General features: G+C 66.9%; 106 protein-coding genes, 1 tRNA gene, 2 pseudogenes and 1 riboswitch (1 of these 110 running past the window's edge). Of the genes and pseudogenes, 48 read left to right on the top strand and 61 right to left on the bottom strand.

Annotated elements, in window-relative coordinates; genetic code table 11:
- The 4 genes from MRBLWH12_RS17965 to MRBLWH12_RS17950 form a co-directional block, all read right to left on the bottom strand.
- Positions 1–196 carry the 5' portion of a hypothetical protein gene (locus MRBLWH12_RS17965; protein ID WP_363551144.1) on the bottom strand. It extends 290 nt beyond the left edge of the window, so 196 of the gene's 486 nt are visible here — the first part of the coding sequence; the start codon lies at positions 194–196; its stop codon lies off the left edge, out of view.
- A gap of 15 nt (positions 197–211) precedes the next feature.
- Entirely contained in the window at positions 212–403 is a 192-nt protein-coding gene (locus MRBLWH12_RS17960; protein ID WP_341975887.1) for a helix-turn-helix domain-containing protein, read from the bottom strand.
- 75 nt (positions 404–478) lie between these two features.
- Positions 479–1,414, bottom strand: a complete 936-nt coding sequence (locus tag MRBLWH12_RS17955; RefSeq protein WP_363551142.1) for a cyclase family protein — start codon at positions 1,412–1,414, stop codon at positions 479–481.
- Between the two features lie 40 nt (positions 1,415–1,454).
- Positions 1,455–2,387, bottom strand: coding sequence for a TetR/AcrR family transcriptional regulator (locus MRBLWH12_RS17950; protein WP_363551140.1), 933 nt, complete (start codon positions 2,385–2,387; stop codon positions 1,455–1,457).
- Positions 2,388–2,489: 102 nt separating this feature from the next.
- Between MRBLWH12_RS17950 and MRBLWH12_RS17945 the strand changes: the two genes are divergently transcribed.
- Positions 2,490–3,383 (top strand): ATP-binding cassette domain-containing protein, encoded by an 894-nt coding sequence (locus MRBLWH12_RS17945; protein WP_363551138.1) that lies wholly within the window; start codon positions 2,490–2,492, stop codon positions 3,381–3,383.
- Entirely contained in the window at positions 3,380–4,195 is an 816-nt protein-coding gene (locus tag MRBLWH12_RS17940; RefSeq protein WP_363551136.1) for an ABC transporter permease, read from the top strand. Before MRBLWH12_RS17945 ends, MRBLWH12_RS17940 begins: the two co-directional genes overlap by 4 nt.
- 49 nt (positions 4,196–4,244) lie before the next feature.
- Here MRBLWH12_RS17940 and MRBLWH12_RS17935 read toward each other — a convergent pair whose 3' ends face one another.
- On the bottom strand, positions 4,245–4,661 hold the full coding sequence (locus MRBLWH12_RS17935; RefSeq protein ID WP_341975892.1) for an ArsR/SmtB family transcription factor: 417 nt from the start codon (positions 4,659–4,661) through the stop codon (positions 4,245–4,247).
- 107 nt (positions 4,662–4,768) lie between these two features.
- On the opposite strand from MRBLWH12_RS17935, the gene MRBLWH12_RS17930 reads away from it, so the two are divergent.
- Together MRBLWH12_RS17930 and MRBLWH12_RS17925 are read left to right on the top strand one after the other, a co-directional pair.
- A complete protein-coding gene (locus MRBLWH12_RS17930; protein WP_363551134.1) occupies positions 4,769–6,199 on the top strand; it encodes a TrkH family potassium uptake protein in 1,431 nt (476 codons plus the stop codon).
- Entirely contained in the window at positions 6,192–6,863 is a 672-nt protein-coding gene (locus tag MRBLWH12_RS17925) for a potassium channel family protein (RefSeq protein WP_102194154.1), read from the top strand. The genes MRBLWH12_RS17930 and MRBLWH12_RS17925 overlap by 8 nt, the downstream gene beginning before the upstream one ends.
- A 7-nt stretch (positions 6,864–6,870) precedes the next feature.
- On the opposite strand, the gene MRBLWH12_RS17920 is transcribed toward MRBLWH12_RS17925, so the two are convergent.
- Both MRBLWH12_RS17920 and proC read right to left on the bottom strand, forming a co-directional pair.
- Positions 6,871–7,158: a DUF1905 domain-containing protein gene (locus MRBLWH12_RS17920; RefSeq protein WP_363551132.1), complete on the bottom strand. Its 288-nt coding sequence runs from the start codon at positions 7,156–7,158 to the stop codon at positions 6,871–6,873.
- Between the two features lie 3 nt (positions 7,159–7,161).
- Positions 7,162–8,001: a pyrroline-5-carboxylate reductase gene (gene proC / locus MRBLWH12_RS17915; RefSeq protein ID WP_363551130.1), complete on the bottom strand. Its 840-nt coding sequence runs from the start codon at positions 7,999–8,001 to the stop codon at positions 7,162–7,164.
- Positions 8,002–8,060: 59 nt separating this feature from the next.
- Here proC and MRBLWH12_RS17910 point away from each other — a divergent pair, with 59 nt between their 5' ends.
- Positions 8,061–9,032 (top strand): cation diffusion facilitator family transporter, encoded by a 972-nt coding sequence (locus MRBLWH12_RS17910; protein WP_341975897.1) that lies wholly within the window; start codon positions 8,061–8,063, stop codon positions 9,030–9,032.
- A 2-nt stretch (positions 9,033–9,034) separates the two neighbouring features.
- Here the strand turns inward: MRBLWH12_RS17910 and tadA are convergent, their stop codons facing one another.
- Entirely contained in the window at positions 9,035–9,490 is a 456-nt protein-coding gene (gene tadA / locus MRBLWH12_RS17905) for a tRNA adenosine(34) deaminase TadA (RefSeq protein WP_363551129.1), read from the bottom strand.
- Between the two features lie 91 nt (positions 9,491–9,581).
- Here tadA and upp point away from each other — a divergent pair, with 91 nt between their 5' ends.
- Positions 9,582–10,214: a uracil phosphoribosyltransferase gene (gene upp / locus MRBLWH12_RS17900; RefSeq protein WP_341975899.1), complete on the top strand. Its 633-nt coding sequence runs from the start codon at positions 9,582–9,584 to the stop codon at positions 10,212–10,214.
- Positions 10,215–10,278: 64 nt separating this feature from the next.
- Here upp and MRBLWH12_RS17895 read toward each other — a convergent pair whose 3' ends face one another.
- From MRBLWH12_RS17895 to nadE, 3 genes are all read right to left on the bottom strand, one after another.
- Positions 10,279–11,058 (bottom strand): hypothetical protein, encoded by a 780-nt coding sequence (locus MRBLWH12_RS17895; RefSeq protein WP_363551127.1) that lies wholly within the window; start codon positions 11,056–11,058, stop codon positions 10,279–10,281.
- Positions 11,058–14,528, bottom strand: coding sequence for a TM0106 family RecB-like putative nuclease (locus MRBLWH12_RS17890; RefSeq protein ID WP_363551126.1), 3,471 nt, complete (start codon positions 14,526–14,528; stop codon positions 11,058–11,060). The genes MRBLWH12_RS17895 and MRBLWH12_RS17890 overlap by 1 nt, the downstream gene beginning before the upstream one ends.
- A 256-nt stretch (positions 14,529–14,784) precedes the next feature.
- On the bottom strand, positions 14,785–15,603 hold the full coding sequence (gene nadE, locus MRBLWH12_RS17885; RefSeq protein ID WP_363551125.1) for an ammonia-dependent NAD(+) synthetase: 819 nt from the start codon (positions 15,601–15,603) through the stop codon (positions 14,785–14,787).
- 112 nt (positions 15,604–15,715) lie between these two features.
- On the opposite strand from nadE, the gene MRBLWH12_RS17880 reads away from it, so the two are divergent.
- On the top strand, positions 15,716–16,273 hold the full coding sequence (locus MRBLWH12_RS17880) for a nucleoside phosphorylase (RefSeq protein ID WP_363551123.1): 558 nt from the start codon (positions 15,716–15,718) through the stop codon (positions 16,271–16,273).
- A 27-nt stretch (positions 16,274–16,300) separates the two neighbouring features.
- On the opposite strand, the gene MRBLWH12_RS17875 is transcribed toward MRBLWH12_RS17880, so the two are convergent.
- The 3 genes from MRBLWH12_RS17875 to MRBLWH12_RS17865 form a co-directional block, all read right to left on the bottom strand.
- A complete protein-coding gene (locus MRBLWH12_RS17875; protein ID WP_363551122.1) occupies positions 16,301–19,366 on the bottom strand; it encodes an AAA family ATPase in 3,066 nt (1,021 codons plus the stop codon).
- A 34-nt stretch (positions 19,367–19,400) separates the two neighbouring features.
- Positions 19,401–20,570 (bottom strand): exonuclease SbcCD subunit D, encoded by a 1,170-nt coding sequence (locus MRBLWH12_RS17870; protein WP_363551121.1) that lies wholly within the window; start codon positions 20,568–20,570, stop codon positions 19,401–19,403.
- A gap of 104 nt (positions 20,571–20,674) precedes the next feature.
- The gene (locus MRBLWH12_RS17865) at positions 20,675–20,983 is read right to left on the bottom strand and encodes a GNAT family N-acetyltransferase (protein WP_341975907.1); all 309 of its coding nucleotides are present in this window, start codon (positions 20,981–20,983) and stop codon (positions 20,675–20,677) included.
- Positions 20,984–21,314: 331 nt separating this feature from the next.
- On the opposite strand from MRBLWH12_RS17865, the gene MRBLWH12_RS17860 reads away from it, so the two are divergent.
- The 5 genes from MRBLWH12_RS17860 (at position 21,315) to MRBLWH12_RS17840 (ending at position 24,283) form a co-directional block, all read left to right on the top strand.
- A complete protein-coding gene (locus MRBLWH12_RS17860; protein ID WP_341975908.1) occupies positions 21,315–22,016 on the top strand; it encodes a winged helix-turn-helix domain-containing protein in 702 nt (233 codons plus the stop codon).
- 155 nt (positions 22,017–22,171) lie between these two features.
- Positions 22,172–23,119 (top strand): DNA-3-methyladenine glycosylase family protein, encoded by a 948-nt coding sequence (locus MRBLWH12_RS17855; protein WP_363551119.1) that lies wholly within the window; start codon positions 22,172–22,174, stop codon positions 23,117–23,119.
- 44 nt (positions 23,120–23,163) lie between these two features.
- A complete protein-coding gene (locus MRBLWH12_RS17850) occupies positions 23,164–23,367 on the top strand; it encodes a hypothetical protein (RefSeq protein WP_341975910.1) in 204 nt (67 codons plus the stop codon).
- A 60-nt stretch (positions 23,368–23,427) separates the two neighbouring features.
- On the top strand, positions 23,428–23,841 hold the full coding sequence (locus MRBLWH12_RS17845; protein ID WP_363551118.1) for a VOC family protein: 414 nt from the start codon (positions 23,428–23,430) through the stop codon (positions 23,839–23,841).
- 37 nt (positions 23,842–23,878) lie between these two features.
- Entirely contained in the window at positions 23,879–24,283 is a 405-nt protein-coding gene (locus MRBLWH12_RS17840) for a VOC family protein (RefSeq protein WP_341975912.1), read from the top strand.
- 10 nt (positions 24,284–24,293) lie between these two features.
- On the opposite strand, the gene MRBLWH12_RS17835 is transcribed toward MRBLWH12_RS17840, so the two are convergent.
- Together MRBLWH12_RS17835 and MRBLWH12_RS17830 are read right to left on the bottom strand one after the other, a co-directional pair.
- Positions 24,294–25,754 (bottom strand): MFS transporter, encoded by a 1,461-nt coding sequence (locus MRBLWH12_RS17835; protein WP_363551116.1) that lies wholly within the window; start codon positions 25,752–25,754, stop codon positions 24,294–24,296.
- 65 nt (positions 25,755–25,819) lie between these two features.
- Positions 25,820–27,175 carry a M20/M25/M40 family metallo-hydrolase gene (locus MRBLWH12_RS17830; RefSeq protein ID WP_363551115.1) on the bottom strand — a complete coding sequence of 452 codons (1,356 nt, stop codon included), beginning with the start codon at positions 27,173–27,175 and terminating at the stop codon, positions 25,820–25,822.
- A gap of 69 nt (positions 27,176–27,244) precedes the next feature.
- Between MRBLWH12_RS17830 and MRBLWH12_RS17825 the strand changes: the two genes are divergently transcribed.
- From MRBLWH12_RS17825 to MRBLWH12_RS17815, 3 genes are all read left to right on the top strand, one after another.
- Entirely contained in the window at positions 27,245–28,057 is an 813-nt protein-coding gene (locus MRBLWH12_RS17825) for an acyl-CoA thioester hydrolase/BAAT C-terminal domain-containing protein (protein ID WP_363551114.1), read from the top strand.
- Positions 28,058–28,154: 97 nt separating this feature from the next.
- Positions 28,155–28,568: a VOC family protein gene (locus MRBLWH12_RS17820; RefSeq protein WP_363551112.1), complete on the top strand. Its 414-nt coding sequence runs from the start codon at positions 28,155–28,157 to the stop codon at positions 28,566–28,568.
- Between the two features lie 57 nt (positions 28,569–28,625).
- Positions 28,626–29,024: a DUF1801 domain-containing protein gene (locus MRBLWH12_RS17815; RefSeq protein ID WP_363551110.1), complete on the top strand. Its 399-nt coding sequence runs from the start codon at positions 28,626–28,628 to the stop codon at positions 29,022–29,024.
- Positions 29,025–29,036: 12 nt separating this feature from the next.
- On the opposite strand, the gene thrC is transcribed toward MRBLWH12_RS17815, so the two are convergent.
- The 4 genes from thrC to MRBLWH12_RS17795 form a co-directional block, all read right to left on the bottom strand.
- The gene (gene thrC, locus MRBLWH12_RS17810; protein WP_363551109.1) at positions 29,037–30,440 is read right to left on the bottom strand and encodes a threonine synthase; all 1,404 of its coding nucleotides are present in this window, start codon (positions 30,438–30,440) and stop codon (positions 29,037–29,039) included.
- A gap of 118 nt (positions 30,441–30,558) precedes the next feature.
- Complete coding sequence (gene erm / locus MRBLWH12_RS17805) at positions 30,559–31,329, bottom strand: 23S ribosomal RNA methyltransferase Erm (RefSeq protein ID WP_363551107.1); 771 nt, start codon at positions 31,327–31,329, stop codon at positions 30,559–30,561.
- Positions 31,330–31,550: 221 nt separating this feature from the next.
- Positions 31,551–32,153, bottom strand: a complete 603-nt coding sequence (locus MRBLWH12_RS17800; protein ID WP_341975921.1) for a response regulator transcription factor — start codon at positions 32,151–32,153, stop codon at positions 31,551–31,553.
- On the bottom strand, positions 32,150–33,349 hold the full coding sequence (locus MRBLWH12_RS17795) for a sensor histidine kinase (RefSeq protein WP_363551105.1): 1,200 nt from the start codon (positions 33,347–33,349) through the stop codon (positions 32,150–32,152). Before MRBLWH12_RS17795 ends, MRBLWH12_RS17800 begins: the two co-directional genes overlap by 4 nt.
- Positions 33,350–33,503: 154 nt before the next feature.
- Here MRBLWH12_RS17795 and MRBLWH12_RS17790 point away from each other — a divergent pair, with 154 nt between their 5' ends.
- The gene (locus MRBLWH12_RS17790) at positions 33,504–34,046 is read left to right on the top strand and encodes a small multidrug efflux protein (protein WP_363551103.1); all 543 of its coding nucleotides are present in this window, start codon (positions 33,504–33,506) and stop codon (positions 34,044–34,046) included.
- A gap of 80 nt (positions 34,047–34,126) precedes the next feature.
- On the opposite strand, the gene MRBLWH12_RS17785 is transcribed toward MRBLWH12_RS17790, so the two are convergent.
- Positions 34,127–35,482, bottom strand: a complete 1,356-nt coding sequence (locus MRBLWH12_RS17785; protein WP_363551101.1) for an FAD-binding oxidoreductase — start codon at positions 35,480–35,482, stop codon at positions 34,127–34,129.
- Between the two features lie 154 nt (positions 35,483–35,636).
- Here MRBLWH12_RS17785 and sigJ point away from each other — a divergent pair, with 154 nt between their 5' ends.
- The 5 genes from sigJ (at position 35,637) to MRBLWH12_RS17760 (ending at position 40,995) form a co-directional block, all read left to right on the top strand.
- Positions 35,637–36,539, top strand: coding sequence for an RNA polymerase sigma factor SigJ (sigJ, locus tag MRBLWH12_RS17780; protein ID WP_363551099.1), 903 nt, complete (start codon positions 35,637–35,639; stop codon positions 36,537–36,539).
- Between the two features lie 76 nt (positions 36,540–36,615).
- Positions 36,616–36,972, top strand: a complete 357-nt coding sequence (locus MRBLWH12_RS17775) for a DoxX family protein (RefSeq protein WP_363551097.1) — start codon at positions 36,616–36,618, stop codon at positions 36,970–36,972.
- 91 nt (positions 36,973–37,063) lie between these two features.
- Positions 37,064–38,161, top strand: a complete 1,098-nt coding sequence (locus MRBLWH12_RS17770) for a serine hydrolase domain-containing protein (protein WP_363551095.1) — start codon at positions 37,064–37,066, stop codon at positions 38,159–38,161.
- Between the two features lie 90 nt (positions 38,162–38,251).
- Positions 38,252–39,742, top strand: a complete 1,491-nt coding sequence (locus tag MRBLWH12_RS17765; RefSeq protein ID WP_363551093.1) for a class I adenylate-forming enzyme family protein — start codon at positions 38,252–38,254, stop codon at positions 39,740–39,742.
- Positions 39,739–40,995, top strand: a complete 1,257-nt coding sequence (locus MRBLWH12_RS17760) for a beta-ketoacyl-[acyl-carrier-protein] synthase family protein (protein ID WP_363551091.1) — start codon at positions 39,739–39,741, stop codon at positions 40,993–40,995. Before MRBLWH12_RS17765 ends, MRBLWH12_RS17760 begins: the two co-directional genes overlap by 4 nt.
- Positions 40,996–41,005: 10 nt before the next feature.
- Here the strand turns inward: MRBLWH12_RS17760 and MRBLWH12_RS17755 are convergent, their stop codons facing one another.
- The 4 genes from MRBLWH12_RS17755 to thiO are packed head-to-tail and all read right to left on the bottom strand — an operon-like array spanning position 41,006 to position 44,319.
- Positions 41,006–42,193 (bottom strand): ThiF family adenylyltransferase, encoded by a 1,188-nt coding sequence (locus MRBLWH12_RS17755; RefSeq protein ID WP_363551089.1) that lies wholly within the window; start codon positions 42,191–42,193, stop codon positions 41,006–41,008.
- Entirely contained in the window at positions 42,190–42,906 is a 717-nt protein-coding gene (locus MRBLWH12_RS17750) for a thiazole synthase (RefSeq protein WP_414685048.1), read from the bottom strand. The genes MRBLWH12_RS17755 and MRBLWH12_RS17750 overlap by 4 nt, the downstream gene beginning before the upstream one ends.
- A gap of 52 nt (positions 42,907–42,958) precedes the next feature.
- Positions 42,959–43,198: a sulfur carrier protein ThiS gene (thiS, locus tag MRBLWH12_RS17745; protein ID WP_363551085.1), complete on the bottom strand. Its 240-nt coding sequence runs from the start codon at positions 43,196–43,198 to the stop codon at positions 42,959–42,961.
- Positions 43,195–44,319, bottom strand: a complete 1,125-nt coding sequence (gene thiO / locus MRBLWH12_RS17740) for a glycine oxidase ThiO (RefSeq protein ID WP_363551083.1) — start codon at positions 44,317–44,319, stop codon at positions 43,195–43,197. The genes thiS and thiO overlap by 4 nt, the downstream gene beginning before the upstream one ends.
- 15 nt (positions 44,320–44,334) lie before the next feature.
- Here thiO and thiE point away from each other — a divergent pair, with 15 nt between their 5' ends.
- Positions 44,335–44,973 carry a thiamine phosphate synthase gene (thiE, locus tag MRBLWH12_RS17735; protein ID WP_363551081.1) on the top strand — a complete coding sequence of 213 codons (639 nt, stop codon included), beginning with the start codon at positions 44,335–44,337 and terminating at the stop codon, positions 44,971–44,973.
- A gap of 7 nt (positions 44,974–44,980) precedes the next feature.
- On the opposite strand, the gene thiC is transcribed toward thiE, so the two are convergent.
- On the bottom strand, positions 44,981–46,750 hold the full coding sequence (gene thiC / locus MRBLWH12_RS17730; protein WP_363551079.1) for a phosphomethylpyrimidine synthase ThiC: 1,770 nt from the start codon (positions 46,748–46,750) through the stop codon (positions 44,981–44,983).
- Positions 46,744–46,851: riboswitch (TPP riboswitch) on the bottom strand. (Overlaps the previous gene by 7 nt.)
- 59 nt (positions 46,852–46,910) lie before the next feature.
- Here thiC and MRBLWH12_RS17725 point away from each other — a divergent pair.
- Positions 46,911–47,453 (top strand): putative immunity protein, encoded by a 543-nt coding sequence (locus MRBLWH12_RS17725; protein ID WP_363551077.1) that lies wholly within the window; start codon positions 46,911–46,913, stop codon positions 47,451–47,453.
- 58 nt (positions 47,454–47,511) lie between these two features.
- On the opposite strand, the gene MRBLWH12_RS17720 is transcribed toward MRBLWH12_RS17725, so the two are convergent.
- Complete coding sequence (locus tag MRBLWH12_RS17720; protein ID WP_341975938.1) at positions 47,512–47,913, bottom strand: winged helix-turn-helix transcriptional regulator; 402 nt, start codon at positions 47,911–47,913, stop codon at positions 47,512–47,514.
- An 82-nt stretch (positions 47,914–47,995) separates the two neighbouring features.
- Here MRBLWH12_RS17720 and MRBLWH12_RS17715 point away from each other — a divergent pair, with 82 nt between their 5' ends.
- Entirely contained in the window at positions 47,996–48,397 is a 402-nt protein-coding gene (locus tag MRBLWH12_RS17715; protein WP_363551075.1) for a nuclear transport factor 2 family protein, read from the top strand.
- Between the two features lie 80 nt (positions 48,398–48,477).
- Here the strand turns inward: MRBLWH12_RS17715 and MRBLWH12_RS17710 are convergent, their stop codons facing one another.
- Genes MRBLWH12_RS17710 through MRBLWH12_RS17700 form a run of 3 tightly spaced genes read right to left on the bottom strand, consistent with a single transcriptional unit; the run spans position 48,478 to position 50,964 of the window.
- Positions 48,478–49,155: a response regulator transcription factor gene (locus MRBLWH12_RS17710; protein ID WP_363551073.1), complete on the bottom strand. Its 678-nt coding sequence runs from the start codon at positions 49,153–49,155 to the stop codon at positions 48,478–48,480.
- Positions 49,152–50,267: a sensor histidine kinase gene (locus MRBLWH12_RS17705; RefSeq protein WP_363551071.1), complete on the bottom strand. Its 1,116-nt coding sequence runs from the start codon at positions 50,265–50,267 to the stop codon at positions 49,152–49,154. The genes MRBLWH12_RS17710 and MRBLWH12_RS17705 overlap by 4 nt, the downstream gene beginning before the upstream one ends.
- Before the next feature lie 4 nt (positions 50,268–50,271).
- Positions 50,272–50,964, bottom strand: coding sequence for a DUF2306 domain-containing protein (locus MRBLWH12_RS17700; RefSeq protein ID WP_363551069.1), 693 nt, complete (start codon positions 50,962–50,964; stop codon positions 50,272–50,274).
- Between the two features lie 131 nt (positions 50,965–51,095).
- Between MRBLWH12_RS17700 and MRBLWH12_RS17695 the strand changes: the two genes are divergently transcribed.
- Both MRBLWH12_RS17695 and MRBLWH12_RS17690 read left to right on the top strand, forming a co-directional pair.
- A complete protein-coding gene (locus MRBLWH12_RS17695) occupies positions 51,096–52,121 on the top strand; it encodes an NAD(P)-dependent alcohol dehydrogenase (protein WP_363551067.1) in 1,026 nt (341 codons plus the stop codon).
- Positions 52,118–52,591, top strand: a complete 474-nt coding sequence (locus MRBLWH12_RS17690; protein ID WP_363551065.1) for a DUF6326 family protein — start codon at positions 52,118–52,120, stop codon at positions 52,589–52,591. Before MRBLWH12_RS17695 ends, MRBLWH12_RS17690 begins: the two co-directional genes overlap by 4 nt.
- A gap of 214 nt (positions 52,592–52,805) precedes the next feature.
- Here the strand turns inward: MRBLWH12_RS17690 and MRBLWH12_RS17685 are convergent, their stop codons facing one another.
- Positions 52,806–53,756 (bottom strand): alpha/beta fold hydrolase, encoded by a 951-nt coding sequence (locus MRBLWH12_RS17685; protein ID WP_363551063.1) that lies wholly within the window; start codon positions 53,754–53,756, stop codon positions 52,806–52,808.
- Between the two features lie 108 nt (positions 53,757–53,864).
- Here MRBLWH12_RS17685 and MRBLWH12_RS17680 point away from each other — a divergent pair, with 108 nt between their 5' ends.
- Positions 53,865–54,827 (top strand): helix-turn-helix transcriptional regulator, encoded by a 963-nt coding sequence (locus tag MRBLWH12_RS17680; RefSeq protein WP_363551061.1) that lies wholly within the window; start codon positions 53,865–53,867, stop codon positions 54,825–54,827.
- A gap of 132 nt (positions 54,828–54,959) precedes the next feature.
- On the opposite strand, the gene MRBLWH12_RS17675 is transcribed toward MRBLWH12_RS17680, so the two are convergent.
- From MRBLWH12_RS17675 to MRBLWH12_RS17665, 3 genes are read right to left on the bottom strand one after another with little or no spacing between them, the layout of a single operon-like run.
- The gene (locus tag MRBLWH12_RS17675; protein ID WP_363551059.1) at positions 54,960–56,201 is read right to left on the bottom strand and encodes an allantoate amidohydrolase; all 1,242 of its coding nucleotides are present in this window, start codon (positions 56,199–56,201) and stop codon (positions 54,960–54,962) included.
- Position 56,202: 1 nt separating this feature from the next.
- A complete protein-coding gene (locus MRBLWH12_RS17670; protein WP_363551057.1) occupies positions 56,203–57,396 on the bottom strand; it encodes an FAD-dependent oxidoreductase in 1,194 nt (397 codons plus the stop codon).
- 2 nt (positions 57,397–57,398) lie between these two features.
- The gene (locus MRBLWH12_RS17665) at positions 57,399–58,553 is read right to left on the bottom strand and encodes a tyramine oxidase subunit B (RefSeq protein WP_363551055.1); all 1,155 of its coding nucleotides are present in this window, start codon (positions 58,551–58,553) and stop codon (positions 57,399–57,401) included.
- A gap of 148 nt (positions 58,554–58,701) precedes the next feature.
- On the opposite strand from MRBLWH12_RS17665, the gene MRBLWH12_RS17660 reads away from it, so the two are divergent.
- Positions 58,702–59,697, top strand: a complete 996-nt coding sequence (locus tag MRBLWH12_RS17660) for a LysR family transcriptional regulator (protein WP_363551053.1) — start codon at positions 58,702–58,704, stop codon at positions 59,695–59,697.
- Here MRBLWH12_RS17660 and MRBLWH12_RS17655 read toward each other — a convergent pair.
- Positions 59,612–60,202, bottom strand: a complete 591-nt coding sequence (locus tag MRBLWH12_RS17655) for a TetR/AcrR family transcriptional regulator (protein WP_363551052.1) — start codon at positions 60,200–60,202, stop codon at positions 59,612–59,614. The two genes, MRBLWH12_RS17660 and MRBLWH12_RS17655, sit on opposite strands and share 86 nt — an antisense overlap.
- A 117-nt stretch (positions 60,203–60,319) precedes the next feature.
- Between MRBLWH12_RS17655 and MRBLWH12_RS17650 the strand changes: the two genes are divergently transcribed.
- From MRBLWH12_RS17650 to MRBLWH12_RS17615, 8 genes are all read left to right on the top strand, one after another.
- Positions 60,320–61,747, top strand: coding sequence for an APC family permease (locus MRBLWH12_RS17650; protein ID WP_363551050.1), 1,428 nt, complete (start codon positions 60,320–60,322; stop codon positions 61,745–61,747).
- Positions 61,748–61,791: 44 nt separating this feature from the next.
- Entirely contained in the window at positions 61,792–62,604 is an 813-nt protein-coding gene (locus tag MRBLWH12_RS17645; protein WP_363551048.1) for a MoaF C-terminal domain-containing protein, read from the top strand.
- A gap of 28 nt (positions 62,605–62,632) precedes the next feature.
- Positions 62,633–62,968: a cupin domain-containing protein gene (locus tag MRBLWH12_RS17640; protein ID WP_363551046.1), complete on the top strand. Its 336-nt coding sequence runs from the start codon at positions 62,633–62,635 to the stop codon at positions 62,966–62,968.
- Positions 62,969–62,978: 10 nt separating this feature from the next.
- The gene (locus MRBLWH12_RS17635) at positions 62,979–64,331 is read left to right on the top strand and encodes a flavin monoamine oxidase family protein (RefSeq protein ID WP_363551045.1); all 1,353 of its coding nucleotides are present in this window, start codon (positions 62,979–62,981) and stop codon (positions 64,329–64,331) included.
- The gene (locus tag MRBLWH12_RS17630; protein WP_363551044.1) at positions 64,328–65,737 is read left to right on the top strand and encodes an aldehyde dehydrogenase family protein; all 1,410 of its coding nucleotides are present in this window, start codon (positions 64,328–64,330) and stop codon (positions 65,735–65,737) included. Before MRBLWH12_RS17635 ends, MRBLWH12_RS17630 begins: the two co-directional genes overlap by 4 nt.
- Positions 65,734–66,546, top strand: a complete 813-nt coding sequence (locus tag MRBLWH12_RS17625) for an SDR family NAD(P)-dependent oxidoreductase (protein WP_363551042.1) — start codon at positions 65,734–65,736, stop codon at positions 66,544–66,546. The genes MRBLWH12_RS17630 and MRBLWH12_RS17625 overlap by 4 nt, the downstream gene beginning before the upstream one ends.
- Complete coding sequence (locus MRBLWH12_RS17620) at positions 66,546–67,316, top strand: SDR family NAD(P)-dependent oxidoreductase (protein ID WP_363551040.1); 771 nt, start codon at positions 66,546–66,548, stop codon at positions 67,314–67,316. Before MRBLWH12_RS17625 ends, MRBLWH12_RS17620 begins: the two co-directional genes overlap by 1 nt.
- A gap of 313 nt (positions 67,317–67,629) precedes the next feature.
- Entirely contained in the window at positions 67,630–69,159 is a 1,530-nt protein-coding gene (locus MRBLWH12_RS17615) for an SIR2 family protein (protein ID WP_363551038.1), read from the top strand.
- Positions 69,160–69,197: 38 nt separating this feature from the next.
- On the opposite strand, the gene MRBLWH12_RS17610 is transcribed toward MRBLWH12_RS17615, so the two are convergent.
- From MRBLWH12_RS17610 to MRBLWH12_RS17595, 4 genes are all read right to left on the bottom strand, one after another.
- A complete protein-coding gene (locus tag MRBLWH12_RS17610; protein WP_363551036.1) occupies positions 69,198–70,265 on the bottom strand; it encodes a hypothetical protein in 1,068 nt (355 codons plus the stop codon).
- Positions 70,266–70,353: 88 nt separating this feature from the next.
- On the bottom strand, positions 70,354–70,557 hold the full coding sequence (locus tag MRBLWH12_RS17605) for a hypothetical protein (protein WP_363551034.1): 204 nt from the start codon (positions 70,555–70,557) through the stop codon (positions 70,354–70,356).
- Positions 70,558–71,073: 516 nt separating this feature from the next.
- The gene (locus tag MRBLWH12_RS17600) at positions 71,074–73,530 is read right to left on the bottom strand and encodes a S8 family peptidase (protein WP_363551033.1); all 2,457 of its coding nucleotides are present in this window, start codon (positions 73,528–73,530) and stop codon (positions 71,074–71,076) included.
- Between the two features lie 19 nt (positions 73,531–73,549).
- Positions 73,550–74,446, bottom strand: coding sequence for an AAA family ATPase (locus MRBLWH12_RS17595; protein ID WP_363551032.1), 897 nt, complete (start codon positions 74,444–74,446; stop codon positions 73,550–73,552).
- Between the two features lie 554 nt (positions 74,447–75,000).
- Here MRBLWH12_RS17595 and MRBLWH12_RS17590 point away from each other — a divergent pair.
- On the top strand, positions 75,001–75,393 hold the full coding sequence (locus MRBLWH12_RS17590) for a hypothetical protein (RefSeq protein ID WP_363551031.1): 393 nt from the start codon (positions 75,001–75,003) through the stop codon (positions 75,391–75,393).
- A 56-nt stretch (positions 75,394–75,449) separates the two neighbouring features.
- On the opposite strand, the pseudogene MRBLWH12_RS17585 reads toward MRBLWH12_RS17590, so the two are convergent.
- From MRBLWH12_RS17585 to MRBLWH12_RS17560, 6 genes and pseudogenes are all read right to left on the bottom strand, one after another.
- Positions 75,450–75,551 (bottom strand): annotated as a pseudogene (locus tag MRBLWH12_RS17585) (heat-shock protein HtpX); the annotation flags it as partial.
- A 21-nt stretch (positions 75,552–75,572) separates the two neighbouring features.
- Entirely contained in the window at positions 75,573–76,346 is a 774-nt protein-coding gene (locus tag MRBLWH12_RS17580) for an SDR family NAD(P)-dependent oxidoreductase (protein ID WP_363551030.1), read from the bottom strand.
- An 11-nt stretch (positions 76,347–76,357) separates the two neighbouring features.
- Complete coding sequence (locus MRBLWH12_RS17575; RefSeq protein ID WP_363551029.1) at positions 76,358–78,883, bottom strand: glycoside hydrolase family 2 TIM barrel-domain containing protein; 2,526 nt, start codon at positions 78,881–78,883, stop codon at positions 76,358–76,360.
- A gap of 37 nt (positions 78,884–78,920) precedes the next feature.
- Entirely contained in the window at positions 78,921–79,922 is a 1,002-nt protein-coding gene (locus MRBLWH12_RS17570; protein ID WP_363551028.1) for a Gfo/Idh/MocA family protein, read from the bottom strand.
- A complete protein-coding gene (locus MRBLWH12_RS17565; RefSeq protein WP_363551026.1) occupies positions 79,919–82,192 on the bottom strand; it encodes a glycoside hydrolase family 3 N-terminal domain-containing protein in 2,274 nt (757 codons plus the stop codon). The genes MRBLWH12_RS17570 and MRBLWH12_RS17565 overlap by 4 nt, the downstream gene beginning before the upstream one ends.
- Positions 82,193–82,255: 63 nt before the next feature.
- Positions 82,256–84,742, bottom strand: a complete 2,487-nt coding sequence (locus MRBLWH12_RS17560) for an alpha-L-rhamnosidase (protein WP_363551024.1) — start codon at positions 84,740–84,742, stop codon at positions 82,256–82,258.
- A 147-nt stretch (positions 84,743–84,889) separates the two neighbouring features.
- Between MRBLWH12_RS17560 and MRBLWH12_RS17555 the strand changes: the two genes are divergently transcribed.
- Complete coding sequence (locus MRBLWH12_RS17555) at positions 84,890–85,945, top strand: LacI family DNA-binding transcriptional regulator (RefSeq protein WP_363551023.1); 1,056 nt, start codon at positions 84,890–84,892, stop codon at positions 85,943–85,945.
- A 71-nt stretch (positions 85,946–86,016) separates the two neighbouring features.
- Here the strand turns inward: MRBLWH12_RS17555 and MRBLWH12_RS17550 are convergent, their stop codons facing one another.
- Both MRBLWH12_RS17550 and MRBLWH12_RS17545 read right to left on the bottom strand, forming a co-directional pair.
- Positions 86,017–87,378 (bottom strand): MFS transporter, encoded by a 1,362-nt coding sequence (locus tag MRBLWH12_RS17550; protein ID WP_363551022.1) that lies wholly within the window; start codon positions 87,376–87,378, stop codon positions 86,017–86,019.
- Between the two features lie 283 nt (positions 87,379–87,661).
- A complete protein-coding gene (locus MRBLWH12_RS17545) occupies positions 87,662–88,072 on the bottom strand; it encodes a hypothetical protein (RefSeq protein ID WP_363551021.1) in 411 nt (136 codons plus the stop codon).
- Positions 88,073–88,127: 55 nt separating this feature from the next.
- On the opposite strand from MRBLWH12_RS17545, the gene MRBLWH12_RS17540 reads away from it, so the two are divergent.
- Both MRBLWH12_RS17540 and MRBLWH12_RS17535 read left to right on the top strand, forming a co-directional pair.
- Entirely contained in the window at positions 88,128–88,322 is a 195-nt protein-coding gene (locus tag MRBLWH12_RS17540; protein ID WP_363551020.1) for a hypothetical protein, read from the top strand.
- Between the two features lie 424 nt (positions 88,323–88,746).
- Complete coding sequence (locus MRBLWH12_RS17535) at positions 88,747–89,031, top strand: helix-turn-helix transcriptional regulator (protein WP_302791025.1); 285 nt, start codon at positions 88,747–88,749, stop codon at positions 89,029–89,031.
- A 1-nt stretch (position 89,032) separates the two neighbouring features.
- Here MRBLWH12_RS17535 and MRBLWH12_RS17530 read toward each other — a convergent pair whose 3' ends face one another.
- The 6 genes and pseudogenes from MRBLWH12_RS17530 to MRBLWH12_RS17505 all read right to left on the bottom strand — a co-directional run bounded on the left by MRBLWH12_RS17530 (position 89,033) and on the right by MRBLWH12_RS17505 (position 94,881).
- Positions 89,033–89,632, bottom strand: a complete 600-nt coding sequence (locus tag MRBLWH12_RS17530; RefSeq protein WP_363551406.1) for a hypothetical protein — start codon at positions 89,630–89,632, stop codon at positions 89,033–89,035.
- Between the two features lie 126 nt (positions 89,633–89,758).
- Positions 89,759–90,079: pseudogene (locus MRBLWH12_RS17525) on the bottom strand (TniQ family protein); the annotation flags it as partial.
- Positions 90,080–90,084: 5 nt separating this feature from the next.
- Entirely contained in the window at positions 90,085–91,041 is a 957-nt protein-coding gene (locus MRBLWH12_RS17520; protein WP_363551018.1) for a hypothetical protein, read from the bottom strand.
- Positions 91,038–92,129, bottom strand: a complete 1,092-nt coding sequence (locus MRBLWH12_RS17515; RefSeq protein ID WP_363551016.1) for a TniB family NTP-binding protein — start codon at positions 92,127–92,129, stop codon at positions 91,038–91,040. Before MRBLWH12_RS17515 ends, MRBLWH12_RS17520 begins: the two co-directional genes overlap by 4 nt.
- The gene (locus tag MRBLWH12_RS17510; RefSeq protein WP_363551014.1) at positions 92,129–94,141 is read right to left on the bottom strand and encodes a hypothetical protein; all 2,013 of its coding nucleotides are present in this window, start codon (positions 94,139–94,141) and stop codon (positions 92,129–92,131) included. The genes MRBLWH12_RS17515 and MRBLWH12_RS17510 overlap by 1 nt, the downstream gene beginning before the upstream one ends.
- Complete coding sequence (locus tag MRBLWH12_RS17505; RefSeq protein ID WP_363551012.1) at positions 94,138–94,881, bottom strand: TnsA-like heteromeric transposase endonuclease subunit; 744 nt, start codon at positions 94,879–94,881, stop codon at positions 94,138–94,140. The genes MRBLWH12_RS17510 and MRBLWH12_RS17505 overlap by 4 nt, the downstream gene beginning before the upstream one ends.
- 388 nt (positions 94,882–95,269) lie before the next feature.
- On the opposite strand from MRBLWH12_RS17505, the gene MRBLWH12_RS17500 reads away from it, so the two are divergent.
- The 3 genes from MRBLWH12_RS17500 to hrpB all read left to right on the top strand — a co-directional run bounded on the left by MRBLWH12_RS17500 (position 95,270) and on the right by hrpB (position 100,242).
- A complete protein-coding gene (locus MRBLWH12_RS17500; RefSeq protein WP_341975949.1) occupies positions 95,270–95,698 on the top strand; it encodes a MarR family winged helix-turn-helix transcriptional regulator in 429 nt (142 codons plus the stop codon).
- A gap of 98 nt (positions 95,699–95,796) precedes the next feature.
- Positions 95,797–97,407, top strand: a complete 1,611-nt coding sequence (locus MRBLWH12_RS17495) for an SPFH domain-containing protein (RefSeq protein ID WP_363551011.1) — start codon at positions 95,797–95,799, stop codon at positions 97,405–97,407.
- 276 nt (positions 97,408–97,683) lie between these two features.
- The gene (gene hrpB, locus MRBLWH12_RS17490; protein ID WP_363551010.1) at positions 97,684–100,242 is read left to right on the top strand and encodes an ATP-dependent helicase HrpB; all 2,559 of its coding nucleotides are present in this window, start codon (positions 97,684–97,686) and stop codon (positions 100,240–100,242) included.
- 29 nt (positions 100,243–100,271) lie between these two features.
- Here the strand turns inward: hrpB and MRBLWH12_RS17485 are convergent, their stop codons facing one another.
- The 4 genes from MRBLWH12_RS17485 to MRBLWH12_RS17470 all read right to left on the bottom strand — a co-directional run bounded on the left by MRBLWH12_RS17485 (position 100,272) and on the right by MRBLWH12_RS17470 (position 104,253).
- The gene (locus MRBLWH12_RS17485) at positions 100,272–101,006 is read right to left on the bottom strand and encodes an ABC transporter permease (protein WP_363551009.1); all 735 of its coding nucleotides are present in this window, start codon (positions 101,004–101,006) and stop codon (positions 100,272–100,274) included.
- Positions 101,003–101,767 (bottom strand): ABC transporter ATP-binding protein, encoded by a 765-nt coding sequence (locus MRBLWH12_RS17480; protein ID WP_363551008.1) that lies wholly within the window; start codon positions 101,765–101,767, stop codon positions 101,003–101,005. The genes MRBLWH12_RS17485 and MRBLWH12_RS17480 overlap by 4 nt, the downstream gene beginning before the upstream one ends.
- Positions 101,768–101,879: 112 nt before the next feature.
- Positions 101,880–102,635 carry an AAA family ATPase gene (locus MRBLWH12_RS17475; protein WP_363551007.1) on the bottom strand — a complete coding sequence of 252 codons (756 nt, stop codon included), beginning with the start codon at positions 102,633–102,635 and terminating at the stop codon, positions 101,880–101,882.
- Between the two features lie 121 nt (positions 102,636–102,756).
- Positions 102,757–104,253, bottom strand: a complete 1,497-nt coding sequence (locus MRBLWH12_RS17470; protein ID WP_363551006.1) for an L-serine ammonia-lyase, iron-sulfur-dependent, subunit alpha — start codon at positions 104,251–104,253, stop codon at positions 102,757–102,759.
- Between the two features lie 68 nt (positions 104,254–104,321).
- On the opposite strand from MRBLWH12_RS17470, the gene MRBLWH12_RS17465 reads away from it, so the two are divergent.
- Together MRBLWH12_RS17465 and MRBLWH12_RS17460 are read left to right on the top strand one after the other, a co-directional pair.
- Entirely contained in the window at positions 104,322–104,957 is a 636-nt protein-coding gene (locus MRBLWH12_RS17465) for a hypothetical protein (RefSeq protein ID WP_363551005.1), read from the top strand.
- Between the two features lie 93 nt (positions 104,958–105,050).
- Positions 105,051–105,635, top strand: coding sequence for a hypothetical protein (locus MRBLWH12_RS17460; protein WP_363551004.1), 585 nt, complete (start codon positions 105,051–105,053; stop codon positions 105,633–105,635).
- 44 nt (positions 105,636–105,679) lie between these two features.
- On the opposite strand, the gene MRBLWH12_RS17455 is transcribed toward MRBLWH12_RS17460, so the two are convergent.
- Complete coding sequence (locus tag MRBLWH12_RS17455; protein ID WP_363551002.1) at positions 105,680–107,215, bottom strand: HNH endonuclease signature motif containing protein; 1,536 nt, start codon at positions 107,213–107,215, stop codon at positions 105,680–105,682.
- Between the two features lie 224 nt (positions 107,216–107,439).
- Here MRBLWH12_RS17455 and MRBLWH12_RS17450 point away from each other — a divergent pair, with 224 nt between their 5' ends.
- Positions 107,440–107,937 (top strand): carboxymuconolactone decarboxylase family protein, encoded by a 498-nt coding sequence (locus MRBLWH12_RS17450; protein ID WP_363551000.1) that lies wholly within the window; start codon positions 107,440–107,442, stop codon positions 107,935–107,937.
- 28 nt (positions 107,938–107,965) lie between these two features.
- Complete coding sequence (locus MRBLWH12_RS17445; RefSeq protein WP_363550999.1) at positions 107,966–108,805, top strand: sigma-70 family RNA polymerase sigma factor; 840 nt, start codon at positions 107,966–107,968, stop codon at positions 108,803–108,805.
- 27 nt (positions 108,806–108,832) lie between these two features.
- Here the strand turns inward: MRBLWH12_RS17445 and MRBLWH12_RS17440 are convergent, their stop codons facing one another.
- A complete protein-coding gene (locus MRBLWH12_RS17440) occupies positions 108,833–110,563 on the bottom strand; it encodes an L-aspartate oxidase (RefSeq protein ID WP_363550998.1) in 1,731 nt (576 codons plus the stop codon).
- 77 nt (positions 110,564–110,640) lie between these two features.
- On the opposite strand from MRBLWH12_RS17440, the gene MRBLWH12_RS17435 reads away from it, so the two are divergent.
- The gene (locus tag MRBLWH12_RS17435; RefSeq protein WP_363550997.1) at positions 110,641–111,573 is read left to right on the top strand and encodes a LysR family transcriptional regulator; all 933 of its coding nucleotides are present in this window, start codon (positions 110,641–110,643) and stop codon (positions 111,571–111,573) included.
- 53 nt (positions 111,574–111,626) lie between these two features.
- Here MRBLWH12_RS17435 and MRBLWH12_RS17430 read toward each other — a convergent pair.
- Both MRBLWH12_RS17430 and MRBLWH12_RS17425 read right to left on the bottom strand, forming a co-directional pair.
- Positions 111,627–111,699: transfer RNA gene (locus tag MRBLWH12_RS17430), tRNA-Arg, on the bottom strand.
- A gap of 65 nt (positions 111,700–111,764) precedes the next feature.
- Positions 111,765–112,346, bottom strand: a complete 582-nt coding sequence (locus MRBLWH12_RS17425; protein ID WP_363550996.1) for an asparagine synthase — start codon at positions 112,344–112,346, stop codon at positions 111,765–111,767.
- Positions 112,347–112,450 lie beyond the last annotated feature (104 nt).

Genomic DNA, 112,450 nt, shown 5'->3' with positions numbered 1-112,450 from the left:
GGCTTTCGGTGCCGCCGACCTGGGCGAAAAGTCCCATCAGCGCCGGCAGCAGGAACGACAGGTAGATGCCGCCGATCGTCCGGCGCATCGCCGGATCCGACGTCCAGTCGCGGCGTGCGCGGACGACGTTCCACCACAGGCCGGTGAGCGTGAAGCAGGTCGCGGAGAAGAGGGCGTAGAACGTACTGGTGTCCACGTCTTCTCCTTGCGGCTAGCCGACGTCTGAGATGGGCCGCTGCAGGGCGTCGGCGACCGCCGACTCGGGCACGCGGTAGCTGCGACCGAAACGGATCGCTGGCAGTTCGCCGGCGTGCACGAGACGGTACACGGTCATCTTCGACACGCGCATGATCTCGGCGACCTCGGCCACCGTCAGGAACCGGACGTCAGGAACTTCGGGCATCCCCGGTACCCCTTTCTCAATGAGCACACTCTATGGGGAAGGTGCGACGTGTGTAAACCCATGTGGCTGATGGGATCAGTGGGATGCCGGGACCGTGGCGAAGGCCCGCACCGGGAATGTGCCGAATCCGCGGATCGCCGGCGGCGCGGCGGTGAACCGGGCACCACGCGCCGGGACATCGTCGAGGCTCGTCAGATGCTCCACCACGTGCACCCCGGCCGCGAGGAGGATCGAGTGCGCGGGCCGCGTGCCACCACTCTCGGTGTCGTCGATGTTCAGCGAATCGATGCCCACCAGGCGGACTCCGGCGTCGACGAGGAAGCGTGCCCCCTCCTCGGTGAGGAACGGGGCGCCGTGCGCGTACTCCGGGGTGCCGAAGTGACGGCTCCAGCCGGTGTCGAGCAGTACCGCTGCGCCCCGCAGCTCGCGATCGGCCAGCGTCGCCGCACGGATACCGCGCTGTTCCGCGCTCCAGGAGTCACGCAGATGGAACACCTCTGCGGGCAAGCCGACGAGGGAGCTCAGGTCGAGCGAGGCCAGATCGCCACCCTCGGCATACCGGTGGTACGGCGAATCCAGGTAGGTGCCGGTGTTGCCTATCATCGTGATGATGTCCATCGCGAACTCGGTGCCGGGGGCGTACTTGGAACGGGAATCCTCGCGGGTCAGATGCGCGTGGATCGTCGGCGCCGGCAGCCCCGGGTACGTCACCAGGCCCGCCTCGATCGGATGACTGCAATCGATGATGCGTTCGGCGACGTCGGTTCCGGCATCCGTCTCCACGCCGCGGCTTCCTCGGTGGGGCTCTTCCACGATGCGCAGATCGCGCAGGACCACCTCGCTGACCAGGGCGAGCCCGAGGTGCCGGACCAGGAGCCTGCTGACCTCGGCATCCGTCATGTCGGCGTGGGGCAGATCGAGCCGGAAGCCTTCGCCGCTGATCCCTCCCCCGTTCGCGAACGAGATCGAGAAGTCGAAATGCGCCCGATATTCGGCTGCCGCAGTAGTCATCCCCACATCATGGCAAACCCGCACCAGCGAGGGGGTCGGATCAGACCGGTTTCTTCGCCTTCGCCAGACGCTCGCCCGCCTCGCGCAGCGACTGCCTCTCGAGTTTGCGAGCGGCGCGCAGCGCCTTCTCCGCCTCGCGCACCGCCTTTCGCGCCTCACGCAGCCGCCGGTCACCGGCGAGTTCGGCGGGCTCGACATCGACCCACTCCGACTCGCCCCTGTGCGGCTCCCCGCGGTCGAGCCCCGCGATGTACGCCTCGACGCCGTCGAGGATCCGTTCCAGGCCGAAGCGGAAGGGATCAGCGGTGGAGACGAAGACACCGTCGTCGATCGCGTGCCGAAGCGCGGGGTAGGCGTCGGCGGTGATCACCCGATCGAAGAGGGCCGCCTCGCGAGCCGAGACCTCGTCGGGCGAGAGACCGCTGCTTCGCGCCGAATCCGAGTACCCGGCGAGCACTGTTCCGTACCAGCGCGCGTGCCCGGTGACCGAAAGCGCGACGGCCACGCGTTCCTCCGCGGTGAGCGGCGTCGGCTCGAGAGCTGCGAGGCCCGCATCGAGCCAGGACGAGCTGTTCGGTGTGATCGGGGATCCTGAGATCGGCAGCGACAGCATCCACGGATGCCGCAGGTAGACAAGAACCTGCGCCTCGAAGAGCGCGCGCAGCTGGGCCTGCCAGCCATCCAGATCCTGGTGGCTCTCCGGCGGGAGGCCGGTCGCTTCCTCCTGCATCAGGAGCAGGAGATCATCCTTCGCGCTGACGTACCGGTACAACGACATCGGCGTGAAGCCGAGTTTCGACGCGACCGCGGCCATCGAGACCGCGCCGATGCCCTCGGCGTCGGCCAGCTCGACCGCGGCGTCGACGATGCGCTCGACGCTCATCTCGCGTTTGGGTCCGCGCTGCGGATTGGCAGCCACGCCCCAGGCCAATGCGATGCCCCGCGGCAGCTCGGGCGGTTCCTGCTCAGTCATGCCTTCATCGTACTTCTGTTTATTAAGTAAACAGTGTGTTATGGTCATACACAGTTGCTATACGTACTACACAGTTTTCCTCATACACAGAAAGGACTCACGATGACGACAGCAATCGACGCACGGGGGCTGCGCCAGAGCTTCGGCAGCCGGACCGTGATCGACGGCCTGGATCTCACCGTCTCCCGCGGCGAGGTGTTCGCACTGCTCGGGCCCAATGGCGCGGGCAAGACGACGATCATCAACATCCTCACCACGCTCACGCAGGCGGATGCCGGAACGGCGAGCGTCGCCGGCTTCGACGTGCGCACGCACTCCGTGCAGGTGCAGCAGCGGATCAGCCTGACCGGGCAGTCCGCCGCCGTCGACGATGCACTCACCGCCACCGAGAACGTCGTGATGTTCGCGCGGCTGGCCGGACTCGGCAGAGCCGCCTCCGTGCGGCGAGCATCCGATCTGATCGAGCAGTTCGATCTGACGGATGCCGCATCGCGAATCGTCCGCACGTTCTCGGGAGGCATGCGTCGACGTCTCGACCTGGCGTTGAGCTTCGTCGTGACGCCGGAGGTGCTGTTCCTCGACGAGCCGACCACCGGACTGGACACCCGAAGTCGACGTGACCTCTGGGACATCATCCGCTCGCTCGCCGCGTCCGGGACGACCGTCTTCCTCACGACGCAGTATCTCGAGGAGGCCGACCAGCTGGCCGACCGGATCGCGGTGCTGCACGACGGTCGCATCGCGGCGCTCGGCACAGCCGCCGAGCTGAAGTCCCGCATCGGCGGCGAGACCGTCGAACTCCACGACAGCCACGGGGACCTGCTCCGAGAGCTCCCGACCGACGGAACCGTCGCAGGCCTCCGGCGAGCATTGGATCAGCTCGACGAGGAGGGCGCAGACGGCGCCGTCACGCTGCGTCGCCCCACTCTCGATGACGTCTTCCTCGCCGTCACCGCCCGCACAACAGAGCACTCGACCGTGAAGGAGTCCGCATGAACATCGCCATCGCCCCATCGATGCCTCACGCCACCGCATCCGTCCGACCCCGCCTCCGCGGCGCCACCGCTGAGATGGTCTTCGTCGGCCGGAGCCTTCGCCACTCGCTTCGCGACGGTGAGTCGCTGCTGATGGCGATCATGCTTCCGGTGATGCTCATGCTCATGTTCACCTGGGTGTTCGGCGGCGCGATCGATCCCTCCGGCGCCTACGTCGACTACGTCGTCCCAGGGATCATCCTCACCTGCGCCGGCTTCGGCGCGTCCTCGACGGCTGTCTACGTCGCCAACGACATGCGCAGCGGCATCATCGATCGCTTCCGGACGATGCCACTGCGCGCCGGCGCTGTGCTCACCGGGCACGTCGTCGCGAGCGTGCTGCGCAACCTCGTCGCAACGGCGATCGTGATCGGAGTCGGGATCCTCGTCGGCTTCCGCCCCACCGCCACCCTCATCGAATGGATCGGGATGACGGCGATGATCGCGCTCTACATCCTCGCGATCACCTACCTGTTCGCCGCGATCGGACTCGCCGCAGGCAGCCCGGAGGGAGCGAACGGCTACGGGTTCGTGCTGCTCTTCCTCCCGTATCTCTCCAGCGCTTTCGTGCCGGTGGCGAGCATGCCGGAGTGGTTGCAGCCCGTCGCTGCGAACCAGCCGATCACACCGATCGTCGAGACGATCCGCGGGCTGCTGATGGATGCTCCGCTCAGCACGGAGCCGCTGTGGGCCATCGGCTGGTGCCTGGCGATCCTGGCCGTGGCGGTCGTCTGGGGCGCGTGGCTGTTCCGACGCAAGGCTGCCCGGCGCTGAGCCTCAAGGCGCCTGGGCGTCGCAGGACGCGACGCTCAACGGCGGCTGATCAGGCGCCGAGCCTCTTCAACGCCGACGTGACCACGTGCTTGGCGGAGGCGGCGGCGCGGCCGACGACCTCCGCCGCATGTGCGGCGCCATCGGGCAGCGGCAGCGCCGAGTAGTCGAAGTCGGGTGCGCTGTCGCCGAACGCGTCGACGAGGAACGGGACCAGCCAGTCGTCCACGACCTCGAGCGGATTGACCTCGAGGCTGTAGAAACGCCGCTGGCCGTCTTCTCGCACGGTCACGAGCTCCGCGTCGCGGAGCACCTTCAGGTGTTTGGAGACCGTCGGCTGGCTGATGCCGAGTTCGGCGACGATCTGACTCACGCTGGTTCCGGCATCCCCATCAGTGGTGCGTTGCAGCAGGAGCTGGAGGATGTCGCGCCTCGTGCCGTCTGCAATCACGTCGAAGATGTCCGTCATGTGATCAGGGTAGTCGTCCCAGCCACGGAGTACCATGACGAAGGCTCGACGAGAGGCGTCGTGCGGCCGTCTGGACGACGGGCACCGGTGATGAAAAGGGGGACGCGATGTCGAGCATCGTGTCTGCATCGTCTCCCGGAGAGCGCCTCAAGAGCGCGGGGGCCTGGTTCAAACGCCTCATCACCTCCTCGCCGTCACGCTTTGCGATCATCATCTTCGCCCTGCTGATCCTCGTCTTCACCGTGCTGCTGTCGCTTCCGATCGCGTCGGCGAACCGCACGGTCACGCCCCTCGCCGACGCGCTCTTCACCGCCGTCTCCACGATCTGCGTGACCGGCCTCTCGACGGTCGACATGGCGACGCACTGGTCGCCCTTCGGCCATGTGGTGGTCTTCGTCGGCGTGAACATCGGCGGCATGGGCGTGCTCACCCTCGCCTCCCTGATGGGCATGGCGATCTCCAAGCGGCTGGGTCTGCGCGCGAAGCTGATGGCGGCGGGTGACACCAACCCGCTGCGCGCGCACGGTGGCGTCGTCAACGAGAGTCAGACCGTTCGGCTCGGCGAGGTCGGCCAGCTGCTGACCACCGTCGCCCTGTCCACTCTCGTGATCGAGGGTGTCGTGGCGGTGCTGCTCTACCCCGGACTCGTCATGGCGGGCATCGACCCGATCACCGCGCTCTGGGAAGCGCCGTACTACGCGGCGATGTCGTTCACCAACACCGGTTTCGCGCCAAATGTGGGCGGTGTCGCCGTCTTCGCCGACGACTACCTGGTGCTGACCGTTCTGATGATCAGCGTGTTCCTCGGCAGCATCGGCTTCCCGGTGATCTACACCCTCGCCAAGCATGTGTGGCACGTCAAGCGGTGGTCACTGCACACGAAACTCACCCTCGTCACGACGGTGCTGCTGTTCGTCCTTGGCGCCGCGGCCTTCCTCGTCCTGGAGTACAACAACCCGAAGACATTCGGGTCGATGGATGCGGTGGACACGACCTTCCAGGCGTTCTTCCTCTCCGCGATGACCCGTTCCGGCGGGTTCTCCGTCATCGACATCGACGATCTCAACGGTTCCTCGATGCTGGCCGCGTGCATGCTCATGTTCGTCGGCGGCGGTTCCGCCTCGACAGCCGGCGGCATCAAGGTCACTACCCTCGCCGTGCTCGCGATCGCGGTCTGGTCGGAAGCCAAAGGACGCCATTCCGTCGAGGTGTTCGGCCGCCGCATCCCGAGCGACGTCCAGCGCGTCGCGCTCAGCGTCGTCGCCTGGGGCGCGACCATCGTCGCCCTGTCGACGATCATCATCTCCCAGATCACGAAGGCCGACATCAGTCATGTGCTGTTCGACGTGATCTCCGCCTTCGCCACCGTCGGCCTCAGCTCAGGCCTCACCGCCGAGCTTCCCGACTCTGCGAAGTACGTGCTTGCGGCCACCATCTTCATGGGCCGCATTGGTACAGTGACTCTCGCCGCGGCAGTCGCCGCGACGTCGCGATCGCAGCTCTACTCGCTGCCCGTGGAAAGGCCGATCGTTGGTTGAAGTCCTCCGGGGCGATGCGCCCGTTCTCGTGATCGGACTCGGCCGGTTCGGCGCCGCATGCGCGGGCGAACTCGACCGCCTCGGCCGCGAGGTGCTCGCGATCGACGGCAATCTCGAGCTCGTCCAGAAGTGGTCGGATCGGGTCACGCACACGGTGCAGACCGATGCCCGCAACTTCGATGCCCTGCGCCAGATCGGCGCAGCGGACTTCCAGGTCGCGGTCGTCGCCGTCGGCTCCTCGATCGAGGCATCCGTGCTCATCACCGCGAATCTCGTCGACCTGAAGGTGCCGCAGATCTGGGCGAAGGCCGTCTCGCAGTCGCACGGCAAGATCCTCGCCCGCGTCGGCGCGAACCATGTCATCTACCCCGAGCGCGAGGCCGGCGAACGCGTGGCGCACCTGGTCAGCGGGCGGATGCTGGATTTCATCCGGTTCGACGACGACTTCGTGCTCGCGAAGATGTACCCGCCGAAGTTCATCCGCGGCGTGGGCCTCAACGAATCCGGAGTCCGGACGAAGTACAAGGTCACCGTGGTCGGAGTGAAGAGCCCGGGCAAGCCGTTCCGCTACGCCGAGGCGAACACCATCGTCACGAACCACGACCTCATCATCGTCTCCGGCACCAACAGCGACATCGAGCGCTTCGCCGCCCTCGACCGCTGACCTCGCTTCAGGCGTCGATGTCGAGCAGGATATCCACGACGTCGTCGACTCCGATGTCCTCGCGGTCCTGCAGCGCCTTCTTGATCGGCACGATGTAGCCGCCGTCCTTCGGCCAGAGCGCGGTGGTGACGGTGCTGGCGCCGATGGTGACAGATGCCGGGATCATGCCCCACCCGTAGGTGACCACCGTGGACACGTCGTGGATCATCTCCGCTTCGGCGGGCGGGACCGTGACGAAATGGAACGGCGCAGGTCCGCGCCAGAACCAGATCTCGCCGGAGAAACGCAACTGCATGGTTCAGGCCCCGGCCGCGAGCTCCTTGGCGCGGGCAAGCGCCGCGGCAGCCGCATCAGCGAACGTAGCGTCGAGGTGCGCATCCTGCAGCACGGCGATCGCACGTTCGGTCGTCCCCTTGGGACTGGTGACACGGCGGCGGAGCTCGGCCGGGTCTTCACCGGAGGCGTCGAGCAGTGCCGTCGCGCCGATGAAGGTCTGCTCCGCCATGAGGCGGGCATCTGCCTCGGAGAAGCCCATCCCGATCGCGGCCTTGGCGAACTCCTCGACGAGCAGATAGACGTATGCGGGCCCCGAGCCCGAGATCGTCGAAAGCGCGTCGATCTGCGATTCCGGCACCTCGATCACGACGCCGACCGTCTCGAACAGACGCCGGACGAGTGCCAGGTCGTCGGCGGTCGCTGATGCCCCTGCGGCGAGCCCGGTCACGCCCTTGCGCACCGTCGCCGGAGTGTTCGGCATAGAGCGGATGGCGCGCGCGTCGTCGCCGAGCGCGTCGGCAAAGGTGCGCAGGGTGACGCCGGCCGCCAGGCTCACCACGATCGCGTCGGGGGCGAGATCCGGAGCGATCTCGCGAAGCAGGTCCGGGACCATCGCCGGCTTCACACCGACGAGGATGATGCGGGCGCCGGCGACGGCATCCGCGTTGCCTTTCGGATTCTCCTCGAGCGCGATGCTGCGCACTCCTGGCAGATCGGCGAGCTCGTTCGCCTTCGACCTGGTGCGGTTGGTGGCGGTGATTCCGCCATCGATCTCGATTCCGGACGCGACGACGCCGCGAAGGATCGCGCCGCCCATCGAACCGGCGCCGAGGAAGGCGAGAGCGGGGAGAGAGGCAACCATGTCGCCATCCTATGGCGAGCGCTCGGCGGATCGACGGGGTGCGGAATTAGACTCGACACATGAGTGCATCCGGAGGCAATAAGGCCATCGTCGCGGCGTTCCTGGCGAATATGGGCATCGCACTGGCGAAGTTCGTGGCGTGGGCGCTTTCCGGTTCCGCGTCGATGCTCGCTGAGGCGGTGCACTCCCTCGCCGACTCCGGCAACCAGTTGCTCCTGTTGCTCGGTGGGCGCAAGGCGAAGCGCGAGGCCGACAAAGCCCACCCGTTCGGCTACGGCCGCGAGCGCTACGTCTACGCATTCGTCGTCTCGATCATCCTCTTCTCTGTCGGCGGACTCTTCGCCATCTACGAAGGCGTGGACAAGCTGACCAACCCGCACGAGCTGGATCCGGCGTGGTGGTGGCTCCCGATCGTCGTTCTCGTCGTGGCGATCGGCCTGGAGTCGTTCTCCTTGCGCACCGCGGTCCGCGAGAGCAACCTGGTGCGGGAGAAGGGCCAGTCCTGGGTGTCATTCGTACGGCGCGCGAAGGCACCCGAGCTTCCCGTCGTGCTGCTCGAGGACATCGGGGCGCTGATTGGCCTGACCTTCGCACTGCTCGGCGTCGGGCTCACGGTGATCACCCACAACCCGGTCTTCGATGCGATCGGAACGCTGATGATCGGCACCCTGCTGGTGATGATCGCGATCGTGCTCGGCATCGAGACCAAGAGCCTGCTCGTCGGCGAGGGGGCCAACGCGGGTGACCATGACCGCATCGTCGACGCGATCAACGACGGCCCTGAGGTGGAGAAGCTCATCCACATCAAGACCCTCTACCTCGGCCCGGACGAGCTCCTGGTCGCCGCGAAGGTCGCGCTCGCCTCGGACAAGAGCGTGCGTGAGGCGGCTGACGACATCAACGAGATCGAGGCACGGATCCGGGCGGCTGTGCCCGTCGCACGCGCGGTGTACATCGAGCCAGACGTCTACCGACCGGCGATCGATCCCGAGCCGTCCACCGACGTGTTCGTGCTGAAGTCCTCGGACTGAGCTCAGCGCCGCTGCTCGAAGAAGTCGCGGAGCAGTGCGGTGGCGGCATCCGCTTCCACCCCGCCGATGACCTCGGCCCGGTACGGGAGGCGGCGGTCGCGCAGGAGGTCGTACATCGATCCGGCCGCGCCGGCCTTGTCGTCCCAGGCGCCGAAGACGACGCGCCCGATCCGCGCCTGCAGGATCGCACCCGCGCACATCACGCACGGTTCGAGAGTCACGACGAGGGTGTGACCCTCGAGATTCCATGTTCCGGCGGATACCGCCGCCCGGCGCAGCGCCTCGACCTCGGCGTGACCGGTGGGGTCGTGCGTCGCCTCACGTGTGTTGCGGCCCTCGGCGACGATGCGCCCGTCCGCATCAAGGATGACAGCGCCCACGGGGATCTCATCGGCCGACGCCGCTTCCGTCGCCAGCGCGAGGGCACGCTGCATCGCACCGAGGTCGGCTGTGGTCATGCGTTGAGCCTACGACAGCGGGCGACGGTGGCCGGCTGGGTGCGAAGCATCCGATGTCGTGCGGGAGCGCACCGCGCATTAGCCTGTATTCATGCGCGTTCATGTGGCCGACCACCCCCTCATCACCCACAAGCTGTCGGTATTGCGCGATGAGCGCACTCCGTCGCCGGTGTTCCGTCAGCTGACCGAGGAGCTCGTGACGCTGCTCGCCTACGAGGCGACGCGCAACGTCAAGGTGTCGCCGATCGAGATCACGACTCCCGTGACCAAGACGATGGGCGTGAAGATCTCCGAGCCGCGGCCGATCGTCGTGCCGATTCTGCGCGCCGGACTCGGCATGCTTGAGGGCATGGTCAAGCTGCTGCCGACCGCCGAGGTCGGATTCCTCGGCATGGTGCGCGATGAGGAGACCTTCGAGCCGACGACCTACGCCGAACGCCTGCCCGATGATCTGAGCGACCGCCAGTGCTTCGCGATCGACCCGATGCTGGCCACCGGTGGCTCATTGGGCGCGGCGATCGACTTCCTTTTCAAGCGCGGTGCGCAGGATGTCACGGCGATCTGCCTTCTCGGCACCCCCGAGGGCGTGGCCTTCATCGAGAACATGGTCGGCGACCGCGACGTCACCCTCGTGCTGGGTGCGCTCGACGAGCGTCTCAACGAGAAGGGCTACATCGTGCCTGGCCTCGGCGACGCCGGCGACCGCCTGTACGGCACCGTCTGACACCGCGCCTGCGGGCGACGTCTGACACCCTTTGCGGCCAACTCCGACGCCGGGGTGGAGCTGACTACGCGACGATGAGCCTATACGCGCGCTCGTCACCGTGGTGCGTGAAACCTGCCCGGCCCAGGATCGGCGCAGAGGTCGCGATGCGTCCCTTCACGAGGGCCGTCGTCGCGCCGAGTTCCGCACCGAATCGCAGCCGTTCGGCCAGTACCGCGCGGTAGGCGCCTCTGCCTCGAGCGCTCTCCAGCGTCGCTGCTCCCCACAGGCGCACGAAACCGTCGACGACCGTACAGCCGCCGGTGCTGGCCGGGGCGCCATCGAGGCGTCCGAGCACGCGGGCTCCCCGCCCTGCGACCAGCTCCTCGGTGATCTCGGCGAGTTCGGTGCGCAGCCCTCCGTCGTCCAACGGCTCCTGCTCCCATACGGGCACGTTGATCGAGTCGACGTCTCGCACCTGCTCGAGGGTCTGCACGATCTCGGCGGTCGCCTCAGATGGGACCTCGATCGGAGCGGCGTCGATCGAACGGGCGAGCACGGCGACGGTGTCGATGTGCTCGGCGCCGCGTCGGCACAACTCGTCCTCGAGGTCGGGGCGATCGGAGGCACTCGTCCAGAAGGTCAGACGCGACTCTCCCCACGCCCGCGTGCGCTCGACCGCATGGTCAAGGGCGGCTACGGCATCCAGCGATGATTCGACGTGCGAGCCGCGTACGCCCCCGCCCAATCGCGCCGGATAGCGCACCAGTTGAAGCTCGGCCTTCTCCTGCTCCCCATCGCGCGGGAACCAGACCCACGCGGCCGAGGCGCGGTGGATTTCGTCGATCGTATGCACAGTGCCCATCATTCCGCCGCGCCGACGAGACGCGCGAAAGCACTGAGCCGCGCCACGCCTTCTGGCGTATACGGCAGATCATCGAGCAGCGCCGGGGAGTGGATCAGGTACGCGACGCATTGCGCCCGGGAGATCGCGACGTTCAGCCGGTTCTGCAGGAGCAGGAACTCCGGTCCGCGCGGCGCATCCCTGCCGCTGGATGCCGCCAGCGACGTGATCGAGACGACGGCCTCCTTCCCCTGGAAGTTGTCGACCGTTCCGACCGGTACGCGCGGGAACCCGGCCGCGGCCAGCGCTTCGAGCACGAGCTGTTTCTGCGCGTTGTACGGGGTGACGACGATGATGTCTCCCTCGTCGAGCGGACGGCTCGTGGCGCCGGGATCGTTGTCGGTGAAGGTGCGCCCGATGAGATCGCGCACCAGGCGGACGACCTCGCCCGCTTCCTCCGGCGACTGCGTGGCGTTGCCGCGGTGCCGCAACGGAACGACATGGAGACCCGAATCGACGCCCTCGACGGAGCGTCGCTCGGTGCCGGGCGCGGATGCCAGCTTTCCGGCGTAGGCGAGCTTCGAGACGGGTGCGGCGATCAGCGGATGCATTCGCCACGACCGCGCCAGGAAGTAGCCGTATTCCGGTCGCACGACGGCGTCGCCGTCCATCACCCAGCCGAGGGCCGAGGTGTCGACGGGCTCGGGGTGCGCGCCCTGGCTCACCTGAGGCAGTTGCTGCGGGTCGCCGAGGAGCAGCAGTCGTTGCGCTCCCGCAGCGACCGCGATCGTGGACGCGAGGGAGAACTGCCCCGCCTCGTCGATGACGAGGAGATCGAGCCCCGCGCGTTCGACGCGGTTGCTGTTGCTGAAGTCCCACGCGGTGCCGCCGACGACGACGCCCTCGCCCTGGTGCTCGGCCAGAAACGCCGCCATCCCACTCTTCGGGATCACCGTGTATCCGGGTTCGATCCCGGTATCCTTCGGCGATTTGGCGACCTGCGCCGGCGAGACGCCGTCGGCGACGATCCGCTCCAGCAGCGTCTCGATGATGGCGTGCGACTGCGCGACCACACCGACCTTGAAACCGTGCTCGTTCACGAGCCGTGCGATCACCTGCGAGCCGGTGTAGGTCTTACCCGTTCCCGGGGGACCCTGCACGGCGAGGTAGCTGCGGTCGAGGTCGAGCACGGCACGGACGATCGCGTCGATCAGGTCGTCCTCGGCCGCGGGAAGCGGCCCTCCGGAGCGCGTCCGTGGCGGGATCCGGCGGAGGATGTCGGTCGCAGCATCTTCGGGGAAGCCCGGCGCCGCGAGATGCACGGCATCCGCCCATTCGTCGATCGCGCCCTGCAGCGATACGACCCGCGGCGGCGCCGCCGGCGTCAGCGCGAGCGGGAGTTCGTCCCAGGTCTGTCCTTGGATCGCGGATTCGGCCACGACATAGCCGTCGTCGAGCACCTCGACCACGGTCACCGTGTGCGGCACGTGCACGGCCCGGGACGCGACTTCGGTGTCGAATGGCGCGGGCACCTCGTACAGGGCGAAGGGCTGCGCACCCGCTCCGAGAGTCGTCCCCGGCGAGACCTCTCCGCGGATCTCGACCTCGCGTGACATCACTCGTCGTCCCTCGCCGACGCTCCACTCCCGCCGCACCACGCACGAGCCCGGATCGACCCGCACGACATCTCGCGTGCCCTCCCACATCGTCACCGGCTCGCGCAGGCGCTGGAAGTGCCCGACCCAGAAGCTCTTCGCCTCGCGCGGGAAGTAGTCGATCGCCGCGGCGGCGAGGCGATGCACCTGACCGTCGCCGCCGGTCTCGACAGCGCGCTCGGCGTCCGCGAGCAGCGCGACGGATCGCGGAGAGGGCTCGTAGATCACCTCTTCGGCCTCGTCGGGCGGCGCCGGGTGCACGCCCTCCCGTTTCGCGATCTCGATCAGCCAGTTGCGCAGGCGCCGCGTGGAGACACAGTCGTAGCGGTTGTAGTCGGCGAGATCGGCGAGAACCGCATCGGCCTCGGCCTGCTCCCCCGCAGCCGCGAGTTCCTTGGCCGCGACGTACTGCACGATCGAGTCGTCGCCCTTCTGCACATCGCTGGTGCGCACGTCATCACCCATGTACAGCGGCTCGAGCTTCTTGATCGAGTACGACCTCGACCCCACGCGGACCGTTCGCAGCACGAGCGGATACAGATCGACGAACACGCCTTCGCGGAGCAGCCGATCGACCTCGCCCTCGCGCACGCCGTGGCGCGCGGCCATCGCGACGAGGTGCGAGGTCTCGTACGGGGCGTAGTGGTAGATGTGCATGCCGGGGTGGGCGGCCCGACGGGCATTCACGAAGTCGAGGAAGGTCTCCAGAGCGCGCCGCTCATCGGCGAAGGTGTGCGCCCACAGGGGCGTGTACTGATCGGCGTTGTCGACCCAGCCGAACAGATAATCGATCCCCCACTGCGCGTCGCCGTCCGGAGCCGGCTCCGTGTATAACGGGTCGCCCTCGAAGTCGAAGAAGATGTCGCCGTGGCTGGGTACCGGGAGCGTGTGGATGGCGGCCGCGTAGTGGACGTCGTAGGTCGCGGCGCCTTCCACGTCGGCGCGGATCTGCAGCCGCGCCTGCGCACGAAGGGTCTCGAAGGTGTCGACGTTCATTCCGTCGGGGGCGGCCGACGCTGCGGCGAGATCGTCGATCGTCTCGATGCCGGCGGTCCGGAGCCGAGCGCGCTGCACCGGGCGCATCCGCGCGACCATGAGCAGATCGCGGTGGGCGATCACCTGCTCCTCGCACGTGGCACAGCGCCCACAGGCCACGATCTCGAGGTCGCCGCGGTCGTCGCCCCAGCCGAGCGGGGCACCGGCGGCTCCGTCTTCGATGCGACGGTCGGCGATGAGCGCCCGCAGTCGGGCGCGACGCACCTGGAACAGCGGCAGGAGGTCGTCGACCGCATGCGTGCTCAGGCTGCCGTCGCCGAGGATCAGGTCGACTTCATCGGATCGGGGCACCCCGAGGCGGTCGAGCTGATCGACATATGCCGCAAGCTGCATGAGCGCGGTCACGCGTGCCTTGCGGGCGAGTTTCGAGTCCTGGACACGCCAGCGCCCATCATCGTCGCGGCGCAGGAAGTCGGCGAAGCCGACGAACTCGGGAGTGGCGAAGGCGGCCTGGAACACCACCAGCGCTTCGGAGCGCAGAGCCTGCCCCGTTTCGGCGACGGCAGCGGCCAAGGCGGCGGCATCTACCGATGAGACCTTGTCGACGCGATGCACTCGCGCGTCACCGAGGTCGTCGATGTAGCGCTCGAGGACGTTCTGCTCGTGCACATCGCCGAGCCTCGCGGCTCGGGCGAGCGTGGCATCCACAGGCTCCTCGACGGCCGGAACCCTCCCCAGCTTCGCGTCGAGGGCGCGGCACCACGCGAACTCGCATTCGGCGGCCGCCTTGAGGTCGCTCGCGCTCCAGATGACGCGCTGCGCCTGAGTGTCGATCCGCACGATGCTCCCGTTCCCTCGGATGCTTCGACACTAGCCGCGGCATCCGACACCGCTGCCCTTCGCGCACGCTCGAGTCGCGACGGCGTCGATGCCCCCTTGCATCATGTGACACCTCGGGCCGCTATCACTCGCCGTTACCGACCCGAGGTGCCACATGAGGTCGATGCGCCCACGTTCACCTGGCACCTCCGGCCGCTATCCGACGCAGATACCGACCCGAGGTGTCAGATGAGGGCGAGACGGGTATGGCGCCGGCTCAGCGCCACCAGGTGTCGTCGGGGACCACAGGGAGATGACGCTTGTGCTGCGTGGCGAGGTACTTCGCCTCGATGCGGCCGGCGACCTCGACATCCACCGGCAGACCCTCGAGGAAATCGTCGATCTGCTCGTAGGTGAGTCCGAGTTCGTCTTCATCGGCGCGTCCCGGCTGGCCGTCGAGGAGATCGGCCGTCGGCACCTTGAACGCGAGGCGATCGGGGGCGCCGAGCGAGAGCAGCAGGGAACGTCCCTGGCGCTTGGTGAGACCGGAGAGCGGCAGAATGTCCGCCGCGCCGTCGCCGAACTTCGTGTAGAAGCCCGTTACGGCCTCGGCAGCGTGGTCGGTCCCGATCACCAGCAGACCGTCGTGACCGGCGAGCGCGTACTGCGTCACCATGCGGACACGCGCCTTGATGTTGCCGCGGTTGAAATCGCTGATGTCGCTGGTGACGGCGAACTCGATGTCCTCCTCCACCCCGTCGACGCCGTTCTGAATGTTCACCTCGACCGAAGCGTCCGGCACGATGTACGCGAGTGCGGCCTCGGCATCCGCGGCGTCCTTCTGCACCCGGTACGGCAAGCGCACCGCGAGGAACCGCGCCTCGCCACCCTCGGCCCGCACCCGCTCGACGGCGAGCTGCGCGAGGCGTCCGGCCAGCGTCGAGTCCTGACCGCCGGAGATGCCGAGCACGAAGCCCTTGGCACCGGTCGTGCGCAGGTAGTCCACCAGGAACTGCACTCGTCGCTCCACCTCGGCGGCGGGATCGATCTCGGCCTTGACGCCGAGCGCTTCAGAGATCTGCTGCTGCAGGGACACGGGCTCCTCCACTCTGTCTCGAACCAGTATCGCCCTTCCGTGTTACGCACGGATGACGCCGGGGCGCTGAGCACACAGAGGATATCCGGCTCCGACCTGGCAGGATAGTGCGGTGAAACTTCTCGTCGCCGCCCTGAGCTCCGAACTCGCCGCCTTCCCGGACGCCCTTCCTGGTTTCGATCGGCTGGTGACCGGACCCGGCAAACTCCAGGCCACGTACGCACTCACCCGTGCGCTCGATGCGAAGACCTATGACGAGGTCGTCGTCGTCGGCACTGCCGGCGCGATCGACCCGGAGCTTCCGGCAGCGGTGCACGAGGTCGGCACCGCATTCCAGCATGACGTCACCGACCTCGATGGCATCGCGGGTCAGCACGTTTCGCTGCCCGCGCGGGTCTCAACCGGACGCGACGGCGTGCTCATCGCCACCGGCGACCACTTCGTCGACGATGCCGAGGTCACCGCGATCATCCGTCCTACCGGTGCCGCGCTGGTCGACATGGAGACCTACGCCTACATCTGGGTGGCCGAGCAGTTCGGCGTGCCGATCCGGGTGTTCCGCGCCGTGTCGGACAACGCCGAGGACGGTGCGCTCACCGACTGGCGTGAGGCGGTCGCGCGCTGCAGCGAGCAGCTGCGCGCATTCATCCAGGACGAGTACGGCGTCTGATTCAGACACCGTCGCGGCGGGATCGCGTCAGCGCGCCTCGATGATGCTCGGCCCGTTCGCCGTGGCGCGCACCGTGAGCTGGGCTGGGATCTGCTCCTGCATGGCGTCGACGTGACTGATCACGCCGACCGTGCGCCCGCCCTGACGCAGTTCGTCCAGCGTGCGCATGGCGATGTCGAGAGTGTCGCCGTCGAGGGATCCGAAGCCCTCGTCGATGAACAGGGTGTCAAGACGGATGCCTCCGGCCCGCGCCGTCACCACCTCGGCGAGGCCGAGAGCGAGCGCGAGGGAACTGAGGAACGTCTCGCCTCCGGACAATGACTGGGCAGGTCTCGTCTGGCCGGTGAAGGCGTCGAAGACGACGATGCCGAGACCGGATGCCGCGCCCCGCGCCGCGAGCGCGTCGGAGTGCTGCAGCTGGTAGCGCCCTGTCGACATGTCGTCCAGACGCCGGTTCGCGGCGCGGACGATCTCTTCGAGTTCGGCGGCGAGCACGAACGTCTCCAGGGTCATCTTGCGTGTGTTCGCTCCACGCCCTGCGAGGGTGTCGGCGAGGTTCTGCAGGATCTCGTGGTCGGCGGCCTGACCAGCACTGGCGGCATGCTCTGCGTCCGCCGAGTCGATGAGACCGTTCAGCCGCCCCACCGTGGCGCCAGCGCGTTCGACGGCTTCCATCGCTGAGATCCACCGTGACCGGACGGCCGCTGCCGCTTCCTCTGCGGGTGCGGCGTCGATCGGATCCTCGGGAAGGGCCCGCAGCTCGAGCGGGAGCAGCACGCCCTTCTCCTTCTCCCGCTGCACGGAATGCGACGTGATCCGCTGATCCAGCGCGGACTGCTCGGCCGGGGACCGCAGCGCGGACTCGACTTCGGCGTCAGCGTCGAACGGAGACTTCTCGAGTGCCGCGCGCAGCGCCGTGTCCGCTTCGGCGAGGGCGACGACACGCTGCGCGTGCTCGGTGAGCGCGGATGCCAGAGCCGACGCGGCGGCGATCCGAATGCGGGCCTCGTCCAGACGGGCCGCGACGGACTCGGCGTCACCGCGGGCCGCCTCGATCGATGAGACGGCTTCCCGCGCGCTCTCCTCTCGCACCGCAAGCGACTCGCGCGCGGCGGCGAGCGCGGATGCCGCTTCGCCGCGTTCCCGTTCGAGTACGTCACCCCGCGCCGTCGCCTCCGCCAGCTCGGCGTCGAACGCCGTGACCCGAGCGGCGACCGTTTCTGCGTCGGCGAGATCTGCGGACGCGGATTCGAGTTCTTGCTCGGCCTGAGCATCCGAGCGACCGTCGGCTCTGGCAACGGCTCCGGCGAGTTCCGCTCCCAGCGCCGCGAGGCGTTCGACGACGTCGCGCTCAGCCCTCGCCGCGGCGTCGCGCGCCGTCTCCGCGTTCTCGATGTCTTCAGCGGAGATCGGATCGGTGTGCGCGGCAGGAGCCGGATGTTCGGCCGAGCCGCAGACCGGGCACGGTTCGTCGGCCGTCAGCGTCGTGGCGAGTTCACCCGCGTATCCGTCGAGCCGACGCTGCAGGAGCGCCGCCAGCGCGGACTGGGCGATGGCCAGCGTGCTGTTCGCCGCTGCCCTGTCGCGGTCGGCCGCCGCCTTCTCCGCCTCGAGCCGTACGACCTCGCGAGCGGCCTTGCGGCGGACAGCCGCCTGATCGCGCGCATGGGTGAGACCGTCCAGACGATCCGCGCTGCGGCGGGCCGAGTCGCGTGCTTCGGTGACGCGGAGGATCAGCGCAGGAAGCTCACCGCGCTCCTCGTCGATGCGTTCCGCCTGGCGAGATGCCGCATCCACCGCCGCGCGCGCCGATTCCAGCTCCGCCAGGCGTTCGGAGGTCGCGGACTCGAGCTGCGCGGCACGCTGCCAATGCCCGCTTTCGCGGGTGAGGTGGGATGCCCAGCTCTCCAACGCGACAGCGGACTCGTCGTCGAGTTCAACGCCGGTGGCGCGCCACGTATCGCGGGCACGGTCGACAGCGGCCCGAGATGTGGACTCGGCGGACGCCGCGCGCGTCACCGCCTCCAGCACGCCACGGAGCGTCTCAGCGGACCGGGCACGGTCGAGCGTGCGTCGCGCCTCGTCGATCTGCGGCTGCTCCGCCTCGAGTATGGTCAGCGCGGATCGGGCTCGATCGCGCTCGGTCTGCGCGACGACCTGCTCTCGGAGATCGACCAGAGCCGCATCGGCCGACGCCAGAGCGCGCTCGGCGTCGTCACGCTCCGCGGAGCGGCGCTCCGCACGGTATGCGGCGCGGGACGCGGCTCGTCGCAGGGCCTCGAGCCGATCCGCCGTGCTCATCGGCGCTGCGGAGGAGGGCACCGTCTGCGCCAACTCCTCCTCGTCTCCGCTTTCGGCATCCGCGGGCTCTGCGCCGCCTTCTATCTCGGCAGCACCCGCGCCCGTAGTTCCCCAGAGTCCTTCGACGGTGACGAGTCGCTCGGCCTCCTCGATACGCGCCGCCACCGCGGCCGTTCGCGTGCCCAGCGCCTGCTCCGATGCGCGGCGTCGCTCATCGAAGCGCGCCTGCACGTCTTCGAAACGCTCGGTGCCGAAGAGCTTTCGCAGCAGTGCCTGTCGGTCCTTGCTGTTCGCCAGGAGGAACTCCGAGAACCGGTTCTGTGCGAGCAGGATCACCTGCAAGAACTGTTCGCGGCTCAGCTGCAGGATCGCGTCGAGCTCGTGCCCGACGTCGACGGCCCGCGCGGCACGGCCGATCCATCCGGCATCCGTGCGCTCTTCCAGCGCGACTGCCGGCGCCTGCTTCGTCATGCCGCCACCGCGCTTCGCCGGCCGGAGGTATTCGGGTGACCGGGTGACCCGGAAGCGACCAGCGGTGGTGCTGAACTCGACCACCACTTCGGTGATGTCGTCGGGCTCGCAGTGGTCGCTGCGCAGCCGCTTGTCACCGCTCTCGTAGCGAGGCACTCCGCCGTACAGCCCGAAGCACACCGCGTCGAGGATGCTCGACTTGCCGGCGCCGGTGCGCCCGGCGATCAGGAAGATGCCGTCGTCGGCGAATGCGTCGAAGTCGACGACCTGACGCGATCGGAACGGGCCGAACCCCTCGATCTCCAGGTGATGCAGCCGCATCAGCTCTTGCTCCCGATCACGACGAGACTCCGGATCAAACGAGCGCCTCCGCACGCACCCGGTCGTCGAGCACTTCGCGGATGAGTTCACCCTCGCGCTCGGTCGGCCCCTGCCCTGCGCGCACGTGCTCGAGGAAGGCCTCGATGCGGTCGGTATCACTCGCTGCGGCGCGAAGCCGCTGCGAATAGGAACGTTCGTCGGCCACGGCGTCGGAGCTCGGCTGGTGCTGCACCATGGCGCAGTACGGGTATCGCTCGCGAAGTCGTCGCATCGGCTCGCGCTGCGGCAGCGCATCGGTGTAGATCGCGCAGACCCATTCCCCGGCGTGGGCCGCGACGTTGCCGGACGAGAGGATCTCATCGAGAGTGCCGGTCAGAGTGACGAGACCTCGCGGCACGGGGAGCGGCACCCACTCGACGGCGGCGAGACCCGCCGCGTCGAGCTCGACGAGCCAGGACCCGCGTTCCTTGTGCTGCTCACCGAAGCTGTAGTGCAGCGGCGCGCCCGCGTAGCGCACCCGCTCACTCACCTGCTGCCGCCCGTGGATGTGCCCGAGGGCGACGTAGTCGGGGCCGTCGAACACGCTCAGCGGCACGACGTCGAGCCCGCCCTGCCGTACTTCGCGTTCGAGACCGACGGTGGCATCGACGCCGGCGGCGAAGCAGTGCGCGATCGCGACCGAGCGGCCCGGGTAGGTGGACATCGCCGTGCGCACCAGATCCATCGCGTGCGCCATCGTCTGAGCCTGGGTGCGCAGGGGGCGCCCTTCCGAATCGCCGGCCGGCCAGTGCTGGCGCACGATCGCGGGCTCCAGATACGGAATGCCGAAGAACTGCACCGGACCATCGGCATCCGTCACCGTGATCGGTGTGCCGATGCCGAGCGGATCGGTGAGGACGTGGATGCCGTCGCGGAGCAGCCGGGCCTGGAAGCCGAGGCGCGCCGCCGAATCATGGTTGCCGCTGGTGACGATGACCCTGGCACCGGTCTCGTGGAGAGACACGAGCGTGTCGCCGAGAAGGGTGTACGCCTCGCCGGCTGGCGTGGCGGAGTCGAAGACGTCTCCGGCGACGACGACCACGTCGACGGCGTACTCGCGAACCTGCGCCGTCAACGCGGCCAGAACCTCGGCCAGCGCGCCCATGGTCGAGTTGCCATGGAAGGTGCGGCCGATGTGCCAGTCGGAGGTGTGCAGGATTCGCATACTCACACGCTACGAAGGGGGACGGACATTGCCCCTCAGGCGTGCCGCAACGAGGCAGGACGAAGATGACGGACGTCGTAACACGGCGTCACACAGCAGAGAGCTCAGGTACGGCGGAGAAGCCTGGCGTGCTCCGGGTGCGCAGCGAACCAGTCGGCGACGTACCAGCAGACGGGTTCGACCCTCCGGTCGCCGCGCTGCTCGATATCGGCGACAGCCCCGGCTACGACCCGTGCCGCATGGCCGTGGCCGCGGAAACTCGGGATCGTGAACGCTCGGGTGAGGGCGATCGTACGTCCGTCATCGCGGTAGTCGAGCACGCTCACCAGCACTCCGTCGCGCATGAGCGTGTAGCGCGAAGCATCCTTCTCATCGGTGAGGATGAAGCCGTCGACGATCGTGGAACCGGTCACCGTCACCAGATTACGCCGGGGTCTGCACGAATGGCGTGTTTTGACACGGAGCGACATCATCCGACATACTTCCTCCCATGACCACCAACGCAAGCCCTTTGTCCGCCCAGGAGGCGAACAGGACTGCCGGGATGATGATGCCCGGTCGCGTTGGCATGTGTTGCCGAATGTGTCGCTGAACGAACAGCCACCCCGCACGACCCGGTTTTTCGCGATCTGCGACGACTGAGTCCACGAGCATCCACCCTTTTGCTCGCTTCCCGGCTCGCCCGGTCATTCATGCAACGCATCAGAGCCGCATCGGCTCACTGTCCCTAAGGACTTCATCATCATGTCGAACATCGCACTCCTCGAGCGTCCCGCCGTCACCGCCCCGATCCGCACCGTCCGGGCTCAGCAGGAGCAGCCGGCAGCGGCCGATCTTCCGGCCGCCCGCTCCCCTCGCGGCTTCGCCCTCTACGTCGGCCTCGACGAGATCAAGGCAGCCGAGGCCGGCGTCAGCCTTCCCGTCCTCGTCGATGCGCTCCGTCGCACGCTCGCAGAGCTCGCGCCCGGCGCCGAGACCCACGCCACCGTCGCTCTTGCCCCGCACGGCTCGGGTGGCCGCGACCTCGATCTCGTACGCCTCGCCCTGCAGGAGCCCGGAGCGATCGCCCGCACGAAGGCAGCGGCAGAAGAAGAGGCCGCCAGCACCGAGGGCGGCGTGACCGTCGACATCTCGCGCAAGCGCGTGCTCATCGACGGCGAGTCGGCTGCCTTCACGTACAAGGAGTTCGAACTCCTTCAGTACCTGGTACTCCGCGAGGGGCGCACGATCGAGCGCACCGAACTCGTCTCGGCTCTGTGGCAGGCGCAGGACGACGAGACCCCCGGCGAGCGCACCATCGACGTGCACGTCCGTCGCCTGCGGGCCAAGCTCGGTCGCTACGAGGACATCGTTCGCACCGTCCGCGGCATCGGCTACCGCTTCGACCGGCACGCCGACGTCGTGATCCGCTACGGCCACGGCACCCCTTCGCCCGACCGGTTCTGAGTCCCCTTCGCCCTCGTTCCGCCGCTCCCCCGGTTCATAACTCAGGGGAATCGGGCGTCGTCGACGGGATTCCGGTCGATTTCGGCCCGAATCGGCAGACTTCTCCTGAATTATGAGCACACATCGGTGTCAGGCCCGGCACGTAGGGTGGGCGCATGACGTTGACACTGGGCACCGAGCAGGCCGACGCCGGCGCCCCGCTGGAGACGACCTACCGTCCGGCACACGCCGTCGATCTGGGCGCCACTGTCGCGGTGCTTCGCCGCGGCGGCACCGATCCGACCCTGGTGGTCGACGGCTCGGTGATCTGGCGCGCGATGCGCACGCCGGATGGCGCAGCGACGATCGCACTGCGTTCGGTGTCCGGCGAGATCCGAGCGACAGCATGGGGTGCCGGCGCGGACTCCGCCCTCGAAACCGTGCCGCGGCTGTGCGGCAGCGCCGATGATCCTGCGCCCCTCGACGCGTCCCGGCATCCGGTGATCGCCGAAGCCGCGCGGCGCAACCCCGGCCTCCGCCTCACCCGCACCGACCAGGTGTTCGACGCGCTGGCCTGCTCGATCCTCGAGCAGAAAGTCACCGCGATGCAGGCGTTCGGCGCCTGGCGCTCCCTCGTCTCACGCTTCGGCATTCGCGCTCCTGGCCCGACGCCGCGGCCGATGTTCGCGCCGCCCGCCCCGGCCGACTGGCAGCGCATCCCGTCGTGGTCGTGGCATCGCGCCGGCGTGGAGCCGCCGCAGTCGAAGACGATCGTCCGCGCCGCGGCACGAGGAGAGAGCATCGCCAGGGCGCTGCACGCCGCCGCATCCGAAGACCGAGATCGCGTGCTCACGAGCCTGCCGGGCGTGGGCATATGGACCGCGGCGGAGACCCGCATCCGCGCGCTCGGCGATCCGGATGCGGTGAGCGTCGGCGACTTCCATCTGGCTCACGAGGTCGGCTTCGCGCTTACCGGACGGCGCGTCGATGACGACGGAATGCTCGAGCTCCTGGCACCCTGGACCGGACAGCGCCAGCGCGTCATCCGCCTGATCCTCCGCAGCGGCATCCGGGAACCCCGACGGGGACCGCGTCTGGCGCCCGAGGACCACCGCGACCGCTGAGTCCGCGCCGCAGCGACGGATGCCGCGCTGACTATGCTGGGGCGATGAACACCCCTCGCACCGGCATCCGCCTGATCGGAACGATCGGACTGCTCGTCGTCGGCGTCGTGGTGGGACTGATCCTGCAGAACGTCTGGCTCGGGGTACTGCTCGCCGCGATCGTCTGGCTGGTGTGGTTCCTCGGCTTCGAGTCCCGCCGGGGGCGCAACACGGGGGTCAACGACGAAGATCACGGCATCGAGCTCTGATCCACCTGCGGGCGCACGAGCTCATTTGCCCCGCGTCGGGCCAGCCGTAAGACTGGCCGCATGGCTCTTCTCGATCACCTCGGCATCACCGTCGATGACATCGACCGCGGACGCGAACAGTTCCACCCGGTCCTCGAGGCGCTCGGCTACGTCCGCGGCGTCGAGGCAGAGCATGGGATCTCCTGGAACCGCGGCGACGACACCGAGATCATCATCTTCGCGCCCCGCGAAGAGGGCACCGGCCCGCACGTCCACGGCAGGGTCGGATGGCAACACCTCGCGTTCGCCGTCGACTCCCGCGACGAGGTCGATCGCCTGCACCGGATCGCCACGGATGCCGGCTGGGCCGTGGTGCGCGAGCCCAAGCTCTACCCGCGGTTCAACGACCGGTACTACGCCTCCTTCGTCGAGGATGACAACGGCATCCGTCTCGAGTTCATGCACAACCCGCCGCGAGATGCCTCCGCGGGCTGAAGTCGCGGTGTCGGCGGCATCGGCCAGACTGGATGTCATGGCGACCTTCGATCATCTCGGCATCACCGTCGACTCCGTCCCGCAGGCATCCGCGCAGTTCAACCCGGTGCTGGAGGCTCTCGGCTACGACCGAGCGCACGATGCGGAGGACCTGGCGTACTGGCGCAAGAACGGCGAGCCGGAGATCCTGCTGTACCCGGCGCGCGATGAGGATACCGGGCCGCATGAGCACGGCCGCGTCGGCTGGCAGCATCTCGCGTACGCCGTCGATTCCCGCGAGGAGGTCGATCGGTTGCACGACATCGCGATCGCCGCCGGGTGGACCGAGGTGCGCGGCCCGAAGGAGTATCCGCGCTTCAGCGAGCGCTACTACGCGGCGTTCGTCGAGGATGCGAACGGCATCCGTCTGGAGTTCATGCACAACCCGAAGGGGTGGGACTGACGCCTGACGATCAGCGCGCCTCCGCGACCTCGGCCTCGGCGCGGCGATCGGTGAAGGCCTGCTTCGGGACGAAGACCAGCAGCACTGCAGCAGCCAGCGCCGTCACACCGCAGACGATCCACACGGTGAAGTAGCCGCTCAGCGACCCGGCTGTTCCCTCGGCTGCACCAGCGGCTCCCGTGACACCGTGCAGCAGTGCGATTCCGAAGATGCACGACGCCACGGCGCCGCCGACCGTCTTCACCGAGTTCGTCAAGCCCGTCGCGACACCCGTCTGCGTCGCCGGCGCTGCGGATGCTGCCGCCGCGGGCAGCGCCGCCACCAGCGCACCGGAGCCGAGGCCGACGACCACCATGTTGATGATCACCTGGGCGTAGCTGTGATGGAACGGGAGGAATGCGAGGAAGCCGATGCCGACCAGCACGGATGCCCCCATCAGTGTCACCCGTGGCGATGTCCACCTCGCAACGGTGGGGAACAGCAGCGCACCGGTGATCATCCCGATGAGGTAGATGCCGATGATGAGCGACGTCGCGAATCCGGTGGTGCCGAGGCCGTAGCCGTAGATCGCCGGATCGGTGCGGGCGAAGGTCGACAGCGGGGCCTGCGCACCGAGCACGCTCACCCCGAACAGCCCGGCCGTGAGGAACACCGGTCCGAGGGCGGGCGAGCGGAACATGCGCACATCGATCAGAGGATCGTCGTGCCGCAGCTCCCACAGGGCGAACGGGACGATCAGCAGGAGGCCGAGAGCGACGACGGCCCAGGACCACGGGTTCACGAGACCACCGTCGAGGCGAAGAAGGCTGAGCCCTCCGGTGAAACAGATCAGCGCGAGCGAGATCAGCACCAGACCGACGGTGTCGAACACGCCCCCGGTGGGTTCCGGTGACTCCTTCACACCGAAGAGGATCACGAAGAAGCAGAGGACGATGAGGATCGCAGGAACCAGCAGCACGACGGTCAGCGGCAGCACGTCGATGAGCGCGCCGCCCGCGAGAGCTCCGATGATCGCCCCGCCCTCGAGCGCGGCGACCAGCAGTCCGGCCGCCTTCGCGGTGATCCCGGAACGCCCTTCCATCCGCCGCGAACGCGACCAGATCAGTGCGATCTCCAGCGGCAGCCAGACGACGTAGAAGCCCATCAGCGCCCACGCCGCGAGGAACACCTCGAAGGAATCGGTGAACGGCAGAACGAGCGCCGCGGCGGCGGTGAGGGCTGTCGAGATCAACAGCATCCGCTTGTGGCCGACCATGTCGCCGAGCTTCGCGAAGGCAGGGACGACGAGGGCGGAGAGCATCAGCTGCGCCCCTTCGAGCCAGTTGACGTCGGCGTCGTGGATGCCGAGGTGCCGGGCGATGTCCGAGAGCATGGGCGTGTAGTAGCCCTGCAGCACGCCGCTGGTGAATTCCACGAATGCCAGGAACCCGACAACGACCGCGAGAGTGCCCAGTGTTCCCGTGCGCGTCATCGCGGCTCCTGCTTCTTCTCGGCCCGCCACGTCTCGACGGGCTCAGCAGCCACCGCGCGGTGAGATCACCCTAGCCGCTCGATCAACGACCGGTGGAACAGCTCACCCCGCTCCAGGCTCGTGATCTCGACGCTCTCGTCGACGCCATGGATCGACGCCCGCTGCGCATTCGACATCTCCAGAGGCGCGAAGCGGTAGACGGCGGGAGAGAACCGATGGAAGTGACGTGAATCGGTTGCGGCCATCATCACGTAGGGCACGGGCGTGACGCGCGGATATGCCTCAGCCAACGCCTCGACGAGCAGGCCGAACTGCGGGTTGTCGGTCGGCGATTCCGGCGAGGGCTCGCTCGCCTCGAGCACCTCGACGGAGACGAGGGGGTCGCGGATGCGCCGGCGAACGCGCAGCACCGTCTGCTGCGTCGTCTCGCCAAGGGCGATGCGCAGATTGACAGTCGCCGATGCCTGCGACGGAAGCACGTTCGCCGCAGTGCCACCCGACTGCATCGTGGCCGCAACGGTCGTGCGAACGAGTGCGGCTGCCTCACCACTCAGACCGGTGAAGACCCGGGCGGTCACCAGCGGAGCGGCGGCGAGCGCTCGCAGGGCATAGCGCGCCGGGCCGGGGGTCTGGGCGGCGAGCTGCGACAGCATCCGTGAGATCGCTCGGGGGACACGGGGTCGGAACGTGGACGGACCCAGCCGGTCGACGGCGCGCGCGATCCGCCGCACGGCGGTGACCTGCGGAGGGGCGGAGGCATGGCCGCCTTCTCCGCGCGCGGAGAGCTGCAACGTCATCACGCCCTTCTCGCCGACGCCGATCATCGCAGCCCGTCCCGGCACGAACGGGAGAGGCGCGTCGACGACAGCACCGCCTTCGTCGATCACCAGCCACGGGATGAGATCGCGCCGCCGCAGGACGTCGGCGATCGCGATCGCAGCACCGCCGAAGGTCTCCTCGTTGCCGCCGAATGACAGGTAGACATCCCTGGCGGGAACGAAGCCCGAGGAGAGCAGGTTCTCGACCGCCTCGAGGATCACGATCAGCGGTCCCTTGTCGTCGAGCGTTCCGCGCCCGAACACCGACCCGTCGGCGATCACCCCGTCGAACGGCGGGTAGGTCCAATCGTCGCTCTCATCGACCGGGACCACGTCGTAGTGCGCCATCAGGACGAGCGGACCGTCGGATGCCGCACGCCGCCCTTCCCAGCGGAAGAGCAGCCCGAAGTCGGCGTGGCGTTCGAGTGTCAGCCTCTCGTGGGTGAGCGGGTAGAGCTCGGCGATCAGGGCGACGAACTCCTCGAAAGGTCCGGATCCGCGTTCCGCGAGTTCGGCCGACACCGTCGGCAGCTGGATCATCTGCGAGAGGCGCTCGGCGATGCCGGGCCGTGGGAGATGGGCGGAGGCGCTCTCTGTCGACATCGCGCCAGGATATCGCCGTCGGCATCCGCGCACTCCCCTGCCGTCCGGCCTGCCGCCTAGCATCGAAGCATGCCCGTCCCGTTCTCCCAGGTGTCCGATGTCGACCGGCATGACGCATTTCCCACGACCCCGTCCGGCGGCGGGGTGCTGCTGTTCGCCGGGTCGAGCGGTCGCATCGAGCAGGAGCGCGCCGACCTCCTCGCCGCGCACGGCATTCGCGTCCGCGCGATCCGCTGGTTCGGTGGCGCCGGCCAGCGCGCCGTGCCGCACGAGGTTCCGCTCGAACTCTTCATCGACGAGCTCGACTCCTTGCGCGCGGAGTGCGATCACGTGAGCATCTTCGGCACGTCGTTCGGCGCCGAGGCGGCACTGCTCACGGCGACTCTGAGACCGGTGCATGCGGTCGTCGCCGCATCGCCGTCGAGCGTGGCATGGGGCGGCGTCCAGGACGGACGCTGGTCATCGCATTGGACGCTCGACGGGCGAGCACTGCCCTGGGTCCCTTTCGACGAGGAGTGGATGCCGCGCCACGATCCGCCCGAGTACCTCAGCCTGTACGAGACGAGTCTGCACCGCGACACCGCCGCCACTGAAGCGGCCACGATTCCAGTCGAACGCATCGCCGCGCCGGTGATCCTCACGGCCGGAGGCGATGATCGGGTGTGGCCGAGCGCGGAGTTCGCTGCGGCGATCGTGAAGCGTCGCGCGGGCCATGGCCTGCAGACCGAGCTGTTCTCCGCTCCTGGCGCAGGACATCGACTCCTTCTCCCCGGCGAATCGGTCGCCACCGGCGGGATGTCGATGCGGCGCGGCGGCGACGAGGAATCCGATCGGGCGCTCGGCAACCGGGTGTGGCCGCCGGTGCTCGACGCCCTCAGGTAGCCCCCGCACACGGCTCTTGCGGATGTCGGATGCTCGGCGCAGACTGTTCCCGCAAGCGGGGCCGGCCGAGACATCCCTCTTCTCCCAAGGAGCAACCATGGCAAATCTCAACCCGTATCTGTCGTTCCGAACCGAAGCGCGCGAGGCGATGGAGTTCTATCAGAGCGTCCTCGGCGGCGAGCTCGAGGTCAATGTGTTCGGGGAGTTCCCCGACATGGTGCAGGACCCGAGCGAGAAGGACCTCATCATGCACGCCCAGCTCACGACACCGGACGGCCTCGTGCTGATGGCGTCCGACTCCCCCAGCGGCATGCCGTACGAGAAACCGCAGGGATTCTCGGTGTCGTTGAGCGGCAACTCCGAAGAGCAGGCTCAGGCCGTGTGGGACAGGCTCGCCGACGGCGCGACCATCACGATGCCGCTCGATGCGCCGCCGTGGGGTGGAACCTTCGGGATGCTCGTCGACCGCTTCGGCGTCCCGTGGATGATCCACGGCGACCCCGAGGAATGACCCCGCCACCGAACATCGAGTATGGCCCGCCGCGGGGGTCAGGGCCATACTCGAGGCATGACGCGCGCGATCGAGATCGACGACTACCACCAGGCTCTCCGCCCGGGTGATCGCGAAATCTGCGAGCTTCTCGCCACAGAGATCGAACGCGAGCTGCCGGATGCCACCGGCAAGGTCTGGCACGCGCATCCGGTCTGGTTCCTCGACGGGAACCCGATCGTCGGATACAGCCGCCTCAAGGACGCCGTGCGTCTGCTGTTCTGGAGCGGTCAGTCCTTCGACGAGCCCGGGCTTACGCCGGAAGGCACGTTCAAGGCGGCCGACGCGCGCTACGTCGACGTGTCAGACGTCGACCGAGACGCGGTGGCCCGCTGGCTGAACGCGGCCCGCAGTATCCAGTGGGACTACGAGCACATCCGCACGAATCGCGGCCTGGTCAAGCGCACCGAGTTCTGACTCGGGACGCCGTCAGTGCAGCGCGTTCTTCGTGATGTACGAGCGCAGTGCCGGCTCGTCGTCCGGCATCTCGGCGACGCGCTGCGGAGCATCCAGCATCTGACGCAATTCGGGTGAGAACTCGAGCTCGATGCCGATCGCCTCGTGGATCGTCTCGGCGAACTTCTGCGGCTTCGCGGTCTCGAGGACGAGCATCGGGACGCCATCCTCCAGGTACGAGCGGGCGACTTTCACGCCGTCAGCGGTGTGCGGGTCGATGATCTCGCCCGACGCCTCGTAGACGGAGCGGATCGTCGCCAGACGGTCGGCGTGCGTCGACGTACCGCTGACGATGCCGAACTCGCCTTCGAAGCGCGGCTGCTCGGCCGAGAGGTCGAAATGCCCCTGCTCATCGAGCTCGCGCCATGCCGTCACCACGCGCCGCGGGTCGCGGCCGACGAGGTCGAAGATGAAGCGCTCGAGGTTCGAGGCCTTGGAGATGTCCATCGACGGGCTGGAGGTCGCGAGCGTCTGCGCTGCGGCACGAGGCCGGTAGATACCGGTGCGGAAGAACTCGTCCAGCACGTTGTTCTCGTTCGCCGCGAGCACGAGACGGCGGATCGGCAGCCCCATCTGCTTGGCGAAGAAGCCGGAGAGGATGTTGCCGAAATTGCCGGACGGCACCGTGAACGAGACCTCGACGGGTCCGTCGGCATCCGTCGCCCGCAACCAGGCCCAGAAGTAGTAGACGACCTGCGCGGTGATCCGAGCGAGGTTGATCGAGTTGACGGCGCCGAGGTGCTGCGCTCGCTTGAACTCCAGGTCACCGGCGAGGCTCTTGACGAGGTTCTGGCAATCGTCGAACACGCCCTCGACGGCGATGTTGTGCACATTCTCGTCATCGATCGAGAACATCTGTGCACGCTGGAAACTGCTCATCCGCCCCTGCGGCGACAGCATGAAGACCGAGACCCTTGCCTTGCCACGCAGCGCGTGCTCGGCGGCCGAGCCGGTGTCTCCGGAGGTGGCACCGACGATGTTCAGGACACTGTCCCGCTGCTCCAGCGCGTACTCCAGCACCTGGCCGAGGAACTGCATCGCCATGTCCTTGAACGCCAGCGTCGGCCCCTCGGACAGCCCCACCAGCGTGATTCCCTCGCCGATCGACCGCAGCGGGACGACGGCCTCCGGGAAATCCGCGTACGCGTCGGCGCACATCATGGCGAGGTCGTCGCGCGGGATGTCGGTCGCGAACAGGCCGAGCACCTCAGTCGCCAGCTCGGGGTAGCTCAGACCGCGCCAGCTCTCCAGTGTTGCGGCATCGACCTGCGGCATCTCCTCCGGGACCGCCAGGCCGCCGTCGGGCGCCAGGCCCTCGAGCAGCGTGTCGCTGTACGGCAGCGGCTCCATGCCACCTCGGGTGGAAATGAACTGCACGGTGGCTCCTCGGGTCGGAATCGGCGAGTGACGCGGGTTCCATTCTCGCAGGTGCGGCGACGGGGTGACGAAGCGGGCCGGTGTGCGCAACGGGCATCCGATGCGCACACCGTGGCGCCTAACCTCGTGACCGTTTGAGGTGCCGCCACAGACTCGACCACTGCTCCCCTTGGAGATCCCGCGGGAGAACACGGGGGGAGATACCTGCGTGCGCGAGTGCCTGCCGTGCGGACACGACATCGACGCGCGCAGCGCGTGCGACGACCACCGCCAGACTGGCCCCGCGGCCCGTGAACACCGCACCGATGAATGCCTCATACGCCCGACGCTCCGATCGCGGGATGAGGGCGGTCGCGCGTCGGCGGACCGTGAGCACGCCGCCGTCGACGCTGGGCTGCGGCGAGAAGCCCCACGCCGGTACCCGTCCCTGCAACTCGAAGTCGAACCAGGGCGCCGACTGCGCGGTCATCATCGTGCCGCCGCCCACGCCTGCGCGCTTTCGAGCGACCTCCCACTGCGTCAGCAGAACTGCGTGCCTCCATCCATCCGAGGAGAGGAGGCGACGAAGAATCGGCGTCGTGAGGTGGAACGGGATGTTGCCGACGACGACCTCGGCGTCGAACGGGTAGCGGGTGGCATCCGCCGCTTCCACCCGCACCGCGGGTAGCGCCGTCCGAAGGCGCCGGACTCGATGCTCATCGATGTCGATCGCGGTGAGGGGCCTGCCCAGCTCGGCGAGCGAGCGGGTGAGGGCGCCGTCGCCCGCGCCGAGTTCGAGGATCGAACCCGAGGTGTGCGCGACAAGAGACGTGAGACGGCCGAGCGTCGGCCGGTGGGTGAGGAAGTTCTGGCCGAGTTCGTGTCGGCCGCCATGAAGAGAACGAGGCATGAGTGCGCTCCAGAAGAAGAATCGGAGCACCTCGAGGGAGGGAACGCGCGCGAGCGCGGAGAAGCTGCCCGTCCCGAGGTGCAGATGGCATCTCGGAAGACGGCGCGTACGACGAGCGAGCGCGCCGTCAGGCGCGGCGGTCGCGGAACGTGAAGGAGGGCGCCGTCACCAGCGCGCTGTTTATTGTTCCCATCGGACCAGCCTACGATATCCGCGCAGCGTCAGATCCAGCCGCGTTCCTCCGCGAGGAGGACCGCCTGCTGACGGGTGCCGACGGCGAGTTTGGCGAGCACCGCGGAGATGTGGTTGCGCACGGTGCCGGGTGCCAGGGACAGGCTTCGGGCGATCTGACTCGTGGTCTCTCCCCGGCGTCCGGCGCGCAGCACATCGAGCTCTCGGTCGGTGAGCGGGGAGCGCTCGTCGCTCAGCGCATCCGCTGCGATCTCCGGGTCGACATAGCGTCCGCCCGCTGCGACACGGCGGATGATCGCCGCGACCTCGTCGGCGCCGCGCGACTTGGGGAGGAAGCCGGCGACGCCCGAGGCCAGCGCCCTGCGCAGGATTCCCGGTCGCGCGTGGCGGGTGACCACCACGCACCGTGTCGCGATGGCGCGGTTCAGGCGCTCGGCGACCTCGACGCCGTCGAGCCCAGGCATCTCCAGGTCGAGCAGGCACACATCCGGCAGCAGTCGCAGCGCCTCGGCAACCGCCTGCTCGCCGTTCTCACATTCGGCAACGACCTCGATGTCGTCTTCGAGACGGAGGAGAGCGGCGAGCGCAGAGCGGATCATCCCCTCGTCGTCGGCGAGCAGAACCCGGATCATCGTGCTTCTCCCTGTCGTGCCGGCACCGTCACGACAACCGTGAACTCGTCTTCGCCGCGGTGCACCTCCAGGGTGCCCTCGGCCTCGGCGATCCGGCGCCCGACGCCCTCGAGTCCTGAGCCCTCACGCCCGGGCTCGATGCCCGGAACGACGTCGTTGGAGATCTCATAGCGCCAGGCATCCGCTTCCCGCGCGAGCACGAGCCGTGCGCGCTTTCCGCCGCCGTGCCGGATCACGTTCGTCGTCGTCTCGCGGATGACGGGGCCGAGATCGGATGCCGGTGCCTGATCGGCATCCGCCGCGATCGCCGTCTCGACATCGAGCCCGGCCGCCCGCAGCAGATCGCGGGCGTTGGCGAGCTCGTCGCTCAGCGGCACCGAACGGAACCGCATCGCGAGGTCGCGCGTGCCCTGCCGCGCTTCGTCGACGCTCGCCCGCGCCGCACGGAGCTGTTCCATCCCCGTTTCCGGGTCGCGCGGCATGAGTCGTTCGGCGAGCTCCAGCTGCAGCGCGATCACCTGGAGGTGGTGCCCCTGAAGGTCGTGGACATCGGTCGCCACGCGCAGACGCTCCTGCGTCGCGGCGAGGCGGGCCTCGGAGGCGCGAGCCCGATCGAGTGTGATCAACACATCCCACCACCACAGCGAGCTCACCGTCATCGCCGGCAGGATGAGCGTGTAGACGACCGGGAGCGTCCAGGCCGCGTCGTACGCCGGGCCACCTGAGGACGCATCGACGAAGGCCGCGCCGACGAGCACGAGAGTCACCGCGATGACGAGGCGGAGCCGAACACCCCTCGGCCAGTTCAGCAGAACGAGGAACTGCGCGACGGGCATGATTCCGAGCAGCCAGCTGTCTGTGATGGTGCCTGCTGTGATGCCGAACGCCAAAGAAACGCCCGCCGGCACCGCCAGCGGGACCCATCGAACCCCTGGCTCAGCGTCGATGCGGTGTCGGTAGGCGGCGATCACCGGCACCGTAGACGCGCACCAGAGCAGGCCGCCGATCCCGACGATGAGCGCGATGGCGCTTCCCGGCGTCACCGCGAACGCGATCGCGGTCCACACCAGCACCAGAAACACCTCGAAGAACATCACGGCGCTCGCGGTGTACCACCACGTCGCGGTGATCCCGCGGGCCAGCTGCTGGGCGCCGGGCCCGGGCTCTGCGCCTGCGGCGAGGGACTTCGTGCTCATTCGAACCACGATAGAGGCATGACACTTGTCAGGGATCCGGCAGGCGTTGCGCACGCGAAGAGGTGACAGCCCGGCACTGCCGCGCCGAGACGGATGCCGATGAACTGGACTCATCGCGACGGACACACCGATCGCCCGGAGACCAGGAGCCACCGTGAACCTCATCGAAACCTTCCAGAACCTCGTGGCACAGGTGCCCGAGCTCGTGCAGCCGCTGATCGTCGCCCTGGCCGGCGCTGTCCCCTTCATTGAAGGCGAAGGCGCCGCCGCCATCGGAATCATCGGCGGCATCCACCCGGTTATCGCCGCCATCGCTGCGATCGCCGGAAACTTCCTCTGTGTCGCTGTCCTCGTGCTGCTCAGTTCCGGTGCCCGACAGGCCATCGTCACCCGACGCGACCGGTCTCGCGAACTCGTGCCGGCCGGTGGCACGGGGCCGCTCGACGACGACATCGTCGGCGACTCCGGCCGCAAGACGGCACGCAAGGAGAAGTTCCAGCGTGCGCTCGTGCGTTACGGCGTTCCCGGTGTGAGCCTGCTCGGCCCGCTCCTGCTGCCGACGCAGTTCACCGCGACCATGCTCGCCGCGGCCGGCGTCGGCAAGGTCCGCATCCTGATCTGGCAGGCCATCGCGATCATCGGCTGGACGACGGTCATCACGGCGATCATCGGCAGCGCGGTATACGCGATCCACTGAGTTGTGACCATGCAGCCTGGGCTGAGAGACCGTGCGGTCGATCAGCCCAGGTTTCGCGTCTCCAACACAGTGATCATCGTTCAATCCTGCCCACGCTCGGCGCCGGTGGAGGCAGGACGCGCTCCGAAGTTGCGCGAGAACAGGTCGGCGGAGTCGTACGCGGCTTTGACCGCCGCCAAGCGCTCGCGCGTGCCCTCCGGATAGATCGAGGCCACGGCATCCACCGATGATCCGTCGAGCGAGTTCGCGTAGGCGCCCGCGACGTACGGCTCGAGGTCGCGCCACACTTCGGTCATTCGCGCGCGGATGCCACCGACCGCCGCCTCCGGACCGACCGCGAAGGTCGTGACCATGAGCTCGGCGTAGCGGTGGGCGAAGGCTGTGGCGTCGGCCGGGACCTCGGCGAACGCGCCGCCGAGACTGTGCAGGACGATCGCTGACGGCTGCGACTCCCCGGCGATCCGGGCGACGGCGAGGGCAGCGGCATCCGCGGCGTCCGGAGCGACGAACCCGTTGCGGACCACGGCGCGCAGCCCGAGCGGCAGTTCCGTTCCCGGGTGCAGGATCTCGGCGTAGGTGCGACGGCGTACGTCCACCGACAGCGGAGCGGCGATCGCGCGCAGCGCGTCGACGGACTCGACGAGGTCACCCTCGTCGGAGCGCACCATCGTGACGACGATGGGAGCCTCCTTCCCGCCGGCGAGCGGGTTCGCCAGCACGACGGTCGATCCGATCGCATGCGGCGCGTGCCGCATGTGGGCGGCCCATCCGGTGACGATCCGCTCTGCCTGGTCGGATGAGAAGGTCAGGGCGGCGAACTCGACCGTTCGAGTCGGCTGCGCCTCGAACTCGAACGCGGTGACGACGCCGTACGCTCCGCCCCCACCGCGCAGCGCCCAGAACAGCTCGGCGTGGTGCTCGGCGTCCACCACGAGCACGTCGCCAGAGGCTGTGACCAGTTCGACGGCACGGAGGTGATCCAGGGTGAGCCCGTCTCGACGCACCATCCAGCCGATCCCGCCGGAGAGGGTCAGCCCGCCGACGCCGACGTCTGCGGTGTCGCCCGACGAGATCACGAGGCCGTGCGGAGCGAGGGCGTCGACCACCTGCCGCCAGAGCGCGCCACCACCGACGCGCACCCGGCGATCCGGGAGCACCTCCACGGCGTCGAGGGAACGCAGGTCGATGACGATTCCGCCATCGACCGTGCTGAATCCGGCAGCCGAGTGACCGCCACCGCGCACGGCGAGCGGAAGATCGGATGCCGCCGCGAAGCGGACCGCGCGGGCGACGTCGGCGGTGTCGGCAGGACGGAGGACGAGGACCGGTGCGGCCGACGCCATCGGCGTACGGGCAGCGGCCGAGTAATCCGCCGAATCGGGAGTGATGATCGCGCCGGTGAATTCGGCGAGCTGGGTGTCGATCTCGGCAAGCATGATGTCTCCTTCGGATGCCCGCCGAAATGGCGAGTCATGAAGAAGACGATGCGAGCGGTCGGAATGTGACCGGATCCGAGAAATCGGTGTCTGCCCGCCGAGTTTCTCACCGCGGACGGGTCACGTGACGCACACTCCGATGCAAGGATGAATCATGACCGACGTCGACCGTGAGATCTCGACACCCCCGTCGATCGCGGGACCGGATTCGATCGCGTCATTCGCCGAACATCGCGGACTGCTGGAGGCAGTCGCCTACCGGGTACTGGGAAGCATGGTCGACGCCCAGGACGTGGTGCAGGACGCCTGGCTGCGGTGGAGCGGCGTCGACCCGGCCGGCATCCTCGACCCGGAGGGCTACCTGGTGCGCATCACCACCCGGCTTGCGATCGACCAGCTGCGCAGTGCTCGTGCCCGGCGGGAGGCATACGTCGGTCCGTGGCTCCCCGAACCGATCCGCACCACGCCCGATGTGGCAGACCGGGTCGAACTCGCCGACTCCGTCTCGACCGCCGTCCTTCTGGTGCTGGAAGCCCTGACCCCGATCGAGCGCGCTGTCTTCGTGCTGCGGGAGGCGTTCGGCTACTCCTATGCCGAGATCGCGGAATTCGTCGACCGGCAAGAGCCCGCCGTCCGGCAGATCGCGCATCGCGCACGGAACGCCGTTGCTGCTCGCCGGCGGCGATATGACACGGATATCGAGACGCGCCGGGTCGCGACGGAGCGGTTCCTCGCGGCCTGCGTCGGCGGAGATCTTGAGGCGCTCATGGCCGTGCTGGCACCCGGCGTCACGATGATCAGCGACGGCGGCGGACGAACCTACGCGCCGCGCATGCCGATCATCGGACGCGAGGCCGTCGCCCGCGCGATCCTCAAGCTCACGCGGCAGGCACCCGAGGGAACCCGACCGTTCATCGCGCCGCTGAACGGCGGTCCGGGAATCGTGCTCACGGCATCCGGCCCGGTGCTCGCAGCGACGCTGCACCTGCGGGACGGAGTGATCGAGATGCTGCACGTCGTGAGCAACCCCGCGAAGCTGACGCACGTGCGCCACTGAAATCGGATCCGAGTGTCACGTATCGCTCTGCTGTCTCGTCCGTGAGGTGAAGCATCCTCAACGAACGGAGCAATACGTGTTCATCCTCGGACTCGCCATCACCCTTCTCACCGCGGCTCTCAACGGCGCCATCGCCGTCTTGAACCTCATCGGACACGACTATCCGAAGTCCCAAGCCGATCAGATGCGCATCCCGCACTCGCTCCTCCCCGTTTTCGGCACCATGCTCGGCGCCGGGAGTCTCGGGCTGGTGGCAGGACTCGCGGTGCCCTCCCTCGGCATCGCTGCGGCGGCAGGCTTCGTGATCTACTATCTCGTCGCGCTGGGCGCCCACTTTCGGGTGCGTGATTTCCGCCTGATTCCCTGGGCGACGATGTTCGCCCTCGCCTGCGCGGCGCTCGCCGTCGCCACGTTTCGGGCTGTCGGCGCATGATCCTCTCGATGCGCCGGCACCCTCCTGCATCATCGAAGACCTCCACACGACCCAGTGGCAGGATGGGGATCTCAGAGCGAATCGAGGAATGATGAGCGCACTCCTGCAGATCCTGACCACGCACGTCGCAGACGGCACCATGCCCGGAGCCGTCGCTGCGACCGGCTCCCCCGACGGAGACGTCGAGATCATCGGCGTGGGTGACATGCCGAGCGATGCCATCGTGCGCATCCAATCGATGACCAAGCCCGTGACCGCGGTCGCGACGCTGCGTCTCGTGCAGTCCGGTCGCCTGAACCTGGATGACCCGGTGGAGACGTGGCTGCCCGAGTTGGCCGACCGGCAGGTACTGCGCTCTCCCGCGGCAGCTCTCGATGACACCGTGCCGATGAGCACGCCGATCACGGTGCGCCACCTTCTGACGAACACATCGGGTTACGGCATGACGACGGCCCCCAGCCCCCTGCGTGAAGCCATGATCGCGAATCGTACCGAGGCCGGACAGGAACCGGTCGAGCTGGGAGCGCAGGAGTGGCTCGACGCGCTCGCCGACTTGCCGCTCGCGTTCCAGCCGGGCACCGCCTGGCGCTATCACCATTCGTTCGGAATCCTCGGCATCCTCCTGTCGCGCGTGGTCGAAGGGTCGCTCGAGCAGCACCTGACCGACGACCTCTTCCGTCCGCTCGGCATGGTGGACTCGGGCTACAGCGTCCCACTCGAGAAGGCGCACCGGCTGCCCGCCGCGTACCGCCACGACGAGACGGCCGGACTGACGCAGACCGAACCGGCGGCCGGCGGGTTCTATGTCGCGCCGGCCCCGTTCGACCTCAGCCATGCGGAACTGGTGTCCACGGCTTCCGACTACGCGGCGTTCGCCGGCATGCTCGCCGGCGGCGGACAGCACCAGGGGAAGACCTTCCTGGAGCCCGCTCTCCTGGAGCAGCTGCACACTGACCAGGTTCCCGCGGGGGCCAAGGCGGACGACAGCTTCTTCCCCGGGTTCTGGAACGGCACCGGATGGGGATTCGGGGTGGCGGTGCGCACCGAGGGAGAGCACGCCGGGCGGTACGGGTGGTCAGGCGGCCAGGGTACGGATTTCTTCGTCGACCCCGACGGCTCTTTTCAGATCGTGCTGACCCAGGTCGAGATGGGCGAGCGGATCATGGGGCTGTTCAGCGACACGCAGTGACAACACCTCACCTGAACACCGTTCAGTACACTGGGCTGGGTCATTCCGAGCCACCCCAGAGAGAAGCCGATCACGCCTGTTTCGTCATCAGTGCACCGCGTCGCGACCGTCGATCCTGACCGCGTCGCGATCGTCGGCGACGGCGCACACCTGACCTACGCCGAGCTGGCGCAGGATGCGCGCGGGATCGCGGCATTCATCGACGGTTGTGTGCGCGCCCTGCCCGTGTCGACAGACCTGCCCGTGGTCGGGATCTGTGTGCGCTCGGCGTTCGTGACGGCACGGCTGGTGGTGGGTCTCGAGGCCGGGTCGACGATTCTCACCGTCGTCGATCCTCAGTGGCCCCAGGCACTGCAGATCCAGATGATCCGGAACACGAGAACGCAGATCCTGCTCACAGATGTGCCCGGTCTGCCTGACGCTCTGCGGGCCGCGGGCTGGGGCGGAACCATCATCCCCGCCTCCGATCTCGATCACCTTGCATCCGCCGGCGGCACGCCCGGCGAGGGCGCGCCGATGGTGGATTCGGCGAAAGATGACGATGCCCCGTTCCTGATGCTGTTCTCCTCGGGAACGACCGGCACTCCCAAGGCGTTTCTGAAGACCCGGGCGCAATACCTCGCGAACGTCGCGGTGTCCCGCGAGTTCCTCGGCGCGCACCCTGGAGTGGCGACGTTCACACCCGGACCCCTGTCGTACAGCCTCACCCTGTACGCCCTGTTCGAGGGGCTCGCCACCGGTGGGCGCGTGCATGTGGCAGACCGGCTCGATGAGTTGTGGTTGACCGGTCGCGCCCGCGAGGAGAACGTCACACGGCTGGTGACCGTGCCCTCGGCGCTGCATGCTCTCGCCGATGCCGCTCACCGTTCTCCGGCGCGTTTCGAAGGACTCCGCCTGATCATCACCGGCGGCGCGGCGCTCTCCTCGGCGACGCGCGCCCGGGTCACCAATGAGATGCCTCAGGCTCGCCTGGTCAGCTATTACGGGGCGGGCGAACTCGGATTCATCGGCGACAGCCGCGACGGCGACGGCACCCGCATCCGGTTGTATCCGCGCGTCGAGGCTCTCGTTCGCGACGATGCCGGGCACGCACTCGAGCCGGGCGAGCTCGGAACACTCTGGGTCCGATCAGGGTCCTGCACCACCCAGTACCTGCCGCACACCACGGATGCGGAGTTGTCGGATGCCGAGGGCTGGGCGACCGTCCATGACCAAGGTTCCCTTGACGGCCGCATGTTCGTGTTCGCGGGGCGGCGGGGCGAGGTCGTCGCGACCGGAGGGCACAAGGTCGCTCTGGCCGAGGTGGAGCGCGCCTTCGACGGGATGCCGGGGGTCGGCGGGGTCTGCGCGATCGCGCTCCCCCACCCAAGCCTGGGCACCGTCGTCGGCCTCGTCCTCGAGGGCGACGATCTGCCGTCGAAGCGAGTCCTCCGGGAATGGGCGGCCTCGCAGCTGCCGTCAGCGTCGGTGCCTCGACGCTGGCACGCCGTTCCGAGCCTTCCCCGCACCGGCGGAGGCAAGGTCCGCCGAGGAGCGACTGTGCAGCTCGTCCTCTCCGGAACCGGAGCGACGCGCCTGTGATCGCGTCACACCGCGAGGTGGTCGTCACCGGTGTCGGCGCCGTCACCGCCAGTGGAACGACGGCGGCCGCACTCTGGAACTCGGTTGTCGAAGGGCGCAGTGGAATGAGCGTCCTCCCCGACAGCCTGACCACGGGGATGGCGGTCAGCGTCGGCGGCGTCATCGCCGGGTTCCCGGAGCCGCCGGATCTGCCCCCCTCCCTCGCGCGTCACCTCAGCCCCGTGCAGCGGTGGGCGATCACGGCCGCCGATGAGGCGCTGACGGATGCCGGCTGGGATCGGTCCCGTGGCGCATCGCCCTGGGAGCCGTATCGCGTCTCCATCATCGTTGCGACCGGATCCGGGCCGGTCGATGCGATGCTGCGGGCCGGATCCGCCTTCGAGGCCGGCGGACCGCGAAAAGTCCCGCCAGGCCTGGTCGTCTTCGGAACAGCCGACGCTGCGGCAGGAATCCTGAGTCAGCGATACGGGTTCCGCGGCGCGACGCACGCTGTCACCGCGGCCTGTGCCAGCGGGGCCATCGGAATCGGCGAAGGGTTGCGGCGCATCCGGCACGGTTATGCGGACGCCGTGCTCGTCGTCGGCATGGAGGACTGCCTGAACTCCGTGCACCTCGCCGCGAACACCAACCTCCGCGCGCTGGCCACCGGGTACGCCGACGACCCGTCATCCGCATCGCGCCCGTTCGATCGGGCCCGTTCCGGATTCGTGATGGCGCAGGGTGCGGGAGCCGTCCTTCTCGAAGCCGCCGACGCCGCAGTTCGCCGGGGCGCCATGCCGCAGGCCGCCGTCGCCGGTTTCGGTGAGACGACGGACGCCCACCACCCCACCGCCCCGCATCCCGATGGACAGGGGGCGGCCGCGGCGATCCGCGCCTGCCTCGCCGACGCCCAGATATCGGCCGCGCAGGTGGATCACGTGAACACGCACGGAACGGGGACGCCCCTCGGAGATCGCGCCGAGATCGCGGCGCTCGCCCACGCACTCGGCGAGCGCGCGCGCCGCGTTCCGCTGACGGCGACGAAATCGTCGACCGGTCACCTGCTCGGAGCCTCCGGAGTCATCGAAGCCATCCTCGCGGTGATGACCCTCCGCGATCAGACGCTCCCGCCGACGATCAACCTCACCGATCCCGAGTTCGACGATTGGACCTTCGTCCGCGACCGCCCTCTGGCGCGGGCTGTGGAGACGGTGCTCTCGAACTCCTTCGGTTTCAGCGGGCACAACGCGGCACTGCTGTTCACCAGCCGATGACCCGCGACCCTCACTCGACGAAGACGTTCGTCGGGTCGCCGCGCAGCCGCGCTGCCGCGTCGACGACGGCTCCGACGGCACCGGCCAATGAGCGGATGTCGCGGAAACCGCGCTCAGCGAGCAGAGACCCCGCTCGCGCGGCACGCACTCCAGAGGCGCACACGGTGACGATGCGGGTCGATGGAGCGAGCTCGTGGAGTTGCGGAGCGGTCGCGATGAAGCCGAGCGGAATGCGCAATGCGACCGGCAGCGCCCCCGTGGTCTCTGCGGCCTCACGCACGTCGATGACGACGAGCGCTTCTCCCCTGGCGAGCTCGCGAGCGAGAACCGACGGCATCACGATCGGGACGACCGGCCTCGTCGACGCGGATGCCGCGGCATCCGTCCTGCACTCGGCCCTCTCAGCGGTTGTGTCCGGCGCGATCCGATCCGGATCCGGCGACAGGGTGAACGTGCGCCAGGTCGTATCCAGAGCATCGAACTGCAGCAGCCGTCCGAGCAGGGTGCGGCCTGTCCCGGTGATGAGCTTGACCGCCTCCGCCGCCATCACCGCCCCGATGGCGTGACAAACCATCCCGAGCACGCCGCCGGTCGCGCAGGTCGCCGCGTCGCTCGGAGTGTCCGGATGCAGGTCTCGGTACCCCGGGCCGTACGGAGGCCAGAACACACTGACCTGACCGGAGTATCCGAGCACGGCACCCCACACGACCGGCATGCCGAGACGCTCGGCGATGTCGGCGACGAGGTAGCGCGTGGCGAAGTTGTCGGAGCCGTCGATGACGAGGTCGTAGCCGGCGAGGATCGTCTCGGCGTTCGCGACGGTGAGGCGCTCGCGGTGCTCACGCACGGCGACCCCGGGATTGATCTCCTGCAGCGCGTCGCTCGCCGACGTGGTCTTCAACCGGCCCAGATCCGACATCCCGTGCAGCAACTGCCGATGCAGGTTGCTGATCTCGACGGTGTCGTCGTCGATGACGCCGATGGCTCCCACACCTGCCGCGGCGAGCGCAGCGAGCACCGGAGTGCCGAGCCCGCCAGCCCCGACGACGAGCACCCGGGCCGCCGCGAGTCGGCGTTGCCCCGCTTCGCCGATGCCCGGCAGAGCGAGCTGGCGCGCATAGCGGGCACGGGCGTCCGCGTCGAGGGGGCCGGCGGGTTCGACCAGCGGATGCGGCGGCCCGTGATGCGTGGGGTTCACAGGTCGGGCCGTCCCGCCATCGACGAGGAAGCCAGGGCATGCTCGCGGCGTGGAATCCGGCCGGACCGCGCGGCGAGGCGCCCGGCGATGACGGCGTGCTGGAACGCCTGGGCCATCCCGACCGGGTCGATCGCGCGGGTGACGGCGCTGGCGAGCAGCACCGCATCGCAGCCGAGTTCCATCGCCAGCGCCGCATCCGAGGCGGTGCCAACGCCGGCGTCGAGCACGACAGGTACCGATGCACGGGAGACGATCAGTTCGATGTTGTGCGGGTTGAGGATGCCGAGTCCGGTCCCGATCGGGGCCCCGAGCGGCATCACCGCTGCCGCCCCCAGATGCTCCAGTCGCAGCGCGAGAGCCGGATCGTCGTTCGTATAGGCGAACACCGTGAAGCCGCGTTGCACGAGCTGTTCCGTCGCATCCACCAGCTCCACGGCATCCGGCAGCAAGGTGTCTTCGTCGGCGATGACCTCGAGCTTCACCCAGTCCGTCTCGAACGCCTCGCGCGCGAGCTCGGCCACGAGAACCGCTTCGCGGGCAGTGAAGCAGCCAGCGGTGTTGGGGAGCAGGCGGATGCCGCGCTCGGCGATCATCGAGTAGAGAGTGCCCGCCTCCGGCGAGTAGCGACGCACCGCGACGGTGGTGAGCTCGGTGCCAGAAGCGGTGAGTGCGGCCCCGAGATCGGCAAGGCTCTCGGCCCCGCCCGTGCCCATGATCAGCCGTGAGGTGAAGCGGACTCCGGCGACCTCGAACGGGTCCTCCCGCTCAGCCACCCTGCACCGCCGTGAGCACTTCGATCTCGTCGCCGGTGCTCAAGACCGTCGCGGTCCAGCTGCCTCGCCTCACGATGGCCGCGTTGACCGCGACGGCGAGGCCCAGCGATTCGCCGTCGACTGCCCGGCCGTCGGCTCCGATGGCACGGCCGGTGAGGTCGGTGACGACGTCGGCGACAGTGGCGTCTGGTGCGATGCGGGCGGGAGCGCCGTTCAGGCGAACGTCGATCATGAGACCTCCAGGGGTACGGGGGATGCGGTGAAGCGGTCGGGTCGGAAAGGGGCGATGCCGGGCGGGGCGACGCCCGAGATGAGCGAGGCCACGGCCTCGGCCGCGATGGGCGCGAGCATGACGCCATGGCGCCCGAAGCCGGTGGCGATGATCAGCCCCGGTGCCGCGCGTCCGAGCAGGGGCGCGTTGTCCGGAGTCGTCGGCCGGGCCCGCGCCGTGACCTCGAGCAACTCGAGTTCGGCCACGGCAGGCACCACCGCAGCGGCGTCGCGCAGCAGTTCGTAGACGCCTCCCGCCGACACTGCCGGCCCGCCGTGTTCGCGTTGCGTGGCACCGAGCACGACGGTGCCGTCAACACGCGGCAGGAGGTACACCGACGCACCGTGCACGCGAGCGCGAACGGTGCAGTCGAGCAGCGGGCGCAGCCGATCGGGAACGCCCAGGCGCAGGATGTCGCCGTACACCGGGCGCAGCTGCGGCACGAACGGCATCCCGTCGAGGCGGCCGGCGGCGAGGCCGTTCGCGACGACGACCTCTCGCGCCGTGATCACGGCGTCATCGAGGCGCACGCCGATCGCGGGCGACATCGGATCGTTCGGGTCTTCGTGCAGGATGCCGCGCACCACGGTGCGCACGATGCGATCTCCGAGGGCGGCGAGCAGAGCGGTGGCGAGGGCGCGGGGGTCGATGCGATGCTCGCGCACGCGACGGACCGCGGTCGTCCGCGGACCGAGGAGGGGTTCGAGGCGTCGCGCTTCGCGGAGGGTGAGCACCTCGATCGCGCCCGGTTGGAGTGCGGCGAGATCGTCGAAGCTGCGCCGATCGGCGTCGTCGACGGCGAGGAGCAGAGTCGATGCGGCCTCGAATCCGCACCGGCCGCTACCCGGAATCGTCGCGAGGAAGGCGGGATACCGCGCCGCCGATTCCTGGGCTATGACATGCAGCGACTGCTCTGTGGGGCGGTGCTCGCTGATCGGCGTGATCATGCCGGCTGCGGCATACGTCGCGCCCGACGCCGGTTCCGGATCGACCAGACGCACGTCACGGCCCGCCCGCGCGAGCTCCCACGCGATCGACAGCCCGATGGCTCCCCCGCCGATCACGACGGTATCGCAGCGCACCGATACACTCGCCGCATGCTGCTCTCCTCCGCCCGGCTCTACCTGTGCACCGACGCCCGCCGCGATCGAGGGGACTTCACCGAGTTCGTCGATGCGGCCTACACCGGCGGCGTCGACATCGTGCAGCTGCGCGACAAGGCACTCGAAGCCGCCGAGGAACTCGAGTACCTCGGCATCCTGCGCGAGGTCGCCGAGCGGCACGGCCGACTGTGGGCCGTCAACGATCGGGCTGATATCGCGGCCGTCTCCGGCACGCCCGTCCTGCACCTCGGCCAGGGCGACCTGCCCCGCTCGGCTGCGCGCCGCATTCTCGGCGGCGACGTCGCACTGGGCCTGTCGACCCACGACGCCGACCAGCTCGCCGCCGCCCGCGCCGAGCCCGGACTCGACTACTTCTGCGTCGGACCCGTGTGGGCGACGCCCACGAAGCCCGGCCGCGCCGCCGTCGGCCTCGACCTCGTACGCGCGGCCGCCGATGCCGACCTGGCCGGTGTCGCGCGGCCGTGGTTCGCGATCGGAGGGATCGACCTCGACACGGTCGACGAAGTGGTCGCCGCGGGCGCGAGCCGGATCGTCGTCGTACGCGCGATCACCGAGGCCGGCGACCCCGCCGATGCCGCGCGGAAACTGCGCGCGCGGCTGCCCGAGATGTGACATCCGCTCAGCCGCGGAGAGTCGGCTCTGGCAATTTCTCGTCAGCCGGATCCCGCAACGCGGGCGCCGGCAGATAGACGGTTCCCCCGGCTTCGCGGAAGGCCTCGGCCTGCTGCTGCATCCCGGCGATCGCCGTCTGTTCGGCGACGCCACCGAAACGGTCGCGGATGTCCTGCGAGATGCGCATCGAGCAGAACTTCGGCCCGCACATCGAGCAGAAGTGAGCCGTCTTCGCCGGTTCTGCCGGCAGGGTCTCATCGTGGAACGCCTCGGCGGTATCCGGGTCGAGTGACAGAGCGAACTGGTCGCGCCAGCGGAACTCGAACCGCGCCTTCGACAGGGCGTCGTCGCGGTCGCGGGCACCGGGGTGGCCCTTGGCGATGTCGGCGGCGTGAGCGGCGATCTTGTAGGTGATCACACCGGTCTTCACATCATCCTTGTTCGGCAGCCCGAGGTGCTCCTTCGGGGTCACGTAGCAGAGCATCGCCGTGCCATAGCGGGCGATCTCGGTGGCGCCGATCGCCGAGGTGATGTGGTCGTAACCGGGCGCGATGTCGGTCACGAGCGGGCCGAGCGTGTAGAACGGGGCGCCGTGGCAGAGCGCCTGCTGCCGCTCGACGTTCTCGCGCACCAGGTCGAACGGGATGTGGCCGGGACCCTCGACCATCACCTGCACGTCGTACTGCCATGCCCGCGCCGTGAGCTCGGCGAGGGTGTCCAGCTCGGCGAACTGAGCGGCATCGTTGGCGTCTGCGGTGGAGCCCGGCCGCAGGCCGTCGCCGAGCGAGAAGGCGACGTCGTACCGCGCGAAGATCTCGCACAGTTCGTCGAAGTGCGTGTACAGGAAGTTCTCCTGATGGTGCGCGAGGCACCAGTCGGCCATGATCGACCCGCCGCGTGACACGATGCCGGTCACCCGATTCGCGGTGAGCGGCACGTAGCGGAGCAGCACGCCGGCGTGGATCGTCATGTAGTCGACGCCCTGCTCGCACTGCTCGATCACGGTGTCGCGGAAGATCTCCCAGGTCAGGCTGCGCGACTGGCCGTCGACCTTCTCGAGAGCCTGGTAGATCGGTACGGTGCCGATCGGCACCGGCGAGTTGCGCAGGATCCATTCGCGGGTGGTGTGGATGTCGTCGCCCGTCGACAGGTCCATGACCGTGTCGGCCCCCCATTTGGTCGCCCACCGCAGCTTGTCGACCTCCTCGGCGATCGAGCTCGTCACCGCGGAGTTGCCGATGTTCGCGTTGATTTTCACCAGGAACGCCCGTCCGATGATCATCGGCTCGGACTCGGGGTGGTTCACGTTCACCGGGATGATCGCCCTTCCCGCGGCGACCTCGGAGCGGACGAGTTCGACGTCGCACGCCTCGCGCACTGCGACGAAACGCATCTCGGGCGTGATCACGCCGTGGCGCGCGTAGTGCATCTGGGTGACGGTGCGCCCATCGAGACCGCGGCGCGGCGGGCGGCTCGCACCGCGCCACTCGGCGGAGGCTGCACCACGTCGAGTCGCGCTGCGACCGTCGTCGTGGAGGTTGCGGGCACGACCCGAGTACTCCTCGGTGTCGCCGCGCGCGGCGATCCAGCCGTCGCGCATCGGCGGAAGGCCCGCCTCCGGCTCGCACGGCGGCCCTTCGGTGCGGTAGACATCGAACGGTTCGTTCGCCGAGGCATCCGGCGAATCGGCGAGCGAGATGCGGGTGACGGGCACCGAAATGCCGTGTTCTTCGTCGTGATGGTGCGCGAGAACGCGCACCTTTTCAAAGGTGCTCACAGGCTCCTACTTCCTACGCCGGCATTACCCGGACAGGTTCTACGGTCGCAGGCAGCTTCAGCCAGATCTCAGCCCGTGCTCGGGCACCCGTGTGGACGGGATGATGCTAGCACGCGGGCGACGACGAAGTCGGCGCCGACCGCCCACTTAGAGTTGGCAGGTGACTTCCTCCTCCGGCGACTTCGAGCTGGCGATGGACGAGATCCGCGTGGTCGCCGGATTCGCCGCCGAAGCAGCGGCACGGATCCTCCCGATCTTCGAACGCGTTCACTCGGATGATCCCCGCCCTCGTGCGGCCGTCGATGCCGCACGGGCGTTCGCCGCCGGGGCGCCCCGCACGATGCTGCAACGCACGACGGCGTTCGCCGCTCACCGTGCGGCGAAGGAATCGACCGATGAGCGCGCGAAGCTCGCCGCGCAGGCCGCCGGTGACGCAGCGGCAGGGGCGTACCTGCATCCGATCGCCAAGGCGCACCAGGTCGCTCACATCCTTCGCGCCACCGCGATCGAGGCGTACCTCGCCGAGCTGGACGGCGTGGGCGATGCGGAGGCCGGTGCTCTCGCTGTCCGGCGCTGCGCGGAATCCGCGAGCCCCGGTCTCATCGACGTCCTTCGCCGATACCCTCCGGCGCCACCGGGGACGAACCGCGTCGCGCAGATCATGAGCATGCTCGACACCGCACTGCGAAACGCCGATCGGTAGTCGGCGGCATCCGCCGCGCCGACCTCCTCGCTCGCCGGGCCGTCTGGGCGGAGCCCCCTCAGCGCAGCGTTCGCACCGCTCCGGTATCGGTGGGCATCGTCATATCGTCGTACGCGGCGCGGGCGACCTCGACTTCCTCGATGTGCGATTCGGCCCACCGCCCGAGTGCTGCCAGCGGCTCTTGAAGGGTGCGCCCGAGTGGAGTGAGGGCATAGTCGACGCGCGGAGGCATCTGATCGAACGCCGTCCGGGAGACGATCCCGTCGCGCTGGAGTTCTCGCAGAGTGTCGGCGAGGACTTTTCCGCTGATACCCCCGACTGCTTCGCGGATCTCCCCGAACCGCAGGGCCCCACCGCTGAGGGCGACGACGATCATCGCCGTCCACTTGTTGGCGATCCGCGCAAGCGATGTCCGCGAGGGACACGTCGCGAGCATCACGTTCCACTCCGGTCTTTCCATGATCACGTCCTTGGTTACGTTGAGGTAACAGGTTACCAAATGTAATCATAGGTCAGATCACACCGATAGAAGGAGAAATGCAATGAGCGAGAACACACCTGCTGCTGTGGCGGATGCCTATTTCAGTGCGCTCGGCAACGGCGACGTGCCCGCCGCGATGAGCCTCATCAGTCCGGACGTCGTCTGGCACCAGCCCGGAGCCAACCGATTCTCCGGAGATCACGCCGGTATCGACGGTGTCGGCGCCATGATCGGCGGCATGATGGAGGTCAGCGAAGGCACCTTCCAGCTCTCGGTGTCTGGGCCCGCCATGGTCAACGGCGAGTTGGTCGCCGTTCCGGTTCGCTTCACCGGCCGGCGCAGCGACGCATCGATGGACATGAGCGGCGTCGATCTGCTCACCGTTCGTGACGGGAAGATCGTCGAGGTCCACCTGTTCTCAGAGGACGGTGCGGCCGAGGACACATTCTGGGGACGCGCCTGAGGCGCGCGCTCGGGATGCGGTGGGGTTCAGGCGCGAGCCGTCTGAACCCTGCCTGCCGCCCCGGTCGAGAGCACGCAGTGTCAGTGGCCGTCGCCGTTGGTTCGTGCGCGCATCCGCCCTGTCTGGTGCGCCCAGATGGCGATCTCGACGCGGTTGCGAGCGCCGAGCTTGGTCATCAGGCTCGCCACGTGCGTCTTCACCGTGCTGAGGGTAATGAACAGCTCAGTCGAGATCTCGCCGTTGCTCAGGCCACCAGCGACCTTCGCGAGCACCTGTTCCTCGCGCTCGGTGAGCGGCTCGATCGGCTGCGGTGGCGGCGCAGCCGGCCCCGCTCCGGCGAAGGCCTCGAGCAACCGCACCGTGACGTTGGGGGCGATCAGGGCATCCCCGCTCGCGGCAGCGCGGATCGCCTGGGCGAGCAGCTCGGACCCTGCATCCTTGAGCAGAAAGCCCTTGGCACCCGCCCGCAGCGCCGCGAAGACGTACTCGTCGAGGTCGAAGGTCGTGACGATGACGACCGCCATCGGGTCATCCACGCCCGGGCCTGCCAGCACGCGGGTCGCCTCGATGCCGTCGAGGTCGGGCATCCGGATGTCGAACAGGCAGACGTCCGGTCGCAGGCTGCGGGCGAGGGCGACCGCTTCGTTGCCGTCGACTGCCTGACCGACGACCTCGATGTCCGGTTGCGCGTCGAGGATCATGCTCAGCCCTGTGCGCACGAGCTCCTGGTCGTCGGCGATGAGCACGCGAATGGTCATGGTGCCCATCCAACACGAGGAAGCACCGCGGTGACGACCCATCCGCCGCCGGGCGCAGGGCCGACCTGGCAGGTGCCGCCGAGCAGAGCGGCGCGCTCCGTCATGCCGATGATGCCGAAGCCCGGCGTCGGCGACGCGGCGACGTCTCCGTCGTTCGTCACGCTCAACCGCACCCCGCGCTCGTCTGCCTCCACGAGCACGTCGACACGGGTGACCTGACGCCCGTGTCGGAGGGCGTTGGTCACGGACTCCTGCGCCAGGCGGAAGACCGCAGCAGCCACCGGCGGCGGGATGCTGCCGTCGTCGCCTTCGACCTTCACGGTGACGTCCGCGCCGCCCGGCCTTGTTCCGGCGAGCTGCTCGATGTCGTCCAGCCGCGGGCTCGGCGCGAGCTCCGCCGTCTCGCCCTGCCGCAGCACTCGCACCATCGACCTCAGCTCGCTCAGGGTCTTGGCCGCCTCCGCCTCGATCACGCCGAGCGCGTCCTGCGCTGCGCGCGGGTCTCGCGCCGCCACCGCAAGACCCGCCTGGGCACGGATCGCGATGGCGGAGACGTGGTGGGCGACCGTGTCGTGCAGGTCACGGGCGAGGTGCTCACGCTCCCGCATCCGGATGCTGTCGAGGAGGCGTCTGCGGGATCCTGCGCGGTAGCGAAATGCGGTGCCGAGCAGCGCCATCGTCAGCAGCAGCGCGAACCCGCCGACGAGCTCGTTGAGCCCTCCCCCTCGGACGAACGTGAGCCCGAGGCTCACGAGGAGAATGCCCGATCCGATCATGAGGTCGCGACCGGATCCCCAGCGGTACAACGCGTACACGATCACCATGACGAAGAGGTTCGTGTAGAGGACGGGGTCGGGCAGGAGCAGGTCGATCGGCACCATCACCACGACGAGCATCAGAAGCGGCTTGGTGCGGCGCCACAGCACGGTCGGCAACACGGCGAGCAACACGATCACCATGAGGACCGGCTGCGACAGATCGGTTCTGAACATGCCCTCGACCACCGCCAGCACGGCGACAAGAGCCACGAGAGCCCAATCCCGCCAGACCCGGCGCGGCGGAGGGGGCGCCGCGCTCGGCGCACTCCACGCAGAACGCAAGAGGCCGGTCACCACGTCAGGATACAAGCGCACCACGGCCCGACACCCCGCGCACGCGTCGGCCGGACCGTCGGCGGCGTCGTCGGATGAGCAACTCCGCAACGACGCTGTTGATCACGAAGCCCGCAGCGACGAACCAAGCCTCACCGTATACGTCGACGTCACCGAGGGGGATCGTCCACAACACCAGCACGAGGGCTTGGGTACTGCCAGAGAGAGCGAGCGCATAGGCGCGCGTCATCCATGCTCCGTGCGCAGCGAAGTCGCGCCGCGTGATCGCGATCACGGCCCGCACGAGAAACACCATCATCGCTCCGGCGAAGACGAGACGAACCATGGCGAGTGCGAGCTCGTCCGTCGGCCCACCGAAGAAGATCGCGAGCCACGCGGCCGACAGTGCCCCGATGAATCCCGCAGGAATCAGGACACGGCCGGCGATGCGGTGCCACCCACGCCGAGTTCGCAGTGCCGGAGAGAACTGGAATGCGCCGAGGACGCAGTACACGGTCATCGCCGCGATGTGCGCGACGATCGGCACCGACGAGAGCACTGTGTCTGCGGGCTCGGTGCCCACCTCCTCCAAGCGAAGCACTCCGCCAATCACGGGTAGGACGCTGAGCAGCAGGAGACCGGTGATGGCCAGCCATCCGCTCCTCGGCCGCCGCTTCTGCTCGGCAAGGGGGCGGGTGGTCTTCATCTGTTGCGACATGTCTCGATGCTCGCCTGATCGAGCGCCCTGGACATCGGCCTTCCGCACGGACTCAGAGCCGTACTTTCGGCCGACCGGATCCGGGCCGTCCGGCCGATGACGCGCTTCCCCGAGACGGCGAGCATCGAGTCATGACAACCAACACGACCATGACCGCGGCCGTATACCGCCGCTTCGGCGCCCCCGAGGAGGTTCACCTCGAGCAACGCCCGATCCCCTCGCCGAAGCCCGGCGAAGTGCTCATCCGAGTGCACGCGAGCACGGTGAGCGTCGCCGATCACCGAGCCCGCGCTCGGGACATCCCCTCGGGCCTCGGGATGCTCGCCGCCATCGGGCTCGGCCTGTTCCGGCCCAGCCGGCCGATCCTCGGCATGGATGCCGCGGGCGTCATCGCAGCGGTCGGCTCTGGCGTCACCGTCTTCGCCCCCGGCGACCAGGTCATCGCCTCGATGGACGCAGCGTTCGGCGGTCACGCCGAATACGTGTGCCTGCCCGCTGACGGCGCGATCACCCGGGCGCCCGCCACCATGACCCTCGAGGAGGCGGTGACGCTGGTGTTCGGCGGCATCACCGCGCAGGGCTTCTTCAACCAGGTCACGATCGGGCCGGGCACCTCGGTGCTCGTCAACGGCGCATCCGGGGCGGTCGGCACAGCCGCGATCCAGCTGGCGAAGCATCTCGGTGCCGATGTCACCGCCGTCACGAGCGGCGGCAACGCACCACTGGTCACCTCCCTCGGCGCCGACCGGGTCATCGACTACACCCGCCAGGACTTCGCCTCGGGAGGCGGCACGTATGACGTGGTCGTCGACTGCGTCGGCAACGCCCCCTTCAGCCGGGTAGAGGCATCCATCAACCCCGGTGGGGCGCTCCTGCTCGTCATCAGCGACCTGTGGTCGATGCTGCGCAGCCGCGGGCAGAGCCGCCGCTCGGGAAAGCTCGTCACCTGGAACGTCGGCAAGCACGGCGCTGACGAGCTCGCGCACCTGGTCAGCCTCGCGGACTCCGGCCGCTACCAGGCCGTCATCGACCGGTCCTTCGATCTGGCCGACATCGTCGAGGCGCACCGCTACGTCGACACCGGCCGCAAGCGGGGCAATGTCGTGCTGCGCATCGTGCACGCCGAAACCTCACACGACAAAAGGAGCACCCGATGAGTACACGTCGATCCACCACCACGACTCTGGAAGAGCAGCAGGTACCGGTCAAGGCCAAGCTCGCCGCCGCGTGGACGAGCTTCATGTTCCTGTACATCTACGTGGACATCCTCGCCTTCTACAAGCCCGGCACCGTCGATGACATCCTCATCGGCGTGGTCTGGGAATTCGACATCACCCAGACCTGGGCGATCACCGCGCTGACCCTCCTGGCGATTCCGATCTTCATGGTCGTACTGTCGACGACGTTGCCAGCCAGGGCCAACCGCATCGCGAACCTCGTCGTGGCCTCGATTCAGGTCCCCTTCGCGGCCTTCAACGCGGTCGGCGAGCTGGGAGGGTCGTGGATGTACTTCTACTTCCTCGGCGTCGCGCTGGAGCTGATCCTTCTCGCCGTCATCCTGCGGTACGCCTGGACCTGGCCGCGCACCGCACCCATGACGGGCCGTGGCGACCAGCCCAGGCCATGAGATCCCCAGTCCGGTGTGAGCCAGTCCGTCGCTGGCTCAAGTGAGACATGACATCCGCGGATTCCGCGGGTGTCATGTCTCACTTGTCGGCGATCTGTCTCATCCGAGTTGTCAGAAATCTGAAGATCTCCAGGTCGCCGCTTCGCTTGGATGTCGGCACGTAGCCGTGTCATCCCACCGAAAGGCGGCGAGCGTCAGAGACTCCGCGGGTGGATTAGTTGTCGCGCGTTGCGTCCTGCTGTTGCAGCCAACTCACGATCGCCTCGTTGAGTTCGGTGGGCTTTTCCTGCTGGATCCAGTGCCCGCAGTCGAGGCTGACGACGTCTACGTTCGGCACGAAGTCTGCAAGCGTCTCGGATTTCTGGACCATGTCTCTGTCGGCGTAGATCATGAGTGCGGGCTGGTGGATGATCGGGTCCACGTCGGCGAGCAGGTGCCAGTTGCGGTCAAGGTTCCTGTACCAATTCACACCGCCCGTGAACCCCGAGGTTTCGAAAGCGGAGACGAGAACGGCGAGTTCGTCGTCGCTCATGACGGGCTCGCCGAGTGGTGTCTCCGCTCGGGCGAGATCGATGAACTCCATCCCCGGCTGAGGCTGCCGAGGGGGTTCGTTCTTCCGGTACAAGTTGCGAAGGAACTGGAACGTGTTCTCATCGAACACGGCGTCCGCGACGCCGGGCTGCCGATTGAAGTGGACGAAGTAGAAGTCACCGCCGAGCACAGCCTCCATGAGTTCGATCCACGGAATCTCTCCGCGCTCCTGATAGGGCAGGCTCAAGTTGATCACCTTGTCCACACGGTCCGGGTGCAGCAGGGTCAGCCCCCAGACGACGCTTGCACCCCAGTCGTGACCGACGAAGATCGCCTGGTCGTATCCGTAGTGATCGAGAAGTGCGACAAGGTCGCCCGAGAGGTGTTCGATGTCATAGGCCGTCACGTCAGTCGGCCGCGAGGAGTTACCGTAACCGCGCTGGTTCGGGACGATGACGTGGTACCCCGCAGCGACGAGTGCAGGCACCTGATGCCGCCAGACGGAAGCATGCCCGGGCCATCCGTGGCACAGCACGATGGGGTTCCCGGCATTCTCTCGCCCGGCCTCGAAGACTTCGAGTTCGACGGCGTTGACGGAGATGAGGGTGGGGTCGGGGAAATCGGACGGGTTCACGGATGCTCCTCTGAGGTTCGCGCCAGATCGCGTTGCGGATCGGCTGCGCTCCGAACGTACGAAGCATTCTGGACACCGGATGTCCTAGATCCTTGGCAAGCTGAGATCATGCGAACGGATTCCGCGGGCAGAGCCCTGCAGCTGTTGTCGCTTCTGCAGACCCACCGCTTCTGGCCCTGTGCCGAACTTGCGACTCGGCTCGGAGTGACCGAACGAACGGTACGCCGGGACCTCGACCGTCTTCGCGAGCTCGGCTACCCGGTCGATTCCATCTCGGGAAAGTACGGCGGCTACCGGCTCGCGGCGGGGTCCCACATACCGCCCCTGGTCCTCGACGACGAGGAGGCCATCGCGGTGGCGATCGGGTTGCGCTACGCCGCCGAAGCCGCCGTCAGCGGGATCGAGGAGACGTCGCTGCGCGCGCTGGTGAAGATCGAGGCACTCCTGCCTCACCGGCTCCGTCGACGCGTGTCGGCGCTGCATTCGAGTGTCGCATCACTGCGGCGGACGGCCGTTGACGACGTCATCCATCCAGAGTCGCTGAGCGTGTTCGCCGCGGCATGCCGCGACCATGAGTACGTGCGTTTCGGTTACCGGCGAAGCCAGGGCGAGAGCAGCAGGCGGCATGTCGAGCCGCATCAGCTCGTCACAGCCGGGCGTCGTTGGTATCTCGTGGCGTGGGACGAAGACCGACGCGATTGGAGAACATTCCGACTCGACCGGATCCAGGAGCCGCGACCGGTCGGCAGTCATTTCACACTCCGCACGATTCCCGGTGGAGACGCGGCCGACTTCGTCGCGAGTTCGATCGGCCTCACTGCCCGCGAACACGATGCGACGATCGTCATCCACAGACCGTTCGCAGAGATTGAGGGCGTCCTTCGGTGGGCCGACCACACCCTGAGGGAGGAGCACGCAGAACACTGCGTCGTCCGAATCCGCAGCGAAGACCTCGGACGGCTCGCGATGACGGTTGCCGAGATAGCGCTCGCCGCTCCAGTGACTGTCATCGAGCCAGCCGAGCTCTCGGGCACCATCGAACGACTCACCACTCACCTCGCCGGGCCGTAGTAAAGCGCGAGTCCGGGCAGCATGAGCGTCACGGCGACGGTGGCGGTCAGCATCCATCCGGCGTTCACCTGCGAGGTGATATCCCTGTCGATCTCGTTTTGTGGTGCATTCGCGCCTGAAGGGTCTGGTCGTTCAGCGAGTGAGGAGGTCTTGCAGGACGTCCGCGAGGGCCTCCACTCCGGCAGTGACATCGTCGGGTTCGGCGGTCTCGGCGGGGGTGTGCGAGGCTCCGGTGGGGTTGCGGACGAAGAGCATTCCAGTGGGGATGATCTCGGCGAGCACCCCGGCGTCGTGGCCGGCTCCGGTGTCGAGAATCGGAGCATCAGGGAGCACGGCCTGCAGGCGATCGCGCAGTACCAAGTCGAACTCCACGGTCGGTGAGAACGACTGCTCGGCCACGGTGACGCTGCATCCTTCTGCGTCCGCTGCCTTTTCGGTCATCGTCGTCACGGCATCGACGATGCGGCTCACTGCGTTGTCATCGCGATGTCGCACGTCCATCCACAGGTCGACCGAGGAGGCGATGACGTTCGTGCCCCCGGGAGTGACCTTCACTCGCCCGACGGTTCCGCGAGCATCGTCGACTGCCAGTGTCTGCTCACGCAGGCTTCGGATCGCCTCAGCGGCGACGACCACGGGATCCTGTCTGTCGGTCATCCTCGTGGCACCGGCATGGTCCCCTCGTCCTTCGATCCTCACGTGCCACCGGCCGTGCGCGATGATCGCGCCTGCGAGCGCGACCGGCCGCGCGAGATCGATGAGCCCGCGTCCCTGTTCGACATGCAGTTCGACGAATGCTGCGATGTCCGCAAGACGTGCGGGGTCAGGACCGATGAGCGCGGGATCGAGTCCGGCAGCCGAGGAAGCCTCGGCGAAGGAGTGCCCTGAGTCGTCGACCAGGGCGCGAACCCGATCCGGCTCCACGACCCCGGCGAGCAATCGGGAGCCCAAGCAGGCGATGCCGAACCGCGATCCCTCCTCTTCGGGGAACACGGCGACGGCGAGCGGACGCACCGGTGTCACGCCGCGGTCCCGAAGCAGATCGACCGCAGCAAGAGCGCTCGCGACACCCAGAGGGCCGTCGAAGTTGCCGCCGCCGGGCACGGAGTCCAGGTGTGAACCGGTGACGATCACGTCTCGGCGTCGCCCGGAGTCCTGTGCGCCCTCCACCTCCCACCAGGCCCAGATGATGCCGTTGCCGTCGGTCTCCACGGTCAGCCCGCGTTCTTCGGCGCGAGCCGTGAACCACGCTCGCAGTTCCATTTCGGCGAGCGAGAAGACCGGACGGGAGTAGCCGCCGCGCTCCGTGTCCACGCCGATGCCGAGGATCTCGGTCAGGAGGGCGTTGGCGTCGGCGTGTGTCGTCGATCCCACGTCACACCCCCGCGAACCGCTGGCCGACGGCACGGAACCGATCGGAGGCGCGCTGCGAACCGGACACCAGGTCGAGGACGAGCTCACCGAGGAGAGGAGCGAACTTCGCGCCTTGCCCTGAGCATGGCGAGAGGATCGTGATGCCGTCGACACGGTCGATGATCATGTCGTCTCGCGGCACGTTCGTGAACAGGCACGTGGATTCGGCATAGGGAGTCGTCAGCAGCCCGGGTGTGAAGCGTTCGACGAAGTCGACGACGCGTCCCCGGTTCGCGGGATCTATCCGGCCGTCTTGATCGCGCGCCGACGGGATCACGCGTCCGCCGTTGTATTCTGCGACCTTCTGGCCGCGGAACTGCGCGTCGCGTCCGCCGGGCAGACTGTAGGTCTGGATGTCTTCGCCCTTGTAGATGAAAGTCGGCCACGAGGTGGCGGCCCCCGGAGGTGTGACTCCGCAGTCCCTGGCGTCGCGGTACAGGAAGTGGAACGCGTTCTCCTGCCGGACCTCGAACTGCGGCAGTGCATCCGCGAATCCGCCGGGCAGGTCGAGTCCGCCGAGCAGAGCAGGCAGCCAGCCGCCGGCGGCGACGACGACCTGCTCGGCATGCACCGTGTCGCCGTTCGTCGAGGTGACCAGGTAGCCGGATTCCGCATGGCGCACCGATGTGGCCTCCCAGCCCAGGCGCACTTCGGCACCCGCGGCGCGGGCGAGGGCCACCATCGTCTCGACGGCGAGCTCGGCATCGATGGTGCCGGCCGAAGGGTGCCACAGTACGTCGCTGTCGAAATTCAGCTGCGACCATCGCGCCTTGGCGTCTCCGGCAGTGAGGAGCTCGTGTTCGATGTCGTTCATGTCGAGGGCGTCGGCGAGTCCCCGTGGGTCGCGCACGATGCCGCAGTCGAGCGCTCCACTCGGGGTGATCACCTGAGCACCGCTCGCCGCTTCGAGTTCTGCCCAGCCGCGCTGCGCCTGCACGACCAGATCGACGTAGAACGGGTCGTGGTAGGCGTAGCGGAAGATACGCGCGGACCCGTGAGAGCTGCCGAGGTGGGATGCCGGCACATCACGCTCGAGCAGGATCACCTCGGCGCCCGACTGGGCCAGACGCCACGCAACGGATGCTCCGCTCAGACCGGCACCGATGATGGCATAGCTCGCAGTCTCGGCGACTGCTTCCTCGCCTCTCTCTCCCACGGTCAGGCCAGGTCCGGCGCGTCCCAGAGGTTCAGCTTCGTGCCGATCCCCTGAGCGACGGCGTTCTCGTAGACCGTCTTCGCCCAGGCGACGTCTTCCACGCCCATGCCGCCGACGCTGAACAGCACCGGCTGCTCGTCGAACTCGCGCCCCGGTACGGTGCCCTCGAACACGTCGCCGATGTTCACGACGCGCGACTCGTCGAGTTCACCCGCTTCGATCAGGTCCTGCCAATAGAGGCCGATCATGCCGAACGCGGTCTCGTGCGACGGGGCCGGGTACTCCTCGGCCCACGCCTCGTAGATCTTCTTGGCGTCGGCGATGAGTCGCGCTTTGCCCGAGAGCGTGTACTCCTTGTCCATGCGCAGGTTCGCCGGCAGGCTGAGGAACGCACCCGGCTTGATCCAATCACCGTCGATGTAGGGGTAGTTCTCCGAGCCGACGAGCCCGGTCACAGCCTCGGAGACGATGTCGGATTCCCGCACGGCGGCCTCGACGGTCTCGGCGATCTCGATCGTCGTGAACTGCGGATAGTGCTCGCGCACATAGTCGGCGAACGCATCCGACGTCGAGCGGCGTCGGCCGTTGATGCGGATGGTGTCGAGCGTGGGCCTCGCCGTCGTCATGGCGTGCAGCGCGCTCTTGTTCATCGCGCCCGGGCCGATGATGCCCAGGGACTTCGCGTTCACCGGCGCGAGCTTCTTCGCGGCCGCACCGGGGACGGCGGCCGTTCGGTAGGCGCTTTCGAGATTGCCGGACATGATCGCGAAAGGAGCCCCGGTCTCCTTGTCGTTCAGGACGATCAGATGGATGGATCGAGGAAGGCCCTTCTCGCGGTTATCGATGTTCGAGCCGTACCATTTGACCCCGGCGGTGTCGAAGCGCCCGCCGAGGTACCCGGGCATCGCCATGAAGCGGCGATCGGCGGCATCGAGCGGCATGCCCGGGAAGGGCGAGCTCTCAGGGAACCCGATCTGTGCGCCGTGCGAATTCGCCGAGCTACCGGCCATCCGGTAATCGCCCTTCGCGACGAGGATCAGCACCTCCTCCATCACCTCCATGCAGCGAGCCATGTCCTTCATCCCAGCTGCGATGACCTCAGGCTCGCTGAGGTAGAGCATGTCGATGCGGGTGCGGGGCGCGCTGTCAGTAGTCATGTCGAGTCCTCCATGTCGGGTGCGTGATGACCAGAGAACAGGTGTTGACAACCCCAGGTCAAATACCGTTTCCACGCCCGATTGATAGCGTCTCGCTCGCAATCCTCCGGAAACAAGGCGGTAATACGAAACCCGTATCGTTCCCGCCATGGAACTCCGTCAGCTGCGCTACTTCATGGCCGTCGCTGATGAGCTCCACTTCGGCCGGGCGGCGCAGAAGCTCCACATGTCGCAGCCGCCGCTCAGCGTTCAGGTCGGACGCCTCGAGCGCGAGGTCGGCATCTCCCTCTTCGACCGCAGCACTCGGCGCGTACAACTCACGCCGGCCGGACGTCACCTGCAGGAGCGTGCGCGCAGGATCCTCGACGAGGTCGACACCGTGCGCGCCGACATGCGTGACTATGTGGATGGACTCACGGGCCAACTCAGCGTGGGATTCGTCAGCTCGGCGAGTTACACCGTGCTTCCCGACGTCGTCCAGCTGTTCCGGTCGAGAAGCGCGAAGATCGCACTCACGCTCGTTCCTCTCACCTCGGGCGAGCAGCTGGAGCGCTTGCGAGACGGGGCACTGGACGTCGGGATCGTACGCGACGAGGATCCCTCGTCCGATCACGCTTCGTCGATCCCCCTCACCGCGGAGGTGGTGTTCGAGGAACGCCTCGTCGCCTGTCTGCCGATCGGGCATACGCTCGCGCAATGCACCGAGGTGACCGTCGACCAGATCGTCGACGTGCCGATGATCTCCTACCCTCGTTCCCTCATGCCCGGCTTCGTCGATCGCGTCACAGATGCACTCTCCACTGCCGCTCACGCCATGAACGTGGTCGAGGAAGTCGTCCACCAGGAGACCGCGCTGGGGTTCGTCGCGGCCGGCATCGGCGCGAGCATCCTGCCCGAGTCCGTCCGTCAGCTCATTCCGGCATCCATCGCCGTCGTCCCCCTCGCCGGCGCCCCGAAGACACGTCTGCTTGCCGTGCGGCAGACAAGAGCGACCGGTGACGCGCGCGGAACCGCATTCATCGAGTGCCTTCGAGAGGCGGCCGCGTCGTCAGGCGTGCTCAACGGCTTGCGGAGCTCGAAGCACTCGCCAGGGCCGCAAGCTTCCACAGAGCAGCCACAGAGGAGTCGACCTGCTCTCGATTGATGGCGCCGCTGACGAACTGCAGCACGAGCCCGTCGAGTGCCGCGAAGACGGCGCGCGCAAGAGCGTGCTCATCGTCGTTGACCGAGTCGCCGAACATGCTGCGTGAGACTTCGGACGTGTACTGGTCATACATGGCGATGATGTGGCTCCGGATCGCTTCGTCGCGGCTGGCCTCGAGGATCATCTCGAACTGATAGACGTGCAGGTCTTTCTCTTCGCTGAGAGTGGACCACAGTGCCGACCTGTAGTCCTCGGCCGATTCGAGGAACCCGGCGAGATGCGAATCGTTCATAGCCGTCGTCGCAGACCACGCGAGGGCAGCCGAAGCCAGCGATGACAGCGATCCGAAGTGGTGGGCGACCAGAGAGTTGTTGACCCCGGCCTCCTGCGCGACCTTGCGGAACGTCATGCCGTGAAGGCCGTGGCGGGCGACGACACGGACCGCTGCTTCGATGAGAGCCTCCCGGCCCGTGCCGTACTTGATGCGCTGCGGTTCGTCGGTCATGTTGGCACCTTACCTTCCCGGACCACCTTCGGACACAGGAATTGAGCAAATGCTTGACATTGAATTCAGCACCTGCTCAAATGGCTTCATCATCCGCCTTGTTCAAAGGAGAACGCCATGGCGTCGACCAGCACCGAATCGCCCGCCGAGCAGACCACAGCACTCAAACGCAACAGTCTCGGCGTCGTCGGCGTCGCCTTCTTCGTCATCGCCGCGGCGGCGCCCATGGCCGCCTTCGTCGGCGCCGCCCCTGTCGTCTTCTCCCTCGTCGGCAGTGGCGCACCGGCCGTCTACATCATCGTCGCCGCGATCATCGCTGTGTTCGCCGTCGGGTACTTGAAGATGAGCCGCCACATCACCAATGCCGGAGGCTTCGTCGCCTACATCGCGCGCGGGCTCGGGTCGCGTGCAGCCACGGGATCCGCCGGCATCGTCGTGGTGACTTATCTCGCCCTGCAGATCGGACTCGTCGCCCAGTTCGGAGTCTTCGCGCAACAGTTGGCAGCGAGCGCCGGACTCGACGTGCCCGTCTGGGTGTGGGTGATGCTGGCGATCGCCATCACGACGGTGCTGGTCATCCGCGGCGTCGACCTCAACATGAGGGTCCTCGGCGTCATCATCGCGCTCGAGGTGATCGTCGTGGCGGTGCTCATCGTCGGCATCCTGATCGCCTTCCCCGGGCAAGACGCGTCTCTGGTGAGCTTCAGCCCTGCGGTGCTGGCGAACCCGGGGGTCGGCGTCGCCGGTCTGTTCGTGTTCACCTGCTTCACGACGTTCGAGGCGACCACGGTCTTCGCCGAGGAAGCGAGGAACCCACGCCGCACGATCCCGATCGCCCTGTTCGTGGTCATCGGCTTCGTCGCGGTCTACTACACCCTCGCCACCTGGGCCGTGAGCTACGGGCTCGGCGCCGACAACGTGCAGCAGGCCTCGGCCGACAATCTTTCCGGCGTCATCTTCGATCTCGCCTCGCGCGCCGTGGGCCCCTGGCTCTCGCTGGTGCTGCAAATCCTGGTCCTGACGAGCTTCCTCGCGATGCTGATCGGCGTGCAGAACATGTTCGCCCGCTACTGCTTCGCCCTGGGACGTGCGCGGGTCCTCCCGCAGATCTTCGCGCGGGTCTCCCGGGTCAAGCGGGCACCCCACGTCGCCGCTCTGGTGGATGCCGCCGTCTGCGTGGTCGTCCTCGCGATCTTCTTCGCCGCCGGGGCCGACCCCATCGTCGTCATCTACGCCTGGTTCGTCGCACTGGGGACCATCGGGTTCATCACGATGATGACGCTCGCCTCCGTCGCCATCCTTGCCTTCTTCATCCGCGAGCGGCTTGAGACGGGCTTCTGGAGCACCAAGTTCGCTCCGGCCCTCGCACTCCTGTTGAACGGCGCCGTGCTGGTGATCGCACTGTCGAACTTCGATGTCCTCCTGTTCGGCGACGGCACCATCGCGAAGGCGATGCTCTGGCTCATTCCCCTCGCCTTCGTCATCGGGTTCATCATCCCGAGCTTCCGCAAAGACATCGACTTCAAGGTCGTCGCGATCGCCTGACGATCGCACGCCCCGACATCCTCGCCCCGAAAGGAACCCCCACAGTGAACTCCACCGACTCGAAGGCCCATGCGCAGGGCTTCATCGCCCAGGATGACTGGCCCGACGTCTCCGCGATGATCGACGGCTTCGGCGAGCCGAGCCTGCCCGCCAGCGAAGCGCTGGCGGGTCACACCATCGACATCCGCTTCGATGATGGCCGGACGATCCGGCACGAGTTCCGCTCCGCGCACGAACTCACGAGGACGGTCCTCACCGGACCGGGTGCCGGCTCATCCGGCATACTCTCCTACCGCGCCGTGGAGGTGCGCCCGGGAATCCAGATCATCGATGTGGTCGAGGGCGCAGACGCGGAAACCCGAGCGATCACCTTCGTGATCGACCTCGCCGACGGCAGGGTCACGGCCGCGGAGAGCGGCATCACGCTCACCGACGGTTCGGGACGCACCGACACGCTCTTCTTCTCCGGGCGCATCGACGGGATGGGCGAGATAGAGCCACGTCGGAGCAGCGACGAACTCGTCGGCAAGCGCATCTATTACCGGTACAGCGAATCGGAACGATACGAGCACATCTACCTCAACGGAGGAACGTTCGTCTGGCATTGCATCTCCGGTGCAGAATCCGGACTCGCCGACGTCGACCAGACGAAGACCTTCGAGCTGGCCAACGGGCTCGTCATCTTCTACTGGAAGGAGAGCGTGATGCCCGTGGAGAGCTTCCTCGTCGTCGATCTGCACGAGCAGCGCTCAATCGGTCGGATGTTCTGCTGGGAGAACTCCACACAGAGCATCGTCCACATTCCCTTCGACAGCCGTTTCACGATCCTCAACGAGACCACTTACCCGAACGACTGATCCGCTCACGGATCAGAAAGGCACGACGATGTCCGACTTCACCAGCAATGCCAGATTTGACCGATCCGCGGCCGAGCCGTTCGAGGTGGGGACGGTCCAGTGGACCCGCCGACCGGGAGAAGGAGACCGCGAGGCGCTTGCGTCCGGATTCTGGTTCATCACACCCGAGGAGACTCCCGGTCCGATGCGAGTCGTCGGACATGCCGACGAGACGGTGTACATCATCGAGGGCCATCTGCGCATCGAGCCGGAGAACGGCGACGCATTCGAACTGACCGCCGGATCCGTCGCGACCTTCAACAAGGACACAGCCGCCCTCTGGACCGTGCTCGCACCGACCGTCGAGTTCTTCGTCTACTCCTGAAGGCCCGGTCATGACAGCGCAGGACTACGACGTCGTCGTCGTGGGAGCTGGTTTCGCGGGTCTCACAGCCGCCCGTGAGCTCACGTGGAGCGGTAAACGCGTACTCATCCTCGAGGCGCGGGACCGCATCGGCGGGCGCACATGGCTCGACCGACGCCTCGGCCTCGACATCGAGCTGGGCGGCACGTGGGTCCACTGGATCCAGCCCTTCGTCTGGGCGGAGCTGCACCGATACGGGCTCGGACTGATTCCCAGTCCTGAGCCGGTGGCGGCGTGGCGGCCGGTCGATGGCCGTCCCGCGCCCATCACACCCGATGCCCTCCTCGACCTGCTCGACGAGCCGAACCAGGAACTCGGGCGCGTAGCACGGGAAGTCTTCCCTCAACCCTTCTCGCCTCTCCAGTCGGAGCAGGGCGCACTCCTGGACGACGCGCTACTGATCGACCGTCTCGATGCGCTGGACCTCGACGAGGAACAGCGCGCACTTCTTCGGTCCTTCTGGGCATTGAACTTCAACGGACGACTCGACGACGCCGCGTACACGCAGGCACTGCGATGGCTGGCGGTGGCGAACGGCGACTGGCGCGTGCTGTTCGAGGCGTGCGCGAGCTACAAGATCGCCGGAGGTACGCGCGCGCTCGTGGAGGCGATCCTCTCGGATACGAACGCTGATCTTCGGCTCGGTGCCGACGTCGCCTCGGTCACAGATCGTCCTGACGGTCTGATCGTCGGCCTCGCGGATGGCTCCTCTGTCAGCACCGCATCAGTGATCGTGACAGCGCCACTGCACGCGCTCGGACGCATCCGGTTCGAGCCGGAGCTCCCCGTCGATACCGTGCGCACGCTCGACATCGGACAAGTCGGACTCGGAACGAAGATCTGGTTCTCGGTCGAGGGCGAGCAACCGCACTTCGTCGCGTTCGGGGAGCACGACGCACCCCTGAACTTCCTACAATCGGAGTATCACGTCGACGGGCGCACGATCGTCATCGGATTCGGTCCCGACGCTCATGCCATCGATGCCAGCGACCGGTCGGCCGTGCAACATGCCGTCGACCGGCTCGTGGATGGCCTCACCGTCACCGACGTCGCCGGACACGACTGGACGAGCGATCCGCTCTCCGGTGAGACGTGGCCGATGCACCGCGCCGGCTACCTGAAGACCGGGTTACCCGCCCTCCGAACACCGCACGGACGGATCGTTTTCGCGGGCTCAGACTTCGCCGACGGATGGGGCGGATTCATCGACGGGGCCATCGAAAGCGGTCTCACCGCAGCGCGCAGCATCCTCAATCTCCAGCCGTCCTGGCCCGCCGCCGCTCCGGCGTCGACCTCGACCTCACACGATCAGGAGTCATCATGAACACCGCAACCAGCATCCTCGACGCCATCACCGTGCCGGAGTCCGTCGGCCGAGCGATCCCAGACGCCGCGACCCGTGAGACCATCGGTCACGCGCCCGTCCACACCCTCGCAGACCTCGAGGAGGCCATCGCGGCGGCCCGAACCGCTCAGCCGGCATGGGAAGCACTCGGTCACGCGGAACGCAGCCGTATCCTGCATGCCATCGCCGACGACCTCGAGGCCAACGCCGAAGAACTCGCCGTGCTCCTGTCCCGGGAGCAGGGAAAGCCGCTCAACGGTCCTAACGCGCGCTTCGAGGTCGGCGCCTGCGCGGTGTGGACCCGCAACGCCGCCGACACCGTCCTGGAGCCGGAGGTCGTGTTCGAGGCGGGGGCCGCGCGGGCGGACGTTTACTATGGTGCTCTTGGCGTCGTCGGCGCCATCGGTCCCTGGAACTGGCCGATGATGATCTCGGTCTGGCAGATCGCACCGTCTCTGCGCATGGGCAACGCCGTCGTCGTGAAGCCCAGCGGTTTCACCCCGCTCAGTGTGCTCGCGCTCGTCGAGATCTTCAACCGGCACCTCCCGGGCGGCGTCCTCACCGCCGTGACGGGCGACCGCGAGATCGGTTCCACTCTCGCCGCCCATCCCGGTGTGGACAAGATCATGTTCACCGGTTCCACTCCGACCGGACGCAAAATCGTCGAGGCGTCAGCGAACAACCTCGCGCGGCTCACTCTCGAGCTCGGTGGCAACGACGCCGGCATCGTCCTGCCTGGAACGAACATCGCCGCGCACGCGGAGGATCTGTTCTGGGGATGCTTCATCAACACGGGGCAGACCTGCGCGGCCCTGAAGCGTCTCTATGTGCACGACTCCATCTATGACGAGACCGTCGATGCACTCGCACACCTCGCGCGCACGATGCCGATGGGCCACGGCCTCGACGAGACGAATGTGCTCGGCCCGCTGCAGAACCAGAACCAGTTCGACATCGTCCTGCGTCTCGTCGATGAGGCCCGTGCAGCCGGAGCCAGAATCGTGGCGGGCGGCGAGGCAGCGACCGATCTCGGACCGCTGTTCTACCAGCCGACCGTTGTCGCCGACATCACCGACGGCACGTCACTCGTCGATGAGGAGCAGTTCGGTCCCGCCATCCCGGTCATCCGCTACACCGACATCGACGACGCCATCGCTCGCGCGAACGCCAGCGAGCAGGGTCTCGGGGCGTCCGTCTGGTCCGACGACCCCGAGGCGGCTCTCGCGGTAGCCCACCGACTCCAGGCCGGAACGGTGTGGATCAACCAGCACGGCGCACTCAACCCGCAGGTGCCGTTCGGAGGTACCAAGGCCTCCGGCTACGGACAGGAGTTCGGTGCTGCAGGCTTGAAAGCCGTCGCCGCACCGAAGGTCATCAGCCGATGACGTTCGCCGGTGCCAGCGTCGAGAACCATGTCGTCGTCATCACAGGTGGCGGCACCGGAATCGGCGCCGCCATCGCCGACAGATTCGCCGCCGAAGGAGCCCGTGTCGTGCTACTGGGCCGGCGTGCTGGTCCCCTCCAGGAGGTCGCTCAACGCACGGGTGGTCTGCCGATCGTCGCCGACGCCGGCGATGCGGTATCGGTGAAGGCTGCCGTCGCCACGATCATCGCGACGTACGGGCGAGTCGACACCCTCGTGTGCAATGCCGGCGGCGGCGGGTTCGCGACGGTCGAGAACACCGACGATGCCGACTGGGCAGCTTCCATGCACGCCAATCTGACCACCGCATTCACGATCTCGCGGGAGTTCCTTCCCGTATTAGCACGGTCACGCGGTCGCATCGTGATGATCTCGTCACTCTCGGGGCTATTCGCCGGTCCTGCCATGGCGGGATACGTGACAGCCAAACATGCCGTCATCGGGTTGACGAGGTCTCTCGCACGGGACTACGGATCTTCAGGCATCCGCGTGAACGCTATCTGTCCCGGATGGGTCCGCACGCCGCTGGCGGACGAAGAGATGGATGAACTCGTCGAGCATCTCGAACTCGCCGACCGCGAAGAGGCGTACGCCCTAGTGACGACCGACCTGCCACTGCGCCGGGTAGCAGAGCCCGCAGACATCGCGGCTGCCGTGCGGTTCCTCGGCTCAGACGAGTCGGCGTACATGACCGGTGCGACGCTGGTAGTCGACGGAGGGGCGCACATCGTCGATCTGCCGACACTCGCATTCGAAAAGGCGAGGGCGTAGTGGACCTCGACATCGATGGGCGGGTTGCTGTCGTCACCGGAGGCGCATCCGGCATCGGTCAGGCGTGCGTGACAGCTCTGGCTGACGAGGGCGTGAGCGTCGCGATATTCGACCAAGATCCACGAGTAGCAACGGTGGCAGCCGAGCTCGTTCGCAATGGGAAGTCAGTCACTTCGCACGTGGTGGATATCACGGACGAGAACAAGGTCAGCTCAGCGGTCGCGGACATGATCGCGCATCACCGCGGACTCGACATCCTGATCGGCTGCGCCGGCATCTCAGGTCCCGTAGGCGTAAAACTAGCGGAGACAGACGCAGCCGACTTCGATCGGGTCCTCGCGATCAACGTGCGCGGAAATTACCTGATGGCCAAGCACACGATGCCACACCTGGAGAAGAGTGAGGTAGGCACGATCGTCATGGTCGCGTCCGATGCGGCATTGGTTGCCTTTGAGGGCATGGCGGCATACAGCACGTCGAAAGCGGCGGTCGTAATGCTTGCTAAATCGATCGCTGTTGACCACCCGGGCGTCCGAGTCAATGCACTCTGCCCCGGAATCGTCGACACCCCGATGTCCCGAGCCGACCTTGGCCGAGTCGAACACGGTTTCGAGGGCACTGGGCTGCCGGTCATGAAGGCTTCACAGCTCGCCCGCCACGTCCTCTTTCTCGCGTCACCAGCAAGCGCACCGATCAACGCCACGACACTGGTATCAGACTTCGGGTATGCATCTCGCTCGGCGCTAGGCGAACTCGGTTTCGTGAGCTGACGCACTGATCCAGAGATTCGCCTGCGCTTCTGATGGACGCACACCGGAGCCGTCTACCGAAGAACGGAAGCTGTGTGCGGAAGATCGACAACAGATGCGACTGTCCGATCTCACGGGAGCTGTCACGACATGAGACGCACGAACCGCGGAAATCCGGGTGAAGACTGATCGGCTGATTCGCCGTTTTGTCTCACGCGACTTGTCATTTTTTCGCGCCCACTTCACTCGCGCGCGCCGGACCTCACTAGCAACTCGAATCAGAGTGCGGGTCGCCAACTCAATTTGTTAGCCGGAAAGCGAGAGAATGGTCATCGTGACAGAGACCCGAAGAGTTGCGGTGCTGCTCGGCGCGGGTGCGTCGTTCGACGCTGGCATACCGCTCACTGCCGACCTAACGGAGCAAGTGTTGGCATCGGTCAATCAGCCGTCAGAGGTCCGCGAACCTTGGGTCAAGGCGATCAACTTCGCCCACGCGGCGATGTTCAGCTACGCGGCGAGAGACGGCAGCAACCCGATCGGGGCGGTCAATATCGAGCGTTTGATCTCCGCGCTGCGCCTTCTTCGCGGACGGGACGGCCACGAGGCGGCGCCGTTCGTCAGTTCGTGGCGCGACCCGGTTCTACCGGAGGGGCGAGTCCATGCGGACAAGTGGAACTCAGATCGGTTCGTCCGAAACCTGTCGCAAGCGCTGGGCTTAGACGGGAGCGATCGCGGCGGGCGCGGCGCAGCTAGTAGGAAGAACGCGATCGAGAACATCGGATACTTCATCGCGGAGTTCGCCGACGGAGCCAAAAGGCCGGTGCGTCGCGGCGACTACAGCACTGCTGACGTGCAGGTACTGCGCTTGCTCGGCACTCTTCTCCGGATACAAAAGCCCGTCGACTACCTTTACCCGCTTGTCGATCTCGCCCTGGCACAGCCGGAAGGGCTCGACGTCGTGACACTCAATTACGACCTCGCGGTTGAGCAAGCCGCGAGCGAGCGTTCGGTGCCAATTGAACGAGGAGTTGGCGATTGGCCCCGCGAGCGGATCGGGTTCGATGTCGTCGCGCAAAAACTCCGCCTCCACAAAATTCATGGTTCTCTCGACTGGGAGTTGGAGGCGCACGGGCAGTCCTCGACGCGACTCAAAGTTGCGGAGGGAGCGGTCGAGCAGCCCTGGATCGTGGTTGGCGACCGGGAGAAGCTTGCGACCGACGGTCCGACCCTCGAACTGCTTCACGCCGCAGAGGAAGCGATCGAGCGCGCAGACCATCTCGTGATCGTGGGCTACCGCTTCGCGGACGCGCACGTCAACCACGTCATCCGCAATTGGATGCTCCGATCCGAGACGCGGACCGTCGGGGTCATCGAGCCGACTTGGTCTTATCCCGAACCCGGGTCGTTCTTTGGCCAGCTCGTCAGCGAGTACGGCGGATCGTGGCGGCACAATCTCACCGAGCGCCCCCAGCGGGTCTTCGGGTATCAGGGCGGCGCGCGGGCCCAGCTCCCCTCCGCGCTTTCGACGGAGAAGCTCGTCGCGGACACCATCGTCATCGCGGACGTCGGCGCGGTAGTCGCGGACAATGGGGCGATCTTCGTCGAAATCGAGCACGGCGGTCGGCATCTGTCCCACGTGGGATTCCGAGCCAATGCCGGGCGCGTGACGCCCGAGTTCGAAGGCAGCGATTTGTCCCGTGTGACGTCCTACGACGGCGTCCCGTCGAGAGTGAACTCATGGCCGGCAGGCGAGAGGATCACGCTCCGAATCTGGCCGACGCAACGGTACGAGACGCTCACGCTCGAGATCGAGGGCCGAACGCTCGCCTCCGAACTCCAGACAAAGGTGGACGTACCGCTTTGACGCCCTCCCCGACACAGTTAGGAGCCCGGACGCCGAGATCACCCTTCGGTGACCACGACCGCCGATAGATTCTCGAAGTCGAACTGGATCGGCTGGAACGAACCGTGAAAGAACACGCCAGACGCGCGCCCCGGGATCGTCGGCTCGGTGATCGGAGCACGACTACCGAGCACCGACTCCTCGAGAAGATGGTCGGGGGTCGGACCGAGCGGCAATATGGGAAATGCCGCCAGATCGTCGCTTTCCGGGAACCGACGGCGACCTGCCACGGCGAACACGGCACCGGCCACAACGGAGAACATCCATGCCTCGACGAGAGTCGTTTCCGCATCGACCCTCAACGAGGCCGTCTCGAGGTGAGCCCGCCGGTTTGGACGATATAGGAACGTCAGCAAGGGCCGATCAAAGAGAGGCGCGGAGGACTCGAACGCACTCAGCGGGATCGTTCCGTCCCCAGCCAGCACGGGTACCCGCATGACGTCGACGCGGACGTCGTCACGCGTGCTGACCGCCAGGCCATGCTTGACCTTATTGAAGCCGCTGTTCACAGCCAACTCGTCACGCGTCAACAACCCGATGGCATGATTCGTCCACGCCACCGCGACGTCAAGTGCTCGCTGCAGGTTGTCCTCCACCTCAACGCCGAGGGGGAGGAACAGCTCCGGAAACGACGGCGGCTCGTCAGCATTCAATCGCGCCGCCACAGCCTCGGCCACCTCTTTCATCGAGATCGGACTATCAGCGATACCTACCCACACCGACGCCGCATCGCCCTCCCTGGGAGCCGCAACCGACAGTGCATAGAGCAAGCGCAGGAGCGTCTCAGCAGCGTGGTGACGCACCGAGATCGCATCAACTGCTCGTTGACGATCGCGAGCACTATCACTCGTCTCAAGCGGGTCCGGCTCCTCCGGGGGCAGACCTAGACGGCTCCGGAAAGACTGCATGGCCTCACCGTCATGCTCCGGCTCACGATCGCCGGCCAGCAGCAGCTGCTCAATGCGAGGCACGAAATACTCGAGCGGAGAGGACCGAAAGAACTCAGCATCGAGGCGAAAAGCCTGATCCTCAGTCAGATTCAACCCCTGCGGATTGATCGTCAACATGCGACTCCCTTAGTAGCACGGCCTGCCTCGAGGTCCGATCGGCGGCCGTGGTCGTGAGCGTGCTCGTTGTGGATACTACTGCGAAGGGTCAGTCGGTTTTTCGGATGGACAGAGCCTCGAGAGCTCTCAGTCGGCTGTCCCGGTCGCCCGTGATCTCGGCGACCTTCGGGCGCTGGCCGATGAGGTCGGAGTCACCGAGGAGATCGAGCAGGATGTCGTTCATGGCGTCTCGAAGCTCCAGGTGCTCGTCGGTGCCGACCTCGACAGGGTCGGACGTGGTGAGCGGCAGCACTACGAGCAGGTCGACGTGGCACAGCGCCTCCCGAGTGATCTGTGTCGAGCGCTCGAGGAAGTGTCAGGCGATGGATGGTCCTGTCGGCTCTTCGAGCGCCAGCAGATACGCGAGAAAGTCGATGGGGCAGCGCTCGGCGATGAGGTTCTCGGGCCCTCAAGTGGATCGAGTCGGTCGGCCGAGATCCGAACCTGCGCGGCGGACGAGGCGGCGTTCGGGCTGTCACACGTCTCATCCATGAGATCGAATGGATCGGGCAACACCGTTAACTCGGGGTGGCGGAGCGCGAGATCCGCAATCAATGTGCTCTTTCCGCTCGCGTGGGTCCCCGAGATGACGATCCGCATATCGCGACACTATGGCACCGAACCCCTTCAGCCCGCGTTCACCCACTCAAGCGCGTGCGGACCGTTCCCGTTAGTTGCTGCGCTCTCGATATGGGCGTGTCCGCGCGTGACGATGATCCAAATGCCTCGCCCGCGCGGAAATGAGCGGCGGCAGTCTTCTGCCCGACACTCAGGTGGTTGCTCGGGTCCGGATGCTCGTACGGAGGTCGTCGGTGCGCACGCCGACAGCGTTGAGATTCCGACGCATTTGGGTGAAGACCGGCGCCTGGCGCTTGGGATCAGCGATGGTGAGTACAGCTGCGTATGGGATCCCGTCGACCGGCAGCGGCTCTTCTGTGCGCTCAAGGTAGTCGACTTGGAAGCGCCAGTCGGCGGATGGTCCGCGCCCGCGCATTGTCGTCGTCTCGAATGACTTGACCAGTTGCCATTTCATGGACTCGAGCAGTAAGTCACGTTCGTTCTTGTGTGTCTTGTCCGGGCTCGGTGCCGCGTTGACTCGTTTGAGCCGGGTGGCGAACTTTCCATCTTTTTGTCGCTGTTTCAGGTGTGCATCGATGTTGGCTCGTACGCGCTCATCCCCGTGCTCGTAGGCGATGGGTGGGCGGGCGACGAGTGTCAGCCGTGCTTTGCCGCTACATCGGCCGTCCTCGACGAGGGCGTCGGGCCACCGAAACTCGAACCAGTTGTCTTCTTTGGGGCGGATGACGCTGCTGACGACCAGGGTGATTTCCGAGTCGTCGCGCTGGAGCATTTTCTCGGCGGTGACGGGCATGCCAAAGCCGATGAGGTGCTGTGCGGCGGGCAGGAGGGTCTTGTGGGTGAAGAGCGTGGGAGTGTTGGCGAAGTGCACCATCAGGGCCAGGAGCACTTCCCGAGAGACGTCGCCCTCGATGAGGGCGTCCAGGTCGGCGAGTCGGCGCGCAACGAGTGGGGCGGCGTAGCTGGTCCCGCACCCGGTGACCAGGGATCCGGTGCCGTCCACGGAAAGCATTCCGCGGTTGCCGTCGGCGAGGGCTGTGCCGGAGCCACCAATGTGTGCGAAGTCGGGTTTCGTTGCCCCCCGGAGGCCGGGACCGCGGCGGCTGTATCGCGCCAGCGCGAGCGGGACCTGCCCGTCCATCTTCGGCGGATTCAGGGCGCTCACGGACACGTTCTGGAGGCTTTCTCCGGGCTCGGCGAGGAACCCTGCGGTGTCAGCGGCGAGGGAGGCGAGTGCGGTTGCCGGGCTTGTGTGCCATTCGGGGCGGATGTCAGCGGAGTCGAGGTTGCCCGCGGAGATGACGAAGATGACGTCGTGGGTTCGGGCGATATGATCCAGGCGTTCCGCCGTCCACCCGTACGTCTGGGAGGTGCGCGGCGTGCGGACGTTGATGCTGAGGTTGAACACGCGCACACCGTGGTCACGCCTGTACGCCTCGACGGCCGCTTCGATCTCGTCGAAAAACTGTGCGATCCCGCCGGGGTAGTAGCCACTGAAAGGGATGCCGGTATCGCCGGGGTCTGCGGGCAACACGTCGATGTCGTAGATGACGCACCCGTGTTGTTGGTCCTGGGGGAAGGAGGGATTCATCCGCTTCTCCGCGATAAGAAGCCCAGAAATGAAGGTGCCGTGATCGGTGTCGCGGTCGTCGTCCGTGAGGATGCCCCACCGGTCCCCGACCCACCCGTCGAGGTACGGTGCAACACCACCGTCGATGACACCCACTTTCGTCAGCGGCTCGACCTCCGGGATCTCGAAGAAGTGCTCCGGTGCGGGATCGTTGAGCGTCGCGCTCGCGCCACGTTCGCCGGAGACGATGGGCGGAAGCTCGATGGATCGAACGATGGGGTTCGTTCCCAAAGTCCGCAGGATCGCTTCGTGGGTCTCTGCGCTGCTCAGTGCATTACCGGCGGAGGACTCGATGGCGGCCCGCGTGGGGGAAACTGTGAGCGAAAGCGTGCGACCGAATCGACCGTTGTCGGGCAGCAGCCGTAATCCCAGCCCGTCACCGGTGGCGGCGGCATCCAGGGCCATGCGGGCAAGGGCCTCGCCGGCGGCGATGCTCGGGATGTCCGGGGCGGATGCAAACGGGAAGCACGTGATGAGGTAGCCGCTGCCGGCGCCGGCCCGTTGCAACCATGCGACTGCCTCGACGGCGCTGAATTCGCGGCGGTCAGCCTCGGACCAGAGGGTCACCGACTCGATGGAGGACACCTCGCACCGGTTTCGGCTCGGGCTCGCTTTGACTTCGCCGGTCTTGGTGTTGGTCTTGTCGATCACCACTGTCTCTGCGGCCTCGATGGCCGCGATGACCTTGTCCAGTGACTCGGGGGTCACGGCGAAGATGGGCTCCCCAACACCGTCTGTTCCCACCTGCGGTGCCCATCGGCTGCGGAACAGTTTCGTTTGCGGTCGGTGAGATTTCGCGATCGCGTCCCGCTGCATGGTGACCTTCACATGCCCGAGGCCGTTGAACGCCGGCTCCTGGACCAACGATGCCCGGATCGCTTTCGCGGCGTTGGCGAGGGTGTCGCGGTGAGTGGCGAAGCCGGTGTTGTTGCCGTCGAAGAAGTCGGTGCCGTTGTCGACGGGTGGTGTGCGCTTGCGTTCGTCGCGGAGGGCATCGTTGTTGAGCACGAGCTGCACGGGCGCGTTTGCCATGGGGTTACTCCTCCGTCACGCGACGTTGCACGGTCTTCGTACTGACGCTGAACAGGTAGGCCAGATCCGTGTAGCTGAGCCCCGCCGCGTGGAGCGGGCGCATTTGTCTCGCCTCATCGAGACGCAGGGTGTCGAGGACGTCATCGCGGATATGGACGGAGGTGGACTCGGCCACCTGTGCGACTGTCACAGCTGGCGGGACCGCCGCCGCCTCGAGGAACAGTCGTCGCTTGCGGTACTTGGTTGCCAATGTGCGAAGCTCCGCGCCTGACAAACCTTCCGCCACCCACGACAGCAGGTGGGCTTCTGCACGCGCGTTCTCGCCGGCGTCGTCCAGGGAACGCAATGCGATCTGCACTCGCTGCTCGAACGCTGGTTTCGGAATTGCCAGTTGCACTTCAAATCGACGCCAGATCGCCGGATCCAGCAGTGCCTCGTGATTGGTGAGTGCGATCGTGACTCCCAGACCCACGCGCACGTCCATGTTCTGGAGCAGGGCATTGACCACTCGTTTGATCTCCCCGACCTCGTTGGGGTCGTCGCGCACCTTCGCGATGGCATCGAATTCGTCCAGGACGAGCACGCAGTCGTACCGGTTCGCGAACGCGAACAGGGTTCCCAGATTGCGGGCTGTCGTGCCGAGGAACGAGCTAATGAGTCCGTCCAGGCGCGCCAGCACGACGGGGCGGCCCAGTTGTTGCGCGAGCCACAGCGCAAGGCTGGTCTTGCCCGTTCCCGGGGCGCCGTAGACGAGCAGCGACGGCGACGGGGAGAGCCCCGCTGCACGGATACGGTCGGCGTTCATCCACTCCATCAGCAACGCATCGACGTTGCCCTGCACAGCGTTGGGGAACAACGGCAACGTCGACACAATGTCGTCGGGCATGATGACGGTCGCCAACGGAGCGGACGAGTCCTTGTCGACGGGGACGGCCGTCTGGGCGGTCAGCGCCTCGAGACTGGTCGTGGGTGCAGTCGCGTGCACGCTCTGTGTGAGCCGGCTGGGCGCGACTTCTGTGCTTCGAGTGCGCTGGTTGAGGAGCTTGGTGAGAGCCGCCGCCTGCGTGCTATCACCGTCGGCAACGAGCGCGCTGACCAGTCGTTTCACCTGGTGGTTCAGACGCTCGGAGTCGTTCCCCAGTGCGACGCGGACAAGTGATGTGACAATCGGGAAGTGCTCCATGTGGACAGCCTAGACGCAGTCCCGGACATTTCCGGTAGAAGAGTGGACACAAGGGCTGCCTGACGGGACTTCATCGGTGATTCTGGGGACGCGAGCCGCGCCCGGCGCCAGGTGCAGGGGTTTGCTCCCTGGTGCTTCCTGCGCACGAGACCGCGCCGTCTAGAGGGAAGGACGCGGGGTCGCGTGGGGGCGCAGCACAAGATCCTCGTCGTGAGGGGCTAGTGGCACATCACCCGTCGGTAAACCAGAACGAGCCAGGATGGCGTTCGTGGATGAGCGTTGACGATGACGTCGTCGATGCGCTCGACGCGCTCGACGAGCGCACCGAGGTTGACGTTGCGTGGCTGACAACGTGGCCTCACGATAAAGTCGCTTGGCTCATCCAGGAACCCCTTCGCGGCAAACTTTCAGGCTCCTACGTGACCTGGCAGAACTGGCCGAAACAGGGCTGGCGACTCCAGAGCCTCATCTCATACGTGCGCGACGTGGAGCCCGCCGCCGTCGCCTGGGCGGACGACCGTGCGCCAGACGACGCCGCACGACGACTTACGGGAATGACCGACGTTCCCTCGTTCGTCGTGCGGCCGAACAAGCACGTGGGTCTCACGCTCGAGGACGTCGAGAGAATCGCCGCCGTCCTCGAGCGCACTGATCAAAACCGCTGAAGCTTCAGTTGGTTCTGAGCGGTCTTCAGACCCGCTTGCTCACCAACTACTCAATCCTGGTCGACAGGGTCGTCGAGCTTCCAGTCCTCGTCTCGATTGCCAGGGAAGAACGGGCAGGCGTCACCGCATCCCATCGTGATGACGACGTCCGAGGCCTGACCGGATGACATCCGAGGCGTCTAGGTGTGCGCGCCGCCGTCAATCCTGATCTCCGTTCCGGTGATGAAGGCACCATCGTCCGAGATCAGCATGGCGATGACTCCTGCAACGTCTTCAGGCCTGCCCATTCGTCCGTCGTTCAGCGGTGCGCCTAGGTGCTCGAGCAAGCTCCAGTCCGTGTCAGCAGGCAGGTTTTGCGGGGTCGTGTTGGTGATCCCGCTAGTGATCCCTCCGGGAACGATGTTGACTGCGCGAAGTCCCTGCCTGGCGTACTCGAGAGCGACGGAGTGAGTGAATGACGCGATCGCCCCCTTTGTCGCGGCGTAGGCGGCCATGTAGGGGTGCGCGAAGAACGCCGAGGTGGACGCGAAGTTGATGATGACACCGTTCGTCGTCGTCAACAGGTGGGGAAGGCTTTCGCGCACCATGAGGAACGTGCCGGTCAAGTTCACCTGAACCAGGCGGTTCCAGCGGTCGAGGGTCATCTCATGAGTGTGATCCCCATAGAGGATGCCGGCGGCGTTCACGATCGCGTCGAGTCGCCCGAAGTGAGAGACGACGGCCGCGACCGCGGTGCTGACAGACTCCTCGTCCGCGATGTCGACGCGGTGGATGAGGAGTCGCGAGCGCGCGTCTTCCGGTGCGGCCTCGATGAGGTGGGCGAGGTCCTCTTCGCGCAGGTCGAGTGCAGCGACGCTCGCTCCTTCGTCGAGCAGACGGAGGGCGGTGCCTCGTCCGATGCCTGAGGCAGCACCAGTGACGATGATGATCTTGTCGGCGAGTCGGGCAGTCATTCATGCTCCATTCATACGGGGATCGATTCGGAGGATGTGGGCAGCAAGTTGGGATCCGATACTGAGGAAGGAGCATGCTCGCGCACCATCGCTAGCACAACGACGTCGGGGGTGCCCTCGGCGGAGACGGTGACCTCGATCGCGCCCGCGCGATCGGGGCGAATGACCGCGAGCACACGGCCGTCGTACGTACCGTGAGTGTTTTGGTCGAATCGCTCGATGGTGCGGGGTCGGCCGCTCCCAAGGGCAGTCAGTGACCCTGCCCCTGTCACCGTCACCGTGGCCGGCCGGTCGGCGTCGTTGATCAGGTTTCCGCCGGCGTCACGAAGTTCGATCTCGGCGAAGAAGAGGGTTCCGTCTCGAAGCTCTGCGGTGGTCTTGTCGAGTCGGACATCGAGGAGCGCTTCGTCAGCAGCCGATTCCAGGATGGAGCGGCTGACTTCTTCGCCGTCCCTGAGGGCGATTGCCTCGAGAGTTCCGGATTCGAAGGGAATCTCGAAGTCGGCGACGAACGCACGATGAGCACCGACATGTTCCGTGGCGACCGTACGGCCGTTGAGTTCGAGCCTGATCTCGTCCGCGTCGCTGTACACCTCGAGGCTCATGGGGAAGCCGTCTTCGATGTTCCAGCTCCAGCTGGAGACCGCGTCAGTCCAACTCCACTGTCCGAGCGTGAACGCCCGCCCGTGGTTCGATGGTCGCCGCACGGCGATGTACGGCTCGGAGCGGAGACCGAAGACGGTCTCGCGGTAATACGACATCGGGCGGCGGTGCCCGGTGATGTCGAGGTCTGCGGACCAGGACGTGAGCCACGGGAACTCACCGTCGAACGCGTCGGGCTCGCCTTCGTACTTCACGCGGCCGACCCCGACTTCGCCAAGGTAGTCCCACCCGGACCACGTGAAGTCGCCGAGCACGTGCGGATTTTCAGTGACGAGTTTCCAGTTGCGGTCGATGCGCGACGGGAACGTTTCTGTCCCAATCACGAGGCGATTGGGGTGTTCTCGACCGTCCATCTCGTAGCGGGCGTCGCCGTAGTTCAAGCCGACGATGTCAAGGACTGCAAACGATTCTGCCGTCGCTGCGGTGACCAGTGGAGACGTTGCCACCCAGTCCATGAAGTCTTCAGTACTGCCCATGAGGGCGTTCACTCCACCGTCAGCTTCCGCCTCCGCGGTCTCGCTCGGCTCCGCCGCGTCTTCGGTGGCGGCCTCAATCATCTCGGAAATCTCGCTCAGCGCGGACACGAAACCGTTGATGCCATTGGTCACGTAGCGTGAGTCGTCCAGCTCACGCACCTTCTCGGCAAGCCTCCGTCCCCATTGGCTCGCGATTGCATTGCCGGTCTCCGGGATCTCGTTACCAATCGAGTAGATGATCACACTGGGATGATTGAAGTCCGTGGCCACCATCGCCTCGACATCCCTCTCCCACCACTCGGGGAAGGACAGTGAGTAGTCGAAGGGTGACTTCGATTCGGCCCACATGTCGAACGTCTCGTCCATGACGAGTACGCCGTGGCGGTCGCACGCGTCGAGCATGGCAACACTCATGGGGTTGTGGCTGTTACGAATCGCGTTGAATCCTGCGGCTTTGAGAAGGATGACGCGACGCTCCTCCGCATCCGCGTAGGTAGCTGCCCCGAGGATGCCGTTGTCGTGGTGGATGCATGCACCGCGCAGCTTCACAGGTTCCCCGTTGATGCGCAGACCATGAGCGGGATCGAGTTGCAGCGTGCGGATGCCGAACGTGGTGTTGCGGGTCTCAGGCATCTCGGAGATGCCGTCAAGCGTCGTGCGGGCGGTGTACAGCGCCGGGTGATCGACGCTCCACCTCTCGGGCGCCGCGACGTAGAGACGTTGCCTGACAGTCGCTTCTGTCTGCGGGAGCGTGGTCACGGGACTCGTCTCGACGCCGACCACACGCCCCTGAGGGTCAAGGATCTCTGTGGTGATGGTGGCGGTGCGAGTCGCGATGCCGGTGTTGGACACCCGGGTGACAACATTGACCACCGCTCGTTCCTCATCAATGTCAGGCGTCGTGATCTGCACACCTCCCTGTTCGGGGATGTGCACTCGTTCGCTGACCCAGAGATGGACTTCGCGATAGATGCCTGCGCCTGTGTACCAGCGGGAGTCCGCGTGGGTGCGGGCGTCGACTCGGATGGTGTTCTCCGCACCGTGTTCCAAGTATCCGTCGAGAGAGACGATGAATGCGGCGTACCCGTTGGGGCGTTGGGCGACGAAGGCGCCATTCACGTAGATCATCGCGTCGCGATAGACGCCCTCGAACTCGAGAGCGACGTGTTTGTCCTGCCAATCGAGTGGCACGTCGAGGGTGGTGCGATACTCGAAAGCACCGCCCGGGAAGAATGCGCCCGCCGCGCCACTGGGAGCGTCAGCATGACGCTCGAGCGAGATGATCGCGTCGTGCGGCAGGTGGACCGGCACACCGGGCGATGATTGTCCGTGCGCGTCAGCGAAGATGCTGGTCTTCGGGCGGTACGTCCAGTTGGCGTTAAGAGGTGAACGGCTCATTGTTGTCTTTCGATGAGAAGGGTCGAGAAAAGGGCTCTCAGGTGGTTGCCGTGACTGACCATCCGGAGCGGATGGCGTCCAGCGTCTCCAGCACGGCGGTGCTGTCCGAGAGTGGGTGGCGCGGGTGTTGAACGGTGCCATCGGACAACGCCTGGTGGACTGCGCGGAGCATCGGCACGTATCCAAATCCCTGTTGCGGGAAGGTCCGATCCGCGGGTTCTCCGAATGCCTCGCCGAGGTCGCCTGAATGTATGCGGTACTGTTCTGTCGCCCAGAAGGGTGGGGCGAACGTCGCCCACCCGTTCGTCCCACTCACCGCAGCGGTGGGCTCCAGGTAGGTCACCATCGACGCTGCGAGCTGCGCGAATCGCCCGCCGTCGTATTCGAGCGTTGCGTGAACGGTGAGATCCACGTCGTCAGATCTCACGGTTGCTCCGCTGGTGACTCGCAGCGGCTCGCCTAGGAAGTCCCGGGCGAGTGTCACGGCATAGATGGCTTGGTCGAGAAGGGTGCTGCTGCGCAGTTCGCTACTCCAACGTTCCGAACCTGGGGGCCCGAAAGGCAGGCCGAAAGCAGCACGCACCCCGCGGACGTCTCCGAGCGTCCCCTCCCCCGCTTCCTCAAGCAAAGCGATGTATGCGGGAGCAAACTTCATCCACATCGCCTCCATGGCGAAACGACCATTCGCTTCCGCTGCACTCGCGATGGCTCGAGCCTCATCGGCGTTGACGCCGAGCGGCTTTTCTACGAGCACGTGTTTCCCTGCATCGAGGGACGCGATGGCCAGTCGGGCGTGGGTTGCGTGTGGTGTGGCGATGTAGACGATGTTTACGTCCGGCGCGGCCAGCACATCCTCAATCGAGTCGAAGGCTCGTTCGAAGTGGTGCATGGAGGCGAATGATCTGGCCTTTCCGCTGTCCCGTGACCAGACTCCGACCCGCCGCGCGCCATCGACATGGCTCAGATCGGCGGCAACCGAATGCGAGACGGTTCCCGCTCCGACGAAGGCCCATCCGAATGCGGCAGGTCGGTCGGTCATGGTGTCACCGTGAGCGTTTCCGTGAACGGCGCGGTGGAGTCGCCACCGATTGCCACGTCGAACGTCGTGGTGTCCTGGATCGTCGACGACGTGACGGCACTCCAGTATTGGAGCTGGTCTGGCCCGAGTTCGAACTCCAGTCGAAGAGATTCGCCAGCCGCGAGCGAGATGCGGCGGAAGCCTTTCAGCTCTCGTACGGGACGGGTGGATGTCCCGTATCGCTGATGAATGTAGAGCTGGGCGACTTCATCCGCATCACGATTGCCGGTGTTGGTCACCGTGACGCCGACCGTCGTCGATTCGCCTCGCGCGATCTCTGATTGTTCGACGCTGATCGCCCTGTACTCGAAGGTCGAGTACGAAAGACCGTATCCGAAGGGGTAGAGCGGGGCGTTCGGCTCTTCGAAATAGCGCGCATCCCGTTCTTCCGGGAGGAAGGTGCGATTGTGTGCGTAGACGAGCGGAACCTGTCCGACGTGCCGCGGCCATGTGAACGGCAGACGCCCGGCTGGGCTCGTCGTCCCCACGAGCACTGACGCTAGAGCCTCTCCCGCACGGGATCCCGGGTACCACGCCTGCACGATTGCCGGGACATGTTCGTCAGCCCACCGGAGGTCCAGCGGACGTCCGGAGACGACGACCACGATGACCTTCGTGCCGGTGGCGTGGATGCGCTGGAGTTGCTCGAGCTGCCGCCCCGGCAGGTCGAGGGTGCTTGTCGACGACTTTTCGCCGATCTGATTCTGTCGCTGTCCGACGACGACGATGGCGATGTCGGAGACTTCGGCGAGGGCGACCGCACGGTCGATTGCGGCGTCGTCGTCGTATCCCTCGGGAGTGCGCTCCACGGTGGTGTCCATCACATCGAACATGGATGGGTGCACGCGCTCAGGGATGCCGGCGCCGGGTTCGTAGGTGACGCCATCGAAACCGAATGCGTCGCGCAGCCCATCGACGATGGTGACGGTCTCATCCGTGTCGTGGTCGAACACCCACGGCCCGAGAAGATCTCGCTTACTGTCTGCGAGCTGCCCGATGACGGCGACCCGTCCGACAGCAGAGGTATCGAGAGGCAACACGCCATTGTCATTTTTGAGAAGGACAATGGACGCCTCCGCCACCGACCGAGCGAGAGTGCGGTTCTCGGGGTCGTTGATAGCAGCCGCGGTGCCCGCCTCATTCGCGTAAGGATTCTCGAACAGGCCGAGCCGGAATTTTGCGGTCAGCACTCGCCGCACTGCGGCGTCGAGCACGATCTCGTCCACTCTGCCCTCGGCAACGGCTTGCGGGAGGTTGTCGAATGCCGGCTCGTACATGCACATCTCCATGTCAAGGCCAGCTTCGAGGGCACGAGCAGCTGCATCGGTCTGATCCTCTGCAAAGTGTTGAACGGCGAGCGAGCGCACGGCGTTGGCGTCCGAGACGACGAAGCCATCGAAACCGAGCTGGTCTCGAAGGATGTCGGTCAGTAGCGTCCGGCTCGCCGCTGCGGGCACCCCGTTGAGGTCCATATATGCACTCATGACGTTCCCCGCGCCAGCATCTATCGCTGCGCGGAACGGCGGGATGTAGACATTCCACAGCTCGTTGTCCGATACCTCGGCGTCGTCGTAGTCGCGACCACCCCGGGATGCGCCGTAACCGACGAAGTGCTTGGGTCCTGCCAACAGACGGTCGGCACCGAAATCACCCTGGAAGCCGCGGACTTGAGCTGCCGCCATCGCAGAGGCTAGCACCGGGTCCTCACCTGCACCCTCGATGATGCGACCCCATCGAGGATCCCTGGCGATGTCAATCATCGGGGCGAAGGTCCAATGCACACCCGCCGCCCGCGCTTCCCGCGCCGCAGCCGCCTGCGCGGCTTCCACGGCCTGCTCTGACCACGTCGCGGCAAGGGCGATCGGTGCGGGGAAGATCGTTCGCCACCCGTGGACGACATCGAAGCCGAATAGGAGCGGGATGCCGAGCCGCGACTCTTCCACGGCGTACTTCTGCAGCTTGTTGCTCAGCGCAGGGTCCCGCAGGAACAGGAGCGAGCCAGCACGACCGGAGCGGATGGCGGCTTCAATGAGCGCGGGGAGCTCGACATGGATTCGGTGTTCCGGGGGAAGCGAGTCGATGTCGAAGTCATCGGGGATCGGCTGACCGTCACCCGTATAGAAGTATTGCGTGAGCTGGCCGGCCTTCTCCTCGACGGTGAGTCGCGACAAGAGGTCCTCGACGCGTTCGTCGACGGGCAGGTTCGGGTCTCGATAGGGCAAGACAGTCATCGGTTCCTCCGTGGAATCGTGAGACAGCAGTAGTGATCTATGGGTTGGCGCCGCGTGCAGAGCTCAGCGGGACGATCCTTCAAGAGCGCTCTGCAACTCGTCTCGCAGCTGAGCAGATGCACCAGGCACGTAGTCGAGCATTGTGCGGATGGACATCCCGGCGGCCTCCGGTGCCTTGCCGTCCAAGGGGACCCCCGGATAGTGGCGGGCGAAAACTTCGGTGAAGCGGTGCCACCCGGCCGGGTCGTCAGAGACCTCGCGGAGGGTGGAGTCCAAGCTCAGCGGGGCGCGCTCTGCGACCTGTGCGACGTTGTACTGCCACGAGTGTTCACCTCCGCCGATCTCTACGAGCGCAGAATCGGGATGCAGCGGCAGAGCGACTTCCGCCGTGGTGCACTCAGGGATGGCCACGTCCAGAGAAACCTGCCCACCCTCCAGCCGCCAAGCAATACGCACCTCGCCGTGGACCGTGAGGTGGGTCAGGTCGGCGAAGGCGAGGTTGCCACCGGGCTGAGGCGCGATCCGCATGCGGCGGTAACCCGGGGTTATCGCCCCAAGGCCACCAATGGTGCGATGCATCCAGTCGACCACTGCACCCAGTGCGTAGTGGTTCAGCGAGGTCATCCCCGATGGGTTGATTGTTCCGTCCGGGCGGACGGAGTCCCACCGCTCCCAGATTGTCGTCGCACCCATGGTCACCGGGTAGAGGAAGGATGGCGCCTTCGTCTCAAGGAGAAGGAGGTAAGCCTCGTCGAGGTGCCCGGTGGAGGTCAGAGCATCCGTGACCAGCGGCGTACCAGCGAACCCGGTCGAGATGCGGTATCCCGCCTGCGCGACGACTGCGGCCAGCCGGTCTCCCGCGTGCTGGAGCTGTGTCTCATCGAGAATCCCGAAGCAGATCGCGAGCGCGTACGCGGTCGCAGTCTCGTTGACCAGGCGCCCATTGGGGCTCACATACTCGCGGCGGAAGGCATCGCACACTTTCGCTGCGAGCGCCTCGAACTCCGCTGCGTCGTCGTCGTGCCCGAGGATGAGCGCGGTGTCAGCCATTTCACGGGTCGTTCGGCACAGGTACGCGCCCGCGACGAGGTGACGGTCAGTCTTACCGCCTGCGGGGTTGTCGTCGGCGGCATCGGGGTCGAGCCAGTCGCCGTACTGGAAACCGGTGCTCCACAGCCCGTCGTCATCGAGGAGGTCGGCGACCTGGCGGATGAACGTGCTCATCGACTCGTACGCATCCTCAAGGATCTTCTCGTCACCGTACTCGCGGTACAACGCCCACGGAAGGCTCACCGCGACGTCACTCCAGAGAGCGGTCGGCGAGGAGGGGGTCGACAGGACATCCGGCACGACCCAGGGGACGAAGCCCTTCTCCTGCTGCTCGATGGCAAGGTCCTTCAACCAGGATCCGAGCACTCCGCGGACGTCATAGAGGAAGGCGGCCGTGGGGGCAAAAGCGTTGATGTCCCCGGTCCAACCGAGACGCTCGTCGCGCTGTGGGCAGTCGGTCGGGATACCGACGAAGTTGTCACGCATGGACCAGACGGCGTTGGAGTGTAGCTGGTTGAGCTGCGGATTCGACGTCGTCAACCATCCGGTCCGCGTCATGTCGGAGTGGACGACGACCGCTCGGATAGCGTCATCCGTGAGTTCTCCGGGCCAACCCTCCACTTCGACGTAGCGGAAGCCGTGGAACGTGAATCGCGGCTCCCACGTCTCAGGTGCGCCACCACGGAGCACATACTGGTCCATGGCCGCGGCTGTGCGCAGCGTCTCGACTTCGATCTCGCCGTCGACCATGACTTCTGCGTGACGCAGGGTGATTGTGGATCCTGTCTCGCCGTGCACGGTGAAACGGACCCAGCCGGAGATGTTCTGTCCGAAGTCGACGACGAGCTTGCCAGAAGGCGTGCGAAGAACCTGCGTCGGTGCCAGCTCTTCGATCCGTCGGATCGGCGGGGCGATGGGCTCGGCGAGTGCGTCGAGCGGCCAGTCGAATGCCTCGACCGGCACCCAGCCGTCGTCGACAAAGCCGGGGCTGTCCCATCCGTCCGGTTCTTCGCGGGCGTCGTACCGCTCACCGTCGTAGATGCTGTTCGCGCCGACCCCGCCGATGGAAGCTGTTGTCGACGGGTCACTGATGACGATGTCGCGAGTTCCGTCGGCATACTCGAGTTCGAGCTCGAACCACGCCGCCGGGCGGTCAGAGTAATGGTTACGTCGATCTTCCCAACCCAGCCGGCCGACGGCCCATCCCTCTCCCAGCACCGCTCCGACGACGTTCGCACCAGCGGTGATCTTGTCGGTGACGTCGTGAGTGCTCACGATGAGGCGGTGTCGATACGAGGTCCATCCGGGAGCGAGGACCTCGTCCCCCACCACGGAACCATTGAGGTGCGGTTCGATGAGTCCTACGGCGGTCGACCTGAGAATGGCACGACGGGGGACGCTCGGCGCGACGAACTCCTTGCGGAGATACGCGGCACGCTCACCCACGGTCCCCTGCACAAAAGGCGGGCTGACGAAACGTGCGGATCGGGTTTCGGGCATCGGATCGGCGCTCCTTGTAAGGGAGAGCTTCGACAGGAGTGCTGTCGAGACTCCATTGTCTGAGAAGTACTAGCGCGAGCTAGCTGTCATCCACCATAACATGAGTGCTAGCGCGCACAAGTCAATCCCACAGACTGCCCGCGGACTGTGGTGGACTTGGAGCGGAGCACGCCGTGCAACAAAGGAGTGACAGTGGCATCGCAGACATCAAGCCGTCGAGTTACAGCAGCGGACATCGCTCGCTCTCTGGGCGTATCCCGTGCGACCGTGGGGTTCGTACTCAATGAGACTCCCGGCCAGACGATCTCTGCAGCAACGACGGAGCGGGTGCTGGCCGAAGCACGGCGCCTGGGGTATCGGCCCCACATCGCCGCGCGGGCGCTCGCCAGCGGCCGAAGCAACATCGTCCTGCTTGTACTTCCGGACTGGCCTATCGAATACAGCCTTCGGGAGAACATCGATGAGGCGACGCACGCGCTCGATGAGCACGGGTATGCACTGATTACCTACACGCCACACGAGGGTACGAGGGCCCGGCCCCTCTGGGAGACGCTGCAACCGGACGTCGTCATGGGGCTCCTCCCGTTCTCCGATTCGCTCGTCAGATCCATGCGCGATGCGGGGGTCGAACGAATCGTGCCGGACCCCGACGAGGTGACGGACGTCCGCTACAACGAGGGCGGACCCCGGCTCCAGGTGGAACACCTTCGCGACCTGGGGCATCAACGGCTCGGCTTCGCCCGCCCCAGCGATCCGCGGTTGTTCGAGCTCGCCGATGCGCGCGAGGAAGCGGCCGCGGCTGCGGCAACCGCACTCGGGCTGGAGGTGCCCGCGACCCTCGAGCTCACCCCCGCGGACTCCGAGGATGATCCGCCTATCTCGAAGTGGATGAATGCCGGGATCACGGGCGTGGTGGCGTTCAACGACGACGTCGCGGCCGCAATCATCGGAGCCGCTACTCGTGCTGGGATCGCGGTGCCTCACGACCTGTCCGTAGTCGGCCACGATGACACTCCGATGTCGCTCCTGTTCGAGCCTCGCATCACCAGTGTCCGTATCGACTCGACGGGCCTCGGCCACTACCTTGCTGCTCTCGCCATCCATGCAATGGATCAGACGCCGACACCGGACTGGGAGCAGACCTCAGCCGTCACGCTCATCCCCCGAGCGTCAACGTCTGTGCGCCCGACGCACAGCGAGTAGCGCACAGGGCCTTCGTACAGAGAATGACCCCCAGCGAGCATTTCGCTGGGGGTCATTCTTCTGTCGTCGGATTACCGCACTTGCCGAACTCTCATCACCAGGAACCCACCGACGAGAGTGATTGCTCCGGCGATGAAGTACAGCAGTGTGTAGTTCTTGTCCCCCGCCGACGTCACCCCGATTGCGAGGATGAGCGGAGCAACGAACGGTGCGATTGCCTGCGGGATGGCGGTGGCGAACCCGGCAATCCCCATGAAACGACCGGCATCGGTGTCCCGCTCGGGAAGAACGTCAAGGAGGAGCGCCTGGTCCACCGCAGAGAACGCGCCGATGCCCACGGAAGCGATGAGCGATCCGACGAAGAGCATCGTGATGTCCGTCGCGACAGCTTCCGTCACGACGCCCGCGGCGAAGATCACGGATGCCAGGAGAACGAAGAGTCGACGGCGGCGCAGCTTGTCGGAGAGGAAACCTCCACCGATTGCACCGATGGTCGTGGCCGCGATGCCGACCAGGCTCAGAGTGGCGAGAATGCCTGCGATCTCCTCGACACTGATGTTCAGGCGAGCCGCAAAGAAGAAGGCGGTGAAGGCGGTGTTCAGGGTGAGCCCAAAGTAGAAGCAAAACCGGCCCGACCAGACAAGCGAGAAATCGGGGTACTTCGCAGGGTTGAACAGGTACTTCCGGAACGTCGTTCCGATGGTGAGAACGCCCGAGATAGTCATCTCGCGGCTGTCCTGCTCTCGAGAGAAGAGCAGGAAGAGGGTGAGGAAGAAGACGCCCACCAGGCCGGGGACCAAGAAGAGCAGGAGCGAATCCGCGACGAGAGTGCCGGCGATAATCACACCGGCGACGGGTGCGACCTGAGTGGCAAACCCGACAAGTCCGGCGACCTTGCCGCGCTGGTGCTCAGGGAGGGTATCTGCCATCGAGGTGGTGAGGATGGCCAGGGCCTGGCCCCACCCGATCTGAGCCAGGATCCAACCCACCCCGAGCAGAAGCACGTTCGGCGCCAAACCCATGACGAACAGCGACCCCACGCCGACGAGCATTCCGCCGAGGATCCACGGACGTCGACGACCCAGACGCGAGCGCGTCCGGTCGCTGAGGATTCCGACAATAGGAGTGATAATCATCACGACGATGGAGGCCGCTCCGGTGATGTAGCCCAGGTACACCTCTTCGAAGCCCGGCGCCAGTGCGCTCACCCGCACCGCAAGAGAGATCGCGAGCGGAGTGATAAACGCTACGAAGATTCCGAACTGTGCCAGGACGAGCAGCCAGATGTATGAGCGCGTGGCCTGAAGCGGACGAATGAGGCCCGTAACCGTGCGGATGCCCTCCTGGAGCGCACCAGGCGCGGGAGGAAGTGGCGACGGCAGCTCGGTCCTTGATCCCTCGGCGGGAGTGCCGGGATGAGAGGGCGTGGTCATAATGACTCCATTGTCGAAGGGGGTACCGAACTCGGCACGGTTGCTAGACGGCAAACCGCTCAGGATTCGGGACCTGCGCGGTAACTTGCACGCGCAAGTTGACATGACTGTAGCCGGTCCCACTTGCGCGCGCAAGTTGCAACGATCAGCGTGGCTCGCATCCTTGTCAGGCGCGATCACATGGCTGCTGGCGCTCGGCCGCTTGAAGAGCTTGAAGCCAGAGCACGACGGCGTGGGAGCTATCCAACTGGCCCTCGATCGAGCGATCCTGCATGTCCTGCACCTATTCGAACAGTTGGTGCTCGTCTTCGAGGCCTTCTCTGCCCGCGTCACCCCTCGCGTCGCCCGCGTGGCTTAGGCAGAGTGTCGATACCCACATTCTGATCACGTACTGCCTTGCCGGAGCCCCACATACCTCACACGTCTCGACACTTTCCCACTCAGCCGCACGCACCGCGTCCGTGAACGCCTCATCGAAGTTCGACGGGTCATCAGACGGGTCAGCATAGAAGCTCAGGGCGCCGAACTTTGACTTCACCTGCTGCACGACGTAGTTCGGGGCGATGACAGACAGCGTCGCATCGAGTCTGGTCACCAGCGGGTACCAGCCGACTCCGACTTCCAGCCGTTCTGGCCAGCCTGGAGCGATCCGCTTGAGGAGGCCATGGAGCTCCGGCGGATATTCCTCGGTCATGTCAACTCTCTCGTTCCGTGATGGCGGCCTTGTCCGTGAGTTCTGAGCTCGGTTCATGTTCGATTCCGCGCTGATGGCGTGTCGCTTCTCGGGCCTGTTGGCGACGCCGCGACCGCTCGCGAAACTCACGTCCTACGCGAAGGCTGCGCATGACGCCGTTGTCGAAGCTGATCATTCCTCGGCGCCGCCATTCGATTGCTGCGTGGCCGCGGAAGCCCGCGACGGCACGGCGCCGCTGCACGAAGTCTAGGTTTCGTGGCAGGGGTCCGGGGAGCCCGTCAGTGTCTGGCAGAAGGTGTGTGAAGAGCTCTGCAAAGGTCGGGCCCGCTGTCGTGCGACGACGAGTCTGAGCGATGAAGATCGCCGCCGCCAACGCCCACTGCTCTGCTGTGTCGTCGCCGGTGAAGTCCTCGAACATGAAGACCCACTCTGTTGGCGGCGGCGAGTCGATTTCCTGCCACCAGATCGGGTACGACTCGGGCATCTCAACCATCACAATCGCGGTCGCTCGCACGGGCCTTCCCGCGACGCGACCGCCTGTCATCGGGATGGGCAGCACACGTGCAGGGAAGAGCGGAGCGATCCGACGAGGACGAGATTGTTTCGTATGGCCTTCCGAATTATGCCATACCGATTAGGCCATACGAGGAGTGGCCCGTCGCGACGCTTGGTAGGTGCCCCGACGGAACGATGAGATTGAAGCGGAGTGGAGCGCGTACTCCCAGCGCTTCGCGACCTCGCTCCGTTCTGCGCGGGAGCGTGCCGGGCTGAGTCAGGAAGATGTGGCATACAGATCGGGCCTCACGCGGTACACGTATCAGAAGTACGAAAAGGGTGAGTCGCGGCCGGGGAATCCGGCAAACCCGACGCTTCGAACGATGCTCGCGCTCTCGCAGGTGCTCGAGACTTCGCTGGCAGAACTGATCCCGGACGGTGCCCCCGACCTTCGAAGCCGGTGAGTCACCGCAAACCCAATTCATCTGGTTCCAGGGGCCACTTCCGGGTCACGCTCAGCCGAGAGGTGCCCTCAGTGTGCCCTCGTCTGAGCCCGTCCAGTATCCGTGGCGAGACGTGCCGGAGCAGGCATGCCCGTCGAGTGCCGGACGCGACGATGAGCGCGCGATCTTGCGGGCACAGTGCATTCTTGGCGCTCGTGGTTCGCCTGAGCCCCGCAGCGTAAAGGACCGCACGGTGCGCGTGACCGATGACGGCACCCGCCCAATCGTGCAGCCGCTCGTTCACGGTTGCACCCAGCGTGTTTGCGATGACGTTCGCGAAGCCATCGATCTGTGGCAGCGCCGACCGCGACACCTGGAGGACGCCGCGTAGTATTCGCGGGCTCATGGCGACTTCGACGACTCTCACCACTTCGGGATAGCCGCACAGCATCACCTCCGCAAAGGTGGTCGGCGCAGGCAGCCCGAGCCGTTGGGCGCGCTCCTCGAGGAACGTGCCACCGTCGCTCCCTTGGGACCATGCGAGTACCGCCGCGGCCGCGAGGTTGTACTCGCCGGTGTGCAAGGCAATGCCGCGTTCCCACAGCGGTCCGCGCAGGATCATCTCCGCACGTTTCGCAGACGCCCCAACAGAGACATTGATACTCAGGCCCCCGAGGGTCCAATGGCTATGCCTCAGGCAGAGGGGCCCGGCTCTCGCTCGGGTAGTGGTTGTGAGACCGCCGGCACATTCCACGCAAGCGGTACGTGGTGCGGCAAGGGTGCGGCACCTCGAGCACTTCTGAGGCTTCCAGCGCGGATGACCGCAGCGAGACCACATTCCGTGATCCTCGAACGACACCTCGAATGCGTCATCGGGCAAGCCGCAGAGCCGCGCGAGCGCGACCGCGACACGTGGATCATTCTCGCTCCAAGTTGAACGCCCCGCCTCTCGGATCAGCATGCGGCGAATCTCCCCAACCTCCAGGCAATGCGACTGGGCAAGGCGCTCGACATACCCGCTGACCGTTTCGGCAGCCACCGGGGCGACATAGATGGGCAGGGTACGCATCGCGTCTACTGATGGCGTGCAGGTCGGTCGCGCCGCATCGGCAGTGGACGACGAGCGTCGTCGTGGCGCAGGAAGACCGCTCGAATGCGAGGGACACTGTCACGGACCAGGACTCCAAGGGCCCCCATCTCAAGGGACCGCCCGTGCCGTAGGGGCTTGGTTGCCGAATCACCTAGTCGTAGCTCACGACCGGAGGCGCGGAACCTCTCATTCACGGAACTGAGTCGGTTCCGCGATCGCGACGCGACTGCCGTCGCGGACGCCTCGACCATCGCGGCGACGGGAAGGTACCCGATTTGTCTGTTGCGAAGAAACGCCCGCGCCGAAGGCGCCGTGAGGAACGCGGTCAGTTCCACAGCCTCAGGGTAGAAGTCACGCAAGTGCTGGTCGGCGCCGCCGATGGAGAGAGCATCGTCGACGAGCTCATGGTAGGTCGAGATGATTTCGCAGGCGAGCTCAATCTCGCCCGTGTCGAGGCCGATCCCACGCGCCCATAGAGTTCCAGTGAGGCATCTTTCTGCGCGGGCATATGCGACTGGAATCCCAATCGCCTCGTCGCGTCCGTCACGGTGCCAACGCTTGTGGCGTGCGCAGAAGGCGCCTGCCCGAGATTGGACCTCGACGTTCATCCCGCTCGAGCACCGCCGACACATCGTGACCGGCTTGGGAAGCGCGGAACAGCGCGGGCATTGCGCGTGGGCCCAGTTGTTGTGGATGCAGCGGCTGAAGAGTCGGCGGGTGGTGTCGTGTCGGTCGAACCAGTTCGCCGGCAGATTGTCGAGTTGCGCGACCACGTCGGGCGCGGCCTCCGGCGTTGTCCGCAACGGAAGCCCCTGATTCGCCTTGCGGATGGCGGTCCAGAGTTCTCCGGCCGTCAGGGAGTTGCGTTCGACGAGCCTGTTGTAAAGGCTCCGCACGGTTTCGCCTGGGAACGGACTGACCGTCGCCGGCAGCACTCTCATCGGCCAGCCTTCACCCGTCGGCCTCGTGGTCGTCGTGTGCTCTGTGCCGCTTCATCGGCTACGCGATCTTCGAGCCGCCGTATCGTCTCGAGAACCACCAGGAGAAGGTCCAGGTCGAGTTGTTCGGAACGATCACGAATCGCATCGCGAGCGCAACGCCGAATCGCCTTGGCCATGCGGCCCAGCGATCCCCGCGAGACCTCGCGAAGCTCCGCAGCAATCTTCAGAATGTCACCTTCAGGCTGACGGATGAGACAGAGAGAGTCTTCAAGTTCAGTGAGGACCCTTCCCCAGACCGCAGCTCCCTCGTTTGTTGCGACGTCATATTCGTCGAACTGGACAGTCTCGAATCTGGCCATGATCTGTTCTCCCCGGGACCCCCAGAAGAGCCCGTTCTGCGCGACGTTCACTCCGGCGTAGATCATCGTTCCGGGGCAGCGTTCCGAGAGTTCCTTGAGCGCATCCGCAGCTTGTTCGCTCGCGCGATAGCGCAAATCGAGGCGATGGATGTCGTCGATGATGACGATCTCGGTCTCACAGGCCCGCATCACGTTGGTCACCCGGCCCAGCAGCGTTTCGTACGATGCTGTCTGAGAGAAAGGAAGCGCGTAGAACTCCGCGAGCTTCTTCATCATCGTCTTCTCGGTCGCGTGCGTCGGCACCTGAGCGAAGGCGACAGGGATCAGATCCTTTCTTCGAGTACCTGCCCGTTCTCGCCGAGCTCGTTCATATGCTCGCCCGAACTCTTGGACGGCCGTCGTCTTCCCCATGCTGGGTCGTCCGGAGATGACTACGCCGGATTTGCTCGCGTCGGGCGAGCGATTGTCGGCCATCGCGCTGCTGGCTGCCGCAACGAATCTCCGAAGCGAGGGTGTGGCGATACGAGCACCCACCGACATGAAGCGCTCGCGAGCGATGTTGTAAATGGCGCGATCCGATGACGCCATCTCCTCGTACTCGCTCATGGTGCAAGGCGCGGGTCGTGGAGCATCGAACTCGACGAACTCCCGCCATCCTTCCTTCGTCGTGTAGTCGAAGTTCACCGTCGGGGCATCGAAGTCGAACTGGGCGAGCAGATCGTCGAACATCACTCAGCTCCTTCTGCTTGACGCGTGAGCCCGAACGGAGGCGCCACCGGCCAGCTGGATGCAGCAGCCTCTTCGGTCGAGTCGTCGCTGCTGCTCGGCGCGATCTCTCGCTCCGAGCCCGTAGATGCTACGGAAAGCGTCGCCAGCTGGTTGGTGATCCCGAGAGGGTCTGTCATGTTCGACTTCGCGCGCTTGCGCTCGCGTGAGGTCAGGGACTTGTTACCGGTGCTCATGAAGCGGCGGAGGACCTCGTTCAGGTCGTCATTCGTCGGTGCGTCCTCACCGCGCGCTGCGGCTTGTGCGCGTGCGATTCGCCAGATCTCATCGGCCATCGGCATATTCGAGTAGGGGGATCGCCAGCTGAGGGGGATGAACTCGTCCTCGAGTTGGAGCCAGACGATCATGGGGTTGTACGGATCGACGTGAATCGGCCATTGCCCCGCGTGCCGGCGATCGGGCGACCGCTTGTTGCGCAGGTTGCCCAGCGCTTCGGAGTCGTATCGTCGGAGATCGAGGTTCACCCCGTAGTGATGGATTCCGCGCCATTTCTTCGGGAGCAGGGCTATGTAATGGTCTGCAGTGAGCGGGATCAGCAGCTCGGGGACGGCTTGCCGGTATGCGCTCACCATCTGATTCGGGCTGAGCTTGAACTTCGGGTGGCGTGGATCCCGTAGGGAGCCGTGCGGGCGGTTCTGCCAGATTGCTGCTATCCAGTCTTCGAGCAGCTCCTGCAGTTGTTCGAGCGTGAGCAGCCTGTCGGTCGGGAACCTCTCATCGCCCCGCATGTCCGCGCTTTCGCCGAGAAAGGAGACCACATACTGCGTGAAGCGGTTCTTGATCGTGCGGAACATGCGCTCGATCTTTGCCTTTTGGGTAGGCGTGTATGCCGCCGCGAGGTTCAGGGAGATGCCGAGTGTGCGACATGCATCGGTGAAGTGTCTTGACACATAAGATGCTCCTCGGTCCGTGGTGATCGTCTCGGGGAAGATGTACTGTTGCGCGTCGCGTGCGTCCTCGAAGCGTTGCGCAATGAGGTCGTCGTCTCCCACCCAGGCTTGTGCGATGTTTCGACGGTTGGCGCGAACGCCCTCGGGCCGGTAGGCGTACGGGACGAGAGCGCGGGCGAGCAGGACAACGAGATCGATGCTGCGCGTGCCGATGGTCACGATCGCGCCCGGAACGCTCCGAGAGCATTCGTCGAGCAGGATCGTGAGGTCAGGGCGCACCTGTTCCCCGTCGCAATCGACGAGAATCTCCATCGGAGTGGTGTCGATCAAGACCTGTTCGCCGGGGCGCATCCCGGTCCGGTTGCCGAAGACGTGGCTGGGCTGGTTCGCCGTCGTCCTGCGCGTGCGCGCCGTTCCGAATGTGTGCCGTCCGGCTTCCAACCGTTCCATCAGTCGATAGACCGTTGCCCTGCTGGGCACGTCAACCGCGCCTTTTCCATACCGGGTTTGGAGGTCGCGCTCTACCATCCAGATCAGACGGTCGGCCGTCCCGGTCGACGCTCGAGTCTGACCGTCCATCGCGGAGACGATCGCTTCGATGAGACGCGGATCCTGTGTTGATCGAGGCCTGTCCGCCATCCCGAATCGGCGCCGGTCAAGAAGCCCAGCGACGCCGAACTCGTCGAGAGCGGCAAGCTGCCGCGTCACCTTTATCGCGTTGTAGTCCGTTCCAAGTCGACGATTCACATTGTCGACGGTCGCCTGGTAGGCAGGCGTCTTCTTCATCCCGCCTTCAAGGAGGTCCGAGAGCCGGTCGAGTTCTTCGAGCCACACGTCCACGACTTTGCGGTCCGCGGGTGGGAGCTCGTCAAGGACACCCAAATCCAACACGTCGGTCGTCGACCGCACTGTTGCCGGCTCGCCGCGTTCAGCGAGATCCGCGTTCAGTACCTCGAGATCCTCGCCCATCTCGGCGTTGCGCAGCGTGGTGTAGGTCGCCCGCACAGCGACGACTTGCAGGTCTTCGTCGTTCCATCTCACCAAGTCGCCGGGATGGACGATCATTGGTCTGGCCCGAATCGGACTACGGCGGACATGCTCAGCGGACGGCTGAGATCGCATCGAGCGATGTCGGACCATATGAGGGCGTATGCCGCTCCGAGTGCGCTGTTTGGCGCGTCGTCTAGGAGCGCGACGAGGTCGACAAGTCGGATCGCGCCGGAATCCGGCAGATCCCTGAGAGCCACGCCCTCGAGCCACTGCGGGTCGCGGTAACGCAACAGGAACCTCAGGTTCTGTTGCGTCGCTCCGGGTAGATCGTCGAACACGAGGTAGTCCCATCCCAGAGCGGCCGCCATCCGCCGAGTGAGCTCGAACTTCGCCGCATCCTCCGGTTCGATCTCTGACCTCTCCCGCACGTCGACGAGAAGAGCAGTGCCGTCCTTGCGGCGAACGAAGTAGTCGGGGGCATGTCGGCGCTTCGGGTTGCGCCAATGAATCCACATCGGCTGACTCGACACCGCCTCAGCACTCCGGGTTCGATCGAGACTCATCAAGAACGCCCGCTCCCAAAAGGACTCGAACGGCACGTGCTGGCCCGTCGAGGCAAGCCAGAAGCGTCCCTCGACATTGCGCTTGTGGGGGTAGTCCGGAAATTTCCGGACTGGGGCCGTCTCCTCGAAGGCGATCGACCCAGCGTCCGGCGGTGTCGCCTCCCGAGCGAACCCATGAAGCGAGTATCGAATTGTGGCCGCCAGGGCGTTCGTTCCATCGATCGCCTGAAGCCAGTTGGTGGTCAGCGTCATTGCGGACTCCGTTCGGCCCCGGTGTCCGTGGAGGTGTTCCGCGGTGCGGGTCCTGACTTGTCCGGCAAGTTACTCCGCCGTTCGGCGCGGAACCGGCAACACGCCGCCGATCTACAACTCGGGTGCGAATCTACAGCTCCCGTGCGACGTTCTACCGGTAGATGAGATTTCTACAGATCCGGTGAGACAGGACAGCGACCACAGCCTCCCCAAAATCTCCGTGACCAAACCGTTGCATTCGTTACCGCTCCGTTATACAGTGATCGCACGGTGAATGTTTGCTGTGGCACTCACCGCATGTGATTGCAGGACACTCTTGGTGCAAGGGACAAGGGCCGGTCGGGAGCCTCTCCGACCGGCCCTTTACTGTTCCCAGTACGCTGTGAGAATGACCGACCGCAAGCTCGCCATCGAGGCGTGGGAGAGCCTTTTCCGGGCGCAGCACGAGCTGTTCGGCGAGATGATCGCCGACTTCGACAACGCCGCCCTCACGCAGGCCGAGTACGACGTGCTGCTCACCGTGACCCGGTGCTCCGACATGACCGCGCGTCTGCGCGACGTCAACGCCAACATGCTGATCAGCCAGCCCAGCGTCTCACGCCTCGTCGACCGGATGGTCGCGCGTGGGCTCGTCGCGAAATGCCCCGACCCGCAAGACGGCCGCGGAGCGGTGATCCGCGCGACGGATGCCGGCGCCAAGGCATTCCGCTCACTCGCCACCGTGCACGGCCGCACCATCGCCGAGCGGATGTCGCACCTCGACGACGACGAGCTGCGCACTCTGCGCGACCTCGCGGAGAAGCTGCGCCAGGGCTGAGCATCCGCCGTCGAGTGCGCACCGAGACGGCGCTTTCCCACGATCTGGCATAGTTCCTCGTAAGGCTCCGCGTCAGCGGAGTGGACACGGAGGAAGTCATGCAGTTCACCGACGCCGTCGGCACCCTTTTCTTCATAGGCATCGGCATCGTCGCCGCGATCGTCATCGCGCTGGTCGTGCTGCTGCTCGCACGCAGCTGGATCAAGGTCGCTCGCGCCGATGAAGCCCTCGTCATCTCGGGCCGCAAGCAGAAGGTGCAGCGCGCGATCATCTCGGCCGACGGCTCGAGCCACTCCGAGATGGAGGAGTCGCCCGTCACGGTCATCGTGAACGGCAAATCGCTGGTCAACCCGATCACGCAGCGCCACGAGATCATCTCGCTGCGCTCACGCCAGGTCTCCCTCAACGCCGAAGCCCAGTCGCTTGACAGCGTCACCCTGAACGTCGACGGCGTCGCGATCGTGAAGATCGGGTCCGACCCCCTCTACGTGCGCCGGGCCGCGGAACGCTTCGCATCGCAGGACAGCGCGATCGAACAGTTCACCACTGAGCAGCTCGAAGGAGCGCTCCGAGGAATCGTCGCCACCCTCTCGGTCGTCGAGCTCATGCGCGAGCGCAAGAAGTTCTCCGACCAGATCGCGGCCGAAGTCTCCCAGGAGCTCGCCGAGCAGGGCCTCATCCTCGACTCGTTCCAGATCAAGGGCATCACCGACGCGGTCGGCTACATCCAGTCGCTCGGCGCCCCCGAGATCCAGGCGAAGCGTCAGTCGGCGGAGATCTCACAGACCAACGCCGACCGCGCGATCAACCAGAAGAACATCGCCAACAAGGAAGCCAACCTGATCGAGCAGACCGCGCTCGACACGAACACGGCCAACTCCGACTCGGGCATCGGCCGGGCACGCGCCGAAGCCGAGCAGGCCGAGCACCTGGCCCGCGCACAGGCTGAGCAGGCCGTCCTCCAGCAGCAGGCGGAGAACAAGCAGGCGCAGCTGGATGCCGACATCAAGCGCGTCGCCGACGCTCAGCGCTATGAGGCGGAGACCCGCGCGCAGGCCGAACTGTACACACGCGAGCGCGCAGCCGAAGCGGCCGCGATCGAGCAGGTCAAGCAGGCCGAGGCCCGCACCCGCATCGCCGAGCAGCAGGCACAGGCCGACCGCGCCAAGGCCGATGGTGAGGCGGCGGCGACTCAGGCGAAGGCAGCCGGTGAGGCGCACGCGCTACGGGCTCTCGCCGAGGCCGAGTCCGACGCGCGCCGCCTGCGCGCCAACGCCGAGGCTGATGCCATCCGCGCCGAGGGCGACGCGAAGGCCGCCGCGCTCGAGGCCGAGGCGAAGGCCATCGCGTCGAACCAGGACGCGTTCCTGTCTCAGCAGGTGCTCCAGGTGCTGCCGTCGATCATGGCTGAGTTCGCCAAGGGGTACGCGGCGATCGGGAACGTCTCGATCATCGGATCGTCCGGCGAGGACGGCGCATCGAGCGTCATCGGCGCCGACAGCGCGAAGGCACTGCGTTCGGTGTTCGACAGCGTGCACTCGGCGACAGGACTCGACCTCGCCGGAATCATCCAGGGCCAGGCGGTCGGCCGCGGCTTCGGCACCGGAGTGGCAGAGGCGACGGCTACGGCGAGCGCGCCGTCGACGCCCCGCACGCCGACCCCGACCACGCCCCCGCCTCCCGCCCCACCGGCTGCCGCTGCGGAGTAGTCGACACCGGAGAAGAGCGGATGCCGCGGCCGATTCGGTCGCGGCCTCCGCTTTTCTGCGTCCACGCCGGTGCCGGCGACCGCCTGTTCATAACTCAGGAAGATCGGCACCGGCCGGCACCGCGGCTGCCGGAATCACGCGACTCACGCTGCCGGAACCGCCCGGAGCCCGACAGATCTCCTGAATTATGAACGGCCCGTCGAGGGCACCCTCACCCGGCGACTCCGCCGGGCCGCCTCGGATGCCGCGAATCAGCGCATGCACGAGACTGGACGAATGATCTCAAGGGCGTTCGACCTGTCGACGATCGGCGAGGGGCTCGCCTTCGCCGCCGCCGTCGACGACCTGCGCGCCGCCCTGGCCCAGAGCTCATCGGCCGTCGTCAGCGCACCACCCGGTACCGGGAAGACCACGCTCGTACCGCCGCTGCTCGCCTCCCGCTCCTCCGGCCGGGTGATCGTCACGCAGCCGCGCCGGGTCGCCGCACGAGCGGCCGCGCGCCGGCTCGCGCAGCTCGACGGATCCCCGCTCGGCACCAGGGTCGGATTCACCGTCCGGGGCGAGCGCCAGGTGGACGCGTCGACACGGATCGAATTCGTCACCGCGGGTGTGCTGCTGCGGCGGATGCTCGATGACCCGGGTCTCGAGGGCATCGACGCGGTCATCATCGACGAGGTTCACGAGCGCGCACTCGAGACCGATCTGCTGATCGGACTGCTCGGCGAGGCCCGACAGCTGCGCGATGACCTCGTGCTCGTCGCGATGTCGGCCACGATCGACGCCGACCGCATCGCGGCAGTGATCGGAACCGGCGACTCTCCCGCCCCGGTCGTCTCCCACACCGTCCCCGCGCACCCGCTCGCCGAGCGCTGGGCCCCGAGCGCGGCACCTCGCCTCGATGAGCGCGGCGTCACCTGGAGCTTCCTCGACCATGTCGCCCATACCGCGGCCTCCGCCGGGCGCGAGCTGGTCAGCGACCTCCCCTCGGCTGACGTCCTGGTGTTCGCCCCGGGCGCCCGGGAGGTGTCCGAGATCGCCCGCCGCATTCGTCAGCACGCCCCCGATTTCGATGTCCGCGAGCTGCACGGGCAGATCCCGGCGGCCGAGCAGGATGCCGTGATCCGGGGCCGCGGCAAGGATCAGCCGCCGCGCATCATCGTCACCACGTCCCTGGCGGAGTCGTCGCTCACGGTACCCGGCGTGCGCCTCGTGGTCGACAGCTGCCTCTCCCGGTATCCGCAGCGCGATGCGGCGCGGGGCATGAGCGGCCTGGTCACGACGGGATCTCCGCGCTCGTCGGCCATCCAGCGCGCCGGGCGCGCCACCCGTCAGAGCCCGGGGACGGTGATCCGCTGCATCGATGAGCGCACGTATGCGGCGGCTCCGGCCAGACCCGCCCCCGAGATCGCGACGACCGACCTCACTGATGCCGCCCTGCTGCTGGCATGCTGGGGCGCACCCGGCGGAGCCGGCTTGCGGATGATCGACCCGCTGCCCCTCGACAGCCTGCGCGAGGCGCACGCCGTGCTGCGCGGGCTCGGCGCCATCGATGCCGATGGACGCGCGACGCCGGAAGGCCGCGAACTCGCCCGGATCCCCGCCGATCCTCGCCTCGCCCGTGCGCTGCGCGACGGCAGCGCCCTCGTCGGGGCGCGGCTCGCGGCCGAGGTCGTCGCGCTGCTCAGCGGCGACATCCGGGTCACGGAGGCCGATGTCGCCGGCGCGATCGTGGCTCTCCGCGGCCGGCGCGGACCGGATGCGCAGCGTTGGGCGCGCGAGGTCGATCGGCTTCTGCGCTACACCTCGTCCGACGCCGCTGCTCCACGCCGCGCGAGCGTCGACGACGCCGGGCTCGTCATCGCCCTCGCCTTCCCGGAGCGGATCGCCCAGCGGGTGCAGCGTTCGGCGGACGGTGCGACGTTCCTCCTGGCATCCGGAACCCGCGCCGCCGTGCGCGCCCCGCTGGCGGATGCCGAGTGGCTCGCCGTCGCCGATGTCGCCAGGGCTTCCGGACGTCTGGCCGCCGGTTCCGGAGCGGTGATCCGTGCCGCCGCCGTCATCTCGGAACGCCAGATGGAGCAGGCCGCCGGCCATCTGATCACCGACCGAGTGGAGGCGGAGTTCCTCGATGGTCGCGTCGTCGCCCGACGCGAGCGCCGCGTCGGCGCCATCGTGCGCTCATCGGTTCCGGTGCGCGTGACGGCCGAGGAAGGGCACGACGCGGTGCGACGGGCGATCCAGGACCGCGGCCTCGACGTGTTCACCTGGTCGGATGCCGCCGACGATCTGCGCCGTCGGCTCGGCCTTCTGCATCGCGAACTGGGGGCGCCCTGGCCGGACGTCTCCGACGACGCCCTGCTCGACGGGCTCGACGCCTGGCTCGGCCCCGAGGTCGATTCCCTCGCGACGGGCACTCGAGCCGAGCGCATCGATCTGGCATCGCCGCTGCGCCGGATACTGCCGTGGCCAGCGGCATCCGATCTCGACGCGCTCGCCCCCGAGCGTCTCGAGGTGCCGAGCGGCTCGCGGATCCGGATCGCCTACCCGCCGCTCGATGACCCGATGGCGCATCCGGTGGTCGCCGTGAAGCTGCAGGAGTGCTTCGGCTGGGCCGAGACGCCGCGCCTGGCCGGCGGTCGTGTGCCCGTACTCTTCCACCTGCTCTCACCTGCGGGCCGGCCGCTGGCCGTCACCGGAGACCTCGCCTCGTTCTGGTCGGGGCCCTACACGCAGGTGCGGGCCGAGATGCGCGGCCGCTACCCCAAGCATCCGTGGCCGGAGGATCCCTGGCAGGCGCCGCCCACCCGGCACACGACCCGACGTTTGCCGGGCTGACCCGCCGCGCCCGCTGCGACGTGCACCTGCTACCTCGTACGGCGCCGCAGGGTCAGCGAGGCGAGTACGAGGGCGCCGACGGCGAAGGCCACCACCACGAGCAACGGGCCGGCGACATCCCATCCCGATTCCCCGGCGGCGACGGCTCCCACCGCGTCGATCGCGTAGCTCAGCGGAAGCCAGTCCGAGATCGCATACAGGACATCGGGCATCCGGTCGCGCGGCATGAAGAGTCCGCCGAGGATGATCTGCGGAAACACCAGCAACGGCATGAACTGCACCGCCTGGAACTCGGTCGCAGCGAATGCGCTGGCCAGCAGCCCGAGCGCGGTGCCGAGGAGCGCGTCGATGACCGCGACGAGGCCGAGCTGCCAGAGCGGCCCATCGACGTCGAGGCCGCAGACGCCGACCGCGAACGACACCGTGATCGTGGCCTGCAGCAGCGCCATCAGGCCGAACGCGAGCGCATAACCGAGAATGAAGTCCGCCTTGCCGAGCGGCGTCGTCATCAGCCGCTCGAGCGTGCCCGACTTACGCTCGCGAAGGGTCGTGATCGACGTGATCAGGAACATCACGATGAACGGGAAGAGCGCCAGGATCGCACCGCCGACCTGGTCGAAGACCCCCTCCTGGTCGCTGAAGAGCCAGGCGAAGAGTCCGACCAGAAGGCTCGGAGCGATGAGCATCAGCGCGATCGACCGGGGATCATGCCGCAGCTGGGTCAGCACGCGGCCGGCTGTGGCGAAGATCCGATTGCCGTTCACGACCCGACCCCGTCTCGATGGGCACGGCGCGAGGACGGATGCTCCCGCTGATCCCGCTCGATCAGTGCGAGGAACGCGGCATCCGGGTCCTCCTCGCCCGTATCGGCAAGCAGGGATCGGGGCGTCGTATCCGCGATGATGCGCCCCTCGCGCATGAGCAGCAGACGATCGCAGCGCAGCGCCTCATCCATCACGTGGCTGGAGACGATCAGGGTCACACCGCGGTCGGTGAGCTGCCGGAAAAGCGTCCACAACTCCGCCCGCAGCACCGGGTCGAGCCCGACGGTCGGCTCGTCGAGGACGATGAGCTCCGGCACGCCGATGAGCGCCATCGCCAGCGAGGCGCGGGTGAGCTGCCCGCCGCTGAGGGAGTCGACCATCTGATCGGCCTGAGCTCGGAGACCGACCTCGTCGATGACCCGGTCGATGTCACCCTTCGGCGATTTCAGCAGCGCAGCGACGTAGCGCAGGTTCTGCCGCACGCTGAGGTCGCCGTATACCGCGGCGCCCTGTGTGCCATAGGCGACCCGGCGTCGCAGTTGCCGCGATCCGCCCGGCTCTCCCAGGACGGTGACATCGCCGCCCTCGATGCGCTGGACGCCGACGATCGAACGCATCAGGGTGGTCTTTCCGCATCCGGACGGACCGAGGAGGCCCGTGATCTCGCCGCGCGGGATCGTCAGGTCGATGCCGTCGAACACGCGCGTCTTCCCTCGCCGCACCCGAAGCTGCGCGATCTCGACGGCTGGTTTATTCATCATGCGATGAATTATGCGCCTGCGGGACAGCGGTGGCGACCCCTTCGCCGGGGCGCGCTCTTGTCGCTCATGCCCGCCAGCCGACTTCGCTTACACGGGATCGCGAGAGTGACGTCTAATCGAGCAGATGGCGCAGGTAGCGCTCCGGGGAATCGAGAAAGGACCGCCAGTGGTTCACGATCTCGAGGTCGCCCCACTCGGCGGGCCGCACACCCCAGTCGCCGACCTCGAGGATCCGTGCACCGGGAAGCGCGGCGAGCACCGGGGAGTGCGTCGCGCAGACGACCTGCCCGCCTTCGTCGGCGATGCGCCGGAGCACCGCGATGAGCGCCAGGGTCGATTGGAAGGACAGCGCCGCCTCCGGCTCATCGAGGCAGTAGAAGCCCGGCTCATCGAAGCGGCTGTCCAGGAGAGCGAGGAAGGACTCGCCGTGGCTCATCTCATGGAAGGGCACGTCCGGACCACGCGTCGACGGGTTCTCCTCGAGATATGTGTAGAACGAATGCATGGTCTCGGCGCGCAGGAAGAATCCCCACCGGCTGGCGCCGACGCCGCGCTGCAGACGAAGCCAGTCGGAAAGCGGTGACTCCGTCGGCCGTGTGCGGTGCTGTGCCTGACGGGAACCGCCCTCGGGTGAGAGCCCATAGGCGATCGCGATCCCCTCGACGAGGGTGGACTTGCCGCTGCCGTTCTCGCCGACGAGGAACGTGACGCCGGGATCGAGATCGAGGCCTTCCCTCAGCAGTTGAGCGACGGCGGGGATGCTCGTCGGCCACTGCGCACCGGGTGCCGGGGCATCATCAGATGGGCGAACGGACACCACCGGCTGCTGGCGACGCCGACGGCTGCTCGGCTCCCAGAACGCATCCATACGTGTCCTTCCGCGGACAAATTCGACATGTGCAAGAACATCGCGCAGTGGATGTCACCTCGTACGCAGAATGCCGCTCCGCGCACAAGTGCGATCCTGCCTCAGGCCACGGACACCGCGCTCAGCACTCGATGACGTTGACCGCGAGGCCGCCCTCGCTGGTCTCCTTGTACTTCGTCGACATGTCCAGCCCGGTCTGCCGCATCGTCTCGACGACGGCATCCAGCGATACGTAGTGCGAGCCGTCCCCGCGCAGCGCGAGCCGCGCCGCCGTCACCGCGGTCGAAGCGGCGATCGCGTTCCGCTCGATGCACGGGATCTGCACGAGCCCGCCGATCGGGTCGCAGGTGAGCCCGAGGTGATGCTCCATCGCGATCTCGGCGGCGTTCTCGATCTGGCGGTTCGTGCCGCCCATCACCGCGGTCAGGCCACCGGCGGCCATCGCGCATGCGGATCCCACTTCGGCCTGGCATCCGCCCTCCGCTCCCGAGATCGAGGCATTCGCCTTGAACAAGGACCCGAGCGCGGTCGCGGTGAGCAGGAAACGACGGATGCCACGGCGACGGTTCGCTTCGGCGACGAGGTCGTCATCGGCGCTGGACGCTGCGGTCTCCAGCGCTCGCGTCCCGTCGAAGCCGAGCAACGCGCTGCCGACGAGTTCGCCGTACGGCGTCACCGCGTTTCCCGCGCCGAGGCCCGAGTCGGCGAGGAAGCGCCACCAGTACATCGCCACGGCGGGAAGGATGCCGGCCGCGCCGTTCGTGGGGGCAGTGACGACCCGGCCGCCTGCGGCGTTCTCCTCGTTGACGGCGAGCGCGAACGCACCCAGCCATTCACCGGGAAGCTCGCGATGCCCGCCGGACTCGGCCTCTTCGAGCTGCGCGCGGATCGTGCCGGCGCGGCGCTTCACTCTGAGCATGCCCGGCAGAGTCCCGTCGGCGCGCAGACCCGCGTCGACGCACGACGCCATCGCATCCCAGATCGCATCGAGTCCGGCAGCGACCTCTTCTTCTGTGCGCAGTGCGGTCTCGTTCAGCCTGGCGACCTCGGCGATGGAGAGGCCGTGTTCGTCGCAGAGGGCGAGCAGCGAGGCGGCATCCGCGTAGGAGTACGGGAACGCACTGGTAGCGAGCTTGGCCTCTTCGCCGTCACGGCGGATGAAGCCGCCGCCGATCGAGTAATAGGTCTCCTCGGCGACCACGTCGTTCTCGGCATCCCAGGCGGTGATCGTCATCGCGTTCGGATGGCCGGGAAGCCGCGTACGAGGGGCGAAGACGATGTCGTCTTTCGTGAAGGGGACGTCATGGACGCCGTCGAGGCGGAGCAGCGCGCCGGGGCGCAGGTCGGTCCACGCAGCCCGCACGTCAGCAGGGTCGCAGGATTCCGGGGCGAGGCCACGGAGACCCGCGACGACGGCATCCGGCGTTCCGTGTCCGATCCCGGTCGCGCCCAGCGAGCCGAACAGCGTGCATCCCACGCGTGCGACGCGAGTGAGCACCTCCGCCGCGCTCAGCCGTCGAGCGAAGTCGAGGGCGGCCCGCATCGGTCCGACCGTATGGGAGCTCGAGGGCCCCACTCCGATGGAGAACAGGTCGAAGGCCGAGACGTACGCAGTCACTACATAAGGCTACGCCCCTCAGGGCGGCATCGCCCGGCAGGGCGCCGACTGCCCGCTACGCTGTGGGCGTGAGTGACGACACCGGCATCCTTCTGTTCCTCGGCATCGGCGCGGTCATCCTGATCGGGATCGTCGTGTTCGGCCTTCTGAGTTCACGACAGAAGAAGAACGCGCAGACGCGCACCTGGACCGTGCGGACCGAGTGGATCGGCGACCAGCCGTACCTCGCGAGCACTGATCTGACACAGGACGACAAACGCCAGGAGGAGCTGTTCCGCCTGACGTACGCGATCGGTGGAGTGCTGCCGATGACGCTTGCCGACGAGAACGGCGAACGAGTCGAGCGCGACCTGCGCGTTTCGCGGATCGGGCGGAGCCTGCGCGGAGGATGGCCTCAGGCGAAGCTGGGGCTCACCGCGTATTTCGCCGAGTGGGATAACAGCGAGTTCCCGGTGACCTTCCCGGTCAAGGCGTCGGACAAGATCGTGTCGATCACGATGGATGCCGACGGCATCGCCGCGCGGGATGCCGTCGGCGCAGTCGTGTGGTCTTCGCCGTGGAGTTCCCTCCTCTTCTCGAACGGACCGGACATCGTCCTGTCCGACGGCGCCGCCCACACGCTCCGAATCGAGACTCCCGAGGAGCATCCCGAGCTCGAGGAGATCCTGATCAAATACGGCGCCCTGAAGCAGATGCACTTCTGAGCGACGGCCGTCGCGGCATCCGTCAACCCCCTTGGCCGGGGCGAGCCCTCGACGCATCCTGTCGTGACCAGGCCGCAAGACCAAGGAGCGATCATGACGAACAGTGCAGCCCCGCAGGAGCAGAGCGATCCGGCGGAGGAGCCGTCGACAGCCCCGCAGGCGGAGGAGCCGACATCCGCCGAGCAGGCGGAGCCGGCGACCGCACCGCAGGCAGAGGAGCCCACAACCGGCTCGGCCGCGGCAGAGCCGTCATCCACTCCGGCCGCGGACGAACCGTCGGAGGCGGCAGCAGTCGACGAGGCCGCGACCACCGAGTCCGCGACCGACACATCGACGGCAACGGGGCCGGCGACGGATGAGTCATCGACGGCTCCGGCGACGGACGAGTCATCGACGGAACCGGCGACGGACGAGTCATCGACGGAACCGGCGACGGACGAGTCGACGACGGACGAGTCGGCAACCGAAGCACCAACGGCAGGCGAGTCGACGACCGCCACTTCGACGACCGAAGAGCCGACCACCGAGCAGCTGCAGGAGCCGAGCACCGAGAAGGAACCCAGCGAAGAGCCGAAGGCTCCGGCGAAGAAGGAGCGTCCCGAGCCTGACCACGAAGCGGTGGGAATCGGCGTGGTCGGACGACCACAATTCGATCCGGACGACATCACCCCGGGGTGACCCCGCTGAGCACCCCTGGTCGCTGAGCGTGCCGCAGTGCGCGATCAGACGCGGGTGCGTGTGAGTGTGTCGAGGGTGGCGCGTGGGGTGCGCCATCGCTGGGTGGGGTCCCACCATGCGGGTCCGCGGATCTGGGGGATGCCGCCGATCATGCGGATCTCCCATCCGGATCTGTCGAGGGTGCGATGGTGATGCCAGCACAAAGGCACCCCATTGTCGGTATGGGTGGGGCCGCCGCGGGCGTGTTCGGTCACGTGGTGGATCTCGCACCAGGATGCGGGGACGTGGCAGCCCGGGATGAGGCATTCCTTGTCGCGGGCGATGATCGCGCGGCGTTGGTGGACGGTGAAGACCCGGTCGGTGACGCTGATGCCGACGATGCGGCCCTCGTCGAACAAGACGCGTTGGATCGTGCCGGAGCAGGCGGTGTGGGCGGCGACGGATGCCGAGACCGGAGCCTCGATACCGGGGATCGTTGCCCAACCGGCCGCGAATCCCGCTCCGGTTCCGGTGCCGCTGTCGGCGCTGCTGTTGGTGCCGCTGTCCGGAACAGGGAGCGCGTCTGCGGCTGATCCGACTGCGAACTTCGCACCGGCGCCCGCGGCGAAGGTGGCCGCGTCGACGTGCACCACGAGAGTCGGCGCCGCCCCACCCAGGCTGGGCATCTCGTCGTGGCGGGCCGCGATGCCCAAGGCCGCGGCGAGGGCGTCGTGCTGCTTTTGGGCGCGGGTGCGCGGGTCGATCACGTTCCGCGGGTCGGAGTTGAACGGATCCGCGCCGTCATCGTCACAGTCCATCTCATCGGAGGGACGGAACGTCACGCCGAGATCCTCGGGGCCTGCTGTCTTCGGGTTCATCTGGGCGTCGAAGATGAGCTGCATCTGCGCATACGTCTCGGGCAGCATGTTCCCGCGGACGGGGTACGTGCCGTTGCGGAGCCGTCCGATCGTGAACGACCGGGACTGCGACGCCTCCGCCTCCGACGGGGCAGAGCCGTCCGGATCCAGATACAGGGCGATCAGCTGCGCGAACTGCTTCAGATCTTCTGGCGTCGCCGGAGGCGCCACATCGGCAGCGGCATCGGCGGCGGCGAGGACGTACCCGTGGGCCTGGCCGGCGAGTTCGGCATCCGCCCGCAACCGGTCGGCTGCCCCGATCCGGACCCCGGCCCGTTCGATCGGGCCGGTCGCGGCGAGCAGCCCGGCGATCCCGATCGTCCCGCCGAGCATCGCGCCGCGCAGGGCGGGCCACCGGGCCGGCAATCGTGCGCCTGAGGTGAGTTCCACATCACGGTGCAGCAGATCCGCGGCCTTCACCACCCGGGCAGCGCCCGGTGCATCGACCCGCAGCACCCGCTGCAGCAGTTCGTTCATGTTCCGACATCCGAAGCCGTCCGGGAACCCCGGTTCTGCCCCGGCCGTCGCCTCGACCACGACCGCCTCGATGCGGCGGAACGCCTCACCCGCGACGCGAAGAACATGCATCCGGTCCACATCCGACAACGCCCCGAGAGCATCCGCACCCAGCACCTGATCGAGGTCGGAGACGACCTGATCAAGGAGTGTCAGCGGGTTGTTCATGCCTCCATTCAATAGGGGGCCACCGACATTCAGACCCAAAAAGAAGCAGATCAGAGAAACTTTTTCGATCTCTTTGGAGTCAAGCACCACCGGTCAGAAAGTCGGTCCGACCCGACGATCGGAATATCGCGCGACGACGCATCCGTCACATTCTGCGCGCCCCATCCGTCTTCTCTATGAAGCGGTCCACCGGACGGCGCACAACCGACGAACAGGAGAAACCCATGACCATCATCGAAGCCCCCATCGACGCAGATGCGATCGTCACCCACAAGGCGCGGATGCCGCATCCGGCTTTCGTGCTCGAAGGAGGAATCGACGCGATCAGCAGCATCAACCGCGCCGCGCAGTCATCCGGCGTCCCGGAGTCACTGCTGCATCTCGTCGCGCTGCGGGCGAGCCAGATCAACGGTTGCAGCTGGTGCGTCGTCGACCACGCCCGCCAGGTGCTCGAGGACGGTGCTTCCCATGAGCGCGTCCATGCCGTCGCCGCTTGGCGGGACGCGCCGTATTTCAGCGCCAAGGAGCGCGCCGTGCTCGAGTTCACCGAAGTCCTCACTCGCCTCGCCGATCACCACGACCCGATCTCGGATGAGCTCTGGGAAGAGATGACGAGCCATTTCGATCGCAGGCAGATCTCCGGACTGCTCTTCGAGATCGGCGCGATCAACGTGTGGAATCGCATCAATGCGGCGATCCGGCAGCCGGCCGGCGCCCACTGACCGGTAGCTTTCGGGCGGAGAGGTGCACATGCAGACGACCGACCTCGGCGAGACGTTCGAGACCCACCGGCGATATCTGACCGCCGTCGCCTATCGGATGCTCGGCTCGCACGCCGACGCCGAGGACGCCGTGCAGGAGGCGTGGCTCCGCGTCGCCCGCGCCACCCCCGAGGTCGACGATCTGCGAGCCTGGCTCACGCGGGTCGTCAGCCGGATCTGCCTCGACCAGCTGCGCTCCCGCTCACGGCGGCAGGAGAACCCGCTCGATCTGCTTCCGGAGGCGGAGCGGAGCCCCGACGAGTCCGACCCGGTCGTGCGTGCCGAGAGCGCCGACCGGGTCGGCTACGCCCTCATGCTGGTGCTCGAGCAGCTGACACCCGATGAGCGCCTCGCCTATGTGCTGCATGACGTGTTCGGCTTGTCGTTCGACGAGGTCGCGCCGATCGTGGACCGGACGACGCCCGCCGCCCGCAAGCTCGCCAGCCGGGCGCGCGACCGCGTGCGCGGGGCTGCCCTCGGCGACCCCCAGCAGGCGGCGACCCGCGAACAACGGCGGGCGGTCGTGGATGCGTTCCTCGCGGCCGCGCAGACCGGAGACTTCGTCGGGCTGCTGGCGGTGCTGCACCCGGATGTGGAGTTCCGCGTCGATCAGGGCGCTGACGGCATCCGTATCGTCCGCGGTGCGGAGAGCGTCGCCTCGAGCGCCGCCGCCTACCACCGCTACGCGGCGGGCTTCGACTTCGAGATCGTCGAACTCGCCACCGGATTCGCTGTGGTCGCGATCTCCGACGGCGTCCCGGAATCCCTCCTCCTGTTCACCTCGGAGGGAGATCGCATCGTGGCCATGGAGACCCGCCTGATCCGCTGACGCAGAGCCGGCTGACGAGGACAGGGGCTACTCCACGAGCTTGCCCACCGTGTCGACGTCGCGCATGAGCTCGGCGATCTCGTCAGGGATCGGCGGGATCGACTCGCGCGTCACACCCGTGCGCGGCGACCAGACGAGGTTCACCTGCAGCGCCGGATCGGTCTCGGGATAGTCGCTGCGGTTGTGGCATCCGCGGGTCTCCCGCCGCTCGAGGGCCGCCTCCATCGTGGCCCGGGCGGCGAGCGCCGACGCCTTCAGATCGAACGCATGCGCGAGATCCTGGAACCCGGCGATGTCCGGGTGGATTCCGATGTCGTCCATCCGCGCTTCGATCGCGTCGAGCTCGGCGAGCCCCGCGAGCAGCCCCTCCTCGGATCGCACCACGCCTGCATGCGACGTCATGGTGTTGCGGATCGCGCGCTGCAGGGCACGGACGTTCTCCCTCCCATCCGCAGCGAGCAGGTCATCGACCTCTGCACGGGCAGCCGCCACGGCGGCAGCAGATCGCCGCTGCGCATCCAATCCAGCGGCATGCGCCATCGCTGCCTGCCCCACCAGACGGCCGTAGACGAGCAACTCGATGAGCGAGTTGCCGCCGAGGCGATTCGCTCCGTGCAGCCCGCTCGATGCCTCACCGATCGCATACAGGCCCTCGACGTCGGTCCGGTGGTCTTCCGGGCGCACCCAGACGCCGCCCATCGAGTAGTGCGCGGTCGGCGCGATCTCGATCGGGTCCGTGGTGATGTCGAGCATCTGCAGCTCGAGCATCGTCTGGTAGACGCGCGGCAGTCGCGACATGATCGTCTCGCGCGGGAGGTGCGACACGTCGAGCCAGACGCCGCCGTTCTCGGTACCGCGACCCTCGGCGATCTCGGTGTAGGCGGCGAGAGCGACGCGGTCGCGGGTCGACAGCTCCATCCGCTCCGGATCGTACTTCTCCATGAACCGCTCGCCGAGTGCGTTGCGCAGGATGCCGCCTTCACCGCGCGCCGCCTCGGAGATCAGGGTTCCCGCCGCGTTCTCGGGCTCGATGATCCCGGACGGATGGAACTGCACGAGCTCAGGGTCGCGCAGCCGCGCCCCGGCCTCGACAGCGAGGCGGAAGGAGTCGCCGGTGTTCTCGTCACGACGAGAAGACGTGCGCCGCCAGATGCGGTTGTGGCCGCCGGCGGCGAGGATGACGGCATCCGCGTGGATCAGGTAGCGAGTGCCGTCGCTCTGATCGAAGCCGTACGCGCCGAACACGACGTTGTCGCGGACGAGCAGACGTGTGATGTAGACGTGGTCGAGGATCGGCACGTGCAGCTGCTCGGCCCGACGCACCAGCGAGCGCTGGATCTCGAGCCCGGTGTAGTCGCCGGCGAACGCGGTGCGCCGGAAGGTGTGCGCACCGAAGAATCGCTGCGAGATGCGTCCGTCGTCTTCGCGAGCGAAGTCCATGCCGTAGCGCTCGAGGTCGCGGATGCCGCGTTCCGCGCCCTTCGCGACGATCTCGACCGTGTGCGGATTGGCGAGGAGGTAGCTCTCCTTGATCGTGTCTGCCGCGTGCTGCTGCCAGCTGTCATCGGCGTCCATGGTGCCGAGCGCGGCATTGATGCCACCCGCGGCGAGCGCGGTGTGCGCATCCTGACGCGGCCGCTTGCCGACCGCCAGAACGTCGACGCCCCGCTCGGCCACTTCGATCGACGCGCGCAGGCCGGAGCCTCCCGTTCCGATGACGAGGACGGAGGTGGAGATCTGTCGTTCGCGTGTGCTCATATCCTCCACGCTAGGAACCCAGCGGCGATAACTCCAATGCATTGTTCGGCTTGATTCGATAGCTGTAGACTATTCTCATGAATCTGGAGCAGCTCCGCGGGTTCGTCCGCGTCGCCCAGCTCGGGCACTTCACCCGGGCCGCCGAGGACCTCCATCTGGCCCAGCCTTCGCTGAGCCGGCAGATCTCGACGCTCGAACAGGAGCTCGGGGCCGCGCTCTTCCACCGCGCACGCGGACATATCTCGCTCACTCCCGCCGGCGAAGCGCTGATGCCCCGCGCGCAGCGGATGCTCGCCGAGGCCGATGCCATCAAAGAGGAGATGAGCGACCTCGCCGGACTCCGACGAGGAAAAGTGCGTCTCGGCGCCACTCCTACCCTTTGCATCAGCCTCGTGCCCGAGGCGGTCGGGGCCTTCCACGAGATGCATCCCGGCATCGAGCTGCATCTCTCCGAGGCGGGCTCCCGACTGCTCATCGAGCAGCTGGCCGTCGGCGCGGTCGACATGGCGCTCATCACCGCATCCGATGACCCGCCCGTCGCCGGCGTCAGCCTCACGAGAATGCCGCTGCTGTCCGAAGAGCTCGTCGTCGTGTCGTCCGCCGCCCGACCCCCGATCTCGGCGCAGGCGACGATCACCTTGGAGCATCTCGCCGAGTTGCCGCTGATCGCCTTCGACGAGAGCTACGACCTGCGCGCGACGACGGATGCCGCATTCCGCGCCGTCGGTCTCGCACCGACGCCGGTGCTGGAGGGCGCCGAGATGGACGCGGTGCTGCGGTTCGTCGAGCGCGGCCTGGGAGTCGCGGTCGTCCCAGCGATGGTGCTGCTCGATCGACCGGAACTGCGTTCGGTGCGGCTGTCGCATCCGCTGATGACGCGGACGATCATCCTCGCCCATCGCACCGACGTCACGCCGACCGCTGCCGGCGCCGCGATGCGGCGGGTCATCGTGTCGACGGCCGCCGAGGTCGCACAACGCGACCCGGCCATCACGAGCCTGCTCGGATAGCCCGGAAAAGCAGAATTCCCCGCCACTTCCGTGACGGGGAATTTCTGATGCTGTGCGCCCGAAGGGACTCGAACCCCTAACCTTCTGATCCGTAGTCAGATGCTCTATCCATTGAGCTACGGGCGCTCCTGCCCGCTCAGCGGGCCGACGATAAGCCTACAACAGTCGCGTCGCGATTGCGAAACGAGGGCTCACTCGTGCTCTGCGGCCGCCTTCTGCTTCTTCTTCACCTTGCGGCGGGCACGCTGCTGCGAGGACAGCGCCTGCAGATCGACGAGCCGGAGCGCCTGCATCCGCGCCTCGCGCATGGTGTCGTAGTCGGGATCCTGATCGGGGCGCATCCCCTCGACGCGCAGGCGCCGATCGAGGTTGTGCCGCACATCGGCCCAGGCCCCCTCCCGCGCTTCCTCCACGATGACGCTGAGCGCCTCCGGATCTTCCATCGTCTCGCGCAGTCTGGTGGCGACCCCGTGCGACTGCTTCGCCCGACGCTTGAGGTTGCGCACGTCGCGGTCACGGTAGTCGTGCGTGCCCGAAGGGTCGGAGTGGCGACCGCGGGCGCGCTTGCGCAGTTCCGCGAGCGTCTTCTCGGCCTGCTCCGCTTCCTCCGCCATCGCGCGCAGCGCCTCACGGGCGTCGGCGATGTACTTGCCGGTGTCGAAGACGCCGCCCTGGGCGATCGTGTCGACGAGGATGTGGTTCTTCACGACGAGGCGCGCAGCTGAGGTCGCGATCGCGACACCCTCAGCGATGGCATCCGATGTTCGTCCCACCGCAACCTCCTCTCCTCGAGCGTACCGGTATCACTTGCGCAGAACGTCGGCCAGAATGGATCCGATCGGGGTCTCGCCGCCTACGCCGCCGCGCGAGACGCATC

The organism is Microbacterium sp. LWH12-1.2 (genome assembly GCF_040675825.1).
Taxonomy (GTDB): domain Bacteria; phylum Actinomycetota; class Actinomycetes; order Actinomycetales; family Microbacteriaceae; genus Microbacterium.
Note: the sequence above shows the minus strand (reverse complement) of the source record. Positions and strands in the feature narration are given on the sequence as shown.

Bases quoted from the DNA above. Each gene is read 5' to 3' on its own strand.
- MRBLWH12_RS17665 (WP_363551055.1), bottom strand. From the start codon at position 58,553: ATGACTACTGACAGCGCGCCCCGCACCCGCATCGACATGCTCTACCTC.
- MRBLWH12_RS17540 (WP_363551020.1), top strand. From the start codon at position 88,128: ATGTTCGATTCCGCGCTGATGGCGTGTCGCTTCTCGGGCCTGTTGGCG.
- MRBLWH12_RS17710 (WP_363551073.1), bottom strand. From the start codon at position 49,155: ATGACCATTCGCGTGCTCATCGCCGACGACCAGGAGCTCGTGCGCACA.
- MRBLWH12_RS17720 (WP_341975938.1), bottom strand. From the start codon at position 47,913: ATGGAAAGACCGGAGTGGAACGTGATGCTCGCGACGTGTCCCTCGCGG.
- MRBLWH12_RS17480 (WP_363551008.1), bottom strand. From the start codon at position 101,767: ATGATGAATAAACCAGCCGTCGAGATCGCGCAGCTTCGGGTGCGGCGA.
- MRBLWH12_RS17530 (WP_363551406.1), bottom strand. From the start codon at position 89,632: ATGATCCTGCGCGGACCGCTGTGGGAACGCGGCATTGCCTTGCACACC.
- MRBLWH12_RS17515 (WP_363551016.1), bottom strand. From the start codon at position 92,129: ATGTTCGACGATCTGCTCGCCCAGTTCGACTTCGATGCCCCGACGGTG.
- MRBLWH12_RS17795 (WP_363551105.1), bottom strand. From the start codon at position 33,349: ATGAGCACGAAGTCCCTCGCCGCAGGCGCAGAGCCCGGGCCCGGCGCC.
- MRBLWH12_RS17860 (WP_341975908.1), top strand. From the start codon at position 21,315: ATGTCGAACATCGCACTCCTCGAGCGTCCCGCCGTCACCGCCCCGATC.
- proC (WP_363551130.1), bottom strand. From the start codon at position 8,001: ATGGTTGCCTCTCTCCCCGCTCTCGCCTTCCTCGGCGCCGGTTCGATG.
- MRBLWH12_RS17565 (WP_363551026.1), bottom strand. From the start codon at position 82,192: ATGACTGTCTTGCCCTATCGAGACCCGAACCTGCCCGTCGACGAACGC.
- MRBLWH12_RS17825 (WP_363551114.1), top strand. From the start codon at position 27,245: ATGCCCGTCCCGTTCTCCCAGGTGTCCGATGTCGACCGGCATGACGCA.
- MRBLWH12_RS17895 (WP_363551127.1), bottom strand. From the start codon at position 11,058: ATGGGCACTGTGCATACGATCGACGAAATCCACCGCGCCTCGGCCGCG.
- MRBLWH12_RS17850 (WP_341975910.1), top strand. From the start codon at position 23,164: ATGAACACCCCTCGCACCGGCATCCGCCTGATCGGAACGATCGGACTG.
- MRBLWH12_RS17935 (WP_341975892.1), bottom strand. From the start codon at position 4,661: ATGACGGACATCTTCGACGTGATTGCAGACGGCACGAGGCGCGACATC.
- MRBLWH12_RS17570 (WP_363551028.1), bottom strand. From the start codon at position 79,922: ATGACCGACCGACCTGCCGCATTCGGATGGGCCTTCGTCGGAGCGGGA.
- MRBLWH12_RS17930 (WP_363551134.1), top strand. From the start codon at position 4,769: ATGTCGAGCATCGTGTCTGCATCGTCTCCCGGAGAGCGCCTCAAGAGC.
- MRBLWH12_RS17845 (WP_363551118.1), top strand. From the start codon at position 23,428: ATGGCTCTTCTCGATCACCTCGGCATCACCGTCGATGACATCGACCGC.
- MRBLWH12_RS17785 (WP_363551101.1), bottom strand. From the start codon at position 35,482: ATGCTTGCCGAGATCGACACCCAGCTCGCCGAATTCACCGGCGCGATC.
- sigJ (WP_363551099.1), top strand. From the start codon at position 35,637: ATGACCGACGTCGACCGTGAGATCTCGACACCCCCGTCGATCGCGGGA.
- hrpB (WP_363551010.1), top strand. From the start codon at position 97,684: ATGATCTCAAGGGCGTTCGACCTGTCGACGATCGGCGAGGGGCTCGCC.
- MRBLWH12_RS17640 (WP_363551046.1), top strand. From the start codon at position 62,633: ATGTCCGACTTCACCAGCAATGCCAGATTTGACCGATCCGCGGCCGAG.
- MRBLWH12_RS17510 (WP_363551014.1), bottom strand. From the start codon at position 94,141: ATGATCGTCCATCCCGGCGACTTGGTGAGATGGAACGACGAAGACCTG.
- MRBLWH12_RS17820 (WP_363551112.1), top strand. From the start codon at position 28,155: ATGGCAAATCTCAACCCGTATCTGTCGTTCCGAACCGAAGCGCGCGAG.
- MRBLWH12_RS17455 (WP_363551002.1), bottom strand. From the start codon at position 107,215: ATGAACAACCCGCTGACACTCCTTGATCAGGTCGTCTCCGACCTCGAT.
- MRBLWH12_RS17920 (WP_363551132.1), bottom strand. From the start codon at position 7,158: ATGCAGTTGCGTTTCTCCGGCGAGATCTGGTTCTGGCGCGGACCTGCG.
- MRBLWH12_RS17495 (WP_363551011.1), top strand. From the start codon at position 95,797: ATGCAGTTCACCGACGCCGTCGGCACCCTTTTCTTCATAGGCATCGGC.
- MRBLWH12_RS17500 (WP_341975949.1), top strand. From the start codon at position 95,270: ATGACCGACCGCAAGCTCGCCATCGAGGCGTGGGAGAGCCTTTTCCGG.
- MRBLWH12_RS17840 (WP_341975912.1), top strand. From the start codon at position 23,879: ATGGCGACCTTCGATCATCTCGGCATCACCGTCGACTCCGTCCCGCAG.
- MRBLWH12_RS17910 (WP_341975897.1), top strand. From the start codon at position 8,061: ATGAGTGCATCCGGAGGCAATAAGGCCATCGTCGCGGCGTTCCTGGCG.
- MRBLWH12_RS17955 (WP_363551142.1), bottom strand. From the start codon at position 1,414: ATGACTACTGCGGCAGCCGAATATCGGGCGCATTTCGACTTCTCGATC.
- thiE (WP_363551081.1), top strand. From the start codon at position 44,335: ATGCTGCTCTCCTCCGCCCGGCTCTACCTGTGCACCGACGCCCGCCGC.
- MRBLWH12_RS17870 (WP_363551121.1), bottom strand. From the start codon at position 20,570: ATGCGAATCCTGCACACCTCCGACTGGCACATCGGCCGCACCTTCCAT.
- MRBLWH12_RS17590 (WP_363551031.1), top strand. From the start codon at position 75,001: ATGAGCGTTGACGATGACGTCGTCGATGCGCTCGACGCGCTCGACGAG.
- MRBLWH12_RS17770 (WP_363551095.1), top strand. From the start codon at position 37,064: ATGAGCGCACTCCTGCAGATCCTGACCACGCACGTCGCAGACGGCACC.
- MRBLWH12_RS17940 (WP_363551136.1), top strand. From the start codon at position 3,380: ATGAACATCGCCATCGCCCCATCGATGCCTCACGCCACCGCATCCGTC.
- MRBLWH12_RS17690 (WP_363551065.1), top strand. From the start codon at position 52,118: ATGAGTACACGTCGATCCACCACCACGACTCTGGAAGAGCAGCAGGTA.
- MRBLWH12_RS17945 (WP_363551138.1), top strand. From the start codon at position 2,490: ATGACGACAGCAATCGACGCACGGGGGCTGCGCCAGAGCTTCGGCAGC.
- MRBLWH12_RS17695 (WP_363551067.1), top strand. From the start codon at position 51,096: ATGACAACCAACACGACCATGACCGCGGCCGTATACCGCCGCTTCGGC.
- MRBLWH12_RS17715 (WP_363551075.1), top strand. From the start codon at position 47,996: ATGAGCGAGAACACACCTGCTGCTGTGGCGGATGCCTATTTCAGTGCG.
- MRBLWH12_RS17610 (WP_363551036.1), bottom strand. From the start codon at position 70,265: ATGTTGACGATCAATCCGCAGGGGTTGAATCTGACTGAGGATCAGGCT.
- MRBLWH12_RS17520 (WP_363551018.1), bottom strand. From the start codon at position 91,041: ATGAGAGTGCTGCCGGCGACGGTCAGTCCGTTCCCAGGCGAAACCGTG.
- MRBLWH12_RS17505 (WP_363551012.1), bottom strand. From the start codon at position 94,881: ATGACGCTGACCACCAACTGGCTTCAGGCGATCGATGGAACGAACGCC.
- erm (WP_363551107.1), bottom strand. From the start codon at position 31,329: ATGCCTCGTTCTCTTCATGGCGGCCGACACGAACTCGGCCAGAACTTC.
- MRBLWH12_RS17655 (WP_363551052.1), bottom strand. From the start codon at position 60,202: ATGACCGACGAACCGCAGCGCATCAAGTACGGCACGGGCCGGGAGGCT.
- MRBLWH12_RS17635 (WP_363551045.1), top strand. From the start codon at position 62,979: ATGACAGCGCAGGACTACGACGTCGTCGTCGTGGGAGCTGGTTTCGCG.
- MRBLWH12_RS17875 (WP_363551122.1), bottom strand. From the start codon at position 19,366: ATGCGGCTGCATCACCTGGAGATCGAGGGGTTCGGCCCGTTCCGATCG.
- MRBLWH12_RS17450 (WP_363551000.1), top strand. From the start codon at position 107,440: ATGACCATCATCGAAGCCCCCATCGACGCAGATGCGATCGTCACCCAC.
- upp (WP_341975899.1), top strand. From the start codon at position 9,582: ATGCGCGTTCATGTGGCCGACCACCCCCTCATCACCCACAAGCTGTCG.
- thiS (WP_363551085.1), bottom strand. From the start codon at position 43,198: ATGATCGACGTTCGCCTGAACGGCGCTCCCGCCCGCATCGCACCAGAC.
- MRBLWH12_RS17445 (WP_363550999.1), top strand. From the start codon at position 107,966: ATGCAGACGACCGACCTCGGCGAGACGTTCGAGACCCACCGGCGATAT.
- MRBLWH12_RS17440 (WP_363550998.1), bottom strand. From the start codon at position 110,563: ATGAGCACACGCGAACGACAGATCTCCACCTCCGTCCTCGTCATCGGA.
- MRBLWH12_RS17575 (WP_363551029.1), bottom strand. From the start codon at position 78,883: ATGAGCCGTTCACCTCTTAACGCCAACTGGACGTACCGCCCGAAGACC.
- MRBLWH12_RS17750 (WP_414685048.1), bottom strand. From the start codon at position 42,906: ATGGGCACGGGCGGGGCCGAGAGCCTTGCCGATCTCGGGGCCGCACTC.
- MRBLWH12_RS17950 (WP_363551140.1), bottom strand. From the start codon at position 2,387: ATGACTGAGCAGGAACCGCCCGAGCTGCCGCGGGGCATCGCATTGGCC.
- MRBLWH12_RS17630 (WP_363551044.1), top strand. From the start codon at position 64,328: ATGAACACCGCAACCAGCATCCTCGACGCCATCACCGTGCCGGAGTCC.
- MRBLWH12_RS17560 (WP_363551024.1), bottom strand. From the start codon at position 84,742: ATGCCCGAAACCCGATCCGCACGTTTCGTCAGCCCGCCTTTTGTGCAG.
- MRBLWH12_RS17550 (WP_363551022.1), bottom strand. From the start codon at position 87,378: ATGACCACGCCCTCTCATCCCGGCACTCCCGCCGAGGGATCAAGGACC.
- tadA (WP_363551129.1), bottom strand. From the start codon at position 9,490: ATGACCACAGCCGACCTCGGTGCGATGCAGCGTGCCCTCGCGCTGGCG.
- MRBLWH12_RS17435 (WP_363550997.1), top strand. From the start codon at position 110,641: ATGAATCTGGAGCAGCTCCGCGGGTTCGTCCGCGTCGCCCAGCTCGGG.
- MRBLWH12_RS17545 (WP_363551021.1), bottom strand. From the start codon at position 88,072: ATGACCGAGGAATATCCGCCGGAGCTCCATGGCCTCCTCAAGCGGATC.
- MRBLWH12_RS17475 (WP_363551007.1), bottom strand. From the start codon at position 102,635: ATGGATGCGTTCTGGGAGCCGAGCAGCCGTCGGCGTCGCCAGCAGCCG.
- MRBLWH12_RS17855 (WP_363551119.1), top strand. From the start codon at position 22,172: ATGACGTTGACACTGGGCACCGAGCAGGCCGACGCCGGCGCCCCGCTG.
- MRBLWH12_RS17700 (WP_363551069.1), bottom strand. From the start codon at position 50,964: ATGTCGCAACAGATGAAGACCACCCGCCCCCTTGCCGAGCAGAAGCGG.
- MRBLWH12_RS17800 (WP_341975921.1), bottom strand. From the start codon at position 32,153: ATGATCCGGGTTCTGCTCGCCGACGACGAGGGGATGATCCGCTCTGCG.
- MRBLWH12_RS17680 (WP_363551061.1), top strand. From the start codon at position 53,865: ATGCGAACGGATTCCGCGGGCAGAGCCCTGCAGCTGTTGTCGCTTCTG.
- MRBLWH12_RS17815 (WP_363551110.1), top strand. From the start codon at position 28,626: ATGACGCGCGCGATCGAGATCGACGACTACCACCAGGCTCTCCGCCCG.
- MRBLWH12_RS17625 (WP_363551042.1), top strand. From the start codon at position 65,734: ATGACGTTCGCCGGTGCCAGCGTCGAGAACCATGTCGTCGTCATCACA.
- MRBLWH12_RS17660 (WP_363551053.1), top strand. From the start codon at position 58,702: ATGGAACTCCGTCAGCTGCGCTACTTCATGGCCGTCGCTGATGAGCTC.
- MRBLWH12_RS17460 (WP_363551004.1), top strand. From the start codon at position 105,051: ATGACGAACAGTGCAGCCCCGCAGGAGCAGAGCGATCCGGCGGAGGAG.
- MRBLWH12_RS17650 (WP_363551050.1), top strand. From the start codon at position 60,320: ATGGCGTCGACCAGCACCGAATCGCCCGCCGAGCAGACCACAGCACTC.
- MRBLWH12_RS17960 (WP_341975887.1), bottom strand. From the start codon at position 403: ATGCCCGAAGTTCCTGACGTCCGGTTCCTGACGGTGGCCGAGGTCGCC.
- MRBLWH12_RS17580 (WP_363551030.1), bottom strand. From the start codon at position 76,346: ATGACTGCCCGACTCGCCGACAAGATCATCATCGTCACTGGTGCTGCC.
- MRBLWH12_RS17835 (WP_363551116.1), bottom strand. From the start codon at position 25,754: ATGACGCGCACGGGAACACTGGGCACTCTCGCGGTCGTTGTCGGGTTC.
- MRBLWH12_RS17830 (WP_363551115.1), bottom strand. From the start codon at position 27,175: ATGTCGACAGAGAGCGCCTCCGCCCATCTCCCACGGCCCGGCATCGCC.